This is a genomic window from Nocardia sp. NPDC004415, from assembly GCF_053602435.1.
This window is the reverse complement of the sequence record NZ_JBSGDP010000019.1, coordinates 1-98,908: the sequence shown is the minus strand read 5'-3', so window position 1 is coordinate 98,908 and position 98,908 is coordinate 1. Positions and strand designations below refer to the sequence as shown.

Annotated in this window: 97 protein-coding genes, 1 pseudogene and 2 riboswitches; of the genes and pseudogenes, 43 read left to right on the top strand and 55 right to left on the bottom strand. The window is 70.5% G+C overall.

What is annotated here, in order from left to right:
• Positions 1-249 precede the first annotated feature (249 nt).
• Positions 250-448, bottom strand: a riboswitch (cobalamin riboswitch).
• A 187-nt stretch (positions 449-635) separates the two neighbouring features.
• Positions 636-843, top strand: a riboswitch (cobalamin riboswitch).
• Positions 844-978: 135 nt separating this feature from the next.
• Genes ACWEMY_RS12320 through ACWEMY_RS12300 form a run of 5 tightly spaced genes read left to right on the top strand, consistent with a single transcriptional unit; the run spans position 979 to position 6,278 of the window.
• A complete protein-coding gene (locus ACWEMY_RS12320) occupies positions 979-2,304 on the top strand; it encodes a hypothetical protein (protein WP_452390063.1) in 1,326 nt (441 codons plus the stop codon).
• A 14-nt stretch (positions 2,305-2,318) separates the two neighbouring features.
• Positions 2,319-3,371 carry an ABC transporter substrate-binding protein gene (locus ACWEMY_RS12315; protein WP_452390062.1) on the top strand — a complete coding sequence of 351 codons (1,053 nt, stop codon included), beginning with the start codon at positions 2,319-2,321 and terminating at the stop codon, positions 3,369-3,371.
• A gap of 26 nt (positions 3,372-3,397) precedes the next feature.
• The gene (locus ACWEMY_RS12310; protein WP_452390067.1) at positions 3,398-4,432 is read left to right on the top strand and encodes an ABC transporter substrate-binding protein; all 1,035 of its coding nucleotides are present in this window, start codon (positions 3,398-3,400) and stop codon (positions 4,430-4,432) included.
• A 32-nt stretch (positions 4,433-4,464) separates the two neighbouring features.
• Positions 4,465-5,466: a FecCD family ABC transporter permease gene (locus tag ACWEMY_RS12305; protein WP_452390066.1), complete on the top strand. Its 1,002-nt coding sequence runs from the start codon at positions 4,465-4,467 to the stop codon at positions 5,464-5,466.
• Positions 5,463-6,278, top strand: a complete 816-nt coding sequence (locus ACWEMY_RS12300) for an ABC transporter ATP-binding protein (RefSeq protein WP_452390061.1) — start codon at positions 5,463-5,465, stop codon at positions 6,276-6,278. The genes ACWEMY_RS12305 and ACWEMY_RS12300 overlap by 4 nt, the downstream gene beginning before the upstream one ends.
• 10 nt (positions 6,279-6,288) lie before the next feature.
• Here the strand turns inward: ACWEMY_RS12300 and ACWEMY_RS12295 are convergent, their stop codons facing one another.
• On the bottom strand, positions 6,289-6,516 hold the full coding sequence (locus ACWEMY_RS12295; protein ID WP_452390060.1) for a DUF6480 family protein: 228 nt from the start codon (positions 6,514-6,516) through the stop codon (positions 6,289-6,291).
• A 135-nt stretch (positions 6,517-6,651) separates the two neighbouring features.
• On the opposite strand from ACWEMY_RS12295, the gene ACWEMY_RS12290 reads away from it, so the two are divergent.
• Complete coding sequence (locus ACWEMY_RS12290; protein ID WP_452390059.1) at positions 6,652-7,206, top strand: type 1 glutamine amidotransferase domain-containing protein; 555 nt, start codon at positions 6,652-6,654, stop codon at positions 7,204-7,206.
• Positions 7,207-7,211: 5 nt separating this feature from the next.
• Here the strand turns inward: ACWEMY_RS12290 and ACWEMY_RS12285 are convergent, their stop codons facing one another.
• A complete protein-coding gene (locus ACWEMY_RS12285; RefSeq protein ID WP_452390058.1) occupies positions 7,212-8,333 on the bottom strand; it encodes an NADH:flavin oxidoreductase in 1,122 nt (373 codons plus the stop codon).
• 105 nt (positions 8,334-8,438) lie between these two features.
• Here ACWEMY_RS12285 and ACWEMY_RS12280 point away from each other — a divergent pair, with 105 nt between their 5' ends.
• Positions 8,439-8,912, top strand: coding sequence for a MarR family winged helix-turn-helix transcriptional regulator (locus ACWEMY_RS12280; RefSeq protein ID WP_452390057.1), 474 nt, complete (start codon positions 8,439-8,441; stop codon positions 8,910-8,912).
• Here ACWEMY_RS12280 and ACWEMY_RS12275 read toward each other — a convergent pair.
• The 10 genes from ACWEMY_RS12275 to ACWEMY_RS12230 form a co-directional block, all read right to left on the bottom strand.
• Positions 8,867-9,022: a hypothetical protein gene (locus tag ACWEMY_RS12275; protein WP_452390056.1), complete on the bottom strand. Its 156-nt coding sequence runs from the start codon at positions 9,020-9,022 to the stop codon at positions 8,867-8,869. The two genes, ACWEMY_RS12280 and ACWEMY_RS12275, sit on opposite strands and share 46 nt — an antisense overlap.
• Complete coding sequence (locus tag ACWEMY_RS12270; protein ID WP_452390055.1) at positions 9,019-9,795, bottom strand: DUF72 domain-containing protein; 777 nt, start codon at positions 9,793-9,795, stop codon at positions 9,019-9,021. The genes ACWEMY_RS12275 and ACWEMY_RS12270 overlap by 4 nt, the downstream gene beginning before the upstream one ends.
• A gap of 11 nt (positions 9,796-9,806) precedes the next feature.
• The gene (locus ACWEMY_RS12265) at positions 9,807-10,766 is read right to left on the bottom strand and encodes a TIGR03557 family F420-dependent LLM class oxidoreductase (RefSeq protein WP_452390054.1); all 960 of its coding nucleotides are present in this window, start codon (positions 10,764-10,766) and stop codon (positions 9,807-9,809) included.
• 20 nt (positions 10,767-10,786) lie between these two features.
• A complete protein-coding gene (locus tag ACWEMY_RS12260; protein ID WP_375926335.1) occupies positions 10,787-11,074 on the bottom strand; it encodes a plasmid stabilization protein in 288 nt (95 codons plus the stop codon).
• Positions 11,075-11,146: 72 nt separating this feature from the next.
• Positions 11,147-13,225 (bottom strand): xanthine dehydrogenase family protein molybdopterin-binding subunit, encoded by a 2,079-nt coding sequence (locus ACWEMY_RS12255; RefSeq protein WP_452390053.1) that lies wholly within the window; start codon positions 13,223-13,225, stop codon positions 11,147-11,149.
• Positions 13,222-14,214, bottom strand: a complete 993-nt coding sequence (locus ACWEMY_RS12250; protein ID WP_452390052.1) for an FAD binding domain-containing protein — start codon at positions 14,212-14,214, stop codon at positions 13,222-13,224. Before ACWEMY_RS12250 ends, ACWEMY_RS12255 begins: the two co-directional genes overlap by 4 nt.
• The gene (locus ACWEMY_RS12245; RefSeq protein ID WP_452390051.1) at positions 14,211-14,729 is read right to left on the bottom strand and encodes a 2Fe-2S iron-sulfur cluster-binding protein; all 519 of its coding nucleotides are present in this window, start codon (positions 14,727-14,729) and stop codon (positions 14,211-14,213) included. Before ACWEMY_RS12245 ends, ACWEMY_RS12250 begins: the two co-directional genes overlap by 4 nt.
• A 151-nt stretch (positions 14,730-14,880) precedes the next feature.
• Complete coding sequence (locus ACWEMY_RS12240; protein WP_452390065.1) at positions 14,881-15,153, bottom strand: CinA family protein; 273 nt, start codon at positions 15,151-15,153, stop codon at positions 14,881-14,883.
• A 27-nt stretch (positions 15,154-15,180) separates the two neighbouring features.
• Complete coding sequence (locus ACWEMY_RS12235) at positions 15,181-16,257, bottom strand: mechanosensitive ion channel family protein (protein ID WP_452390050.1); 1,077 nt, start codon at positions 16,255-16,257, stop codon at positions 15,181-15,183.
• Positions 16,258-16,361: 104 nt separating this feature from the next.
• The gene (locus ACWEMY_RS12230; protein WP_452390049.1) at positions 16,362-17,369 is read right to left on the bottom strand and encodes an alpha/beta fold hydrolase; all 1,008 of its coding nucleotides are present in this window, start codon (positions 17,367-17,369) and stop codon (positions 16,362-16,364) included.
• 121 nt (positions 17,370-17,490) lie between these two features.
• On the opposite strand from ACWEMY_RS12230, the gene ACWEMY_RS12225 reads away from it, so the two are divergent.
• Positions 17,491-18,030: a nitroreductase/quinone reductase family protein gene (locus tag ACWEMY_RS12225; RefSeq protein WP_452390048.1), complete on the top strand. Its 540-nt coding sequence runs from the start codon at positions 17,491-17,493 to the stop codon at positions 18,028-18,030.
• Between the two features lie 68 nt (positions 18,031-18,098).
• Positions 18,099-18,806: a cutinase family protein gene (locus tag ACWEMY_RS12220; protein WP_452390047.1), complete on the top strand. Its 708-nt coding sequence runs from the start codon at positions 18,099-18,101 to the stop codon at positions 18,804-18,806.
• A 9-nt stretch (positions 18,807-18,815) separates the two neighbouring features.
• Here ACWEMY_RS12220 and ACWEMY_RS12215 read toward each other — a convergent pair whose 3' ends face one another.
• The gene (locus ACWEMY_RS12215) at positions 18,816-21,941 is read right to left on the bottom strand and encodes a BTAD domain-containing putative transcriptional regulator (RefSeq protein WP_452390046.1); all 3,126 of its coding nucleotides are present in this window, start codon (positions 21,939-21,941) and stop codon (positions 18,816-18,818) included.
• Between the two features lie 140 nt (positions 21,942-22,081).
• Between ACWEMY_RS12215 and ACWEMY_RS12210 the strand changes: the two genes are divergently transcribed.
• Positions 22,082-22,723 carry a hypothetical protein gene (locus tag ACWEMY_RS12210; RefSeq protein WP_452390045.1) on the top strand — a complete coding sequence of 214 codons (642 nt, stop codon included), beginning with the start codon at positions 22,082-22,084 and terminating at the stop codon, positions 22,721-22,723.
• 10 nt (positions 22,724-22,733) lie between these two features.
• On the opposite strand, the gene ACWEMY_RS12205 is transcribed toward ACWEMY_RS12210, so the two are convergent.
• From ACWEMY_RS12205 to ACWEMY_RS12180, 6 genes are all read right to left on the bottom strand, one after another.
• Positions 22,734-24,254 (bottom strand): molybdopterin-dependent oxidoreductase, encoded by a 1,521-nt coding sequence (locus ACWEMY_RS12205; RefSeq protein WP_452390044.1) that lies wholly within the window; start codon positions 24,252-24,254, stop codon positions 22,734-22,736.
• 51 nt (positions 24,255-24,305) lie between these two features.
• Complete coding sequence (locus tag ACWEMY_RS12200; RefSeq protein ID WP_452390043.1) at positions 24,306-25,031, bottom strand: anti-sigma factor; 726 nt, start codon at positions 25,029-25,031, stop codon at positions 24,306-24,308.
• On the bottom strand, positions 25,028-25,669 hold the full coding sequence (gene sigK / locus ACWEMY_RS12195; protein ID WP_375926296.1) for an ECF RNA polymerase sigma factor SigK: 642 nt from the start codon (positions 25,667-25,669) through the stop codon (positions 25,028-25,030). Before sigK ends, ACWEMY_RS12200 begins: the two co-directional genes overlap by 4 nt.
• Before the next feature lie 116 nt (positions 25,670-25,785).
• Positions 25,786-26,439 carry a fasciclin domain-containing protein gene (locus ACWEMY_RS12190; RefSeq protein ID WP_452390042.1) on the bottom strand — a complete coding sequence of 218 codons (654 nt, stop codon included), beginning with the start codon at positions 26,437-26,439 and terminating at the stop codon, positions 25,786-25,788.
• Positions 26,440-26,549: 110 nt separating this feature from the next.
• The gene (locus tag ACWEMY_RS12185) at positions 26,550-27,971 is read right to left on the bottom strand and encodes an FAD-dependent monooxygenase (RefSeq protein WP_452390041.1); all 1,422 of its coding nucleotides are present in this window, start codon (positions 27,969-27,971) and stop codon (positions 26,550-26,552) included.
• Positions 27,972-28,081: 110 nt separating this feature from the next.
• Positions 28,082-28,270, bottom strand: a complete 189-nt coding sequence (locus ACWEMY_RS12180) for a DUF1918 domain-containing protein (RefSeq protein ID WP_375926288.1) — start codon at positions 28,268-28,270, stop codon at positions 28,082-28,084.
• A 99-nt stretch (positions 28,271-28,369) separates the two neighbouring features.
• On the opposite strand from ACWEMY_RS12180, the gene ACWEMY_RS12175 reads away from it, so the two are divergent.
• Positions 28,370-28,741, top strand: coding sequence for a mycothiol transferase (locus tag ACWEMY_RS12175; RefSeq protein WP_375935117.1), 372 nt, complete (start codon positions 28,370-28,372; stop codon positions 28,739-28,741).
• 113 nt (positions 28,742-28,854) lie between these two features.
• Here the strand turns inward: ACWEMY_RS12175 and katG are convergent, their stop codons facing one another.
• Both katG and ACWEMY_RS12165 read right to left on the bottom strand, forming a co-directional pair.
• Entirely contained in the window at positions 28,855-31,086 is a 2,232-nt protein-coding gene (gene katG / locus ACWEMY_RS12170; RefSeq protein ID WP_452390040.1) for a catalase/peroxidase HPI, read from the bottom strand.
• A complete protein-coding gene (locus ACWEMY_RS12165) occupies positions 31,083-31,550 on the bottom strand; it encodes a Fur family transcriptional regulator (protein WP_452390039.1) in 468 nt (155 codons plus the stop codon). Before ACWEMY_RS12165 ends, katG begins: the two co-directional genes overlap by 4 nt.
• Before the next feature lie 136 nt (positions 31,551-31,686).
• On the opposite strand from ACWEMY_RS12165, the gene ACWEMY_RS12160 reads away from it, so the two are divergent.
• From ACWEMY_RS12160 to ACWEMY_RS12150, 3 genes are all read left to right on the top strand, one after another.
• The gene (locus ACWEMY_RS12160) at positions 31,687-31,956 is read left to right on the top strand and encodes a GlsB/YeaQ/YmgE family stress response membrane protein (protein ID WP_452390038.1); all 270 of its coding nucleotides are present in this window, start codon (positions 31,687-31,689) and stop codon (positions 31,954-31,956) included.
• Between the two features lie 55 nt (positions 31,957-32,011).
• A complete protein-coding gene (locus ACWEMY_RS12155) occupies positions 32,012-33,181 on the top strand; it encodes an AI-2E family transporter (RefSeq protein WP_452390037.1) in 1,170 nt (389 codons plus the stop codon).
• A 126-nt stretch (positions 33,182-33,307) separates the two neighbouring features.
• On the top strand, positions 33,308-33,877 hold the full coding sequence (locus ACWEMY_RS12150) for a DUF2637 domain-containing protein (RefSeq protein ID WP_452390036.1): 570 nt from the start codon (positions 33,308-33,310) through the stop codon (positions 33,875-33,877).
• 233 nt (positions 33,878-34,110) lie between these two features.
• Here ACWEMY_RS12150 and ACWEMY_RS12145 read toward each other — a convergent pair whose 3' ends face one another.
• From ACWEMY_RS12145 to ACWEMY_RS12125, 5 genes are all read right to left on the bottom strand, one after another.
• Positions 34,111-35,280: a PucR family transcriptional regulator gene (locus ACWEMY_RS12145; protein WP_452390035.1), complete on the bottom strand. Its 1,170-nt coding sequence runs from the start codon at positions 35,278-35,280 to the stop codon at positions 34,111-34,113.
• A gap of 196 nt (positions 35,281-35,476) precedes the next feature.
• Positions 35,477-36,121 carry a TetR/AcrR family transcriptional regulator gene (locus tag ACWEMY_RS12140; protein ID WP_452390034.1) on the bottom strand — a complete coding sequence of 215 codons (645 nt, stop codon included), beginning with the start codon at positions 36,119-36,121 and terminating at the stop codon, positions 35,477-35,479.
• Between the two features lie 9 nt (positions 36,122-36,130).
• Entirely contained in the window at positions 36,131-37,891 is a 1,761-nt protein-coding gene (locus ACWEMY_RS12135; protein ID WP_452390033.1) for an ABC transporter ATP-binding protein, read from the bottom strand.
• Positions 37,888-39,774 carry an ABC transporter ATP-binding protein gene (locus ACWEMY_RS12130; protein ID WP_452390032.1) on the bottom strand — a complete coding sequence of 629 codons (1,887 nt, stop codon included), beginning with the start codon at positions 39,772-39,774 and terminating at the stop codon, positions 37,888-37,890. Before ACWEMY_RS12130 ends, ACWEMY_RS12135 begins: the two co-directional genes overlap by 4 nt.
• A gap of 173 nt (positions 39,775-39,947) precedes the next feature.
• Positions 39,948-40,421 (bottom strand): hypothetical protein, encoded by a 474-nt coding sequence (locus tag ACWEMY_RS12125; protein ID WP_452390031.1) that lies wholly within the window; start codon positions 40,419-40,421, stop codon positions 39,948-39,950.
• A gap of 97 nt (positions 40,422-40,518) precedes the next feature.
• On the opposite strand from ACWEMY_RS12125, the gene ACWEMY_RS12120 reads away from it, so the two are divergent.
• A complete protein-coding gene (locus tag ACWEMY_RS12120) occupies positions 40,519-41,166 on the top strand; it encodes a TetR/AcrR family transcriptional regulator (protein ID WP_452390030.1) in 648 nt (215 codons plus the stop codon).
• 12 nt (positions 41,167-41,178) lie between these two features.
• Here ACWEMY_RS12120 and ACWEMY_RS12115 read toward each other — a convergent pair whose 3' ends face one another.
• From ACWEMY_RS12115 to ACWEMY_RS12100, 4 genes are read right to left on the bottom strand one after another with little or no spacing between them, the layout of a single operon-like run.
• Entirely contained in the window at positions 41,179-41,637 is a 459-nt protein-coding gene (locus ACWEMY_RS12115; protein ID WP_452390029.1) for a cutinase family protein, read from the bottom strand.
• 2 nt (positions 41,638-41,639) lie between these two features.
• Positions 41,640-42,338, bottom strand: a complete 699-nt coding sequence (locus ACWEMY_RS12110; protein WP_452390028.1) for a hypothetical protein — start codon at positions 42,336-42,338, stop codon at positions 41,640-41,642.
• Complete coding sequence (locus ACWEMY_RS12105; protein WP_452390027.1) at positions 42,335-43,750, bottom strand: condensation domain-containing protein; 1,416 nt, start codon at positions 43,748-43,750, stop codon at positions 42,335-42,337. The genes ACWEMY_RS12110 and ACWEMY_RS12105 overlap by 4 nt, the downstream gene beginning before the upstream one ends.
• Before the next feature lie 25 nt (positions 43,751-43,775).
• Entirely contained in the window at positions 43,776-50,165 is a 6,390-nt protein-coding gene (locus tag ACWEMY_RS12100) for a type I polyketide synthase (protein ID WP_452390026.1), read from the bottom strand.
• Between the two features lie 341 nt (positions 50,166-50,506).
• Here ACWEMY_RS12100 and ACWEMY_RS12095 point away from each other — a divergent pair, with 341 nt between their 5' ends.
• Positions 50,507-52,681, top strand: coding sequence for an MMPL family transporter (locus tag ACWEMY_RS12095; protein WP_452390025.1), 2,175 nt, complete (start codon positions 50,507-50,509; stop codon positions 52,679-52,681).
• A gap of 219 nt (positions 52,682-52,900) precedes the next feature.
• On the top strand, positions 52,901-54,172 hold the full coding sequence (locus tag ACWEMY_RS12090; protein ID WP_452390024.1) for a PucR family transcriptional regulator: 1,272 nt from the start codon (positions 52,901-52,903) through the stop codon (positions 54,170-54,172).
• Here the strand turns inward: ACWEMY_RS12090 and ACWEMY_RS12085 are convergent.
• Both ACWEMY_RS12085 and ACWEMY_RS12080 read right to left on the bottom strand, forming a co-directional pair.
• Positions 54,140-55,156, bottom strand: coding sequence for an Acg family FMN-binding oxidoreductase (locus ACWEMY_RS12085; RefSeq protein WP_452390023.1), 1,017 nt, complete (start codon positions 55,154-55,156; stop codon positions 54,140-54,142). The genes ACWEMY_RS12090 and ACWEMY_RS12085 overlap by 33 nt on opposite strands.
• 54 nt (positions 55,157-55,210) lie before the next feature.
• A complete protein-coding gene (locus ACWEMY_RS12080) occupies positions 55,211-56,101 on the bottom strand; it encodes a universal stress protein (protein ID WP_375926229.1) in 891 nt (296 codons plus the stop codon).
• Positions 56,102-56,242: 141 nt separating this feature from the next.
• Between ACWEMY_RS12080 and ACWEMY_RS12075 the strand changes: the two genes are divergently transcribed.
• Positions 56,243-56,797 carry a hypothetical protein gene (locus tag ACWEMY_RS12075; RefSeq protein ID WP_452390022.1) on the top strand — a complete coding sequence of 185 codons (555 nt, stop codon included), beginning with the start codon at positions 56,243-56,245 and terminating at the stop codon, positions 56,795-56,797.
• Positions 56,798-56,823: 26 nt separating this feature from the next.
• Positions 56,824-57,684, top strand: a complete 861-nt coding sequence (locus ACWEMY_RS12070) for a universal stress protein (RefSeq protein ID WP_452390021.1) — start codon at positions 56,824-56,826, stop codon at positions 57,682-57,684.
• A 10-nt stretch (positions 57,685-57,694) separates the two neighbouring features.
• On the opposite strand, the gene ACWEMY_RS12065 is transcribed toward ACWEMY_RS12070, so the two are convergent.
• Together ACWEMY_RS12065 and ACWEMY_RS12060 are read right to left on the bottom strand one after the other, a co-directional pair.
• Complete coding sequence (locus ACWEMY_RS12065; protein WP_452390020.1) at positions 57,695-58,693, bottom strand: zinc-binding alcohol dehydrogenase family protein; 999 nt, start codon at positions 58,691-58,693, stop codon at positions 57,695-57,697.
• Between the two features lie 55 nt (positions 58,694-58,748).
• On the bottom strand, positions 58,749-59,510 hold the full coding sequence (locus ACWEMY_RS12060) for an Acg family FMN-binding oxidoreductase (protein WP_452390019.1): 762 nt from the start codon (positions 59,508-59,510) through the stop codon (positions 58,749-58,751).
• 327 nt (positions 59,511-59,837) lie between these two features.
• On the opposite strand from ACWEMY_RS12060, the gene ACWEMY_RS12055 reads away from it, so the two are divergent.
• Positions 59,838-60,434, top strand: a complete 597-nt coding sequence (locus ACWEMY_RS12055) for a hypothetical protein (RefSeq protein ID WP_452390018.1) — start codon at positions 59,838-59,840, stop codon at positions 60,432-60,434.
• A 448-nt stretch (positions 60,435-60,882) separates the two neighbouring features.
• Here ACWEMY_RS12055 and ACWEMY_RS12050 read toward each other — a convergent pair whose 3' ends face one another.
• From ACWEMY_RS12050 to ACWEMY_RS12035, 4 genes are all read right to left on the bottom strand, one after another.
• Positions 60,883-61,914, bottom strand: coding sequence for a hypothetical protein (locus ACWEMY_RS12050; RefSeq protein ID WP_452390017.1), 1,032 nt, complete (start codon positions 61,912-61,914; stop codon positions 60,883-60,885).
• A gap of 93 nt (positions 61,915-62,007) precedes the next feature.
• Positions 62,008-62,679: a LuxR C-terminal-related transcriptional regulator gene (locus ACWEMY_RS12045; protein ID WP_452390016.1), complete on the bottom strand. Its 672-nt coding sequence runs from the start codon at positions 62,677-62,679 to the stop codon at positions 62,008-62,010.
• 54 nt (positions 62,680-62,733) lie between these two features.
• The gene (locus ACWEMY_RS12040) at positions 62,734-64,908 is read right to left on the bottom strand and encodes a sensor histidine kinase (protein ID WP_452390015.1); all 2,175 of its coding nucleotides are present in this window, start codon (positions 64,906-64,908) and stop codon (positions 62,734-62,736) included.
• Between the two features lie 53 nt (positions 64,909-64,961).
• Positions 64,962-65,378: a hypothetical protein gene (locus ACWEMY_RS12035; RefSeq protein ID WP_452390014.1), complete on the bottom strand. Its 417-nt coding sequence runs from the start codon at positions 65,376-65,378 to the stop codon at positions 64,962-64,964.
• Between the two features lie 111 nt (positions 65,379-65,489).
• Between ACWEMY_RS12035 and ACWEMY_RS12030 the strand changes: the two genes are divergently transcribed.
• From ACWEMY_RS12030 to ACWEMY_RS12020, 3 genes are read left to right on the top strand one after another with little or no spacing between them, the layout of a single operon-like run.
• Complete coding sequence (locus tag ACWEMY_RS12030; protein ID WP_452390013.1) at positions 65,490-65,912, top strand: hypothetical protein; 423 nt, start codon at positions 65,490-65,492, stop codon at positions 65,910-65,912.
• The gene (locus tag ACWEMY_RS12025; RefSeq protein ID WP_452390012.1) at positions 65,912-67,591 is read left to right on the top strand and encodes an esterase/lipase family protein; all 1,680 of its coding nucleotides are present in this window, start codon (positions 65,912-65,914) and stop codon (positions 67,589-67,591) included. Before ACWEMY_RS12030 ends, ACWEMY_RS12025 begins: the two co-directional genes overlap by 1 nt.
• Before the next feature lie 44 nt (positions 67,592-67,635).
• Positions 67,636-68,628, top strand: coding sequence for a hypothetical protein (locus ACWEMY_RS12020; RefSeq protein ID WP_452390011.1), 993 nt, complete (start codon positions 67,636-67,638; stop codon positions 68,626-68,628).
• 95 nt (positions 68,629-68,723) lie between these two features.
• Here ACWEMY_RS12020 and ACWEMY_RS12015 read toward each other — a convergent pair whose 3' ends face one another.
• From ACWEMY_RS12015 to ACWEMY_RS12005, 3 genes and pseudogenes are all read right to left on the bottom strand, one after another.
• Positions 68,724-69,101 (bottom strand): VOC family protein, encoded by a 378-nt coding sequence (locus ACWEMY_RS12015; protein ID WP_452390010.1) that lies wholly within the window; start codon positions 69,099-69,101, stop codon positions 68,724-68,726.
• 94 nt (positions 69,102-69,195) lie between these two features.
• Positions 69,196-70,770, bottom strand: coding sequence for an ABC transporter permease (locus ACWEMY_RS12010; RefSeq protein WP_452390009.1), 1,575 nt, complete (start codon positions 70,768-70,770; stop codon positions 69,196-69,198).
• A gap of 77 nt (positions 70,771-70,847) precedes the next feature.
• Positions 70,848-71,507 (bottom strand): annotated as a pseudogene (locus ACWEMY_RS12005) (ABC transporter ATP-binding protein); the annotation flags it as partial.
• Between the two features lie 128 nt (positions 71,508-71,635).
• On the opposite strand from ACWEMY_RS12005, the gene ACWEMY_RS12000 reads away from it, so the two are divergent.
• From ACWEMY_RS12000 to gdhA, 3 genes are all read left to right on the top strand, one after another.
• Positions 71,636-71,998, top strand: a complete 363-nt coding sequence (locus ACWEMY_RS12000; protein ID WP_452390008.1) for a hypothetical protein — start codon at positions 71,636-71,638, stop codon at positions 71,996-71,998.
• Positions 71,995-72,279, top strand: a complete 285-nt coding sequence (locus tag ACWEMY_RS11995) for a hypothetical protein (RefSeq protein ID WP_452390007.1) — start codon at positions 71,995-71,997, stop codon at positions 72,277-72,279. Before ACWEMY_RS12000 ends, ACWEMY_RS11995 begins: the two co-directional genes overlap by 4 nt.
• 75 nt (positions 72,280-72,354) lie before the next feature.
• A complete protein-coding gene (gdhA, locus tag ACWEMY_RS11990) occupies positions 72,355-73,704 on the top strand; it encodes an NADP-specific glutamate dehydrogenase (RefSeq protein WP_452390006.1) in 1,350 nt (449 codons plus the stop codon).
• Between the two features lie 12 nt (positions 73,705-73,716).
• Here the strand turns inward: gdhA and ACWEMY_RS11985 are convergent, their stop codons facing one another.
• Together ACWEMY_RS11985 and ACWEMY_RS11980 are read right to left on the bottom strand one after the other, a co-directional pair.
• A complete protein-coding gene (locus ACWEMY_RS11985; RefSeq protein ID WP_452390005.1) occupies positions 73,717-74,403 on the bottom strand; it encodes an ANTAR domain-containing protein in 687 nt (228 codons plus the stop codon).
• A 220-nt stretch (positions 74,404-74,623) separates the two neighbouring features.
• Entirely contained in the window at positions 74,624-75,154 is a 531-nt protein-coding gene (locus ACWEMY_RS11980) for an STAS domain-containing protein (protein WP_452390004.1), read from the bottom strand.
• 306 nt (positions 75,155-75,460) lie between these two features.
• Between ACWEMY_RS11980 and ACWEMY_RS11975 the strand changes: the two genes are divergently transcribed.
• Entirely contained in the window at positions 75,461-75,628 is a 168-nt protein-coding gene (locus tag ACWEMY_RS11975; RefSeq protein ID WP_375926164.1) for a DUF4236 domain-containing protein, read from the top strand.
• A 134-nt stretch (positions 75,629-75,762) separates the two neighbouring features.
• On the opposite strand, the gene ACWEMY_RS11970 is transcribed toward ACWEMY_RS11975, so the two are convergent.
• Positions 75,763-76,239: a nuclear transport factor 2 family protein gene (locus tag ACWEMY_RS11970; RefSeq protein ID WP_452390003.1), complete on the bottom strand. Its 477-nt coding sequence runs from the start codon at positions 76,237-76,239 to the stop codon at positions 75,763-75,765.
• 4 nt (positions 76,240-76,243) lie between these two features.
• Here ACWEMY_RS11970 and ACWEMY_RS11965 point away from each other — a divergent pair, with 4 nt between their 5' ends.
• The 4 genes from ACWEMY_RS11965 (at position 76,244) to ACWEMY_RS11950 (ending at position 78,634) form a co-directional block, all read left to right on the top strand.
• Complete coding sequence (locus ACWEMY_RS11965) at positions 76,244-76,612, top strand: VOC family protein (protein WP_452390002.1); 369 nt, start codon at positions 76,244-76,246, stop codon at positions 76,610-76,612.
• A gap of 107 nt (positions 76,613-76,719) precedes the next feature.
• Positions 76,720-77,154 carry a hypothetical protein gene (locus ACWEMY_RS11960; protein WP_452390001.1) on the top strand — a complete coding sequence of 145 codons (435 nt, stop codon included), beginning with the start codon at positions 76,720-76,722 and terminating at the stop codon, positions 77,152-77,154.
• Positions 77,155-77,200: 46 nt separating this feature from the next.
• Positions 77,201-77,824, top strand: a complete 624-nt coding sequence (locus tag ACWEMY_RS11955) for a TetR/AcrR family transcriptional regulator (protein ID WP_452390000.1) — start codon at positions 77,201-77,203, stop codon at positions 77,822-77,824.
• A gap of 540 nt (positions 77,825-78,364) precedes the next feature.
• A complete protein-coding gene (locus ACWEMY_RS11950; RefSeq protein WP_452389999.1) occupies positions 78,365-78,634 on the top strand; it encodes a DUF5938 domain-containing protein in 270 nt (89 codons plus the stop codon).
• A 20-nt stretch (positions 78,635-78,654) separates the two neighbouring features.
• On the opposite strand, the gene ACWEMY_RS11945 is transcribed toward ACWEMY_RS11950, so the two are convergent.
• From ACWEMY_RS11945 to ACWEMY_RS11925, 5 genes are all read right to left on the bottom strand, one after another.
• Positions 78,655-79,182, bottom strand: coding sequence for a helix-turn-helix domain-containing protein (locus ACWEMY_RS11945; RefSeq protein WP_452389998.1), 528 nt, complete (start codon positions 79,180-79,182; stop codon positions 78,655-78,657).
• Between the two features lie 96 nt (positions 79,183-79,278).
• The gene (locus ACWEMY_RS11940) at positions 79,279-80,154 is read right to left on the bottom strand and encodes a dihydrodipicolinate synthase family protein (protein ID WP_452389997.1); all 876 of its coding nucleotides are present in this window, start codon (positions 80,152-80,154) and stop codon (positions 79,279-79,281) included.
• Entirely contained in the window at positions 80,151-80,957 is an 807-nt protein-coding gene (locus ACWEMY_RS11935) for an aldolase (protein WP_452389996.1), read from the bottom strand. The genes ACWEMY_RS11940 and ACWEMY_RS11935 overlap by 4 nt, the downstream gene beginning before the upstream one ends.
• Positions 80,958-81,052: 95 nt before the next feature.
• Entirely contained in the window at positions 81,053-81,430 is a 378-nt protein-coding gene (locus ACWEMY_RS11930; protein WP_452389995.1) for a DUF5313 family protein, read from the bottom strand.
• The gene (locus ACWEMY_RS11925; protein WP_452389994.1) at positions 81,427-81,888 is read right to left on the bottom strand and encodes a MarR family winged helix-turn-helix transcriptional regulator; all 462 of its coding nucleotides are present in this window, start codon (positions 81,886-81,888) and stop codon (positions 81,427-81,429) included. Before ACWEMY_RS11925 ends, ACWEMY_RS11930 begins: the two co-directional genes overlap by 4 nt.
• 223 nt (positions 81,889-82,111) lie before the next feature.
• On the opposite strand from ACWEMY_RS11925, the gene ACWEMY_RS11920 reads away from it, so the two are divergent.
• The 10 genes from ACWEMY_RS11920 to ACWEMY_RS11875 all read left to right on the top strand — a co-directional run bounded on the left by ACWEMY_RS11920 (position 82,112) and on the right by ACWEMY_RS11875 (position 92,013).
• Positions 82,112-83,062, top strand: a complete 951-nt coding sequence (locus ACWEMY_RS11920) for an ATP-binding cassette domain-containing protein (protein ID WP_375926107.1) — start codon at positions 82,112-82,114, stop codon at positions 83,060-83,062.
• Positions 83,059-83,868, top strand: a complete 810-nt coding sequence (locus ACWEMY_RS11915) for an ABC transporter permease (RefSeq protein ID WP_452389993.1) — start codon at positions 83,059-83,061, stop codon at positions 83,866-83,868. The genes ACWEMY_RS11920 and ACWEMY_RS11915 overlap by 4 nt, the downstream gene beginning before the upstream one ends.
• Positions 83,865-84,656, top strand: a complete 792-nt coding sequence (locus ACWEMY_RS11910) for an ABC transporter permease (RefSeq protein WP_452389992.1) — start codon at positions 83,865-83,867, stop codon at positions 84,654-84,656. The genes ACWEMY_RS11915 and ACWEMY_RS11910 overlap by 4 nt, the downstream gene beginning before the upstream one ends.
• A gap of 247 nt (positions 84,657-84,903) precedes the next feature.
• On the top strand, positions 84,904-86,067 hold the full coding sequence (locus ACWEMY_RS11905) for an ornithine decarboxylase (RefSeq protein ID WP_452389991.1): 1,164 nt from the start codon (positions 84,904-84,906) through the stop codon (positions 86,065-86,067).
• Positions 86,064-87,329: a GNAT family N-acetyltransferase gene (locus ACWEMY_RS11900; protein WP_452389990.1), complete on the top strand. Its 1,266-nt coding sequence runs from the start codon at positions 86,064-86,066 to the stop codon at positions 87,327-87,329. Before ACWEMY_RS11905 ends, ACWEMY_RS11900 begins: the two co-directional genes overlap by 4 nt.
• Before the next feature lie 37 nt (positions 87,330-87,366).
• Complete coding sequence (locus ACWEMY_RS11895) at positions 87,367-88,770, top strand: class I adenylate-forming enzyme family protein (protein ID WP_452389989.1); 1,404 nt, start codon at positions 87,367-87,369, stop codon at positions 88,768-88,770.
• Positions 88,767-89,945, top strand: coding sequence for an FAD-dependent oxidoreductase (locus ACWEMY_RS11890; RefSeq protein WP_452389988.1), 1,179 nt, complete (start codon positions 88,767-88,769; stop codon positions 89,943-89,945). The genes ACWEMY_RS11895 and ACWEMY_RS11890 overlap by 4 nt, the downstream gene beginning before the upstream one ends.
• An 11-nt stretch (positions 89,946-89,956) precedes the next feature.
• Complete coding sequence (locus ACWEMY_RS11885; RefSeq protein ID WP_452389987.1) at positions 89,957-90,487, top strand: hypothetical protein; 531 nt, start codon at positions 89,957-89,959, stop codon at positions 90,485-90,487.
• An 80-nt stretch (positions 90,488-90,567) separates the two neighbouring features.
• Positions 90,568-91,056, top strand: coding sequence for a hypothetical protein (locus ACWEMY_RS11880; protein ID WP_452389986.1), 489 nt, complete (start codon positions 90,568-90,570; stop codon positions 91,054-91,056).
• A gap of 75 nt (positions 91,057-91,131) precedes the next feature.
• Complete coding sequence (locus tag ACWEMY_RS11875) at positions 91,132-92,013, top strand: hypothetical protein (RefSeq protein WP_452389985.1); 882 nt, start codon at positions 91,132-91,134, stop codon at positions 92,011-92,013.
• Here ACWEMY_RS11875 and ACWEMY_RS11870 read toward each other — a convergent pair.
• From ACWEMY_RS11870 to ACWEMY_RS11850, 5 genes are all read right to left on the bottom strand, one after another.
• Entirely contained in the window at positions 92,001-92,462 is a 462-nt protein-coding gene (locus ACWEMY_RS11870; RefSeq protein ID WP_452389984.1) for a hypothetical protein, read from the bottom strand. The two genes, ACWEMY_RS11875 and ACWEMY_RS11870, sit on opposite strands and share 13 nt — an antisense overlap.
• Positions 92,463-92,524: 62 nt before the next feature.
• Positions 92,525-93,535, bottom strand: a complete 1,011-nt coding sequence (locus ACWEMY_RS11865) for an alpha/beta hydrolase (protein WP_452390064.1) — start codon at positions 93,533-93,535, stop codon at positions 92,525-92,527.
• A gap of 87 nt (positions 93,536-93,622) precedes the next feature.
• Positions 93,623-94,420 (bottom strand): SDR family NAD(P)-dependent oxidoreductase, encoded by a 798-nt coding sequence (locus tag ACWEMY_RS11860; RefSeq protein ID WP_452389983.1) that lies wholly within the window; start codon positions 94,418-94,420, stop codon positions 93,623-93,625.
• A 120-nt stretch (positions 94,421-94,540) separates the two neighbouring features.
• On the bottom strand, positions 94,541-95,005 hold the full coding sequence (locus tag ACWEMY_RS11855) for a DUF4279 domain-containing protein (protein ID WP_452389982.1): 465 nt from the start codon (positions 95,003-95,005) through the stop codon (positions 94,541-94,543).
• 60 nt (positions 95,006-95,065) lie between these two features.
• The gene (locus tag ACWEMY_RS11850; RefSeq protein WP_452389981.1) at positions 95,066-95,431 is read right to left on the bottom strand and encodes a VOC family protein; all 366 of its coding nucleotides are present in this window, start codon (positions 95,429-95,431) and stop codon (positions 95,066-95,068) included.
• 201 nt (positions 95,432-95,632) lie between these two features.
• Here ACWEMY_RS11850 and ACWEMY_RS11845 point away from each other — a divergent pair, with 201 nt between their 5' ends.
• Positions 95,633-96,388 carry a dienelactone hydrolase family protein gene (locus ACWEMY_RS11845; RefSeq protein WP_452389980.1) on the top strand — a complete coding sequence of 252 codons (756 nt, stop codon included), beginning with the start codon at positions 95,633-95,635 and terminating at the stop codon, positions 96,386-96,388.
• A gap of 39 nt (positions 96,389-96,427) precedes the next feature.
• On the opposite strand, the gene ACWEMY_RS11840 is transcribed toward ACWEMY_RS11845, so the two are convergent.
• The gene (locus ACWEMY_RS11840; RefSeq protein WP_452389979.1) at positions 96,428-96,838 is read right to left on the bottom strand and encodes a cupin domain-containing protein; all 411 of its coding nucleotides are present in this window, start codon (positions 96,836-96,838) and stop codon (positions 96,428-96,430) included.
• 621 nt (positions 96,839-97,459) lie between these two features.
• Here ACWEMY_RS11840 and ACWEMY_RS11835 point away from each other — a divergent pair.
• Positions 97,460-98,767 carry a DUF1254 domain-containing protein gene (locus tag ACWEMY_RS11835; protein ID WP_452389978.1) on the top strand — a complete coding sequence of 436 codons (1,308 nt, stop codon included), beginning with the start codon at positions 97,460-97,462 and terminating at the stop codon, positions 98,765-98,767.
• Positions 98,768-98,908 lie beyond the last annotated feature (141 nt).

The window sequence follows — 98,908 nt, the reverse complement described above, 5'->3', positions numbered from 1 at the left end:
GAAGCGATCATCTCGAGGGTGTCGCGCTCGCGGGCGAGCTCGCCCGCCATCGCGGCGGCCAACTCGGGATCGAGCTCACCGAGAGACTGGGTATTGACGGACTGGGCACTGGTGGAGGCAACCACAGCGGAACTCCCTTGGCTTGCAGGCGAACAGCCGCCACCCTTTTCGCGCGCACGCCGACCCGGCACCCCACGGGGGATTCGATCGGCGGTGCGCCCGATCCACGAGGCGACGACCACCGGACGCGGCGCGCCCGGCACAGCGGCAGGTCTTCGGACTCGCGGGCACCGGAGCCCCTGGGCGCCGACCTACCGGCCGTCGCTTCCCGAACATGGGTCCAGTGCGAATGACGGCTTTCGTTCCTGCTCACCGCTGCGGGACAGTCCCGGAATTCCACCGGGTTCCCTCTTCACCGCGCAACGGTCCCGTTGCGTCAGGTGTCGACACCGGCGGCGGCGCGGGGGCTCCCGTCGTCCTCGCCACCGGCGAACCAGCTGCCGGGACAGCATACGGTGCCGTGCCCGGCGACCGGCCGCCCGGGCCGGGATACCCCACGGGTCCGGTCGAGGCGGGACTATCATGAGCGCGCAGCTGGTTCACGCTCACCAGCCCGGGACGGTCCGACCTCCCGCGGTGGACGTGTCGAAACCGGTGTGCCGGACCTCCGGCCACCGGCCAGAGGGAACCCGGTGGGAATCCGGGACTGTCCCGCAGCGGTGAGCAGGAACGACCGCCGTCATCACGCACTGGGCGCCCCGCCCGGGAAGCGACGGCCAGTAGGTCGGCCGAATCAGGCCGGTGCCCGCGAGTCCGAAGACCTGCCCGCTGTGCCGGACACGCCGTGTCCGGCGGCCACCGCCTCGTGGACCGGGCGCGCGACCGCTTCTCCGACCCGTGCGACCTCGCGTCGCTCCCGGTGCTCGGTGGACGACGCCGCCCGACAGGCCGGCGGCCGTCCGCACCGCACTGGAGACGATGACCGTGGCAGTCCCGCCCACTCCGTTCACCGCGACCGTTCTCGGCCTGCCCCGGATCGGGCCGAACCGGGAACTGCGGCAGGCCGTCGAGGACTATCTGGCCGGCCTCATCGACGCCGACCACCTCGACAGCGCCGCGCGCGAGCTGCGCCTGGCCCACCTGAGCGTGCTGGCCGCGGCGGGCCTGGACTCGATCCCGGTCGGCACCTTCTCCTACCACGATCAGATGCTCGACACCGCCGCCCTCTTCGGCGCCCTCCCGGCGCGGGTGCTCGCCATCGCCGACCCCCTCGACCGCTATTTCGCCGCCGCCCGCGGCACCGCCACCGTCGCCCCGCTCGAGCAGGCACCGTGGTTCGGCACCGGCTACCACCACCTCGTCCCCGAGCTCGACGCCGAGACGCGGTTCACCCTGCACGCGGACGCGCTCCTGGCCGAGCTGGCCGAGGCCGTCGAGCTCGGCGTCCCCGCCCGGCCCGTGGTGATCGGCCCGCTGACCTTCCTGAAACTCTCGCGGCACGCGCGGGGCGCGGCCCTGGACCGGCTGCCCGAGCTGATCCCCCGCTACCGGGAACTCCTTTCCGCCCTGGCCGATGCGGGCGCGAGCTGGGTCCAGCTCGACGAGCCGGTCCTGGCCACCGAGCTCACCGCACGCGAGATCGCCCACCTGCGCACCACCTACGCCGCCCTGGCCAGTTCCTCCCACAGACCCGCGCTGCTCGTGGCCGTGCCCTTCGGGCCGCCCGGCGCCACCCTGGCCGCACTGGCCGACATGGGCATCGACGGTGTCGCACTGGATTTCACGGCGGGCACGACCCTCGAGGCGGTGGCCTCGGTGCCCGCGCTCACGCGCAAACTGCTGGTGGCGGGAGTGGTCGACGGCCGTGACTTCTGGCGTACCGATCTCGACGCCGCGCTGAGCACCCTGGGCTCGCTGCTGGGTAGCGCGGGATCGGTGGCGGTGTCGACTTCCTGTTCGCTGCTGCACGTTCCGTACTCGCTGGCCCCGGAGGCCACCCTCGACGAGCGGTTGCGCTCGTGGCTGGCCTTCGGCGCGGAGAAGGTCACCGAGGTCGGCATCCTGGCCGGGGCGCTGGCCCGGGGCACCGACGCCGTCGCACCCGAACTCGACGCCGCCCGCGCGGCCGTGCGGGCGCAGCGAGCCCAGCCCGCCGTCCTCGGCCACACCAGCACCGAGCACGGCTGGGTGCAGTCCTCCGGCGCGCAGTGCGTCCGCCCGCCGATTCCGCTGCGCGAGGCCGCCCGGCCCGCGCCCGCCACCACCCGGCACAGCACGCCGGCCGTCCGGAACGAGGTCCACTGACCATGGTCTCCCGCGTGAATTCGACGGCTCGATCCCGCCGGCTGCCGGCCGCGCTGGCCACGGCCTGCTGCCTGGTGGCCGCTACCGCCTGCGGCGGCACCGACTCCACCGCCTCCCACACCGACCCGACGGCGAGCCTGCCCGGCCCGACCAGCTATCCGTTCACCCTCGACAACTGCGGGGTGCGGGTCACCTTCGACAAGGCGCCGACCAGGGCGGTGTCGCTGTATCAGGCGTCCACGGAGATCCTGCTCTCGCTCGGGCTGGCCGACCGGATGGTCGGCACGTCGACGTGGTTCGACCCGGTCCTGCCCGCCCTGGCCGCCGACAACGCGAAGGTGCCCCGGCTCGCCGACAACGACCCGTCGCTCGAGACCGTCCTCGCCACCGAGCCCGACCTGGTGACCTCGGCCAGCGCGCACACCTTCACTCCCGCGGTGGTGGCCGAGCGGTCGCGGTTCGCCCAGCTCGGTGTGCCCACCTATCAGTCGCCGTCGGTGTGCACGGGCGCCACGGTCGAGGGCGAGACCGTCACCCGCACCGCGCCGCTCACCATCGACACGCTCTTCCAGGAGATCACCGAGCTGGCGCGCATCTTCGACGTGCAGGAACGCGGCGCGCAGCTGGTCGACCAGCTGAAAGGACGCCTCGCGACGGCCACCTCGGCCGCGCCCGCCGAACCCGCGCCGACCGTGGCGTTCTGGTTCTCCGGACTCGAGGCCCCGTACATGGCGGGCTGCTGCTCGGCCCCCGGCCTGTACGCCACCGAGACCGGGGCCCGCAATGTGTTCGCCGACCAGCGCGAGGACTGGCCCGAGATCAACTGGGAGGCGGTCGTCGCCGCCGATCCCGACGTGCTGGTGCTCGCCGATCTGAGCCGTCAGCGGGTCGACGGTGACGCCCTGGCCACCAAGATCGCGTTCCTCGAATCGAATCCGGCGACCAACCGGATGCGCGCGGTGCGCGACAAGCGCTACGTGGTGCTGACCGGCTCCGAGCTCGACCCCGGCATCCGCGAGATCGACGCGATCGAGAAACTCGCCGCCGGTCTCGCCGCCACCCGATGATCGACCCGATGAAGGAGTCCCGCGCGATGCGCCTGGCTTTCCGGCACCTGTGTGCCGTGTCCGTTCTCACCCTGGCGGTCGCGGGTTGCGGCGCATCCGACACCGGCGGCGACCAGGCCGCCTCCGCCGACGGTTTCCCGCTGACGCTGCAGAACTGCGGACGCTCGGTCACCGTCGACGCGCCGCCGCAGCGCGCGGTCTCGCTGAATCAGGGCTCCACCGAGATCCTGCTGTCGCTCGGACTGGCCGACCGGCTGGCGGGCACCGCGACCTGGACCGATCCCGTGCGCGCCGATCTGGCCGAGGCCAACGCGACCGTGCCGCGCCTGGCCGACAACAAACCCTCCCTCGAGGTGGTGCTCGACGCCGAACCCGACTTCGTCTCCGCGTCCTTCGGCGGCACCCTCGGCCCCGGCGGCGTGGCCGACCGCGACCGGTTCGAGCAGCTCGGCGTGCCGACCTATCTGTCGCCCACCGACTGCGACGGCAAATCGGCGGTGAGCGTGAACTCCGACGGCGCGCGCACCGAACCGCTGCGCATCGACTCGGTGTACACCGAGATCCGGCAGCTGGCCGCGATCTTCGATGTCGAGGACCGCGGCGAGGCGCTGGTCGCCTCGCTCCAGCAGCGGCTCGCCGCGGCCGCCGCCACCGCGGGCACACACGCCGACACCTCCATCGCCTACTGGTTCTCCGACCTGAACACCCCGTACATGGCCGGATGCTGCGGGTCCTCGGGGATCATCACCGCCGCCGTCGGCGCGCGCAACATCTTCGCCGACACCACCGACGAATGGCCGCAGGTCAGCTGGGAGGCCGTCGCCGACCGGGACCCGTCGGTGCTGGTGCTGGCCGACCTGAGCAGGCGCACCATCGAAGGCGACGCCCTCGACAGCAAGATCGCCTTCCTGCGCGCGCATCCGGTGACCTCGCAGCTGACGGCCGTGCGCGAGCAGCGCTTCGTCGTGGTCAACGGCGCCGACCTGAATCCGTCGCTGCGCACCGTGGACGGCGTGGAGAAACTCGCCGCCGCGCTGGCCCAGTGGGGACCGGTCCGCTGACCGGGCTCGCACCGCGGCGCGGCACCGCCGTGATGGCGCTCGCGCTGGTGGCCGGCTGTGTCCTGCTGGTCTGCTCGATCGCGATCGCGTTGACCATCGGCCCGGCGAACCTGTCGGTGGGCGAGGTCTACGCGGTCGTCGGCGAGCATCTCGGGTTCGGCGAGGCCGGGGTGAGCCGGATCAAGGACGGCATCGTGTGGGAGCTGCGCCTGCCGCGGACCCTGCTGGCCGCCGTGTGCGGGGCGGGGCTGGCGCTGTGCGGGACCATCCTGCAGTCGGTGCTGCGCAATCCGCTCGCCGACCCGTTCGTGCTCGGCATCTCCTCGGGCGCGTCGACGGGGGCGGTGCTGGTCGCGGTCCTCGGCCTCGGCGCCGGGTCGATCTCCCTGGCCGCCGGGGCCTTCGGTGGCGCGGTGGCCGCGTTCGCGCTGGTCCTCGTGCTGGCCGCCGCCGCGGGCGGGGGCACGGCGCGGATCGTGCTGGCGGGGGTGGCCGGGACGCAGCTGTTCTCGGCGCTCACCTCGTTCATCGTGGTCTCCAGCGCCGACGCCGAGCAAACCCGCGGGGTGCTGTTCTGGCTGCTGGGCTCGCTGGCGGGCGCGGACTGGGCCGATGTGGCCGTGTGTGCGACGGTGACCGCCGTCGGTCTGGTGATCTGTCTGAGCCGCGCGGCCGCCCTGGACGCGTTCACCTTCGGCGCGTCCTCGGCGGCCGCGCTCGGCATTCCGGTGCGGGCCACGCGCGCGCTGCTGCTCGCCGTCACCGCGCTCACCACCGCGGCCCTGGTCAGCGCGGCCGGGGCGATCGGTTTCGTCGGACTGGTGCTGCCGCACGCGGCACGCTTCGTGGTGGGGCCCCGACACAGCAGGCTGCTACCCGCCGCCGTGGTCGCGGGGGCGGTGTTCACGGTGTGGGTCGATGTGGTGGCCCGGACGGTGTTCGCGCCCACCGAGATTCCCGTCGGCGTGGCGACCGCGCTGATCGGGGTGCCCGCCTTCATCGTGTTGCTGCTGCGGAATCGGGCCATGGCATGACCCTGCGTTCGGAGAAGCTGCGCTGGACGCGCGGCGGTCAGCTGATCCTCGACGGCATCACCGTCGAGCCGGTGGCCGGGGAGACCATCGGCCTGCTCGGGCCCAACGGTTCCGGCAAATCCTCACTGCTGCGGCTGCTCAGCGGGATCGCGCGCCCCGACAGCGGCCGGGTGCTGCTCGACGATGTCGACCTCGCGACCCTGCGCCGCAACCGGATCGCGCGCCGGGTCGCGGTCGTCGACCAGCACGCCGACACCGAGGTCGACATCACCGTCGAGGACGTGGTCTCGCTCGGGCGCATCCCGCATCGTGGCGTCTTCGGCGGTGACGCCGGTGCCGACGCCGAGGCGGTGCGCGAGGCCCTGGCCCACACCGGGATGACGCACAAGGCGGGCGATCGCTGGCACACCCTGTCCGGTGGGGAACGCCAGCGCACCCAGATCGCCCGCGCCCTGGCCCAGCGGCCCCGCGAACTGCTGCTCGACGAGCCGACCAATCATCTCGACATCCGCCACCAGCTCGACATCCTCGCCCTGGTCGCGGCCCTGCCGGTCACCAGCTACATCGCGCTGCACGATCTCAATCTGGCCGCCATGTTCTGCGACCGGCTGCTGATCCTGGACCAGGGAGGGGTCGTCGCACTGGGCACGCCCGCCGAGGTGATCACCGCCGAGCTCGTCGAGCAGGTCTACCGGGTCCGCGCCCAGATCGGCACCGACCCCGAACACGGCTACCCGGTCGTCTCCTTCCGGCCCGACCGGCCCGTCGGTACCGACCGCTCCGACTTCACCGTCGACCCCGGGCAGCAGTAGGGCGCGGCACTCACAGCGCGGCCAGAACCCCGATCGCGGCGGCGATCAAGATCGCCATGAGCAGCGCCACCACCGCGATCGCGCCGATCCCGGTCGGCGGGAACCGGGTGCTCGTGCGCGGTTCGGGTGAGGACAACCCGGAGGTCTGCGCCGTCTCCGGCGGCGTGGCCCCCGGCCGCACCCCGCCGCCCGGCTCGAGATCGGGGGTCCGTGCGGGATCCGGATCCATGGATGCCATGAGTCCACCTACCTCCATCGCTGGGAAACACTGTCCCCCTCGCCCTACCCGGGTCCCCCGCCCTCAATCACCGGAGCTGTTTCGGCGGGCGGGAGCGGGTATGCGCCTGGCAGACCCCGACCCAGGAGGAAACCAATGCCCCAGCATCCGCTGACCGGAAAGACCGTCGCCATCCTGGCCACCGACGGAGTGGAACAGGTCGAGCTCGTCCAGCCGCGCGCGGCGGTCGAAGAGGCCGGTGCGAGCACCGAGTTGCTGTCGCTGAAGTCCGGCTCGATCCAGGCGATGAACCACGACGTCGAGCCCGGCGACAGCTTCCCCGTCGACCAGGTCGTCGGCGAGGCGAGCCCCGACGACTACGACGCCCTGCTGCTCCCCGGCGGCACCACCAACCCCGACAAACTCCGCCAGGACCCGGCGGCGGTCGGCTTCGTCAAGCAGTTCGCCGCCACCGGCAAGCCCATCGGCGTGATCTGCCACGGCCCGTGGACCCTCGTCGAAGCAGACGCCGTCCGCGGCCGCACCCTCACCTCCTACCCGAGCGTCCGCACCGACATCCGCAACGCGGGCGGCACGGTCGTCGACCAGGAGGTCGTCACCGACAACGGCCTGGTCTCCAGCCGCAACCCCGACGACCTACCCGCCTTCTGCGCGAAGATCGTCGAGGAGTTCGCCGAGGGCAGGCACTGACACGCTCAGCTCAGGGTCTTGAGCGCTGCCGCGTCGTAGGGCTTGACCTCGTCGAGGCGGCCGGTGAGGAGCTTGGCGGCCCAGTCCGGGTCCTGGAGCAGGGCGCGGCCGACGGCGACCAGGTCGAATTCGTCGCGTTCCATGCGGTCGAGGAGGTTGTCGATGCTGCCGAGTTCGGCGCCGTGGCCGGCGAAGGCGCGCAGGAAGTCGCCGTCGAGGCCGACCGAGCCGACGGTGATGGTGGGCCTGCCGGTGAGCTTCTTGGTCCACCCGGCCAGGTTCAGGTCGGAATCGTCGAATTCGGGGAGCCAGTAGCGGCGGGTGGAGGCGTGGAAGGCGTCGACGCCCGCGGCGGCCAGCGGGGCCAGGATCGCCTCCAGTTCCTGCGGCGACTCGGCCAGGCGCGCGTCGTAGGCTTCCTGCTTCCACTGCGAGTAGCGGAAGATCACCGGGAAGGTGGGCGAGACGACCGCGCGGACCGCGGCGACGATCTCGGCCGCGAATCGGGTGCGGGCCACCGGGTCGCCGCCGTAGCCGTCCTCGCGGCGGTTGGTGCGCGACCACAGGAACTGGTCGAGCAGGTAGCCGTGCGCGCCGTGCAGTTCGACACCGTCGAAGCCGATGCGCTCGGCGGCCGCGGCGGCGTCAGCGAAGGCGCCGATGACGTCGTCGAGGTCGGCCCGGGTCATCGCCTTGCCGGTGCCCTCGGTGCCGTCGACGCGAATACCGGAGGGGCCGACCGCGGGCGCGTCGGCGACGGGCGGCTCGCCCTGCTTGCGGACCATGCCGATGTGCCACAGCTGCGGCACGATGGTGCCGCCCGCGGCGTGCACGTCGGCGGCGACCTTCGCCCAGCCCGCCAGCTGCTCCTCGCCGTGGAAGCGCGGCACCCGGTCGCTCTGCCCGGCCGAATCGTGGCCGACGTAGGTGCCCTCGGTGACGATCAGGCCGACGCCGGCCGCCGCGCGCCGCGCGTAGTACGAGCGCACGTCGTCACCGGGGATGCCGTCGGGCGAGAACATGCGCGTCATCGGCGCCATCACGATGCGGTTGGGGACGGTCAGGCCGTTGAGGGTGACGGGCCGTGACAGGACCTCGGCCGTGCGCGAGGTATCGGTGACGATCACTGGCTTCTCCTGCTAGCTACTTGACAATGTCGAAGGTTGAGAACTTCAAGCAACGCTAGGCGCAGATATTTGAGATAGTCAAGTTTCTGCGGATAGAGTGGTCGCATGACCGCCGCGACCCCGACCGGAGCAGACCAGCTCATGGAGTTGCTGTCGATCTCACTGGGCGTCTACTACGGCGATTTCACCGCGGCCGCCGCGAGCGAGAACCTCACCGCCAGCCAGGGCAAGACCCTCACCGTGCTGCGCCGCGGCCCGGTCGCCATGCGTGCGCTGGCCGAGCGGATGGGCTGCGACGCGTCCAATGTCACCGGCATCATCAACCGCCTGGAGAAGCGCGGCCTGGTGCGCCGCGAGACCAGCGCCGCCGACCGCCGCGTCACCACCCTGGTCATCACCCCCGAGGGCGAGCGCGTCACCGACGCCATCCGCGCGAAGATGCACGCCACCCGCGCCGGGCTGGATCGCCTGGACGACCAGGACCGCGATCACCTGCGCACCCTGCTCGAGCGCGTCTTCCTCACCCGCGCGGATCACCCGGCGAACAGCGTCGTCAGATCGTCGACGAACGCCGAGTAGGCCACGCTGCGGTCCGGGGCGCGCAGGATGGCGAAGGGGTGCACGGTGACGCCGACGCGGAAATGCTCGTGTTCCACGATGTAGTCGGTCGCGCCGGGATAGGTCGTCATGACGCCACCGCCTCGGACAGATCGGGGACGCGGGTCACCGCGGCGCCGGCGTGGTCGGCCAGGTGGGTGAAGGTGATCGCGTCGCGCACGGCCGCGCCGCCGTGGTCGTTGTTGAAGTAGACGTAGCTGTCGGCGCGCGCCGGGTAGGCGTCGCGCAACCGTCCCACCCAGGTCTTCAAGGCCTGCCGCCCGTAGTGGGGTGCGGGTGCGGCGCGACCGGCGTGCAGGCGCAGGTAGGCCCAGCCGGTGGTGCGCCACAGCGGGGTGACCGGCCGGGAATCGCGATCGGCCCAGGCCAGGGCGGCCGAGCGGGTTTCCAGGACCGCGCGGATCTCGTCGGTCCACCAGGACTCGTGCCGGGGTTCGACCGCCACCCGCACCGTGGCGGGGAAACAGCGCAGGCAGGCGTCGAGCAGGTCCGCGTCGGCGCGCAGGGTGGGCGGGAGCTGGAGCAGGATCGGCCCGAGCCGGTCACCGAGGCCCGCGGCGCGGTCGAGCAGGCGCGCGACCGGCTCGTCCGGATCGCGCAGCCGCTTGATGTGGGTGAGGTACCGGCTGGCCTTCACCGCCACCACGAAGTCGTCGCCGGTGCGGTCGCGCCATGCGGCGAAGGTGTCGCGGCTGGGCAACCGGTAGAAGGCGTTGTTCGATTCGACCGTCGCGAAGGCCCGGGCGTAGTGCTCGAGCCAGCGCCGCACCGGCACGTCCGGCGGGTACAGCACCCCGCGCCAATCCCGGTACTGCCAGCCCGACGTGCCGACGCGCATCACCATCGTGACCCCCGTCAGGTCTGCGCGCGCAGCAGATCGTTCAGCTCGCCCTGGTAGAAATCGAGGAACGCGTCCATGTCGGGTCCCGTGTTCATCAGCACCACGCGGTCGTATCCGGCCTCGACCGCCTCGCGCACGGCGTCGGCATAGCGCTGCGGGTCGTTGCCGCAGATCATGGCGTCGAGCATGTCCTCCACCCGCACCGTGGTGGTCGCGGCGGCGAAGTTGGCCGGATTGGGCAGCTCGCTCATCACCTTCCAGCCGCCGACCGACCACCGGTTGGTCGACAGCGCCGCCTCCGCGCCGGTGCGCTCGTCCTCGGCGAAGGCCACGCCCACCTCGAGGTAGCGCGGTCCGTCACCGCCCGCCTTGCGGAAGGCCTCGACGAGTTCGGGTTTCGGTTCGGTGGCGAACAGGCCGTCGCCGAGTTCGGCGGCGAGTTCGGCCGCCCGCGGACCGCCCGCGGCCACCGCGATCGGGGGTGGTGTTTCGGGCAGGTCGAACACCCGCGCGTCGGACACGGACAGATACCGCCCGTCATAGCTGCGATAGCCGCCGCGCCAGAGCAACCGGATGATCTCGAGGGCCTCACGCAGCATCCGCTGACGCACCCGCACGGGCGGGAAGTCCCCGCCGACGATGTGCTCGTTGAGCCGCTCCCCCGACCCGATGCCCAGGGTGAACCGCCCGTCGGACAGCAGCGCAGTGGTCGCGGCGGCCTGGGCGATGATCGCGGGGTGGTAGCGGATCATCGGACAGGTCACGCCGGTGGCCAGCCCGATCCGTTCGGTGCGCGCCGCGATCGTGCCCAGCACGGTCCACGCGAACGGCGAGTGGTTCTGGTTGTCCAGCCACGGGTGGAAATGGTCGCTCATCTCGACGAAATCGAAGCCGGCCGCTTCGGCCCGCACGGCCTGGCGCACCAGCTCGTGCGGGCCGAACGCCTCGGCCGCCAATTTGAACCCGATCTGCATGGCGAACCCTTTCGCAGGGGTCAGGAGCGACCGAGGGCGTGGGCCAGTTCCTGCTTGTTCATCTTCGAGCGGCCGTCGATATTGCGCTTGCGCGCCTCCGCGTAGAGCTCGTCGCGGGTCTTGCCGCTCCCCTGCGCCCGCTGACCGCCGCGCTTGCCTTTGGTCTCACCGTGCTGGGACCGGGTCTTGTTCACCGTGGCCGCGGCGATCTCCTCGGCCCGCTTCTCACTGCGCCCGCGCGCACGCTCGGACTTCTTGATGTCCTGGTACTGCCGTTCGCGCTTGGCACTCCACGTCTGCTGGGGCATGATCTGCACCTCCTGGTCCGGTGGACATTCTGTTGGCGCCTTACCCGCGCCGATGGCGCGGAAACAGCTCGCTCACCGTCCGAGCAGGTCCTCGACGCGGATCGGCAGGTCGCGCACGCGCACGCCGGTGGCGTGGTGGATCGCGTTGCCGACCGCGGCGGCGGAGCCGACGATGCCGATCTCGCCGATTCCCTTGCTGCCCATCGGGTTGACGTGCGGATCGTGTTCATCGATCCAGCGCACGTCGATCTCGCCGATGTCGGCGTTGACCGGGAGGTGATATCCGGCGAGATCGTGGTTGGCGACCTGGCCGAACCGGGTGTCGAACTGGCTCTCCTCGAACAGGGCCATCGACACACCCATGGTGATACCGCCGATGAACTGCGACCGCGCGGTGAGCGGATTGATGATGCGGCCCGCCGCGAAGACGCCGAGCACGCGCGGCACCCGGATCTCGGCGGTGTCGGCGTCGACCCGCACCTCGACGAAATGCGCGCCGAAAGCATGGGTCGAATACTGGGCGCGCGCGGGGTCCTCGGGCGCTTCCACGGTGACCTCCGCGCCGTCGGCGGGTGCGGTCCCGTGCCGTTCCCGGAAGGCCCGAGCGGCGGCCACGACGGCCGAACCCCAGGAGGCCATCCCGCTGGACCCGCCGGCGACCGTGCCGGTGGGCAGGCGGGAGTCGCCGATGCGCAGGTCGATCCGGTCCTGGCCGACACCGAGCGCGTCGGCGGCGATCTGGCCGAGGGTGGTCCAGGTGCCGGTGCCGATGTCCATGGCGTCGATGGCGACTTCGTAGCGGTCGCCGGTCCAGCGCACCCTGGCGCTGTTGCCCGCGGACACGTCGGCCGGATAGGTCGCGGCCGCGACGCCCGTGCCCACCAGCCAGCGTCCGTCCCGCCGCGCGCGGGGCGCCGGGTCGCGGTCGGCCCAGCCGAACCGTTCGGCGCCGGTGCGCAGGCATTCGACCAGGCCGCGGCTGGAGAACGGCCGTCCCGATTCCGGGTCGACCTCGGGTTCGTTGTGGACGCGCAGGGCGATCGGGTCCATGTCCAGGGCGACGGCGAGTTCGTCGATCGCGGTCTCGGCCGCGTACATGCCGGGGCAGTGGCCGGGCGCGCGCATCCACGACGAGACCGGGACGTGCAGGGCCGCGAGGCGATGGGAGGTCGCGCGGTTCGCCGAGGAGTACATGATCCGGGTGCCGATCGCGGTCTGCTCGGCGAATTCCTTGACCGTGGAGGTCTGTTCGAGCACCTCGTGGGCGATGGCGGTGAGGGTGCCGTCGCGGTGCGCGCCGAGCCGGACCCGCTGAACGGTGGGTGTGCGGTATCCGGTGAGGGAGAACAGCTGCTGACGGGTCAGCGGCAGTTTCACCGGCCTGCCGCCGACGAGTTTCGAGGCCAGGGCGGCGAGCACGATATTGGCGTGCGGTTCGCCCTTCGACCCGAAGCCACCGCCCACATAGGGCGCGATGACCTCCACCTGTTCGGGTTCGAGCCCGAACAGCGCCGCGATCGTGGACCGGACCACGTGCGGGCCCTGGGTGGAGTCGAACAGTGTCAGGGTGTCGCCGGTCCACCGGGCGATGGTGGCGTGCGGTTCCATCGGATTGTTGTGGACCATCGGGGTCGTGTAGGTGTGGTCGATCGTGACCGGGGCCAGTTCCAGCGCGTTCTCCACGTCGCCGGTGGCGGTGTCGGCGGCGAAACCGCCGCTCACGTCCTCGGGGGTGTAGAGATCGTCGCGGTGGGTGCCGAAGGTGAGGTCGGCCGGTTCCTCGTCGTAGCTGACCCGCACCAGCGACGCGGCCTCGCGGGCGATCTCGGGGCTGACGGCGACGACCGCGCCGATCAGCTGGTTGCGGAACGCGATGTCGCCGTTCTGCAGGATGTACAGCTCCCGGTCGTCGTCGGAGACCAGCCGCGCGGCATTGTGCTGGGTGAGCACGGCCACCACGCCGTCCGTGCGCTCGGCCGCGGCGGTGTCGATCTCGCGGATCCGTCCGTGGACGATGGTGGACTGGATCGGGAAGGCGTGCAGGGGATCTCGCTGGGGGTGTTCCATCGCGTAGGGCGCGCGGCCGCGCAGTTTGGCGGGTCCGTCGAGGCGGGTCGGCGACGTGCCCATGGCCCGGGGCTGGAGGGTCATCGCGCCTCCTGCCCGGCCAGGTCGCGCAGTGTCGCCACCAGCACGGCGCGGGCCAGGGGGACCTTGAAGGCGTTCTGGCGCTGGGGTCGCGCGGCGGCGAGTTCGGCGTCGGCGGCGGCGCCGAAGTTCTCTTCGGTGGCGGCCGCGCCGCGCAGGGCGTCCTCGGCGGTGAAGGCACGCCACGGTTTGTGCGCGACGCCGCCGAAGGCGATCCGCGCGTCGCGCACGACGCCGTGGTCGAGGTCGAGGGCCGCGGCGACCGAGACCAGCGCGAACGCGTAGGAGGCGCGGTCACGCACCTTGCGGTAGGTGGAGCGGGTGGCCCAGCCGAGGGCGGGCAGGTCGACGGCGGTGATCAGGTCGCCGTGGTGCAGGACGGTGTCGCGCTCGGGTGCGGTGCCGGGCAGCCGATGCAGGTCGACCACCGGGATCTCGCGCTCGCCGTCGGCACCGAGGACACGCACGGTCGCGCCCAGCGCCGCCATCGCCACCGCCATGTCCGAGGGGTGGGTGGCGATGCACGCCGGCGAGGCGCCGAGGACCGCGTGTTCCCGGTCGAACCCGCCGATCGCCGAGCAGCCGCTGCCCGGTTCGCGTTTGTTGCACGGCACGGTCGGGTCCTGGAAGTAGACGCAGCGCGTGCGCTGCAGCAGGTTGCCGCCGGTGGTGGCGAGATTGCGCAGCTGGGGTGAGGCGCCGGCGAGCAGGGCGGCCGAGAGCATCGGGTAGCGGGCGCGGATCAGCGGGTGCGCGGCCAGGTCGGCATTGCGGACGGCCGCGCCGACCCGCACGGTGCCGTCGGGGCGCTCGGTCACCTCGTCGAACGGCAGTCTGCTGACGTCCACCAGGCGCCCGGGCGCGGTGATACCGAGTTTGAGGTGGTCGACGAGATTGGTTCCGGCGCCGAGGAACACGGCGTCGGGGTCGGCGTGGACGGTGGCGACCGCGTGGGCCGCGTCGGCGGCGCGCTCGTAGGCGAACTCCCTCATCCGCGCGCCTCCTGGATGGCGGCGACGATGTTCGGGTAGGCGCCGCAGCGGCACAGATTGCCGCTCATCCGCTCCCGGATCTCCTCCGTGCTGAGCGTGATCCCACTCGGCGTGATCCCGCCCGCCGCGTCGTCGGTGACCAGGCTGGGCATGCCCGCCTTCACCTCCTCCAGCATGCCGACCGCCGAGCAGATCTGGCCCGGGGTGCAGTAACCGCACTGGAAACCGTCGTGGGTGAGGAAGGCCTGCTGGACGGGATGCAGCGTGTCACCGTCGGCGAGTCCGTCGGCGGTCAGGATGGTCGCGCCGTCGTGGGCGACGGCCAGCGCCAGACACAGGGTGGCCCGGCGCCCGTCGAGCAGGACCGTGCACGATCCGCACTGGCCGTGATCACAGCCCTTCTTCGGCGTGGTGACGGCCAACTGCTCACGCAGCACGTCCAGCAGGGTGCTCCGGGTGTCCACCTCGACGGTCCGTGGTCGCCCGTCGACGGTCAAGGTGATCTGCGCGCGCATCGAACGGCCTCTCGTCCAGGGGACATCGATTCCATCGACCAAACGCGGCCTGCCGTCTCGGGCCTGCCACCGGCATTCCTCGCGTGCGGTGTGCCCCCGCACACCTCCGCCACGCTACCAACGCGGCTCGGTCCGGCGCCACAACGCCGGATTACCGGCCGGACACGAGGCGGGCCTGACCTTCGTGCAGTAGCGCGAGCGCGCAGTCCACCGACTGTGACAGCACCGCTTCGGGGTCGCCGTCGAAGTCGCGGTGCACCGCCCAGGACTCCGCGCGGGTGACGACGGCGCACCAGACCGATCCGACCGGTTCGCCGAGGACCTGCTGCTTGACCAGTGCGGAGTAGGCGACCACTCCGCCGCGGAACCACTGGGCGGAGTCGGGTGCGGCGCTGAGGGCGGCGGCGAGGTCCGAGAACCGTATCCCGTGCCCGCGCCCGGGTGCGCCGTGTCATCGCGCGCCGACTTCCTCGCGCTCGGGTGCCGCCGCGCTGTCGCTGTCGATGATGGCGGTGGGGATCTTGGGCAGCGCGTTCGGGTGGTTGCGCGACAGCCAGTCCAGCAGTTCCTCGCGCACCGCGCAGCGCAGCGTCCACGCGTCGTCGGCGTTGGAGGTCGACATGGCCGCGCGCACCACGATGTTCACCGGGGTGCTGTCGGTGACCAGCAGGCTCCAGGTGCGCCGATCCCATTCGGGCCTGCCGCGCAGGTAGTCGTGCAGGTGCTCGCGCAGCACCGGGACCGGCGTGCTGTGGTCGAGGTGCAGCAGCACCGTGCCGGTGACCTGCGGTCCGCCGCGCGACCAGTTCTCGTAGGGCTTGCTGTTGAAGTAGGAGACCGGCATGGTCAGCCGCCGGTCGTCCCAGATCCGCACGGTCAGGAAGGCCAGGGTGATCTCCTCGACAGTCCCCCATTCGCCTTCCACCACCACGGTGTCGCCGATCTTCACCGAGTCGCCGAAGGCGATCTGCAGGCCGGCCATGAGGTTGCTCAGCGTCGACTGCGCGGCGACACCGGCGATGATGCCGATCACGCCCGCCGAGGCCAGCATCGAGGTGCCCAGCGTGCGCAGGCTCGGGAACAGCAGCAGGATCGCCACCGCCGCGGTCGTCACCACCAGCACCGAGGTGATCACGCGGCGCACGAGTCCCAGCTGGGTGCGCAGCTGGCGCACCCGGGAGGTGTCGCTGGTGCGCTCGGCGTAGCGGCGCAGCAGGTTCTCCGCGACCGCGTCGGCGAGCCGGACCACCAGCCAGGCCGCCGCCAGCAGCGCCGCGGTGGCCAGCACATTGCGGATCACGACGTCCTGGCGCAGGTCCAGTTCGGCCAGCGGATAGGTCAGATGCAGGGCCAGCGTGCCGAGTAGCGCCTGCAGGGGTAGTTGCACGCGCCGCAACAGCATCGGCATGTGGGTGTCGGGCCTGCGCCGCGCGGCGAACCGCAGGCCGCGGTCGACCAGCAGTCCCGCCAGCACCGTGATCGCGATCGTGCCGAGCACGACGATCAACGGCCGAACGATGTCCTCCACGAGATCGAACTCCTCTCGCTTGTCTCCGGGCATCCGATGGATGGGTTGTCGTCGGTCGCATACCCACTCGCCCCGGGGAGCCGACATGACGATCCCGTTGCCCGTCATCCGCGCAGGAAGTCCAGCAGTTCCGCGGTGACGAATCCGGGGTTCTCCTCGACGAGCCAGTGCCCCGCGCGCGGTACGTCCACCGCCCGCACGATCCGGGTCAGGCGCGGGGCGATGCTCGCGCGGACGGGATCGAGCTGGCCCTGGGCGGTCATGAGCAGGGTCGGGACGGCGCTCGGCGCGGCCTCGACGCCCTCGCGGACATCGGCCTCCAGCGCGCGATACAGCTCGAACCCGGCGGTCAGGTTCTCCGGTCTGCCATAGGTTCTGGTGTATTCGTCGAGATCGGCGGTGGTGAACGGCGAATCCTGGCCGGTCCCGCCGAAAGCCGTGCCGCCGAAGGAGACCTGCGGATAGAACAGCGCCAGATAGTCGCGGACATCGTCGCCGACCACGGCTTCGGGGACGCGGGGCTGGGCGTGGAAGGCGATGTGCCAGCTCATCGTGCGATAGGTCGCCGCGTCGACCGCGGGGCCGGGCAGCGGCAGGTCGAGGTAGCCGAGGCGGGCGGTGTCGGCGGGGAACTGCGCGGCGTAGTGGAAGGCGACGGCGGCGCCGAAGTCGTGGCCGACGACGGCTGCGTCACGCAGGCCGAGCCGTTCGGCGACGAGGGTGTGGACGTAGCGCGCCAGCGTGGCTGTGCTGTAACCGGTCGGGGTGCCGGTGCTGTCGCCGAGGCCGGGCAGGTCGATGGCGTAGACGGTGTGGTGTTCGGCGAGCTCGGGCATGATCTCCCACCAGCCGTACCAGGTCTGCGGCCAGCCGTGCAGGAGTACGACCGGTGAGCCGCTGCCGCCGGTCACGTAATGCATTCGGACGCCGTCGATCTCGGCGAATTCGTGGCGGAAGGCAGCGAATTCGGGGTCACCGGCGGTCGCGGCCGCGTAGCCGGGAACAGCCTCGGTGGACGTGGTGCCACAGGAGACGGTGAGCAGCAGCGCCAGCAGGGTGATGCCCAGTGCGCGTGGGATTCTCGATGCGTGGACGGGCGAGGTGATGGTCATCGGCTTCCTCGGGTCGGGGTTCGGTCCAGCGTCACTTCGTCCACGGCAAGGCGGCAAGCGAAATTGCCGTTTCGGCAAATGTTTACTGGTGCGTGGTCCGCGCCGGGCGCATCATGGAGTGATGGACGCAGACCAGCAGGCTCGGCGCGCGCAGGCGCAGGCCGCCCTGGGCAAGCACGGTCGGCTGATCCGCACCGCGCGCCACGGCAAGCTGCTCAGCGATGCGATGCGGCCGCTGTTCCGGATCCATGTGCCGCGTGGCTACGGCGTGCTCACCACCACCGGACGCAGGACCGGGGAACCGCGACCGAAGTGCGTGCGCGTACTGCGTGACGGCGACCGGGCTTATCTGGTGCAGTTGATGCCACCGAACATCACCGTCGAGCGGCCGGGCGCGGTGAACGCGTGGCTGCTCAATATCCGGGCCGACCCGGCGGTCACCGTGCGGTTGCCCGACGGCGTCCATCGCGGCACGGCACGAGAGATCACCGATCCCGGTGAGCTGGCGACCGCGCGAACTCTATTGTGCGACACCGTGGTTCCGTTGGATATGGGCGAATGCCTGATCCATCTGCGGGGTCTGCCGTCGCGCGCGAAGATCCGGGAGTTGCACGACTACTGGTTCCGCACCGGGCGCGCCGTCGCCATCGACCTCGACTGAGGACGCGCGGTAGGGTCGGGCACGATTCGCCCTGCCGCGAGGGCCTGCCCACGCATTACAGTGGGCGGATGCGTGGTCGATCCCGAATCCTGCTCTCCGTCGCCGTGACAGCCGCCGCGATGGCACTGCCCGCCCTCCCCGCCGCGACCGCCGCACCCACCGCGAATTCCGGTGAGTGCGCGCAGCTCCGGGTCGTCACCGTGCGTGGCACCCTCGAACCGCAGTCCGGCAGCCTGCTGCTCACTCCGCTGGGCAAGCGAATCGCTGAGGAGTCCGGCCGCACCGCAACGGTCACCGAGTTGGAGTACCCGGCCTCGATGAATCCCGACAGCAGCGTGCGCGGTGTCGAGAACCTGACCGTCCTGCTCAACGACACCGCCGCCGCCTGCCCCGACCAGCAGCTCGTCCTGCTCGGGTACTCGCAGGGCGCCCGCGTCATCGGCAACACCCTCGCCGACCCCACCGCGCTCACCGACCGGGCCGCCGCCCGCATCGACGCGGTCGCCCTGTTCGGCAGCCCCCTGCACAACGGCGCCGAACCCTACAACCGTGGCACCGCCGATCCCGCTCTCTCCGGCACCGGCCCCCTGCCCACCGGCGCCCTCGCCGAATTCGCCGACCGTCTGCACGACTACTGCAGCAGCGGCGACCGCGTCTGTGCGGGCGGCGACCCCGCCGCCGGTTTCGGCAATGCCCTGAGCTACGGCCACTTCCTGTACTTCGTCAACGGCAACCGCGACGAGGCCGCCGCGTTCGTGGCCGAACAGCTGCGCTGACCCCGACGATCATCGCGCGAGGGTGAGCACCGCCAGTTCCGCCGGGTCGGCCGCCGAGCCCGCCTCGGTCGCCGCGCGGAAAGCATTGTCGCCGAGCCGTTCCCGCACCGACTGTTCGATTCCGAGCGCGTCGGGGTGGGAGAGGTCGGGCAGGCCGCGGATGGTGGTGCTCGCGGCGAGCAGGTGGGCGGCGTGCTCCGGCTCGTCGTGGCGGAAGGCCAGATCGGCCAGGCCGACGAGGACGGCGGCCAGCAGGGGTGCGTGGCCTGCCGTCGTGGCGGCGGTGTAGGCGGTGGCGTGGTGGGCGCGTGCCGCGGTGAGGTCCTCGGCGAGGTAGCCGAGCAGGGTGTGGGTCATCGCCTGGTGGACCGGCTCGTCGGCGTCGGAACCGAGGAGGGTGCGGACAAGGACGATCTGCTCGTGGGCCAGGGCGGGGTCGTTCGTCCAGCGGGCGAGTTCGGCACGGGCGAGGGCGACTTCGGCGCGGGCGGTCGGCCAGCCGTTCTGGTCGGCCAGGCGCTGGGCGTCGGCGAGCGCGGCCGCGCTCGCGGCGGGGTCGCCGAGCAGGTGGTACAGCTGTGCCTGGCGGGCGCGCATGCCGACGGCGTCCTCGTCGGCGCCGACCTCGGTGACCACCGCGACCGCTTCGTCGAAAAGGGCGATGGCATGGGCGAATTCGCCGCGCTGGGCGGTCCGGTTCGCCAGTTCGGTGAGCGCGAAGGACATGCCCCAGCGTTCGCCGATCGCGCGGAACTCCGCCAGTGCCGCGGCGAGGTACTCGTCGGGTTCGGGGCCGTCGTGGCCGAGCACGGTGCGGAGTTTGCCCAGTTGCAGGCGGGCCAGGGCGCGCACCCAGGGATCGTCGTCGGTCAGCAGGGCCTCGAAGGCGGGCAGGAATTCCGCGGGTCCGTCGAGCATGCGTTCCAGGGCGACGGTGAAGCGCAGCGCCGGGTGCGGGTTCGCGGTGTCGCGACCGAAGCGCCGCGCGGCGCGGATCCATTGCGCGACCTGCTGTTCGTCCTTGCGGCCCGAGCTCGCGAAATGCACGATCAGCCCGTAGACCAGCGCCCTGGTCTCGTCGTCGACCTCGCCGGGCAGTTCCGCGGCCGCGACGACCAGGTCGGCGCCCTCGCCCTTGTGACCCGCCAGCCACCAGTACCAGCCGGCCGCCGCGGCCAGCCGCATGGCGCCGGGCGCGTCACCGGCGGCGAGCGCGCCACGCATGGCGGTCGCGATGTTGTCGTGTTCGGCGGCGAGCACCGCGAGCCATTCGAGCTGGTCGGCGCGGCGCAGGTGGGGTTCGGCGGTGGCGGCCAGGGTGGTGAGGTGGTCGAGGTGCGCGCGGCGGGCGCTCTCGGTGTCGCCGGATTCGGCGAGCCGGTCGGCGGCATAGCGCTTGATGGTCTCGAGCAGGCGGAACCGTGGGCTGCCGTCGGTGGTGGCCCGCAGCAGTGACTTCTCGGTGAGGGCGGTGAGCAGTTCGAGCACCTCCCACGGTTCGACGTCCCCGCCCGCGCAGACCTGTTCGGCCGCTTCCAGACTCGCGCCGCCGGAGAACACCGCGAGCCTGCGCAGCACCTGCCGTTCGGGCTCGCCGAGCAGTTCCCAACTCCAGTCGACCACCGCGCGCAGGGTGCGGTGCTGGGCGATGGCGGTGCGGCTGCCGCCGGTGAGCAGCCGGAACCGGTCGTCGAGGCGGTGCGCCAGCTGGTCGAGGGACAGGGTGCGCAGCCGGGCCGCGGCCAGTTCGATGGCCAGCGGGATCCCGTCGAGCGCCCGGCAGATCCGTGCCATGGCCGCCAGGCTGTCCGGGTCGCCGGGCAGGTCCGGGCGGACCGCCCCGGCCCGGTCACGCAGCAGCTCGACCGCCGGGGAGGATTCGATCTGCTCGGCCGCCGCGTCCGGGGCGGGCAGGCCCAGCGGCTCGACCTGCCACAGCGCCTCCCCGGTGATGCCAAGGGGTTCGCGGCTCGTCGCGAGGATGCGCACCCGGGTGCACGCGCCGAGCACGCGGTGCGCGAAGGCCGCCGCCGACTCGACGACGTGTTCGCAGTTGTCCAGGACGAGCAGGGTTTCGCGGTCGCGCAGTGCCGCGATCAGCCGGTCCATCGGGTCGGCGTGCGCGGGACTGCCGAGCAGGGCGTCGCGCAGGCCCAGCGTGGCGAGCGCCTGGTGGGCCGGGTCGGTGCCGCCCGCGGTGCCCGCCAGCTCGATCAGCCAGACGCCGTCGGGCAGGTCGCCGAGCATGGTGCGCGCGGATTCCACCGCGAGCCGGGTCTTGCCCGAGCCGCCGGGCCCGGTCAGGGTCGTGAGCCGGTGGGCGGCGAGGAGTTCGCGGACCACGGCGATCTCGGTGTGTTTGCCGACGAAGCTGGTCAGTTCGGCGCGCAGGTTGGTGGTGGGCTGTTCCTCGCGCGCCCCGACTTCGCCGCGCAGCAGCGCGACGTGCAGCGCGGACAGTTCCGGGGTGGGGTCGGCGCCGAGTTCGTCGGCGAGTTCTTCGCGGAGGCGCTGGTAGACGGTCAGTGCCTCGGCGCCCCGGCCCGCGGCGGCCAGTGCCCGCATGAGCGAACCGGCGAGCCGTTCCCGCAGGGGGTGGCGGGCGAGCAGGTCGGTCAGTTCGGTGACGAGTTCCGGGCCGCGACCCAGCCGGATCTCGGCTTCGTACAGGTCTTCCAGCGCCGCCAGGCGCAGTCCCTCGAAGCGGGCGATCACCGGGACGGCGGCGTCGCCGAGATCCGGCAGGGGCGCGCCGCGCCACAGCCCCATGGCCTCGCGCAGCAGTCGCGTCCGTTCGGTGTCGTCGGCGCCGCGCGCCCGGTCCAGGAGCCGTTCGAAGCGCACGGCGTCGACGGAGTCGGGGTCGACCAGCAGGCGGTAGCCGCCCGCGGGCGCGTCGAGGGAGCCCGCGGGCAGCACGCGACGTACGCGGGAGACCAACGCCTGCAAGGCATTCGCGGCGTCGGCGGGGGGCTGTTCGCCCCAGATCCAGTCGATCAGCGTGGTCTTCGGGACGGCCCGGCCGGGGTCGAGGGCGAGCGCGATCACCAGGGCCCGCAGGCGGGCGCCCGGCACTTCCGTGGATCCACCGTCGTCCGTGCGGACTTCCAACGGTCCGAGCATCCCGATCTGCACGCGCCCATTGTGCCCGGCCCGCCCGCTGATCCGTCGGCCGACATCGTGTCGGCACGGGCGTCAGCGCGGTGTCAGGGACATATCAGCCGCAGGGGTGACAGTGGTTCCCGTACCGAACATCCAGCACCGAGGAGCACACCGTGACCACCTTCCCGACCCCGCGGCCCGTCGCCGTCACCGTCGAACTGCTGTCAGGCGACCTCACCGTCGTCGCCACCGCCCGCACCGACAGCGTGGTGATCGTCCGGCCCGCCGACCCGTCCGCCAAGGCCGACGTGCGCGCCGCCGACGACACCACGGTCGACTACACCGACGGTGTCCTGCGCGTCACCACCCCCAAATCGTGGCGCACCAACACCCCGTTCGGCGGCAACCCGACCATCGCCGTGCACATCGAGGTGCCCTCCGGCTCCACACTGACCAGCACCACCGGCGTCGGACAGGTACTGGCCACGGGCGACATCGGTCGCTGCGATCTGACGGTGTCCCTGGGTGACATCACCGTCGACCGTCCGGCGGAGTCGGTGACCGCGAAGACCGCCAAGGGCGATGTCCGGATCGGCGAAGCGACCCGGGGCGAACTGCGTCTGGAGACCTCCGTCGGCGAGCTCGAGGTGGGTATCCATCCCGGCAGTGCCGTCCGGCTGGAGACCACCGCGCTGCTGGGCACCATCCGGAATCGGATGGGCCCGATCGCGGAGTCCGGTGCCACGGAGACCGTCGCGGTGTACGCGCGGAACTCCCTGGGCGACATCGTCATCCGGCACACCACCACCGCCTGACCCGGTTGTCTCAGCGCACGGTGACCACACGGTTGTGCCGACCGGTGGCACCGTCGGGGAACGGGGTGACGCGGGCCTCGGTCTGGACGGCGCCGGTGCCGTCGACAGCGCGCACGCGCAGCGTGTGGGTGCCGGGCGGGGCGTCCCAGACCCAGGTCCACTGCCGCCAGGTGTCGAGAGAGTAGGCGGTGGCGAGCGTGGCGGGCCGCCAGGGACCGTCGTCGACCTGGACTTCCACGCCGGTGATCCCGCGGCCCTGCGCCCAGGCGACACCGGCGACCGTCACCGGTCCCGCGGGCAGGGTCGCGAAGGCGGCCGGGACGTCGATCCGGGACGCGGTCTTGATGGGTGCCCGTGGGGCCCAGCCGCGTTCGGTCCAATACGCGCGGGCCCGATCGAAGCGGGTGACCTCCAGGTCGACCACCCATTTGGTGGCCGAGACGTATCCGTAGAGGCCGGGCACGACCATCCGCGCCGGATAGCCGTGGGCGACGGGCAGGGCGGCACCGTTCATGGCGACGGCGAGCAGGGCGTCCGGGTTGCCGAGTACCGCGTCGAGCGGGGTGCCCGCGGTGAAGCCGTCCACGCTGCGCGACAGGATCATGTCGGCCTCGGAGGACGGTCCCGCGTCGGCTAGCAGGTCGGTGAGCCGGTAGCCGGTCCAGGTCGCCGTGCCCGCCAGATCGCCGCCGACCTCGTTCGACACGCACGTCAGGGTGATCGTGGCCGCGACGGCGGGGCGGGCACGCAGGTCCTCGAAGTCGAGTTCGAGCTCGCGGTCCACCATGCCGTGGATGCGCAGCCGCCACTGTGCCCTGGTCAGCGCGGGCAGTTGCAGCGCGGTGTCGATGCGGTAGAACTCGTCGGCCGGGGTGACGAAACGGGTCAGCCCGGAGACCGGGAGATCCATCTCCGGCAGCACCGGCGGGGCGGGATCGGCGACGGGCGGGAGCACGAAAGCCGCCCGGTCGGCGGTGATGTCGCGCAGGCGGCTGCCGAGGAATCGGCCCGCCGCGCCCGCGGCCGCCGCACCGGCCGCGACACCGGCCACGGCGAGCAGGAAGGTGCGCCGGGTCGGGCCTTCGCCCGCCGGGTGATCGGCCGGGGCGCGCAAGAGCAGCCAGAGCGCGGCGGCGCCCGCCACGGCACCCACCAGCGAGGGAATCGCGAAAGCCGGGGTCGCGGAGGGCCGCAGCAGCGCCAGCACGGCCACCGCGACACCGAGCCCGCCCAGGATGCCCGCCCCGAGCGCCGGGCTGCGGCGCGCGAGCTGGCCGATGAGCGCGGCCGCCAGCACCATGACCACCGCCATCGTGATGGCCAGCGCCAGTTTGTCGTTGGTACCGAACCAGCGGATCGCATTGTCCTTCAACCACTTCGGGGTGTGGTCGATGACCGTCGCGCCCAGGACGTAGAACGGGGAGGCGTTCGGGTCCACCAGCGCGGCCACGAGGTGGCCCACGCCGAGCACCGTCGCCGCGGCGGCCGTCGCGGCGACCGCGGCTCCGGTGCGACCCGGTGTGCGAACCATGCTGTCACTCCTGTTTTCTCGGGGTGTCGGCACAGCCCGTCACGGGACGGGTCAGCCGACCACCATGCTGACGATCGGTGAGGTGGTCGGTCCCGGCGAGCCACCGGCCGGTTCGACCGTGACCGCGAGGGTGTCGGCGCCGGCGACCGGGGTGACGACCGGGGTCCGGCCGTCCATGAGCGCCACCGATTGCGGTGTACCGCCGTCGGGGATCAGCCACAGCTGGTAGGCGCGGTCGGCGGGCAGCGTGGGCATGTCACCCAGCGAGACCGCCGCGGCACCCAGCGCGGTGGACTGGTGCACCGTCATCTCGCCGCCGCCGGTCATGGGCACCGAGGACGACCGGCTGTCGGGTTCCTCGAGCACCTGCTGCGCGGTGAGGGTCTCGGGCTTGTCACCGGTCCGGTCGATCACCACCGCGATCCCGGCCCCGGCGCCCACGGCGATGATCGCGGCGGCGGCCACCGTCAGCCAGCGCAGGCGCCACCGGCTGTCGCGGCGGATCAGCGGACGGACCTGCGGGTCGAGCCGGTCCAGCGCCTGCATCAGGGCCGCTTCGAGCCGGGCCGGTGGGGGCACCGAGTCGACCACGGTCAGCGAGGCGAGCGTTTCCTGGATGCGGCACACGGCGGTGTGGAACTGTTCGGCCTCCTCGGGGCCCGCCGCCTCGAGCCGGTCGTCGACGGCGCGGCGCTGGTGCGGGTCGAGTGCGTCCAGGGCGTACGGGTAGGCGTCGTCGAGCCAGGACCAGGGGGTCTGCCGATCTGTCTCGCTCATCGGGTGTTTCCTCCGGTCAAGCAGTTCTCTAGTCGTTTCAAGCCGTCCCTGATCCGGCTCTTCACCGTCGGCAGCGGCACGTCCAGGGTCTCGGAGACCTCGGAGTAGGTGCGGCCGCTGTAGTAGGCCAGGGCGACCGCTTCGCGTTGCAGCTCGGTCATGGTGTGCAGACAGTCCAGGACCGATTGCTCGTCGAGGCGCTGGGTGACCGCCTCGGCCACGCTGTCGTGGTCGCGCCCCAGGTGGGCGTGCCCGAACACCAGGTCGCGGGTGGTGGCCGACTGTTCGGCGCGCACCCGGTCGACCGCGCGGCGGTGGGTGAGCATCATCAGCCAGCCGATCGGGCTGGCCTTGCCGGGGTCGTAGCCGGCGGCCAGCGACCAGACCTGCAGGAACACCTCCTGCGTGACGTCCTCGGCGGCGCCGTGATTGCGCACCACCCGTAACGCGAGCCCGAACACACGCGGGCTGGTCGCGCGATAGAACTCGGCGAAGGCGGTCCGGTCCCGGTCGGCGACCCGGCCCAGCAACCCCACCAGCTCGGCTTGCACGGCATGGTCGCGGGGCCCCGCTGGACAGGCGGGTGCCGGATCGACCGCACGCAAACGGATCGGTGCGGTACCCGGCCGGTCGGTCATCGTGTCGTCCCTGACGTCGGCATGAGAGGGATTTCGGCCTGCTCCCAGGCCCGGATGGGTGCCGCCGGGGAATTTCTTCCCCGGCGTTCCCGCCCTCGGCGCCGCGATGGTCCGCGTCACGACGCGGGCGGCATGAGCACGCTGTCGATCATGTAGACGGTGGCGTTGGCGGTGCGGACACCGCCGCAGATCACGTTCGCCTCGCCGACCTTCAGTGTGTCACCGGATCCGGTGACCGTCACGTCGGCACCCTCGACGGTCTTGTGGGTGCCGGGGATGTCGGCGGGCGCGATCTGGTTGGGCACCACGTGGTAGGTGAGGATCTTGGTCAGGGTGGCCGAATCGGTCTTCAGCGATTCGATGGTGGCCGGGTCGATCTTCGCGAACGCCGAGTCGACGGGCGCGAACACGGTGAACTCGCCACCGTTGAGGGTGTCGACCAGGTTGACCTCGGGGTTGAGCTGGCCCGAGACGGCCGCCACGAGCGTGGTGAGCATCGGGTTGTTGGACGCGGCGACCGTCACCGGGTCCTGGGCCATGCCGCTGACCGAGCCGGGTCCGCTGGGCACCTGGGCGGCGTATTCCGCGCACCCGGCGCCGACGAGCCCGGTGGCGGCGTCGCCGGTGGTGGGTGCCGAGGTCATCGGCATCGAGGTCATCGAGGCGGAGGAGGTGGTCGAGGTGGTGGAGTCGTCGTCGGAACAGGCGGCGGCGCCGAGCACCGAGCCGAGAAGCGCTGCCGCCAGGAGAGTACTGCGCAGGGTTCGCATGGTTTTTCCGTCACTTCCGTACTGGCGGCGAAGCGCCGCGGCGAGGGGATGTCACGGAGTTCGGCCAGCCCACCACACCGGATGGCTCGCAGCCGACGATTCGTCGGAGATCAGTCCGACGGTGGGCCGAACCAGCGCACGAGCTGCTCGTTCAGGGATTGCTGGTCGTCCCCGATCCAGGCGACGTGCCCGTCGGGGCGCAGCAGCACAGCCGGGGCGTCCAGGGCGGCGGTGGGTTCGGTGAGCAGGTCGATGCGGCCGGACCATCCGTCGACCGACACGCCCGCGGTGCGGTCGAGGACGGTGCCGCGGCCGTGGCGCAGCCGGTCGAACAGGCGGCCCTCGCCCAGGGCGAGGTCGGGCAGCCGTCGGCCGAGCAGGTCGGGGCCGGGGCCGAGGTCGTAGCGGATGTCGACCGCGGTGATCTTGTCGATCAGGCGGCGGTTCACCGCGTCGATGTCCATCAGCTCGGTGAGCAGTGCGCGCACGGCCCGCGCGCCCGGTTCGGTGGACAGCAGTTCGGTCTGGGCGCGGGTGTTGTCCAGAACGGCGGCGGCCACGGGATGCCGTTCGGTTTCGTAGGTGTCGAGCAGGGTGTCGGAGACCGACCCGTGGACCCGGGCGGCCAGTTTCCAGCCGAGATTCACCGCGTCCTGGACGCCCAGGTTCAGGCCCTGGCCGCCGATGGGCGGGTGGATGTGGGCCGCGTCGCCCGCCAGCAGCACCCGGCCGACCCGGTACCGGTCGGCGACGCGGGTGGCGTCGCCGAACCGCGACAGCCAGCGCGGGGAGTGCACGCCGAAATCGGTTCCCGCGTGGGCACGTAGTTGCCGTTGGAAGTCCGCCAGGGTGGGCGGTTGCGCGCGGTCCTCCTCGACGCCCTCGGCGGGAACGATGACGCTGTAGATCCCCTCGCCGAAGGGCCGCAGCGTGACGCGGCGCGTGGTGCGGCCCAGCTCGGCCATGGCGGCGCTGATCTCCTCGGGCGCCACGCCCACTTCCAGCTCGCCCATCAGGGTGTCGTTGCGGGCGGGCTCGCCAGGGAACCCGACACCGAGCAGCCTGCGCACCGTGCTGCGGGCGCCGTCACAGCCGACGAGGTAGCGGGTGCGCACCCGCTGTCCGTCGGCGAGTTCGACGGTCACCCCGTCCTCGTCCTGCTCGAATCCGGCCACCGCGCATCCGCGCCGGACCTCCGCGCCCAGCGCGAGCGCGTGTTCGGTGAGCACCTGATCGATCACCGGCTGCGGAATCCCCAGCAGATACGCGTCTTCCAGCCCCGCGGGCGCGGGTGCGGGAATCCCGGCGAAGATGCCCCCGACCGGCCGTCGCCGTCCCCGCGCGACCAGCCGTTCCAGCAGTCCGCGCATCGCCATCAGCTCGAGGCTGCGCACGTGCAGGCTGACGATCCGGGTCGACGGTCCGGGCCCGGTCTCCATCTCCACCACGAGCACCCGCACCCCGTGCAACCGCAGCTCGGCCGCCAGCATCGCTCCGGTCGGCCCGCCTCCGGCAATGACCACCTCGAACATGAATCACCCGTCCGCTCGTTCAGCATCCGGGTTTGCGCAGGTCCCGGCCTCGGCCGCCCAGTGTGCGGTACCGCGGGACGCCGCCGCAAGCGATATTCCGGCGGCGAGCCTCAGGTGCCTTGTGGGACGATCACGCTGTCGGGGCCGGGAAACATGAGCCCTTCGTGGCCGTCTTCGAAGCGCACCACATAGGGAGGCGCGCCGTCGCTTCCGCGGATTTCGACGATCTCCCCGGTCTGATCCGTCCGGCCGACCGTGCGGCCGTGCACCACGAGCCGATCGCCAACATTGGCGTGCATCGAGCAACCTCCCTCTCACCGGCGAACAGTGTCTGTATCGGTCGAGCAGTCACCTTGCGCCAACCAGTATGAGGCGCGGCCGGGTGCCGTGGGTGCTGGATTCGGAATCGGTTCGTCCCCTCCCTGACCACTCCGATCACCCTGGTCAAGCACGCCGCGTTCGCCGAGCGGATGTGGTTCCAGCGCACCCTCGGGCGGCTCGCCGACCGCGACTGCGACGGACCGCTCTGGGAACACGGCGGATTCCACGTCGACGACACCGAGACCGTCGACGAGGTCATCGCGGAATTCGAGCGCGCGAGCGCGAGATCCCGCGCGGTCGCGGCGGCTGTCCCCCTCGACGCCCTCCGCGAACATCCGCGCGTGGGCGTGGTCAGCGTGCGCTGGATCTACGTGTTCATGACCGCCGAATTCGCCCGCCACGCCGGCCACGGCGACATTCTGCGCGAGCAGATCACCGCGGCCGGCTGACCCGGTTCTTAGACCGGGCGGTGCCACAGCGATGTGTGGCTGATACCCCTGAGCCCTTTGACAGCCGAGAGCCCGGGCCGCCGGTTCTTCGGCGGGCCCGGGCTCGGCGGGGGTCAGCGCAGGTCGAAACGGTCGTTGTCGGCGACCTGGACCCAGGCGGTGACGAAGTCGCGCACGAACCGTTCGCGCGCGTCGGTCTGGGCGTACACCTCGGATACGGCCCGCAGCTGGGAGTGCGAGCCGAAGAGGAGGTCGTTGGTGGTGCCGGTCCAGCGCACCCGGCCGGTGCGGCGGTCCACGCCCTCGAAGAGGTTGTCGACGGACTCCGACGGCTTCCATTCGACCGTCCGGTCGAGCAGGTTGACGAAGAAGTCGTTGGTGAGCACGCCGGGGCGATCCGTGAACACGCCGTAGTCGCTGTCGCCGTGGGTGACGCCCAGGGCGCGCAGGCCGCCGAGCAGCACCGTCATCTGGGGCGCGGTGAGGTCGAGCAGGTAGGCGCGGTCGAGCAGCAGCCGCTCGAGCGGGGCCTTCTCACCGGTGCGTACGTAGTTGCGGAACCCGTCGGCGCGCGGTTCGAGCACGGCGAAGCTGTCCACGTCGGTGTCGTCCTGGGTGGCGTCGGTGCGGCCCGGGTGGAACGGCACGGTGACGTCCACGCCCGCGTCCGCCGCCGCCTTCTCGACCGCGGCCGAGCCCGCGAGCACGATCAGGTCGGCCAGCGACACCTGCTTGTCCCCGGACCCGAACTCCCGCTGGATCCGCTCGAGCACCGACAGCACCTGCGCCAGCTCGGCCGGTTCGTTGACCTCCCAGCTCCGCTGCGGCTCCAGCCGCACCCGGGCGCCGTTGGCCCCACCGCGTTTGTCGGTGCTGCGGAAGCTCGCCGCCGACGCCCACGCGGTCCTGACCAGCTGGGTGACCGACAGGCCGGATTCCAGCACGGCCTTCTTCAGCGCCGCGATGTCCTGATCGTCGATCAGCGGATGCTCGACGGCGGGCACCGGGTCCTGCCACAGCTGGGGTGCGGGCACCCACGGCCCGAGATAGCGGCTGATCGGGCCCATGTCGCGGTGCAGGAGCTTGTACCAGGCCTTGGCGAAGGACTCGGCCAGTTCCTCGGGGTGGTCGAGCCAGCGGCGGGTGATCGGCCCGTAGATCGGGTCCTCGCGCAGTGACAGGTCGGTGGTCAGCATGGTCGGTGTGCGGGCGGGCCCGTCGAAGGGGTCGGGGATCAGCCCTTCGCCCGCACCGTCTTTCGGCTTCCACTGCCAGGCACCGGCCGGGCTCTGGGTGAGTTCCCAGTCGAAGCCGTACAGGTTCTGCAGGAATCCGTTGCCCCACCGGGTGGGGGTCGCCGTCCAGACCACCTCGAGACCACTGGTGATGGCGTCCTTGCCCTTGCCCGTGCCGTAGGCGCTCTTCCAGCCCAGGCCCTGCTGCTCGAGCGGGGCGGCCTCGGGTTCGGGACCGACCAGCGAGGCGTCGCCCGCGCCGTGGGTCTTGCCGAAACTGTGGCCGCCGACGATGAGCGCGGCGGTCTCCTCGTCGTTCATCGCCATCCGGCCGAACGTCTCGCGGATGTCGCGGGCCGCGGCCACCGGGTCCGGGCGGCCGTTGGGCCCTTCCGGATTCACATAGATCAGGCCCATCTGGACCGCGCCGAGCGGGCCGGACAGTTCGCGGTCACCGCTGTAGCGCTCGTCGCCGAGCCAGGTGTCCTCCGGCCCCCAGAAGACCTCCTCGGGCTCCCAGATATCGGGGCGGCCGAAACCGAATCCGAAGGTCTGGAAACCCATCTCCTCGAGCGCCACATTGCCGGCGAAGACCAGCAGGTCGGCCCAGGAGATCTTGTTGCCGTGCTTCTGCTTGACCGGCCAGAGCAGACGGCGGGCCTTGTCGAGATTGGCGTTGTCGGGCCAGCTGTTGAGCGGCGCGAAACGCTGGGCGCCCTGGCCGCCACCGCCGCGGCCGTCCGCGATGCGGTAGGTGCCTGCCGCGTGCCAGCTCATCCGGATGAACAGGCCGCCGTAGTTGCCATAGTCGGCGGGCCACCAGTCCTGCGAATCGGTGAGCACGGCCGCGACATCGGCCTTCAGCTCCTCGACATCGAGCCGGGCGAATTCCGTGGCGTAGTCGAAGTCCTCGCCCAGCGGGTTGGATTTCGACGAGTGCGCGTGCAGGACCGAGACGTCGATCTGCTCGGGCCACCAGTCCTCGATGGTGCGGGGGCGGCGGTCGGGCTGCGGGGTCGGCGCGGGGATCGCCGGGTTCTCGCTCTCGCTGGTGCTCTGGGTGTGGGTGTCCGGATCGGGCGGTCGGCTGTCGGAGGTCACGATGGTCATTCCTTCCTGGACGGGTCGAGCGGGCTGTGAGCAGGGTCGTTGCCGGAAGCGGCGCACTCGGCGCACAGCCCCCAGTAGAGGACTTCGGCCTCGTCGATCACGAAGCCGCGGTCGTCGGCGGCGGTCAGGCAGGGGGCCGCGCCGACCTGGCAGTCGACATCGGCGATCGCCCCGCACGCACGGCAGACGAGGTGATGGTGGTTGTCGCCGACGCGGGTCTCGTAGCGGGCCAGCAGGCCGCGGGGCTGGATACGGCGCAGCAGGCCCGCGGCGGTGAGAGTGTGCAGCGAGTCGTAGACGGCCTGGCGCGAGACCGTGGCCAGCCGGGAACGCACCGCGCGCACGATGGCGTCGGTGTCGGAGTGCGGGTGCTCGTGCACCACGCTCAGCACCGCCACCCGCGGGGCTGTCACACGCAACGACGCATCCCGCAGCAACTGCTGGAATCCCACGTCCGAGGGCACGCTCGCAGTGTTCTCCGCATTCTGGAACGAGTCAAGGATGCCGCGGTGCGCCGCGATTGGCGACGTGGCGCCAGGGTATGCGGTGGTCGAGCGGCACACATCAGGTGCAGGCCGCCCGCACGAAGAGGAGAACACCATGCTCGGACTCGGAATCCTCGGCTGGATCATCATCGGCGGCCTCGCCGGCTGGATCGCGAGCAAGTTCATGAAGACCGACGCTCAGCAAGGCATTCTGCTCAATATCGTGGTCGGCGTCATCGGCGGTCTGCTCGGCGGATTCCTGCTGAAGCTGTTCGGTGTCGATGTCGCGGGCGGTGGGCTGTGGTTCAGCTTCTTCACCTGTCTCGGCGGCGCGGTGATCCTGCTGTTCCTGGTCGGCCTGGTCACCGGCCGCCGCGGCGTCTGACCGCCCCGCGTCCGCTCGGGTCGATCGGCGGTGGCGCGCATGCCAGACTGGCAGCGTGACCGGGCCGGTGAAGACGACCAGTGAGACGCAGTCGAACGGAAAACCGCGGCGCGACCGCGGGGATGTGATCGGAGGGGGTTTGCTGTGGCTGGCCAAGTGGTCGCTGTGCATCGTCGCCATCGCGGCGGGCGCGTGGGTGCTCGGCTCGATCGTCGCCCGGTTCTGGGTGGTGCTGCTGCCCGTGGCGCTGGCGATCGTGGTGGCCACCGTGCTGTGGCCGCCGACCCGCTGGCTCACCCGCCACAAATTCCCCCCGGCACTGGCCGCGGCCGTCACGCTGCTCGGCTTCCTCGCGATCGTGGGTGGGGTCGTCGCGCTCATCGTGCCCTCGGTCGCTGATCAGGCGCCCGAACTGGCCGACAAGTCGACCGCCGGGGTCAACCAGGTCCGCGACTGGATCCAGGGGCCGCCCTTGAGCATTCGCGACGAGCAGCTCGATTCGGCGGTCGACGCCATCGTCGACCGCCTGCAATCCAGCGGCACGCAGATCGCCAACGGCGTGTTCACGGGCGTGTCCACCGCGACCTCGATGCTGATCACCCTGTTCCTCGTCCTGGTGCTGGTGTTCTTCTTCCTCAAGGACGGCCCGCGCCTGCTGCCCTGGATGCACTCGGTGCTGGGCAGCGGCAGCGGCCGCCACATCGAGGCCGTGCTGGAACGGGTCTGGGCCACCCTCGGTGGCTTCATCCGCACCCAGGCCGTCGTCAGCTTCGTCGACGCGGTGTGCATCGGCGCGGCGCTGTTCATCCTCGACGTGCCGCTGGCCATGGTGCTGTCGGTGATCACGTTCATCGGTGGTTTCGTGCCCATGGTCGGCGCGTTCGTCGCCGGTGCGCTCGCGGTGCTGGTGGCCCTGGTTGGCAACGGGTTCACCACCGCGATGATCGTGCTCGGCATCGTGATCGCGGTGCAGCAACTGGAAGGCAATGTGCTCCAGCCGGTCCTGCAGAGCCGGAGCATGGAACTGCACGCGGTGATCGTGCTGCTCGCGGTCACCGCGGGCGGCTCGCTCTACGGGATCACCGGCGCCTTCCTGGCGGTGCCGGTGGTGGCGATGATCGCGGTGGTCCTGCGCTATATCGGCGAGCAGATCGACGCCGTCACCGCACCCCCGCTCGACCCGGTGAGCGACGATCCGGACCCGGAGGTGAAGGCCCCCGCCTAGTTTCGACGGTGTCCAATTCACGCGGGGCCGTACTCTGTTGGGGGCCTGCATGATTGGTGGCCGTAGCCCGTAGGATGGAGCCTGATGGACCACACGGACCCGTACCCCCGCCCTGTTCCGTTCACGGTGCCGAAGCTATTGGTGGGCTTAGGGTCGGCGCTGGTCGTCGCGGCGGCGATCGCCTCGTTCACCTTCACCTCCACCCTCGCCCGCGCGGCCGGCATCCCCGAACACCTCACCTGGCTGTGGCCGGTGGTGGTCGGGCTCACCGTGGCGTTGCTCGCCGGTACCTTCCTCACGCTGGTCGGTATCCGCGACGAGCGGGCGACCTCCCTGGTGCGGGTCTACGAGCTGTTGCTCGTCGCCGCCGTCCTGGCCAGCATCTGCGGCAACGTGCTGTCCATCTCGCGCGGTCCGATCGTGATGAGCACCCTCGAGATCGCCACCGTGGTCTCGGTGCCTCCGCTGTGCCTGATGGTGTGCGTCGGCAACTACCTGCTGCTCACCGCGGTCGTCCCGGTACGCATCGTCGCCTCGGTCCGTGAGGACGACTGGCGGCTGCGAGCCCTGCGGGTCCCCACCGCGCCACCCTCACCCAAGGGCACCGACCCCACCCCGCAGGACGGTGCCGCGTGGTGGGACCAGTACCGCAGCGAGGCGAGAACCCCGTCACCGACGCCGACGCCCCGGCCGTAGGAACCGGCGACCCTGTTTGCCGTCACCGGCGCCTGGCGCGGCGACATCCCCCGTCCCGACGCCGGGATCTAGACGACGGCAGACGGCGGCCAGGTTTCCACCGAGGACACCGCACCGGCACGCATCGCCGTCAGGAGCTGTCCGGCCGACCGAAGATTCCATTCCATGATTCCGACGCTGACCACACCGTGCGGAAGCCATGAAATCCCTTGTAGCGCAAGGGAGCGAGCAGGTCAGGCGGGAATATCGGCGGGCTCGGCGAGAGGCGCCGCGGCCCGGTGGGTCCGGCCACGCACCGGGCGGCGACGCACCGGCCGCCACCCGCGCACGGCCTGGTCCGGGTGCAGGAAATCGTGCACGACGAGTGCCGCGTCCAGCTGCCACATGGTCGCGCTGTCGAGGATGTCGAGCCCGGTCAGTTCGGCGATCCGCTTGAGCCGGTGGTCGACGGTGTTGGCGTGGATGTAGAGGGTGCGGGCGGTGACACCGCGGTGCAGACCCGACCGCAGATGGGTGCGCAGGGTGACGAGCAGGTCCGGATGGGCGGCGACGGGGGCGATGAGATCCGCCAGCCGGTCGCGGCCGGGTCCGGAGCGGGTGAGCTGGTGTTCCAGCGCGTAGTCCGCGAAGGGATACAGGCCGGGGGTGCCGTAGACGGTGTTCACCACCTCGAGCAGTTCGTGCGCCTGCCGCCGGGCGGCCACGATCTCGTCGCGCGCCGCCGCCAGCGAGACGACCGCGAGCGTGGAATCCTCGACGACAGCGCCGATCTCCCCCAGCACACCGGGTTCGGGCACCAGCATCGTCCCGCCGTGCCCACCCAGCACCGCGGGCACCGGCCGACGGCACAACCGCGTGATCCACTGATGCAGTTCGGCGGGTGACACCGGCCCGAGCTCACCCGGCCCGGCGGACACGGCCAGCACCACGCACCGCTGCGGCACCGGCAGTCCGTGCCGGTGGCCGATCTCGGCGACACCGCGCTCGGCGAACAGCGCCCGCGCCAGTTCGCCCGGACCGCCCTGATCACGGTGATACCCGGCGGTGTCGGCGAAACCGGCCGACACCGCGCTGGTCGCCGAGTGCACGGCCTCGATCAGGCGCTGGGTGTCGGGCCGGTCCCGCCCGGACACGTGGACACGGAACACCGTGTGCACCAGCCGTTGCGCGAGCTCGTAGGTCATCCCCGCACAGGCCCACCGGGCCGCGAGCCGCTGGATGGTCTCGAGCCGGTTCGTGCTCGCCCGGTCGTCGGTCAGCAGTCCCAGGCACGCGGTGACCACGGAAGTGATCTCGTGCGCGGGCAGATTCGCGCCCGGCACCGTCTCGGTCAGGACATCGACCACGCGGTCGACCGCTGCCAGGTTCTCCCCGGACGGCCTTGCCTTCGCCATTGCAGTCATTCATGGTGCTTTCGGTAGAGCCACCGCCGGTCGAGCGATATCCGTCGCTTCCGCCGGAGCAATATGGTGCACGCACCAGGCGAAACGGTGGCGTGCACCAGTGTGCGTGACACTGTGTAACACTGTCACTGCACGCAGCCACAGCCTTCCGGCGCACCCTGTTGTCACAGGCGCCAAGATGCCCGCGCGGCGGCTCTCAGATCTCGGGCCAGTGGTGTTCGAGCGCGGAGATGATGAAGTCCACCTTCACGTCGGTCGCGCCCCGGTCGGTCCACGAGTCCTCCGGCCGCAGCACGGAAGTGTTCTCGCCCAGGGCCTCCCGGACCTGCTCCAGGCCGCTGGCGCCGGACTGATCGACGGTGCGCATGGCCTGCACGCCGAGGTGACAGGCGAAGACGGTGTCGCCGAGGAAGTCCAGCGCGAACATGGCCTGGGCCGGGGTGACGCCCTGCGCGGTGAGGTTCGCCGCGTACGCCTCGAGGATGTGGGTGATGCGGGTGAAGGCGGGCGCGAAGGAGTAGACCACGCGGGGCAGGCCGGGATTCTCCTCGCACACGCGCCAGCACTCGTCTGCCCACAGCCGCAGTGTCGCGCGCCAGTCGGCGCCGGGTTCGGGGCGGCGGATGGTGGCGGCGACGGCGTCCAGGCAGCCGACGACGATGTCGTCGCGGGACCCGAACAGCCGGTAGATCGCGGTGGTGACCACGCCGATCCGGTCGGCGACGGCGGCGAGGGTGAACTTGTCGATGCCCTCGTCCATCGCCGCCCGGATCACGTCCTGCTCGGTGAAGGCGGGCTTGCGACCCACCTTCTTGCCCGTCGCCCATCCCGCACCGCTCATGCGGACAGGCTAATGGTTCGTCAGTTGCCATCCCCGCGTGCTGTGCAGGTGCCGCCAGAACCGCGCGTAGGTGCCGTCGGCGGCGAGGAGTTCGTCGTGGGTGCCCTGGGCGGCCACCGTGCCGTCTCCGTCGAACTGGATGATGTGATCGGCCCTGGCGATGGTGTCGAGCCGGTGCGCGATCACCAGGACCGTGGCCTGCTCGCGCAGCGTCTCGACCGCGGCCACGATGTGGGCCTCGTTCTCCACGTCCAGGGCCGAGGTGGCCTCGTCGAGCAGCACGATGGGTGCGCGCTTGAGCAGTGCCCGCGCGATCGCCACCCGCTGACGCTCCCCGCCCGACAGTGCCCGACCGCCCTCTCCGACCCGGGTCTGCCAGCCGTCGGGCAGCCGTTCGGCGATCTCGGTGACACCGGCGAGATCGGCCGCGGCGCGCACCTCACCCTCGCTCGCCCCGGCGCGCCCGACCGCGACATTGGCCACCAGGGTGTCGTCGAAGAGGTAGACATCCTGGAAGACCATCGACAGCTGACCCATCAGCTGCTCGGTGGTCTGCGCGGTGACCGGCACGCCACCCACCGACACGGTGCCCGCCTCGATGTCGTAGAACCGGCTGATCACCCGCGCGACGGTGGTCTTGCCGCTGCCGGACGGACCGACCAGCGCGGTCATCGAACCGGCCGGGACGGTGATCGACACCTCGCGCAGCGCGGGTGCGGCGTCCGGTGCGTAGCGGAAGGTGACGCCCTCCAGCGCCACGGCGCCGGGCGCGGTGAGCACTGCCGGTGCGTCCGGTTCCGGCAGCGGTTCGGCGGTGAGCACCTCGTCGAGCGCGTCCAGCAACTGGCGCCGGGACTCGAGCGCCACCGCGTTCTCGGTGATCCCCGACAGCGTCGAGGAGAACCGCAGGGTCAGGCCGATGAAGGCCAGCGCGGGCACCGCCTGCAACGTGCCCGCCACCGCCAGCGACCCGGCGGCGCCGATCAGGGCGACGACCACGCCCTGGGTGGCCATCCCACCGAGCAGCAGACCCGCCGACTCGAACCACAGACCACGCGTCTTGGTGCGGTAGGCGCGGTCCATCTCCGCGGCCAGTGGCGCGAAATCCGCGCTGCGACCGCAGGAACGCAGCGCGCCCTGGCACTGGGCGTACTCGACGATCCGGTCGGCCAGCGCGATCTCGGCCGGTTCGTGGATCGTGCGACCGGCGCGCATGAGCCCCGTCGACACCAGCGTGATCACCACGAACACCGGCACCGCCGCGGTGAGGATCGCCCCGAGCAGCGGGTTCCAGAGCCAGGCCGCCACGATGATCACCACCGCCGAGGTGATGCGGGCGACCAACGGCCCGAACATGTGCGCGAAGATCTCCCCCGCCGACATCAGCTCGGTCGAGACCATGCGCGAGAGCCGTCCCGCCACCGGTCGCGCGAACCAGCCCAGTGGCTGCTTGGCCACCTGGTCACCCACCAGCCGGTGGATGCTGACCAGGAAGTCGAGGGCCACGGCGTAGTTCTTGCTGCTCTGCAGGTAGTTCACCGCGAAGCTGGCCGCGGCCAGCGCGGCGAGCACCCACAGCCAACCGGCCAGGCCCAGGCCCCAGACCGGGCCGTCCTCGGCCAGCGCGCTGATGGTGGGCAGCAGCGCGGCCAGCGCCAGGCCCTCGACGAGCCCGGCCAGCACGCTGACGGCCAGCGCGACGCGGATCTTCTCGGGACGCGACACCATCCGGCCCATCCTGGGGCCGATGTCGAGCAGGGGCAGGGTCATCGCCGGTCTCCTTCTGGCGTGCCGGTGGCCGACGTGCGGCCGGTGTCGTGCCCGGCGGCGCTCGAGCGCCACAGCCGGGCGTAGCCGGGTTCGGTGAGCAGTTCGTCGTGGGTGCCGGTCGCGACGACGCGCCCGCCGTCGATGAGGATGATCTGGTCGACGCCGGTGATCACCTCGGGTCGGTGCGCGATGAGCAGCACGGTGCGACCCCGCGCCAGCGCCGAGAGCGCCTGCTGGATCTCGTGCTGGGATTCCGGATCGGTCAGCGCGGTGGCCTCGTCCAGAACCAGCACGGGTGCGTCGACGAGCAGGGCGCGCGCGATCGACACGCGCTGCGCCTGGCCGCCCGACAGCGTGGTGTCGGTGCCGTAGACGGTGTCGAATCCCCGTGGCAGCGCGTCGATCTCGTCGAGGATCTGCGCCGCGGCGGCGGCCGCGCGAACCTGCGCCTCGGTGGCGTCCGGGCGGCCGAGGGCGATGTTGTCGCGCAGACTGATCCGCAGCAGTTGCGGGTCCTGCAGCACGAATCCCACGCGCGAGTACAGGTCCGCGATCCGCGACACCGCGACACCGCCGATCCGCACGGTGCCCGAGCGCGGGTCGTCGAACCGGGCCAGCAGCGTGGCGATCGTGGATTTCCCCGATCCCGACGGGCCCACCAGAGCGGTGACGGTTCCCTCCCGCAGCGTGAAGCTCACGTCCTCGACGGCGAGACCGGAATCGGCCTCGGCGCCATAGGAATAGCTCACGTGATCGAAGACGACCTCGTGCCCGTGCGGTCGCGCGTACTCGTCCTCGTCGTCGGCCAGCACCGGGGTGTCGAGCAGCTCGACCAGCCGCAGCGCCGCGCCCCCCGCCAGCTGCTGGGCCCACATCGAATTCATCAGCACTTCCAGCGCGTACGGGATCAGCAGCGCGATCAGTGCCGTGGCGAGCACGTCGGCCGCCGTGACCGTCGCGCTGTGGACGAGCACCGACCCGACGCCGATATTGATCAACAGCACCAGCGGCACCGCCAGGAAGGAGGTGCCGAGCGCGGAGACCCGGATCAGCGGCCGCACCCAGTCCAGGTAGAAGGCGTAGAAGTCGTCGGCGGCGTCCTGATAGCTGCGGTGCGCGCGCCCGACCCGGCCGAATGCCTTCACCACCGCGATGCCGGTGACGAATTCGACCATCCTGGCCGACACGCTCGACAGCCGCTGATCCATTTCCACGGTCTTGGCGCCCATGCCGATCAGCGGCAGCATCATCGCGCCCACGTAGCAGGGCAGCGTGGCGATCGTCAGCAGGCCCAGCCGCCAGTCGATGACGAAGGCGTAGACCATCAGCGCCAGCGGCATCACCACCGCGTTCGTGCCGTCGACCGGCTTGTGCGCGATGAGCTGGTGCACGGTGCCGATCTCGTCCTGCAGCGCCTTGCGCACCCGCCCGGAGTTGGTGGAGGTGAACCAGCCCAGCGGAATCCGCGCGAACCGCTCGACCATGCGCAGCTGGACGAGATGCCCGAACCGCGCGTCCGCCAGATGCGTGAGGAACAGCGCGACGAAATAGATCACGAGCCGGAGCAGGAACGCGCCGAGCAGGATTCGCAGCCAGCGCTCCACCTCGGCGCCGTCGACGGCCACGCCCGCGGCGTGCGCGTCGAGCAGCACCTCCCCGATCCGCACCAGGGCGACGTAGGGCACCACGGCCACGATGCCCGACACCACCGCGAGCAGCCTGCCCAGGGTCAAGGTGCCCGACACCGGTTTCAGCAGGTCACGCAGCGCCCGCGCGCCCGCCTTCTGCTGTTGCTTCGTGGCGCGGGTCTGCTGGTCGGTGTCCTGCGGCGGGCCGGTCGGCGGTGGTGCCGAGGTGTCGGCCGAGGAAGTCACTGTGGTCATGGCGCTCCTGGATCGGACCTGCGGTGCACCCAACCCCGTGTCGGCAGCACCACCGGCCCGGCAAGTTAGGTTTGCCATACTTAATAATGAATGGAGTTCACATTAAGGCAGCACCGCAGCGTCCGCAAGAGCCCGCGACCCGAGCACTTGCGCCGCAACGACTTTCGGGCCGGTCAGCTCCCGTACGCGGTACCCTCGGGCAGCAGGTGACGCCGGACCAGGCGGCGCCAGCGGCGCTGCCGGTACCGGAAGATCCCGGAGGCGACGAGCGCGACGACCGCCGTGGCCGGTCCCGCCTCGATCTCGATGGTGTCGGTGTAGCGGCACCGGCCCTCGGTGAGGGGCTCCACGGCCAGCGTGTGGTTCCAGGTCTTCACCGCACCGCCGTGCTCGTGCGTGCGGATCGTGCCCGCTGCTTCGTCGACGTCGATCACCTCGATCGTGTGCCGGTAGAGCGGCAGGACATGGAACACCCACAGCCACGCCGTCCCGCGTTCGCCCGCGCGCAGCGGCTCGACCCGGCCCGCGAGCATCGGGATACCGAACAGCCCCCGGCACACGTAGAGGAAGGTCGCGGGGGCCAGCATCGCGCGCCAGACCCGGTCGGCGCTTGTCGGTAGTTCGGTGCGTAGACAGACTGTGCGCATCTACCCTCGTCTCCTGCGGTCGGTTCGTCGTGGACTCACCCTGAATACTGGGGGTGGCGACGACGGATGACTACTCGCGTTCGACAGCGGAGACCACATGGCACCCACGGATCGGTTCAAGCCACGTAAACAGCCCAGACAGCAGCGGTCGGCCCGCACCCGGGAGTGGATCCTGACCGCGGCTGCTCAGGTTTTCGCCGAGCACGGTTACGCCGCGGGCACGACCAACCGGATCGCCGAGCGGGCCGGCGTGTCCATCGGCTCGCTGTACCAGTACTTCCCGAACAAGGACGCCATCCTGGGTGCGCTGATCGACGAGCACATCGACGCGGGTTCCCGCATCCTGGGCGAACGCCTCGCCGCGGGCCTGCCGGGACCGCTCGACGACATCCTGCGCCTGTTCGTCCGCGCGACGATCGACAACCACCGCGACAATCCCCGCCTGCACCGCGTGCTGTTCGAGGAGGCGCCGCGCTCCCCCGCCCTCCTGGCCCGCCTGCGCGACACCGAACAGTTCGCGGTCGACCTGGTCACTCCCCTGCTGGCGAATCACCCCGAGGTCTCGGTCCCCGACCACCGGCTGGCCGCCCGCCTCGTCGTGGCCACCGTCGAATCCCTGGTCCACCGCCTGATCGCCACCACCACCCCGGCCTCACCGGAACAGCTCGAGAACGAAATGGTCGACCTGCTCGGCAATTACCTACGCCGCCCACCCCGCCCCGATCCCGCCGACGCGGACCCGTGACCGTGGCCCCGCTCAGCGCACCCGAGCGGCCACGAAATCGGCCGCCGCGTCGGCGTGACGCTGGTAGCGCAGATGCACATTCCAATCCCGGCCATCGGGATCACAGACCGGATCATTGTCGTTGCAGACATCGAATGTCCGGTCGGCGTACACCCCGGTCACCGCGCGCCCGAGTTCCCGAATGGGATTGCCGAACAGCAGGATCGCCGAAATACGGGATTCCGCGCTGTCGGGCAGCGTCGCGACGATCGGCCCGCCGACTTTGGCGCCCTCGCTGCTGATGCCGATCGCATTGTCGACGACATTCGCGCCCTGCGAATAGCCGACCAGCACGAATTTCTGGGCCGGACAGGCCGCCGCCTGCGCCACGACATGGTCGACCAGATCGCGATTGCCTTTCTGCACCGAGGCAGGCTGATCGGTACTCGCCGGATACTCCACCCGATAGGCGTCGGTCGAGCGGGCAAGCACATCTAGGTCACCAGTTCCAGGACGGCCCGCGGGGCGGACAGGGACAATTCGGTCGGGAAGCTCATGCGGACCAGCCGGTGCGGTGGGGCGGCTTCGAAGTGGGCGATGAAGGGTGGGAGCAAGCCGCCGATGATCTTGTCCAGCAGGGAGTTCACCTGGGCGAAGCCCGGGCGCATCCGCACCTGCCAGCAGGGCAGGGTCCCCGTGGGGACCTCGACGGTGGTCTCCTTCTCCACCCGCACGAGCAGCGGCCAGTGCACCGAGAAGGCCAGCCACACATCGAGGGTCTCCACCGCGCCCGCGGTGAAATCGAGGCCGCGCAGCAGCGTGAGGCCACCGGCGATGGGCATCAGATTCAGCGGAAACGGTGCCGGACCCGCACCGAGTTGCAGGTGCACGGTGTCGGTGAAGTTCGCTTCCTCGCGCGAGACCATGGCCGACCCCGAGCGGGTCTCGGCGCGGTAGTGCTCGGCGAGCAGGCGCCCGCCCGCGCGGCTGAAGCGCTGCTCGATGCTCATCGTGAGGTCGGGGACCCCGGGGCGGCCGCTGTCGAGGCGGGCGTCGAGGGTGCTGCGATAGCCGCCGCGTTCGCGCGCGACGACGTGGATCAGCTCGATGTCGCGCGGTTTTCCCTCCAGCGCGACGGTGTAGGTGGACTTCTCCCCGTCGGGGATGAACGGGTCGCGAAACACGGGGATCACTGCGGCTCCTGCGGTCGGCTCGCGGCATAGGAGGCGGCGATGGTGTGGAACATCGACCGCAGGGCCGCGAGGTAGCGCCCCACCGAGTCGTGGGCGATGTCGGTGTCGGGATAGATGACGCTCAGCGTGGTCGCCGCGGGCAACCGATTGATCCACATCAGCACCTCCTCGGAGGCGGCCCGGTTCGCGTACACGCCCGCGGTGATCTCGTCGAAGAACTCGTGGCCGACGAAGTCCCTGGCGTCGATGAACGAGATCATCGGCGTCACCCAGCCGGGCTCGACCTGGATCTCCGAATCGGCGGGCAGCAGTTCCAGAACCCGGTGGAAGGACGTGGGCGCCAGCAGCAGCCCGGTCTCGTAGGCGCGTTGGGCCATCGCCACCGCGCGGGCCACGGTGGTGCGCGGCCCGAGCGGGAACGCCACCGGCACCAGGGTGACGTACCAGCCCACCGAGGCGTTCTGGGCGGCGCTGGCCCTGGTGCTGATCGGGGTCATGCCGAAGTAGTAGTCGCTGCCGGTGAGTGTGCGTTCGGCCATCGCCGCCGCCGCGAACACTCCCCCGGTGAACTCGGCTCCCGCGGCGCGGCAGGCTCTTTCGAAGCGCGCGCCGGTCGCGGTGTCGAGCAGTTCGACGGTGCGGTGCGCGCTGCGGGTGTACCCGTCGGCGTTCTTGCCCAGGTCCAGCGGGAAGGCGGGCAGGCGGTTGTCGTTGCCGCCGAGCAGGGCCAGCCAGCGCTTGACGCCCGGGGAGGCGAGCGTGAGCTGGTCGCTGTGGGCGCGCTCGGCGACGCAGTAGTCCAGGTAGCTCGCCGCCGGGGGCAGCGGCGGCGCGCCCCAGGCCCGCGCGGCATACATCTGGACGAAGTCCGACGCCGAGAGGTACTGGCCGAGCCCGTCGCTGTGCAGGTGGTCCACCGCGAGGTAGACCGTGGTCGCGGTGCCGTGTTCGATGGCGCCGAAGGTGAAGCAGTCCCAGTGGAACGGGCCGGGCGTGGTCTTCTCCACGTGGCGGCGGATCGCGTCGGGTTCGTCGATCCAGCCGTACTCGCCGGGGACGAACTCCACCGCGTCGGCGGGCACCAGGTGCCTGCGCAATTCACCGTCGGCGATGTCGAACCACGTGCGGAAAGTGTCGTGGCGCGTGAGGAACTCGTTGACGATGCCGGTCATGACCTCGCGGTCGAGGTCGCCGGTGGGGATCCGGGCGGTCACCAGCAGCAGCCCGGAGAAGCGGAAGTCCGCGCCGGAGTGCCGGGCGGCCTGCCGCAGATACTGCTGCTGTTGCAGCGACGGCGGCGCGGGGTGCACCGGTGCCTGGGTCGCGGCCCGCACCGAGGCCGCCGACGCGGTCCAGGTGACCAGCCGTCCCGGCGGCGGCGCCCATTCGTCGATCAATCCGAAATCGACCACGTCGACTACCTCGCTTCCTCGAACATCACCGCGACCCGACCAGGGGCCGGTCCTCGGGCACGGTCGCCTGCGGCTCGGCCGCGGGCTCCGGAAGTGGTTGCGCGCCGGAGGGTTCCGCGGCGAGGACCAGTTCGGCGACCTTCGGTCCGGCCTGCTCCAAGCTGAACGAGCGCCCCATCTGCAGCGACATCAGGTCGATGCCGAGCGTCTTGGTGACGCGGGCGCCCAGCTCCACCGCCATCAGTGAATCCAGGCCCAGTTCCGGAACGGGCACTGTCATGTCGATCGTCTCGACCGCCACGCCCATCACCACGGCCAGTTCCTCGGCCATCTTGCGGGCGATGAACGGTCCGCGCTTGTTCTCCTCCATCGCGGCCAGTTCCTCGCGCAGCTGCGCCAGTTCCGAGGTGTCCTTGGCCGAGGCCTGTGCCAGCGCGCTGGTGCGGCCGGTGCGGGCCAGCTGGGGGAAGGTGCCGGTCAGTTTGGCCCAGTCGGTCGGGATGATGGCCGCGCGGGTGGCACCCAGGCGCAGGGTCTGTTCCAGGTAGGCGGTGGCGTCGGCCATGTCGATCGGCCCGAAACCGACGAGATCGAGGTATTTCTCGGCGGTTTCGTCGGCGGCCATGCCGCCGGTGGCGCCCGACAGGTGGCCCCAGCCGACGCACAGCGCCCGCTCCCCGGCGCGCGCCCACTGCTCGGCCAGCGCCTCCACGGCGACATTGGCCGCGCAGTAGTTGTACTGGCCGTAGATCCCGTACATCGAGCCGCCGGAGGAGCACAGCACGAACATGTCCAGGGTGATGCCCGCGTCGGCGACCGCGGCGTGCACGATCTGCGCGCCGTGCACCTTGGGCCGGTAGACCCGGTCGAGTTCACCGAATTCCATCTTGGCGAGCCGGTTGTCGGCCACCGCGCCCGCGGTGTGGAACACCCCGCGCAGCGGCTGACCGGGGCGGTGGGCGCGTTCCACCACGGCCGCCACGGCTTCGGCGTCGGTGACGTCGGCGCGTTCCTCGACGATCTCCACGCCCATGGTGCGCCACGCCTCGATCTGCCGCCGGGCCTGCGGGGTGGTGGCGCCACCACGCCCGAGCAGCACCAGCCTGCGCGCGCCGCGCAGCGTGAGCCACCGGCCGATCGCGAGGCCGAAACCGCCGAAGCCGCCGGTGATCAGATAGGTCGCGCTGTCGTCGATGTCGAGGGCGGGCAGGTGCGGACGCACCGAGGGCACGGGCGCGTCGACGCGCAACGCGATCCGGGCGGGCCGGGTCGAGCGCAGGGTCTCCTCGAAGGCTTTGCTGACGTCGTCGGTGTCGAACATCTGATACGGCAGGGGCTGGTAGGTGCCGTCGGAGACCTTCTCGAACACCCGCTCGAGCAGGGTGGCCAGCCGGCGCGGGTCCACCGCGACCAGCCGGTCCAGATCCATGGAGTAGTAGGCGAGGTTCTTGTCGAACCCGGCGAGTTCGAGCAGGCCGCCGGTGTAGATGTCGGCCTTGCCGACCTCGACGATGCGACCGAATTCCGCTGCCGCGTGGAAGTTCTGGCGCAGGATCTCCCCCGGCGCGGTGCTCACCACGACATCGGCGCCGCGGCCGTCGGTGAGTGCGAGCACGTCGTCGACGAAATCGAGCGAGCGCGAGTTCACCGCGTGGTCGGCGCCCGTCGCCAGCACGTGCGCGCGCCGTTCCGGCGTGCTCGCGGCGCCGATGATGCGGGCGCCGATCGACTTGGCCACCTGGATCGCCGCCGTGCCGACACCCCCGGCCGCGCCGTGGATCAGCACGGTCTCCCCGGCTTCGAGCCGGGCCAGATCCCGCAGCGCGTACTCGGCGGTGCCGAAGGCGATGGTGCTGGTGCAGTAGCCGGGATCGGTGCCCGCGGGCAGGACGACGACGAGCTGGCGGCTCACCACCGCGAACCGGCGCATCATCCCCTTCGACGCCACCGCGACCAGATCACCGACCGCGACATCGTCGACGCCCGCACCGACCCGCACCACCGTGCCGACCCCTTCCATGCCGGGCACGGTGCCGAAATACGTGGGCGCGAGCTCCCTTTCACCGAGCAATCCGATGATCTTGAGCGGGTCCTTGTAGTTCAGCCCGATCACGTGCATCCGGATCTCGACCTCCCCGGCACCCGGCTCCTCCCGGGGGCACTGCCGCCACGCCAGCTGCGAGAGCAGCCGGGTGCGCGGGATGTCGAGGCCGAAGTTCGTGTCCGGGTCGGTCAGCGGCGCCGCGGTGTCGAGGGCGTCGAGGCGGTCGGGCAGCGGCTTGGTCACCACCGGCGCCCAGCGGGTGCCACCGCGCAGCACGATCTCGTCGCAGTTGTCGTGCGAGAACGCCCCTGGCACCGCGAGTTCGGCGAGCAGATCGGTGACGCTGGTGGTGGGTTCGATGTCGACCAGGCGCCAGCGCAGCGAGGTCTGCTCGTTGAGCAGCACGCGGCGAGCGCCGGCGAGCGCGGCGTGGCGCGGGTCGGGGGCGACGGTGGAGTCGGGCAGGGTGAAGGCGCGTTCGGTCACCAGCGTGCAGTGCACGGTGCCGTCACCGAAGATCGACTGCGGGCCGGCGCCCGCCGCGGGCGGATCGGCGTGTTCGGCCACGGCCACCGCGATCCGCTTGAGCGCCCACAGGAACGCCAGATCGTCGGTGACGTCGCCGACCACGACACACACGTGCAGCCGCTCGGTGGGTTCGGCCGCCGCGGCGCGCAACCGGATACCCAGTCCCCGTTCCAGTTCCGGGTCCGCCGGATGCGCGACATACACCTGCGCCGACGCGATCGCGGCCGCGAGCTCGGTGGTGCGCCGGGTCTCGCCCAGCTCGACGACGAGCATCGACGCGGGCTCGGTGGGCAGCGTCGCCGGATCGATCGGCGCGCGTTCCTCCATGGTGTCGGTGTAGTAGAAGTCGGCCATCCGGTGCAGCGGGTCGTCGCCGGGTTTGAGCGCGCCGATCTGCAGGCCGCTCAGCCGCACGACGAGATTGTGGTCGGCGTCGAGCAGGTCGACATCGGCGCGCAGCCGGGCGCGCGGGTCGCGCCGCGCCACCACGGTCACCTCCTCGGGAATCTCGGCGAGCAACCGCACCGCCGACACCCCGACCGGCACCATCACCCCTTCGTTGATGCGCTCGTCGGCGAACAGCATGGCCGCGCACTGCATGGCGGCGTCCACCACCGCCGGGTGGGCCGGATGACCCGATCCGGCGGCGATACCGCCGTCGACCGTCGCCACCACCACGTCCCTGCCGACCCGCACCGAGGTCACCCGCCGGAAGCTGGGCCCGTACTGCAGCCCGGCCGAGGCCAGGCCCGCGTAGAACATCTCCGGGTCGACATCGACCCCCACCTCGAGCTCCGGGACCTCCCCACGGCGCTGTTCGTGACTGCCGGTCAGCGTGCGGCCCGAGGCGTGCACCGTCCAGGCCGTGCCGGTGGCGCTGCGCGAGCGGATCAGGAACCGGCCGCTGGCCTCCTCCACGCTCACCGACACCAGCGGCACATCGGGGGCGCCCATGATGAGCGGGGCGACGAACCGGACCTGTTCCAGCGCCACCTGTTTCGATCCGGTGCGCAGGGCGGTGGCACTGAGCGCGGCGTCGAGGTAGGCCGCGCCGGGCATGATCTTCACCCCGTTGACGACGTGATCGGCCAACCACGGCAGCAGCGCCGCGCCGACCTGGAGCAGCCACTGCGACCGCCCTTCGAGATCGGGGTCCCCGAGCATCGGGTAGCCGCCGGGGGTGCCCAGGCGCGCCTGCTCGAACAGCGGCAGCGGCGCGTGCAGGCGGGTCCGCTGCCACGGGTACCGCGGCAGCGCGACATGGGCGACGGCGGCGCCGTCGGCCGGGAACAGGGCCGTGCGATCCAGTACGCCCGCGGCGTGCAGGCCCAGCAGCGTGCGGCGCAGGCTCACGTCGTCGGCGCGTTCGCGGTCCAGGGTCGCGACGGTGGTGCCGTTGACGTCCGCGTCCAGCAGCGCCTCCCGGATATTCGCCGACAGCACCGGATGCGGGCCGACCTCGAGGAACACCCGGCTGCCCGCGGCGATCGCGCGCGCGACGGCGTCGAAGAAGCGCACGGGCTCACGGACATTCGACCACCAGTACTGCGCGTCCCAGCTCGCCGCGGTGACCTGCTCGCCGGTCACCGTGGAGTACACCGGCACGGTCGGCGGCTGCGGGTTCAGCCCGGCCAGGCACCGGCGCAGTTCGTCTTCGATCGGGTCCATCAACCGGCTGTGATAGGGCACCTCGACCCGCAGCCTGCGCGCGAAAACGCCTTCCTCGGTGAGCTGTTCGGCCAGTTCGTCGAGCCGGTCCTCGTCGCCGGACAGGGTGACGGCGCCGGGACTGTTGACGGCGGCGATGTCGACCCGGTCGTCGCCGCCGAGCAGTTCGACGGCCTTGTCCCTGGTCAGCCCGACGGCGAGCATGCCACCGGTGCCCGCGGTGGTGGCCTGCAGCCGGGAACGGTGGTAGGCGACGCGGACCGCGTCCGGCAGCGTGAGCATGCCGCTCACATAGGCCGCCGAGACTTCGCCGACACTGTGCCCCACGATGGCCGCGGCGGTGATGCCCCGCGCGGCCAGCTCGCGCGCCAGCCCGACCTGGACCAGGAAGTTCGCCGGTTGCGCGATCTCGGTGCTGGTCACCCGGGATTCGTGTTCGGGGCGGCGCAGTTCCTCGATGATCGACCAGCCCGACAATGCCCGGAACTCGGCGTCGACGAGTTCGGCGGTGTCGGCGAAGATGCCTCCCGCTTCGAGCAGGTCGCGGCCCATCCGCCAGTGCTGTGGCCCCATGCCGGAGAACACGAAGACCGGTTCGGCGACGGCCGAGACGACGGTGCGCGCGGCGTCGCGGCCCTCACCCGCCGCGAAGTCGCGCAGCTCGCGCACCACCTCGTCGGTGGAGTCACCGATCAGGACACCGGTGCGGAACGGGTGGTGCGCGCGCCGCGTCCACGCCGCTGCGGCGAGCCGGTCGAGGTCGGCGCCGGCGGTGAGCGCGTCGGCGAACCGTCCGGCCAGTTCGCGGGCGGCGCCGGTGCTGCGCGCGGAGACCGGCAGGATGCCGAGGTGGTGCGGCGGGGCCGGGTCCGCCGGTGCCGTGGGCCGGTGTTCGCGCAGGATCGCGTGCGCGTTGGTACCGCCGTAGCCGAATCCGTTGACCGCCACCGACATCGGGGCACCGTCCGCGGGCAGGACCTCGGCCTCGGTCTGCACGTGGACACCCAGCTCGTCGAACGGGATGTCCGGATTCGGGGTGTCGAGCCAGCCCTGCGGCGGCAGGGTCCGGTGCTGGATGGCCAGCGCCGCCTTGATCACGCTGGCGACCCCGGCGGCCGCCTCGGTGTGCCCGATCGTCGCCTTCACCGAACCGACCCCGATGGTGCCGGTGCGGCCCGAGCTCGCGCCGAAAACCCGTCCCAGCGCCCGCAGTTCGACCGGGTCGCCGACCAGAGTGCCGGTACCGTGCGCCTCCAGATAGGTGATCTCCTGCGGCGACAGTCCCGAGCGGGCACACACCGCCCGTGCCAGCGCCTCCTGCGAGTCCACATTGGGCACGGTGATCGCGGTGGTGCGCCCGTCCTGGTTGGCGCCGGTCGCCTTGACCACCGCGTAGATCCGGTCGCCGTCGCGGACCGCGTCGTCGAGCTTCTTCAGCGCCACCATGCCCGCGCCCTCACCGCGCCCGTAGCCGTCGGCGGCGGCGTCGAACGACTTGCAGCGGCCGTCGGTGGCCAGGAACCCGCCCTTGCACATGAGCACGAAGGTCTCCGGCTGCAGCATCACGTTCACCCCGCCCGCCAGCGCGACCCGGCAGTCGCCGTTGTCCAGCGCCTGGCAGGCCAGATGGAAGGCCACCAGCGACGACGAGCACGCGGTGTCGACCGTGATCGCCGGGCCGACCAGGTTCAGCGCGTAGGCGATCCGGTTCGACAGCATCGTGTACGACGCGCTGGCCGGGGTGTGCATGTCGGTGTGGAACAGCGCCGGACCCACCACCCCGACGACGGACTGGTCGACCACGAAACCACCGACGTACACACCGACCTGGTCCCCGGCCACCCGCCCGGCCATGCCCGCGTCGTCGAGCGCCTCCCAGGTCACTTCGAGCAGCAGCCGCTGCTGCGGATCGAGCACGGTGGCCTCCCGCGGGGAGATACCGAAGAAATCCGGATCGAAGGCCCACGGATCGATCGTCATGAAGGCGCCGCGTTTGGTGTAACTGCGGCCCGGGGTGCGCGGTTCGGGGTCGTAATACCGACGGAAATCCCACCGGTCCGCGGGAATGTCGACGACGCCGTCGCGTTTGTCGACGACGAAGTCCCAGAACGACTCCGGCGAATCGATTCCGCCGGCGAACCGGCATCCGATCCCGACGATGGCAATATCCGACACGCACTTCCTCCGGGTTCGAGCTTCGGTGTCCGGCAATTCCTGCCGATCCCGGTCAACGTAGGAGCAATAGTTCCGCCGGTGACCGGTTCGGGCCGAGACTGGCAACTCCGATGGGAATTCCGGGAAAGTGTTGTGAGCGCCCCCAGTTCGGCCGCCGACCGCCTTCCGGCGGGTGAATGCCCGGCCACAAACAATGGTCGCCGAGCGTTGTGATCGGCCGCAGTCTCGCGATTTCCCGGCCGATTCCGCGGGCCCCGCTCGTATCGTGCGTCGGACTCGTCCTCGGCCCACGCGGACCGGCCTCCGGACGGCACGGGCCCGCCCAGAGACTGGAGAAACCCGTGTTCGCCGAGCTGACCCGATGGGCCGATGTCGTGGTCCGACGCCGCTGGACCGTGCTCGTCGCGATGACGGCCGCCCTGCTCGCACTGAGCGGTTACGGGCTCGGCCTCGGCGCGGATCTGAGCTCGAACGGCTGGGACGATCCCGGCTCGGAATCGGTGCGCGCGGCGCAGGTCCGCGACCGCGCCTTCGGCCGCGACCACAGCAGCGACGTACTGCTGCTGGTCCACGCCCCGCCGGGCACCACCGTCGACGACCCGGACTTCGCCGCCACCGTCGTCCGCGGACTCGACGCACTGCCGCACCGCTTTCCCGAGCACATCGCCCGGATCAACGGCGCGTACTGGCCCACCGAGACCGGCGTGACCCTCCCGGAGGTCTTCGGCACCGCCGACCGCACCCACGCCTTCGCCTCGATCGCGATCTGTGGCGACGACACAACCACCCAGCTACGCCACTTCCGCGCGGTGGCCGCCCACCTCACCATCCCCGGGGTCGATGTCGAGGTCGCCGGAGCCCAGCCGGTCGGCGCCGCGCTCACCGACACCATGACCAACGATCAGCGCCGCATGGAACTGATCGCGATCCCGCTGGTGGCGATCCTGCTGTACCTCTTCTTCGGCGGTGTCGTGGCCGCGGCACTGCCGCTGATCGTCGGCGGGCTGACCGTCGGCGCCGCCTGGGGTCTGCTGCGGCTGCTGACCACCGTCACCGAGGTGAATTCGTTCACCTCACCGGTGGTTTCGATGATCGGGCTCGGTCTCGCCGTCGACTACGGGCTGTTCGTCCTGAGCCGTTTCCGCGACGAACTGGCCGACGGGCACGGGGTCGAGGACGCGGTGCGGCGCGCGGTGACGACGGCGGGGCGCACCGTGCTGTTCTCCGCGGTCATCGTGGTCGTGGCGGCGGCGGGCATTCTCGTGTTCCCGCAGGGTTTTCTGCGCTCGTTCGCCTACGGCGCCGTCATCACCGTGACCGTCGCCGCGCTGACCTCGCTGACGGTGCTGCCCGCGCTGCTGGCCGTCCTCGGGCGCCGGGTGGACCGCCTCGGGGTGCGCTGGTTCCGCGGCCGCGCCGACCGGGAGCGTGCCGGGACGAACCTGTGGGGCCGGGTCGCCGGGGCGGTGATGCGCAGGCCGCTGGCTGTGGCGGGCACGGTCTGTCTCGGGTTGCTGCTGCTCGCCGCGCCGATCCAGCACCTCGCCTTCGGGTCCATCAACGAGCGGTTCCTGCCCCCGGCGGACCCGACCCGCCTGGCCCAGCAGCATTTCGACGAGCTGTTCCCGTTGCGCCGGATCAATCCGATCGACCTCGTCGTCATCAGCCTCGACACCCGCGCCGCCGACACCGTGCTCGCCACCGCCAACCGGACGCCGGGGATCGCGGCGCCGTTCCCGGAGCTGATGCGCTGGCCGGATCAACCCAGCGTCCTCACCACCCAGACCGTCCTGGCCGATTCCGCCGACGCCGATCGCGCCATCGAACACCTGCGCTCGATGCCGGTGCCGCCGGGCACGATCGTGCTGGTCGGCGGCCAGCCCGCCATCGAGAAAGACAGCATCGACGCGCTGATCGCCCGGCTGCCACTGATGATCGCGTTCGTCTTCCTCACCACCACAGTGCTGTTGGCGCTGACCTTCCGGTCGGTGGTGCTCGCGCTCAAGGCCGCCGCGATGAACCTGCTCGGCCTCGGCGCCACCCTCGGCATCCTCACCTGGATCTTCGTCGAGGGGCACGGCGCCGCCACCCTGGGTTTCACCCCGCAGCCGATCATGGCGCTGGTGCTGGTGGTGATCGTGTCGGTGATCTACGGCCTGTCCACCGATTACGAGGTGTTCCTGCTCTCGCGGATCGTCGAAGCGCGCGCGGCGGGCGCGTCCACCACCGTGGCGATCCGGACCGGGGTGGCCCAGACCGGTCGCATCATCACCGCCGCCGCGCTGATCCTGCTGCTGGTCACCGGCTCGTTCGCGCTCTCGGAACTGCTGATGATGAAATACATCGCCTTCGGCCTGGTCGCGGCACTGCTGATCGACGCGACGGTGCTGCGCGTGCTGCTGGTCCCCGCGACGATGCGGTTGCTCGGTGATCGGTGCTGGTGGACACCGGCACGGAACCCCGGCAGAAAACTGAGCACAATTCCCAAAAAGGCGCGTTCCAATTCGCTCGACTGACCAGCACATCCGCTATCACCGCAGCTCAGCGCCTCACAAAGCCCTCGGCGACACATGATCGAAACAAGAGTAGAAGGTGAGCGGCCGCTCACCCTACAGTCGTGATCACCAACACACCGGAGGCGTCCCCGCTTCGGCGACGAGCAGTGCGCGTCGCCTCCGGAGCAGAACCGCCGATCGGGCCCGCCCGGACCGCGGCGTGGAAGTAAGGAGTCAACGATGACGATCCAGCTGAACGGCGCGCCGATGTGGCGGCCCCTGCGCGATGTGCCCACCCTGACCGGTCAGCTCGTCGATCATTTCCTCGACAACGTCGCCGTCTGCCGCACCCTGCCCGGGGACGCGATCACCGGCGACGTCACCTCCGTCACCCGGATGTGCCTGGAGATCGCCGGTGGTCTCATCGACGGCGCCGAGGTCACCGGCAAACTCGACCGGCTCTCGGTCATCGCGCAGGGGTGGGCCCGCGAGGGCGTACCGATCGACGCCATCCTGCACGCCTTCCACGAAGGTCTGCGCCTGAGCCTGGAACTCGTGCACGAAGCGGGCGCCCAGGCCGATCCCGGCGCCCTGGTCGACGGATTCCGCACCTCCATGCGTATCTCGGATCTGCTGTGTACCACCGTGACCCGCGCCTATGTCCGCGAGCACCGCGATGTCGCCGCCGAACACCACACCGCCGTGCACACCCTGGTCTCGATGCTGCTGGCCGGACGGCCGACCGGAACCGCGGCCCGCGAGTGCGGAGTTCCGGTCGCCGAGGCGTATTCGGTGCTGGCCCTGTCGCTCCCGCAGCATCCCGACGAGCACGATCCGCGTTTCGACGGTGCCGTCGTCGCGCGTCGCAAGCTCCGCCGGGTGCAGACCGCGCTGGCCCAGCACTGCGGCGAGCGGGCCCTGTCGATGCTGTCGGTCGACGGCGGAACCCTGCTGATCCCCGCGGATCTGCTGCCCGACGACGCCCTCGACACCCTGATCGAGAACCTCTCCCAGGCCGCCCGTGTCGACATCTCCGCGGCCGTGGTCCCCGCCGCCACCGCGGGCGTCCCCGACGCCGCCCAGCGCGCCCACGAGGTGCTCGACATGGTCGAGCGGCTCGCCTGCCCGCCCGGGCTGTTCCGCTTCGGCGACCTCGCCCTGGAATACCAGCTCACCCGTCCCGGCCCCGGCCGCGCCCGCCTCGGCGAACTCCTGACTCCGCTGGAAGCCCACCCCGACCTCTACGAGACGCTGCGAGTGCACCTGGGCAACAACCTCAACCGCCAGCGCACCGCCCGCCTGCTGCACATCCACACCAACACCGTCGACTACCGCCTGCGCCGCGTCGCCCAGCTCACCGGCCTCGACCCCGGCCAGTCCACCGGCCTGTGGCAACTGCGCTCGGCGATGATCGCCCACAGCTTCCAGTCCGGCCACACCCCACCCCGCACCACCCATCGCCCCCCACCCCGCCCGGCGCTACCCCGCTTCCCCGCCACCCGCTCGGCCTGATCCCTGACCCGTCTCCCCCTCGAGAATGCGGTCGAGGGGGAGACGGGGTGTGCGTGGGGGCGGTGGGGTGCGGGCGGTGCCGATCCGGACCAGGACCTGGGGGTGGGGATGGCCGACGAGCTCGGCCAGCATCGTGCGGGCGGCGGGGAGTTCGGTGATGTGGGAGACGGTGCAGGTCGACAGGCCCTGCGTGGTGCATTCGATGAGGATCGCCGACAGCGCGTACCCGCAGTCCAGCAGGTCGGCGGCGGCATCGCCGTCGGTGCACAGGACCACGACCCGGGCCGCGTCCGCGCCGCCCGCCTCGGCCGGTGCGGCGGTCCCGGCGGGGAATTCCCGGCCGACGGGGACCTGTGCGCGGTCGGCCGCCGAGGGCCTGGCGTCGGCGGGTACCCCGGCGTCACCGTGCTCGGGTCCCGCCGTCCACCACGCCATTTCGGTGCCGTAGCGCGGGTCGTAGCGACGCAGCCGCCCGGTCAGCTGCGAGATCCGGCCCAGTTCGCCGACGCCCGCGGCATCGAGCGACACCACCTTCGTGCGTGATCGGTCACCCAGGAACTCGAGGACCTGCGGCGTGGTCGTCCACTCCGGCGGCGGGTCCATGGGCATCCGGTCGCTGTAGCGGGCATCGACAGCCCGGCCCAGGAGTAGTTCGGCCTCGCCGGGCGGGTGCGGATTCCGGGGTTCCAGCGAGGCGACATGGGCGCGGACGGACGGGTCGGGAAAGCGCGACACCCGCGACTCCCAGCCCGCCGCGGCCCAGGCGAGGTCGGCGTGGTGCAGCATCACCCCACACGCGAGGACGCCTTCCCGGTTGAACATGTCGGTCGCGGGCAGCAGCCGCTCGGCGTTCACCAGCAGTTCGGCGGTGCTGCCGTCCCAGCGCCACCGCCACGGCTGACTGTTGTGCAGCGAGGGCGCACGCGCCGCCCGTTCGAACACCGCGCGCACGGTGGCGGGGTCGGGGTGTTGCTCGATCGTCATCACGCACCTCGTCGTCGCAGGGGCAACAGTCCGGAGGGGAGCTCGATCGTCTCGTCAGCGACGGTCGCGCACGACGATAGTCGGGATCTCCGCCGAATGCAGCAGCGCGTTGCTCGTCGACCCGAGCAGCATGCTCGAGAACCCGCCCCGGCCGCGACTGCCGACCACCAGCAGCTGCGCCGACATCGATTCGTCCAGCAGCGACCGCACCGGGCGGTTGGCGACGACGATGCGCCGCACCGGCACGTCCGGATACTGCTCGCTGTAGCCGGCCAGGGTCTCGGCGAGGTCGGCCTCGGCGGTCTGCCTGCCGACCTCCCAGCCGAAGGCGGGCAGATCCAGCGCGGAGGAATCGCTGAAGGCGTGCAGCGCGACCAGCTCGACCTTGCGCCGGGAGGCCTCGTCGAAGGCCAGCTCCACCGCGGGCACGCTGTTGGCGCTGCCGTCGACACCCACCAGCACCGGCAGTTTCGCCGAGACCGGATCGATCGCCGCCATACCGTGGATCACCGCGACCGGGCAGTGCGCGTGCTGGGCCACCGCGCGGCTGACCGAGCCGAGCAGTCCCCGCTGGAACGCGCCGAGCCCGCGGGAGCCGACCACCAGGATCCGCGCGTCCCGGGACCGCTCGATCAGCAGCGGCGCGGCCAGCTCGAAACTCACCTCGGTGGTGATCGTGAGGTCCTGGTCGGGTACCGCGTCGCGCGCGACCCGTTCGGCTTCCCCGACGACCCGTTCGGCGTCGTCGCGCAGCCATTCCAGATCCGCCTCGCCCAGCGACATGCCCGGCCCCATCCCGGTCTGGATCGCGCCCGAGGTGAGCAGGTGCAGGGGCAGGTGGTGCAGGGCCGCTTCGGCCGCCGCCCATGCCGCGGCCTGATACGAGCTCGACGACCCGTCGACCGCGGCCAGCACGAGCGGGGGACGGTGTTCCTTGTCGCTCATCATCGCTCCTGTTCCTCGTCACGATCCCCTGTCGACTTCGAGCATCGTCGTGTCCGGGCCGCCCGGTCAGGGGCCAAGGTCCCCGTCCGGGTGGACCTTCGCCCCTGCCCCGGCCCGGCCGCACCCGCGAGGCTGGTGAGTGTGATCGCGCCCTACACCGAATCGAGGAAGATGATGCGCGCACTGATCGTCTACGAATCCATGTTCGGCAACACCGCCGCGGTCACCGAAGCCGTCGCCGCGGGCCTGCGCCCGCACGTCGAGGTGATCATGTGCCCGGTCGCCGTGGCAGCGAGCAAGCCCGCGCCCCAGGTCGACCTGCTCGTGGTCGGCGCCCCGACCCATGCCTTCGGGCTCAGCCGCGCCGCGACCCGCCGCGACGCCGCCGACCGCACCGATGCCCCGGTGGAGATCGGCGTCGGCGTGCGCGAATGGCTCGACGCCGCGCTGCCCCTGCCCGCCGCGCGTTTCGCCGCCGCGTTCGGCACCAAGATCGCCCGACCGCCGTGGCTGCCCGGCTCGGCCGCGAAGGGCATCGGCAATCGCCTGCGCCGCCTCGGCTACGAGCTGGTGGTGCCCCCGGCCGACTTCTACGTCGACGGCATGACCGGACCGCTGCGCACCGGCGAACTCGGCCGGGCCACCCGGTGGGCCGCGCAGCTGGCCACGACCCGATCCGCACTCCCGGCGAACTGATCCCGGCACCGAGAAAGGCACCCGTCATGTCCACTGGAAACCCGCACCGCTGCGTCGTGGTCGGCGTCGACGAATCCGAGCAGTCGCGTGTCGCCCTGCGCTGGGCCGCCGAGTACGCGCACCGGCACCGCGCACCCCTGCGGATCGTCTACGCCATCGATGTCCCGGTCGACTTCGGGCCCGGCGTGGTCGCGCCGCTGTTCGACACCGAACGTCTGCGCGCGCACGGGGAGTCCGTGGTGGCCGCCGCGGCGACCCAGGCCGCCGAGCACACCGATGTCACGATCTCGACCGTCGCCCAGGAGGGTCCGCCCGTCGCCGTGCTGCGCGAGCAGAGCAGGTCGGCGCTGCTGCTCGTCGTGGGCAGCCGGGGGTTGGGTGCGCTGCGGCGCACGCTGCTCGGTTCGGTCAGCACCTCGCTGGCCCGGCACGCCGAATGCCCGCTGGCGGTGATCCCGGAGACCGACCCCGGCACCGGTGGCGCGGTGGTCGTCGGTGTCGACGGCTCGCAGTGCAGTGCCGAGGCGGTCGCGATCGCCTTCGACGAGGCCGCCCGCCGCGACGCCCGCCTGGTCGCGGTGCACGCCTGGTCGGAGTTCTTCCGCTACGACGCGCGGCCCACGATGCAGACCCAGGCCGAGGCGCTGCTGGCCGAGAGCCTGGCCGGCTACGCCGAGAAGTATCCCGATGTCGCCGTCGAACGGGTCGTCGTCGAGAAGCGGCCCGCCGCCGCCGTTCTCGGCGCGGCCGAGGACGCCCAGCTCATCGTGGTCGGCAGCCACGGGCGGGGCGGTTTCGTGGGGATGACGCTGGGTTCGGTCGCCCACGCCGTACTGCACGGTGCCGACTGCCCGCTCATCGTCGCCCGGCCCGAGACCCAGCCCTGACGCCCGCGCGTCACGGCACCAGCACCGCCGCCCCGTCGAACCGGCCCGCCGCCAGGTCGCCCAGGGCCCGGTCGGCGTGGTCGAGCGGGTAGCGGTGGGTGGACACCGCGAGCCGGTGGTGTCGGGCGAGGTCGAGGAATTCCCTGGCCTGGACTCGCGTATTGGAGGTCACGCTGCGCAGCTGACGTTCCCGGAAGAGGTGGCGCTGATAGTTCATCGCGGGGATGTCGCTGAGATGGATTCCGGCGATCGCGAGGGTGCCGCCGCTGTCGAGCGCCTCCAGAGCGGGCAGCACCAGCTCGCCGACCGGAGCGAACAGGATCGCCGAATCCAGCGGCTCGGGCGGTGGATCGGCCGGTCCGCGCGCCGACTCCGCACCGAGGGCGAGGGCGAGTTCCGCCGCTGCCCGGCCCCGGGTCATCACGTGCACCCGGGCGCCACGGGCGATCGCGACCTGCGCGGTGAGGTGGGCGCTGCCACCGAATCCGTAGATACCCAGCACCCCACCGTCGGGGACCTCGGCGCGGACCAGCGCGTGATATCCGATGATCCCGGCGCACAGCAGCGGCGCCAGCTCCTCGTCGCCGTACCCGGCCGGCAGCGGCAACGCGAAATCAGCAGGGACCGTGGTGAATTCGGCGTAGCCACCGTCGGCGTCCCAGCCCGTGTACCGCGACTGCCCGCACAGATTCTCCGCGCCGCGCAGGCAGTAGCGGCACACCCCGCAGGTGTGGCGCAGCCACGGCACCCCGACCCGGTCACCGACGGCGACACCGTCGCACCCGTCCGGCACCGACACCACCTCGGCCACCACTTCGTGCCCCGGCGTCACCCGCCGGCGACGCACCGGCAGATCCCCTTCGACCACATGCAGGTCGGTCCGGCACACCCCGCACGCGAGCACCCGCACCAGCAACTCCCCCGGCCCCGGCACCGGGACGGGTTCCGCCGCCATCGCGATCGGCCCGGTCCCGACCGGGCCCGGTCGCCCGACTCGCCATATCCGCATCGCCGGCTCCGATGATCGTGTCGTGCCCCACCGCCCATGGTAGGAGCACGACGGCTCACCCCTCGGCGCGCATCAGCAGATCCTCGACCGGCCGCCGTGACGTCGCGACCAGCGGCTCGTCGCTGGTCGGCGCCCAGCCGACGCGAACGAAGGCCTGCGGACAGCGGGTGCCGTCGAGCATCGTCGCCCCGGAGATGTCGAGCGGATCGGTGAGCGGGCAGTTCGCCAGTCCGATATTGGTGGCGGTCAGCAGCACCGCGCTCAACGCTTCGCCCGCCCGCAACCGCGACATCCGGTCGTCGGACGAGGTGCTCAGCACCAGCAGGCGCGCGTGGTCCGGCCTCGGCACGGGAGCGGCCACCGGCCGCAGGACCGCGCCCAGCGCCAGCGCCCGCTCACTCAGCAATCCGAGATGACCGGCCGGAACCGGCCGGGCGGCATACCGGCGACGATCCGTCCTGCGCCGACGGATCGCCGCGCTCATGGCGATCTCCTGCTCGGTCGGCCGATGACTCACCAGCGTCACCGCCGCGAGATGATCCGGGTCCGCGGGATCGGGCAGCCGATGGATCACACTCGCCCACCCGGCCGCCGCGAACGCCGTCGCCAGGTGATGCAGCGCCGCACCACAGCCGAGCACCACATCACGCCCGCCGGGACCGCCCACCGGCAGCACCCGATCCGGATCGAGATACAAGTGCACACGCCGCCCCGCGAGACGCCAACGCCACGGCTGGTCGTTGTGCACCGACGGCGCCCGCCCGGCAAGCGCCAGCACCGCCCGGACAGTGCCGCCATCAGGCAAATCCCGGTCCATGATGTCCGCCCTCCATCGACGCCACCACCCACCCTGACACCGCGGCCCCACCACCGAGAAGAGCACGAGGACCCCTCCTGAAAGGACTTCAGCCGCCCGTCGACCCGGTACCCGGTCGGCGAACGCGGCATCGTCGACCCTCCGCCACCGTGAGCCGATACCGACCAGTTCGCGAATCATGTTCCAGCACAAAACTTTTCAGCCCATTCTGGAGGATCGTGTTCGGCGGAAAACGTGATCGCAGCGACCGCCGGACTGCCACACTCGAAGCGCGGCGCGATGCGATTCCCGTGCCGCACTCTCGGACCGACGACGAACGGACACACGATGACTGCTCCTCAACTCGCTCCCACCGTCAAGAAGGTCGACCTGAGCGATCTCGACCTCGTGCAGCAGATCGCCGCAGGCAACCATCAGGGGATCGCCTACGCCGTCGGGCACACCCGCGACCGGACCGGTGTGGTCATCCGGCTGGCCGACGGTGAGTTCGCGCTCAACCGCAAGGGCATCAAGGTGCTGGTCACCAACGACGACGGTGACGTCATCGACAAGTGGCCGCTGACGCTCGAGATCCAGGGGAAGAAGTTCACGCTGACGCCGAAGATCACCGAGGAGGGCCACAAGCTCAAGCTCACCGTCACCCACGTGAACGGCAAGGCGGCCCCCGCTCCGCGGCCCGCCGGTTCCGGCGCCGGTCAGCCGGTGGTGCTGCGCAGCCCCGAGGGCGACAACGACATCCGCGTGCTCATCGAGACCACCGGTTTCACCGTCGGCGCGATCTTCGGCGCCCTGCTCGGCACCATCGCGGCGTTCCCCACCTTCGGCGCCGCCGGCCCGGCCACCATCGGCGGCGGATTCGTGGCGGGCGGAGTCGCCGGAACGGCCATCGGCGCCATCATCGCCGACGGCCTGCTGCCCTCCTGAGTCCCGTTCCACGGGGCACCCCGCAGCGGGTGCCCCGTGGACGGCCGCTACCGGCTGGGCGGACTCGTCTTGGTGACGGTCTTACGCGGAGCCTCCGACATCGGCGGTTTGGTATGGGTAGCCGTCCGCTTCCCGGAAGGCGACGCTGTCTGCTTCCCCGACGGTGCCCGGGTGACAGTGATGGTCTTGGTCCGCGGCGACGGCTCCTGCGCCACCTCCCCACACGCACCCGCCCCGGCGTCACGCGCGCATTCCTGCGCCACCCCACCGGCGCTCACGACAACCGCACCCATCCCGATCCCGATCACAGCGACACTGCCCGCGACAATCCTCGTCCACATCAGCGCACCCTTTCGGCCAGGCGATCCGGACCCCGAACCCTACGCACCCGCACCACCCGCCCGACCGATCCGCGCTCGTCCAGGCGAGTCGCACGGACCCTGCCGCACTACACGGGGCGGCGCGGGATCACGATGCGGGCCTGGTCGCTGTGGCAGTACATCATCACGGTTTCGCCGGTGTCGGCGTCGGAGTTGTACGCGCACGTCCACGGGGAGATCGCGGCCCGTCCCTCGGTGGTGAACGTCCGGACGATCCGCAGCGCTTGCGCGCAGTCCACCGGTCCCGAATGTGTGCGCACGGTCATCGGCGCGTGCCCGAGTGGTGACGGCACCTCCCCGCAGACCTCGCCGAAGCCGAGCACACTCGTCGCGGGGCAGAGGTGTTCGACGGCGAGCCATTGGAAGTCACGGAACATCTTCAGGCCGTCGGCGATCCGCTGAGGATCCTGTTCCCGCAACATCCGCGCCGAGTTCTCGAAGTCCGTCCGGATCTGCCGGGCGGTCTCGGATTGCCCGGGATCGTCGTTCCATCCCTCCAGGACCTTCTCGATGGTCTGGATTTCGCCGTCGACGAAGCGCCGGGGATCGGCCTGGGCGGCAGCCGCCTGTTCGTCGATGTCGGCGAGATAGGCGTCGGCCGTGTCGTCGCCGATCGAACCGCACACCATGCGGCCACTGGCACGCAGCAGATGCGGCGTGGTGGCCACCGACTGCTCGTCCTGCCACATCATCCCGAGCTTTCCCAGAACCGAGGCGTCGTAGCCGCAGACCGCCGCGGCGAAGCGCGCGTCGCCACCCGCCGGGACGGCCGTGTACAACTGCTCGACGAGCTCGGCCCGGACGCCCTCCGGCGAGGTGTCGATCCCCAGCGGCGAGTCCGTCAGGGTTTCGAACGTGTCGACCATCGCCCGCGCCTGCTCCGCCACGCTGGTGCGGGTTCCGGTTCGCGGGTCGGTGAACGGCGCGTTCATCATCGCGTCGACCACCTCCTCGATCGTCGAATTCGCCCCGCGCGCATCGACACACTTCGCCCCGGCCGCGATGCCGGGGCCGTCACCGACGAGATCGATCCCGGAGCACGAGACGAGCAGAGTCATCAGCAGCGGCGCGAGACACCCGGTGGCTGTTCGGATCGACATACTCGAAGTCTCGCGCGCATCGACGGTTTCGTCTGTCGAGCGTTCGGCCGACATGCGACCTGTGCGCGAGTGTGGCCTCGCCGCCGATTCCGCTCAGAGGTCGTTGGGATCGACCAGGCCGTCCTGGATCGCCCGGGCGACCAGGGCCGCCTTGGTCGACGCGGGTCGCCCGACATGGGCGTATTTGGTGCGGATCCGTTCCAGATGCGTGTTGACGGTGCCCGGACTGATGAACAGTCGCTGTCCGACAAGGGCTTTGGACTCGGTCTGGAACCACGCGAGCAGCACTTCGCGTTCACGCGGGGACAACACCGGCCTGCTGGGCCGCCGATCCTGCGTCATCGCCTGCGCCATGGTGGGACTGAGATAGGGACGATCGGCGCACGCGGCGTGCAGCGCGGCCACCAGATGGTCCTGCCCTTCGAGTTTCGACAGGTAGGTGACGGCACCGAGGTCCAGGCAGTCCAGCACGATGTCGCCGCGGGTGTGCTGGGAGAAGATCACCACCCGGAAGCCTTTCCCGACCAGCGCCGCGGCCGCGGAGAGGTCGGCGGTCTGCTCGCCGAACTGGAGGTCGAGGACGACGGCCGAGACCGTGCCGGGACCGACGGCGGGGTCGGCGAGGAACTGCGTGGGATCGGTGTAGTTGCCGAGCAACCGGATCGGTGGGTTCGCGGTGGCGCACCAGCCGGCGATGCCGGCGTGCACGACGGCGTGATCGTCGACGACCGCCACGGTCACGGGCTCGTTGGCGCTGTCGGTCACACCGTCACCTCGATCACGCGCAGTCCTTCGCTCGGGCGGCGTCGACCTGCCGGTTCAGGTCAACGCGACTGTCGCCCATACCGATTCACCGGCGGACACCACCGTGCCGTCCGGCGCGACACTCTCGGCGGCGCGGCGCACTGCGCCGTCACAGTCGCAGGTGATACTCAGGGTCGGCTGTGCGGGTGCGGCGGTGACCACGATTCTGGCGTGGGTACGAGCTCCTGCGAGCAAGATTATCGGCACGGTCAGCACTCTGGTGCGTTCTGCGGGATCGAGCTCGGGAATCGGGCCCGCGACAAGCATCTGCACTGCCACACCGCGTGATTCGGCGGTCGCCACGGGCGGTGCGAGTTCGTCGAGGAGGAGATTGCCGCGGGGTTCGTCGGTGCCGAACAGACGGCGCAGCCGCACCGATTCCAGCAGGCAGTGCGCCCGTGTCGTCGGGTCGCTCGCGGTCTCGGGGTGCTCGGCGAGGCGCCGCAGCAGCGGCAGCAGACCGGCCGAGAAGCGCTGGTATCGCTCGCGGCGATCCTGCTGCACAGCGTCGTTGGCCCCGGTGCGGATCCGCAGGTCGGTGAGTTCGGCGCTGATCTGCCCGGTCCGGGCGACAGCGAAGCGCAAGAAGTCGCTGAACCCGATGGCGACGGCCTGGATGACGGTCACGCTGATCACGGTGTACAGCAGGGACGAGGACCAGATGCCCGTGCCCGCCGCGGTCGTCACCAGGCCCGCGCCCCACAGAACCGCGAGCAGGACGAATCCTCGCCGGCTGCCGCGGGTCACCGACAGCGCCGCCAACTGCCAGCCCAACGCGGCGACCGCCCAATTCCTGCTCGTCGACAGATCGGCGGTGTCCAGCAACAACCCCTGCAGGGATCCGAGTGCGACGACGGCGATCGCGGTACTCCACCACACCGGCTCGGGCAATCCGAACCGGATGTCGGCGAACGCCAGCAGCGTGGCCGTCATGGCCCCGGCGATGATCGCGGCCTGCCCCACCGGGTGCGCGGCGGCGAGTGCGGTGTGGCTCTGCAAGGCGGTGACCAGGACCGCGATGAGGACCAGCCCGTAGCCGTACCCGCGGAGCAACCGCAGAGCGAGGTCGGCATCGGCTCTGACCGGTGCCGCCGTCCGGGTACCCCAGCGGATGTCGATGGTCGTGCCGGACCCAGGCCGGGAACTCACCTCGACCTCGGCACCGACTCGCATGAGCCGCCGGCGGATCGAATGACGCACGCCGTAGCGCCCGGTCAGGACCGCCGGATCATCGACGTCGAAGCCGATGCCGTCGTCGCGCACTCGCACGTGACCGTCACCGAGTTCGACGACGACGCTGTCGGCCGCGGCGTGCCGGTCGACATTGGTCAGCGCCTCCCCCACCGCGGCGACGACGGCCTGCTGCACCTCGGGGTCCGGCGGCGCGGTCACGCGGCCGGTGACAAGGACCGGTGTCACCACCCATTTCGCTTGGTGGCGCAGTTGCCCCGCGAGATCGCCGCCGCTGATCAGGCCGGTGCCCCGTTCGACGGCGCGCAGGTCACGACGCAGCTGGTCGGTGAGCCGGTCGGGGCCGATGACCGCACCCTGACCGAGCATCGCCAGCGTGGAGGCCGCCGTATCGTGCAGTGTCGCCCACTGTTCGGCCTCGGCGGCGGTGCGGGCCTCGGCCACTTCGGTCTCGACTCTGGCGGCGGCCAGTTCACCGACCGCGTTGTCGGTCAACGCCGCCGCGCGCAGCACCAGCACCCGCAACGCGCCGGTGGCGGCCCACTCCACGATCAGGAAATCGAGGCTGAAGATCGTCCACGGACTCTCGACACCGGGCACGAACGAGGCGCCGATCGCCCACGCGCCCATGACCACGATCGTCGCCGCCGCCGACCAGCGCGGCGGCCGTGCCATCGCCAACGACACCACCGCCGTACCGGCCACCGCCAGCATCGGGCCTGCCGCGTGGGTGAATTCGGTTCCGTCGACGAGCCAGGGCGTACACAACAGATAGACCGCGACGACGCCCAGTTCCCACACCGGACGCCACCGCCCACGCCACCATCCGGCCAGCGCCCACAGCAGCAGCGCCACGTGCACGCCCGTACCGGCGATCCGCGTGTGCTGGGTGAGGTAGACGACCGCGACCGATATCTCGATGCCCCACAGGATCGTCGCCGCGATCCGGTCGATCCGGGCCCGAACCGTGGCCACCGTCAGCGGTTCGGTGATGGTCATGATCGACATTGTCCGCACCGGCACACTGTTTGTCCGCCGGACCGACCTCGGGCTCAGGACGACCCCGCCGACCCCGTCCCCACTCCGGCGCCCGGCGTCGACGGCGCGGAACCCTGACGCGGGACCGACCCGGTCAGCGCCGCGCCGGAAACGGTCACCGTCCGTTTGCCCTGCTCGAATCCCCGGCACGACCAGTTGATCACGTAATTGCCCGCGGGCACGTCCACGAAACCCACCGAGGCGGTGCTGCGTGCGGGCACGCGGGTCGCGGGGGTGCGGAAGGAGACCGGCCCGGCCGCGTAGGCCTCGCAGGTGGTGATGTCGTTGTCGTTGTTGACGAAGGTGAAGGTCAGGCTGTTGGTGCCCGTCGCCGTCTGCAACGGGACCGCGGCCTGCGCGGCGGGTGCGGTCAGCAGCGGGATGCCCAGGGCGCCCGCGGTGATGATCGAGGTCCATATCGTCGTTCGCATGGAATCATCCTGTGCGGATTCGGTGCGCCGGTATATCCGCCGGTCGACCGACAGCATCGTTCCGTCGTTCGACAGATACCGCGCCGCGCGGTGACACCCGAGCATGGGGTCATGAGTATGTGGCAGGAACGGTTCGCGGCAGCCGCGGTCGTCGCCTTCGCAGTCGTCTCGGCCGCCGGCTGCGCGGCGGAGCGAACGCCCGATCCCCTCGATGATCTCGGCGCGAGCTCGGCTCCCGACGGTGTGCCCCCACTGGATCGAGTGGTGGCCGACCGGATCAATGCCGATCTGATGGCCGGTTCGCCGTCCTCGATCCTGCTGCCGGAAGGTGTCGTCGCACCGCCGGAGACCCTCTCGGCCCTGGCAGCTTCGGCGCCGTGGGAGTTCGACCTGGCCGGAGTCCGGTATCTCGGAGCCGATTCCGCCGCGGTCGTCATCCACACGTCCGGACCCGACACCGCGTCCTGGCTGATGGTGTTGGTTCTCCGGGACGGTTCCTGGCAGCTCGCGACCAGTCATCCGGTGCCGCGGTGATGCCCAGAACGCTGACCGCGGTGCTCGCACTGGCGATCCTGCTCGGGTCGGCGGTGCACGCGCCCCCGACCGTGTTCGCGGCACCGGAGTGCGACAGCTCGGACCAGTCCGACCAGATCGCCCGGCTGCGCGAGGACCGGCATCCGCTGGTCTTCGTGCACGGCTGGCTCGGGAACGACGACGAATGGCCGGTCACCGCGAAGATGATCGAAGAACGGGTGCCGGACACCTTCGACCTGATGTCGTTCGACTACTCCGCGGCCGATTCCGAGTGGGCGGCCTCGCCCCGGATCGCGGGCTGTCTGGCGCAGTACCTGCGTCGCGTATCCCGTGCGCACCAGGACATCGGCGGGGCGGGGAAGATCTTCGTGGTCGGCCATTCGATGGGCGGCTTGGCCGCCCGGTTCGCCTCGAGCGCGGACTACGGTGGCTCTCCCGCCGCGGGTTCGGTGCTGGCCGGAATCGTCACGATCGCCACGCCACATCTCGGCTCCGCGTGGGGCGGCTCCGCGGCCGCCGCGATATGGCAGTCCGGAGACGAGCTCCTCGCCGGACGACTTCCCGCACTCGTGCGGAACCCGCGATCACACGCGGCGCGCTGTCTGGCACGCCACGACGGGGAGCGCCGGCTCCCCGAGGGCTGTGCGTACCCGCCGTATGCACCCCAGCGCGTTCCGGTGAGCCAGATCGCGGGAAACACTGTGCTGCACCGGACTCTGCTCGGCGAACCGTTGCACGATGTCGACATCCGCGGCGACGGACAGGTCGGGGTCTACTCGGCGATCGGGTATCTGCCCGGCTCCGGCCCGCCCGGTGAGCAGGCGCCGGCCCCGAACGGATCGGTGCGCACCATCACCTGCCGGCACGACACCGAGGTGGCACCGGATCACCTGCGGGGCGGCGGCCTGACCAAGGAACTGGCACTTCGTGCCATCGCTCAGGCGGTCCGCGTGAACGACGCGCTGATGGATTTCGGCAGCGAATCCGATGAACTGTGGCCGGCGCGGGCCGCGACACTGCTGAGCGTCGCCACGCTGCTTCCGTGCGGACACAATCCACTCGTGTACCACCCCGGCGCGATGGACGCGCTGGCCGACGCGTTGCGCGCCCAGGTCGACCTGCTGGAGAAGGCACCGAAGATCGTCACGCTGCGACCGTTCGCCGCCGACGGCAGGATCGGCCCGGAATGGTCGGTCGACCGGCGCGAGACCGGACCGGTCGACTGCGGAACCAGTCGTGCGTCGGCGGTGTCGGTCGAGGACGGCATCTACCATTGCGCGCCGGACGCGTCCGGGGCGAACGCTTGCGTGGTCGCCGGCTACGAGGTGACCTGCCTGGGTGACCCTTTCGCCGCCACGGTGGTGCGCGGACGGTCGGCGGGCGCGCCACCGCGGGGCGTTGTCGCTCCGGCCGAACCGGTGCCGGTCGCCGTCGTCCTCGACGACGGCACGCGGTGCCGAATCCGGGTCGGTGGTTCCTGGCCGATTCGTGCCGCCACTCCGGCTCTCGCCGGCCACTATTTCTGCCCGGGTGGCCCCGCTTTCCGGGCGATCTGGAGCCGCGGGCCGGGACCCGGATACCGGGAGACGGCCGAGGGGTGGCTGGTCGAAGTAGGCGGTACCGCAGGGGATCTGGAAACCCGCCGCATCGTGGAGGCCTATTTCGTCGGCTTGCGCTGACCCCCCGTCAATCGATCGACATTCCACCATCGGAAGGAAAACGCATGCGCGCCGAAGAAGTCCGCCGAACAGGTCACCGCGCGGGGGTGCTCGCGGTCGGCTCCCTGCTGCTCGCGGCCGCCTCACTGCTGGCCTGGCTGGTCTGCACGATCGCCGCGTGGCTCAGCTCCGGTTCCGATCTCTATCGCCCCTCGAAGAACCATTCCCGTTTCACCGGCTGGGCCGATGCCGCATCGAACTGGGCGACAGTGCTTTTCGTCGCCGGCATCGCCCTCTACATCGTCCGCATCGCGGCACGCCACGTCGCATCCCACCTCGCCGAAACCGAAGCCGCCCACGCCGAAGAACTCCGTGACCGAGACCGCCGGATACAGCGCCGACAGGAGCTCGACCGGCGGCTCGACGACCGCGTGTCCTCCGCGCTGACCGCCTTCGAACGCCTGCCCACCCACCTGCGCGATGCCGAGGCCGCGCTGGATCGGGCAGGCATCGACTACGACGAGGATGCCTACGCCCCCTTCTGGGACGAGATCGAGACCGCCACCCGCTGCCTCGCCGAATTCGGCAACGACGTCGACAGGATCCGGCGTCTCGCCGCCGACTACCAGGAATTGTCCCGGGAGCGCGGAGACCTCGTGGCACCGTTCCCGTTCGGCTCCCACAGTTTCCGCGCACTCCCGGTCTACACCCACCTCACCGAGCGCCTGACCACCTCCGTACGCACGGCCCAGCGGAACTTCCACTACGCCACCATCTTCGAACAGCGCAAGACCAACCGACTGCTCGTCGTCGGCTTCCACTCGCTCGCCTCGGCCATAGACACGATGTCCACACAACTCGACCGACGCCTGACCGACCTCGACACCACCATCCAGACCATGTCGGAAAGCCTCCGGACAGAACTGTCCGGCATCCACCACACGGCCACCTCCACCGGCCTCGAACGCACCAGTGCCGACCGAGAACTCCTCCGGCGCCACGACACCGTCGTCTCCATGCTCGACAACATCCAACGCGGCCACCGCCCCTTGCTGTAGACGCCTGCACCCAGCTGGGCATCCGAGCTCAGCCGGGCCGAATCACAGCCCGAGCAGCCGAGATTCGGAGGGATCGGGTGTCCTTGGTCGGCGTCTCAATGGAAGTATTGGACCAGGCAGAACTCGTGCTCCTCGGGATCGCGCATGACCAGGACAATTCCTTCGTCGTAGTCGTGTCGTTCGCCGGACCAGCGGCCGCCCGAGTCCTCCACCTGACGGCGACCGGTTTCGATGTCGTCGACTTCGATGTCGAGGTGGATGCGGACCTTCCCGATCTTGGGCTCGGCCACTCGTTGGAAGGTCAAGCGCGGTCTGTCGTCGAACCGCGAGCCGACCGTCGCCCATCCTGGATCATCGCCATGCTCGGCCGTCGCGGGAATGCCCAGGATCGCGCTCCAAAACGATGCCAGTCGCGTCGGGTTCGCACAGTCGATCGTGATCCCAACCCATCGATTTGCCATACCTACCAGCATCACCGAAACGGTTTCTCGGTGTTCTGGTCAAGCCGGAACCGGTGCGGGAGTTCGGCAGGACTGCTCGGTTCAGCATCGCGTACTGATACGAGGTTCAGTCCAGGTCTCGCCGCGCGAATCCGACTACCCCGGCCACCGCGAGCACCACCCCGACAGCGAGCACCGAGAGCGGCGCGATGATGTCCACGGGCACACCCGGCAGGCGCGGAACATGGTCGAACACCGACGAATTCATTACCGCGGCCGACAGTTTCATCGACGGCCCCAGCACCGACACCACCGCCGAACCGGCCAGGACGACCCACGGCAACCACCCCAGTCGCGGCATCAGACCGACGACCGCCATCGTCACACCGGCGAAGAACACCACGGCGGGCAGTTGCGCGAGCGAGGCAAGCAGCAGGCGGAGTACCTGACCCGGATCCTGGCTCCTGAGCCCGTGGCTGACGCCCAGTCCCGCCCCGACGGCCACCAGCAACGCGCCACCGATCGTCACCGAGATGGTGATGTGGCTGGCGGCCAGCCGCCATTTCCGCACCGTGCCGGACAGGAGCAGATCGGCGCGCCCGGCGAGTTCTTCGGTGCGCAACGCCGAGACATGGGCGATGACAGCGCCTCCCGCGGCCACCGTCAGCAACAGCACCGACATCGCCAGGAATCCGTCCAGGACATTCACATTGAATCCCGCCAGCAGGTTCAACATGCCTTGCGTGCCCGCGGCCACCTCGCCGACATCGCGGGCCGCGGCACCGAATCCGAGGCCGAGCCCGGCCGCGCTCGCCGCCCAGATCACGGTGGTGGCGCGTGCGTTGCGGATGATCAGTCCCGGGATCGTCCGGGTGAACCGACCCGCGGTGGCCGCGCCGGGCGCCGGACGCAGCAGCCCCGCGTCGTAGTCGCGCATGCGTTCGAGCGCCAGCGCACCCGCCAGCGCGGCCACCGCCACCCCGGCACAGACGAGCACCGGCCACCATCGGGTCTGGCCGAACGGGTGCACGGCCTGCGCCGCACCCAGCGGTGAGACAAGCCGCATCACCTCGGCATCGGCGACGTCACCCCAGGCGCGCACCACATAGGCCATCGCCAGTGCGCCACAGGCGATTCCATACGCGCCTCTGGCATGCTCGGTCACCTGCCCGGCCGCCAGGGCCAGTGCCGCGAACACGATGCCGATGGCCGCCGTCGCGACCCCGAACGCGATCGCACCGGAACCACCCGCGCCCGCGGCCGCGAGCGCCGCGGCCACACCGAGACCGAGCAGCACGTCGGCGCCGGCCGCGAGCACCATCACCGAGACGGAGTTGGCGTGCACGCCGAAGCGTCCCGCCCGCAGCAGTTCGAGCCGTCCCGCGGCTTCCTGCGCCCGGGTATTACGGATCACGACGACGATATTGATCAACGCGACCGCGATCGTGAGATACCAGCCCACCTCGAAGACCGCGATCCCGCCGGTGGTGGTGAGACCGACGCCGGGTCCCTGCAATGCCTTCTGCGAGGTCAGATCCGCCGCGATCGAGGCATAGGCGGTGCGCTCCCGCGCGGTCGGATACAGCGCGCCGATCCCGCGGACACCGGCATACATGCACGCGATCACGGCCAGGATCGCCGCGGCAAGGCCGCGGTGGTTGAGGCGGATTCCCAGCTTCAGCGCGGTCGCGATCCCGGTCATCGGCGCACCCCACCGGTCGCCGCGGTGGCGTAGTGGCGCATGAAGAGCTCTTCGAGCTCCACGGCGTCGCCGCCGGCCAGCGATCGCAGACGCGTGAGACTCACCGATTCGACCGTGGCGCCGGAGCGGACGATCGTCACGCGTTCGCAGAGCTTGTCGACCTCGGACAGGATGTGGCTCGACAGCAGCACCGTCCGGCCGCGGCCGGTGGCCTCGCGCACGGACTCGGTGAATCGGCGTTCCATCAGTGGGTCCAGGCCGCTGGTGGGTTCGTCGAGGACGAGCAGTTCCACGTCGGCGGCGAAGGCGGCGACGAGCGCGACCTTCTGCCGATTGCCCTTGGAGTAGGTGGAGCATTTGCGGTTCGGATCGAGCTCGAACCGTTCGATCAGTTCGCGGCGCCGAACCGGATCGACGCCACCGCGGAGTCCGGTCAGCACGTCGATCACCTCGCCGCCGGTGAGCGCGGGCCACAGGTTCACATCGCCGGGCACATAGGCCAGCCGCGCGTGGATGTCCATGGCGTCGCGGTGGGGGTCGCGACCGAACACGCGCACGTCACCGCTGTCGTGGCGCAGCAATCCGAGCAGCGTCCGGATGGTCGTGGTCTTTCCCGCCCCGTTCGGGCCGAGGAACCCGTGCACTTCTCCGGGCCCGACCCGCAGGTTCACGCCGCGCAGCGCCACGGTCTTTCCGTAGCGTTTCACCAGCGACTCGACCTCGATGATCAGCGACATCACATCCTCCTCGTTCGTTCTCGAAGCGAGTGTGTGTCGCGGAACCCGTTGCGTGCTTGTATGAATCGCGCATCCGCGGGAACAGCTCAGCGAACCGCAACAGGCAAGAATTAGGTTAACCTAACTACGTGACCGGTGAATGGATCGGCGACTGGCACCTCGGGCCCGGTCGGCTCGTGGTGGCCGGGCGCTTCGGCTCGACGCAACCGCACCACCATCCCGCGGTGCAGGTGACCGTGGCGCTGACGGGCGAGTTCGTGGCCTCCGACGGCCGCGACAGCCGGACCTGCCGGGCGGTGCTGATCCCGAGCGGTGTGCGCCACGCGCTCGCGCCCGCCGCCGACACCACCCGCGCGCTCTCGATCTACCTGCACCCCGCCACCGGATGCCCGCCGACTGACCGGCCTCGCGGGCGAAGGCCCCGCAGGCTGGAGCGCCGCTGCCGAAGCCGCCGCCCGGTTTCGATGACGACCTGTCGCTGGAGGCCATGACCGAATCCGTCCTGACCGCGCTGCGCGGCCGCACCCCCGCACCCGAGGCGATCCCGCCCAAGCTCCGGCACGCCTTCGATCTACTCGGCGCCGTGCTCCCCAACAAGCTGTATCTGCGCGACCTCGCCGCCGCGGTCGCACTCTCACAGAGCAGCCTGAGCAGGCTGTTCGCCGCCGAAACGGGTGCCGGTTTCCCCGCCACCCGGGTCTGCCGGGAGATGACCGGCGTCGCGCCCAGCGAGCTCGTCCGCCACCGGCACCTATGTGCCGACCTGGGATGATCGGACGTGTGACCCCGACCTCAGCACCGGTGCGGCTAGCGTGTGAGGTAACGACGACGACGAAGGAGTCCGCGGGTGGCTGTCCTGGACGCGAAGCTGAGCGACATCTACGACGAGGTGTTGCGCCGCAACCCCGGTGAGACCGAGTTCCACCAGGCGGTGCGCGAGGTCCTCGACAGTCTCGCCCCCGTGGTCGCCAAGCACCCGCACTACGCCGACGCGGCCGTCATCCGCCGGTTGTGCGAACCGGAACGCCAGATCATCTTCCGGGTGCCGTGGGTCGACGACTCCGGCGCCGTGCAGCTCAATCGCGGTTTCCGGGTGGAGTTCAACTCCGCGCTCGGCCCGTACAAGGGCGGGCTGCGTTTCCATCCCTCGGTGTATCTGGGCATCGTGAAGTTCCTGGGCTTCGAGCAGATCTTCAAGAATTCGCTGACCGGCCTGCCCATCGGTGGCGGTAAGGGCGGGTCGGATTTCGATCCGAAGGGCCGCTCGGAGGGTGAGGTGATGCGGTTCTGTCAGGCGTTCATGACCGAGCTCTACCGCCATCTCGGCGAACACACCGACGTACCGGCGGGAGACACCGGCGTGGGTGGCCGCGAGATCGGCTACCTGTTCGGCCAGTACAAGCGCATCACCAACCGCTACGAGTCGGGCGTGCTCACCGGCAAGGGGCTGACCTGGGGTGGTTCGCAGGTGCGCCGGGAGGCCACCGGCTACGGCGTGGTCTTCTTCGTCGCGGAGATCCTGGGCGCGGCGGGCCGATCGCTGGAGGGGCAGCGGGTGGTGGTGTCGGGCTCGGGCAATGTCGCCATCTACGCGATCGAGAAGGTCCACGAGCTCGGCGGGACCGTGGTGGCGTGCTCGGATTCGAGCGGTTACGTCGTCGACGAGCAGGGCATCGACCTGGAACTGCTCAAGGAGATCAAAGAGGTCCAGCGCGGCCGGATCGCCGACTACGCCGCCGCCCGCCCCGCTCTCGCGCGTTTCGTGCCGGGCGGTTCACTGTGGGAGGTGCCCTGCGATATCGCGCTGCCGTGCGCGACCCAGAACGAACTCGACGGTGCCGCCGCGGGCAAGCTCATCGCCAACGGCTGCCACATCGTCGCCGAGGGTGCCAATATGCCGTGCACCCCGGAGGCGGTGCGGCTCTTCGGTGAGGCGGGCGTGATCTTCGCGCCCGGCAAGGCCGCCAACGCGGGCGGCGTGGCGACCAGTGCGCTGGAGATGCAGCAGAACGCCTCCCGCGATTCGTGGAGCTTCGAACACACCGAGGAGCGGCTGGCCGAGATCATGCGCGGCATCCACGACCGCTGCCTGGCCACCGCCGACGAATACGGCGTGCCGGGCAACTATGTGGCCGGTGCCAATATCGGCGGTTTCATCCAAGTGGCGGACGCGATGCTGGCGCTCGGCGTCATCTGAGCACGGCGGCTCCTAGTCCGGCTGATCCGAGGCGGGCGGGGTGTGCGCGGTGAGCAGGACGTGATCGAGCCGGGTCCGCAGCTTCGCCTCGTCGCCGGAGATCCGTGGCAGCTCGGCGACCACCCGCTCGGCGATGGTCCGCAGCTTCACGTTGGTCTCCTGCGAACGCCAGCGCAGCACCCGGAAAGCCTGGTCGGCGTTGACCCCGTAGGCCAGCATCAACGCCCCTTTGGCCTGCTCGATCAGGACCCTAGCCTCCACCAGCGCGGGCAGTACGTCGTCGATCACCGCACGGCGGTACTCGTCCACCGTCTCGGTGACGTCGACGTAGTAGCCCTCGGTGCCGATCACCGACCCGTCGTCGTCGACCATCAGATCCGAGACGACGAGCACCTCGTGCACCTGACCGGCGGTGTCCACGATCCGGTGCCTGCTGGAGAAGGCATTGCCGTCCTCGACCGAGGTGATCGTCGCCTCGACCCGGTCGCGGTCGTCGGGATGTTTGTGCGACAACAGCAGCTCGGTGGTGGGCACGGTCCCCGGTGGATACCCGTGCATCGCCGCCACCTCGTCGGACCACTCCCACTCCCGCGACCCGAACCGGTACCGGAACCGCCCGACAGCACGCGGGTCGCCCACCCCGACCACTTTCTCGACGAGTGCGCGCTCGGTGTCGGAGGTCTCCGATCGATCGGTCATACCCGAGACTAGCCCGCGGACGACCTCGTCTGCCCACCGTCGCTGCGGCTCCGCGGCGGGATGACATGGCCGTGCACGACCTGATCCCACCACGACTGCAGCGGGCTGGGGTCGGGCCACGACACGATCGGATCGTCGTCGGAGGAGGCCGGCGAGTGTTCGGACTGCTGTGACATACGGTTCTCGATTGCTCCGGAAGTCCGGCCCACGGCGGCCGGCCTCAGCGACGGGTGATCGGGACGGATCGCAACCGTTGTCGTCGCCGGGGCCGCGGGCGCGCCATCCCGTGCCGCACGATGATCTCGCGCGGACGCCGCAGGCCGGTGCCGGTCGCGGCCACGGCCCCGTCGAGTTCGGAATGGACCGCGAGGAACTCGGTGAGGCCGGCGACCTCGACGACCCGGCCGACCGTTCCATAGGGTTTCGCGTCGACCACGCTGATCACCACGCGCCGTCGGTGGGCGTGTCTGGCGAGCTCAGCCAGCGCGAGAACCGCACGCAGCGACAGGAATTCGACGCCGGTGAGGTCGACGATCAGGTGACGGCCGTTCTCGGGTCCGCGCGCGCCGATCGCCGCGACGAGCAGGCGGCGGAACCGGGCCAGGGTGTAGGCGTCGATCGGTCCGTGCACCTGCAACACGGCGATACCGCCGCAGTAGGTGGTGCGGGCGTGCACGCGCAGCGACGCGTCGGCGATGTCGACGGCGACGACATCCGGCAGACGACGTGGATGGCGGGTGGTGGTGTACATCGAGTACTCGTTTCCTCGGTACCGGCAGACCAGCTACCGCCCGACCACTGCTGTAAGCCTCAACAACCGCCGGTCACCCATTCCATCACACTCTCGGCGATCGCGCCGCCACTGTGACCAATCCGCCACCATATCCGCTGGTCAGAACCATGTTTTCGCACAATTGCGGATCACCGGCCCGCGTCTCCGCGGGGTAGCCGACCCGCTGCACCGGTCGCCACCGACGCAGTCACCGGCGATGATCGGGACTGCCTGCGGGGCAAGCCGATCGGCTACGCTGGACAGTGATTTCCAGGGAGGATCTCCATGCCCATCCGCTTCCGCCAGCGCAAGTCCCTCGGTCCGTTGACATTCAATTTCACCCAGTCGGGCCTGACCTCATGGGGCATCAAGATCGGCCCGTGGAGCTGGAACTCCCGCACCAGGAAGAACGCCGTCGATCTCCCCGGCCCCCTGAGCTGGCGCCAGCGCTGACGGGGTGACCGGACCGCCGGGCGTCCGACCGCCCATTCCGCGGCCCACACGCTGAGCATGTCACCGGCACACCGCGACCAGGCAGGCGGCTCGAGTACGCCGTCCCGAACCTGTTCCGGTGGATGCGATCACGGTCAGACACCCTCGGTGAGGGTTCGGTAGTCGGTGATGCGGTGGCCGGTGCGCCAGGGGCGAGCAGCGCCCGAGGTGTACCAGCGCCACCACATCGACGGGTGGCGGGCCACGATCGGGAGGATCGGGAGCGGGTCGAAGTAGTTCATGCGCTGGATGGCCTTGCCGTCGCGCAGAATCATGCGGTCGATGTTCGGCCATTCGATCCGGTGGCGGCCGATGTGCGCGAACAGACGGAATTCGATGAAGACGATGTCGTCGTCGCCGCGCCATCGGTCGATCTCGGCGCGGAGGTCGGGGAGCAGGCGCCAGATCTGGGCGAACTCCCGTTGCGCCGCGACGATTCCGTACATGGGCGGCGAAAGCGGCTGTGTCAGAACAACGTCGGAGTGCAGGATCTCGGGTATCCGGGCTACCGACGGCCTGTCCCAGAATCCGCTGAGCCCGACCGGATTGTCGGTGCCCTGCTCTAGCGTCACGGCCGTGACCGACACCATCGCCCTGGCGGGCATCACCATCGACAGCAACGACCCTGGCGCGCTCGCCGAATTCTGGAAGTCCGCGCTGGGGTACGTCACCCTGGCCGATGACGACGGCTACGTGATGATCGCGCCACCCGGTGTCGGCTTCGGGGAGGGTCGTTACCTCGCTTTCCAGCAGGTACCCGAGCACAAGATCACCAAGAACCGCGTGCACTTCGATGTCCAGACGACGGCCCGAGCCGAAGAGGTCGCCCGGCTGACGTCATTGGGAGCCGTTGCCATCGGCGAGCATTCACTGCCGGGATTCGCCTGGACGGTCCTCCAGGATCCGCAGGGCAACGAGTTCTGCGTGGTCGCGCCGACCAGCTGACTCCGACCACTATTTCGAAACGATTAGTTTCGTAACTGGTACCCTTCGTTCGCGGCGCGTCGAATCGGCGCGCGACAGCGGAAGCACGGAACGAGGAGGACCTGTTCATGAAGCAAGGAATGACAGTGGGTGTCGCGGTGGCCGGTGGCGCGTTCGCCGTGCTGGTCACGGTGGCGGCACCGCATGTCGCGGCGCAGGAGGTCGTCCCCGGGATCGACTGCACGGGATTCAGCTGCACCAACAGCACCGACGACCCCTATCGTGTCGATGCCGTGGTGATGTGCACCGAGGGGGCGAGTTCCGAAGGCCACGTGTGGATTCCGGCGCGACAGTCCACCACGGTCGCGATCCGGTGCCCTTCGGTCACGAAACTCGGGACACCGGAGCCGCCGCGCTGGGAACTGCAGTCCGACGGCACCTACGGCTACACGTATCCCGGCCCGCCGGCTCCGGAAATCGTGCAGACGTTCGCGATGTCGGTCAGCTATCGGGGGGCGGAAGTCGACCACACGCCGCCCCCGACGCTGTCCTCGGGTTCCTGAACCCGGGCGCTTGCTGTCGAAACCGCCGGTTTCCTATGCTGCGCCCATGGCGACGGCGAAACACGCGGGCGGGCGACCTCGGGAGGCGCGGGTGGACACCTCGATCGCCGCGGCGGTGCGCGCGGTGATCGGGGAACGCGGCTACGGCGGGTTGACCGTCGACGCTGTCGCGCTTGCCGCGGGGGTCAGCAAGGCGACGATCTATCGCCGCTACTCCACCAAGCAGGAGATGACCTTCGCGGTGCTGCTGCACGACCTGCAGGAAGAACCTCCCGCCGACACCGGGACCCTGCCCGGCGACGTGACCGCGCTCACCGAGCAGATCGCCGCCCAGGTGGTCGGCCCCGGCGCCGACACCCTCAGCGGCCTGCTCGCCGACATCCGCGCCGACCCCGAACTCCGCACCCGGTTCGCACAGACTTTCCTCACCGTCGAACGCACCATCATCGGCACTGTGCTCGACCGGGCGGTGACCCGCGGCGAACTCACCGCGCGTCCCGACCCCGCGCTCGTGCAGGCCCTGGTTCTCGGCCCGCTCTACGCCTGGCTGGTCGTCCTCGACGAGGGACCCACGCACACCGCCGATCTCGTCCGGGTCGTCGCGGCCGTGACGGCGAACGCCCTCACCGCGGGCCTGTTGCCCACCGGCACCTGGGCAACGCCACGCTGATCGGAACGCCTGCCCGGCAAGGGAATCCACTGCCGGGTGCCAAGTCCATCGCGCGCGGCCGCGAGCAGGCGAACCGCCACGTCAGCATGCCTTCGCCCTGGCCGTCAGGGTGATGAGCACCCCAGGGATTCCGTGCGCAGCCAACCACTCCAGGCCCATAGTTGTCATGCTCTACACCTTGGAGGTAGTTCTATATTCTCGACGGACCGCACCGACGCGAAGGAACACCTCTCCAATGCGTGGGCGCGGGGGCCAAGCTCGACACTACGGCGAAGACGAACGGTTCGGTGATGCTGCCCGCGTTCGGCTACGACTACGTTCGCGGCATCCTGGCCGGAACCCTCGCCGCCCAGCAGGCGGGTCCAGACGTGCGCACACTCGACATCGGCTATTTCGCCGGCGGCCCGATGCACCGGGGCCTCAGCCACGGCACCTTGCGCAACGGGCTCACCCTGCCGGTGCCGCGCTGGCAGGGCAGGGCGCTGGTGCAAGTCACGCGCCGCCGCCGGACGCGCACTGGTCGAACTCGCCACCAAACCCATGGTCGGCGCACCCGGCGGACCCGATGTCGCCGAGCGCGCCCGCACCCGCGGCCAGGTGGTGGCCGTCGCACGCTCGGCGACGGCGTCGACGCATGTCACCCTCGACGGCCCCAACGCCTACACCCTGACCGGTGAACTCATCGCCTGGGCCGCGCACCGGCTGCTCACCGAGCGACCGAAGGCGACCGGAGTCGTCGGCCCCGTCGAAGCGTTCGGATTCACCGAACTCGCCGAGGGCTGCACCGAACTCGGCCTGGCCCCGGTCTGAGCCCGACACCGTCGCGGTGATCAGCCGCCGGGCTGGTTGTGCACGACGACGAGCACCTGCGCCTTCGCCCGGCCGCGGGCCCGGATGCGGTGTGCCACCGCCGAATCGAAGTAGGCGCTGTCGCCCTGCTCCATCGTGGTGACCTGGTCGCCGTAGTGCAGGTCGATCGAACCTGCCAGCACATAGACCAGTTCCTGGCCGGGATGCTCGGAGTGGTCCAGGTCGGCGTCGCTTCGGCGCGGGTCGAGGACGAACGGTTCCATGCTCTTGCCCAGCATCTGCGCGGCGAGGACACGCAGATGCTCGGGTTCGTCACCGTCTCGCGGCGCTCGATCCAGGACGAAGTTCTGCGATTCGGAGTCGGCGGCGAAGAGCTGACCGACCTCCACCTCCAGCGCGGCGGCGACCTTGATCGCGACCGCGATGGAGGGGGTGCTGCGTCCGCGTTCGACCTTGGACAGGTAGCTCTTGGTCAGGCCGGTGCGCGCGGCGAGGTCGTCGAGGGTCAGGCCGCGCTGCTTGCGCACTGCACGAACCAATGACGCCACGGCTACCTCCGGCCACTCCCGCGAACGACTCGCTCCTTCGCGGAACCCATTGGATCACACGGCCCGCACCGCACCCGCCGGGCCGAGCGCGCGGGCTCACAGGGCGGCGAGAATGCCCTCGAGCTGGGAACGGCTGTCACGGGTCGGCGGCAGCAGCGGCCTGCGCGGGTCGCCGAGGTCGTGGCCGAGTATGCCGAGACCGGCTTTGACGGTGGCGGGCAGCCCACCGGCGACGATGAACTCGAGCAACGGGCGCAGACCGGCGTAGACGCTGTCGGCGGTCTCGAGGTCCCCGGCGCGGACGGCGTCGTAGAGGTCGAGGCACTGCCGTGGAGCCAGGCACGGTGCGGCGGTGCACCAGCCGGAGGCGCCGTTGCGCAACGCGTCGAGCACGAGCGGGTTGCTGCCGTTGTAGTACGGCAGTTCGCCGCCGCTGTAGTCGCGCAGGGCCAGCATCCGGGCGAGGTCGCCGGTGGATTCCTTGACCATCCGCACGGCGGGGATCGTTTCGAACATCGACACCAGCAGGCGCGGTGACATGTCGATCCCGCTGGTCGCGGGGTTGTTGTAGACCATGATCGGCAGGCCGACAGCATCGCCGATGCCGCGGTAGTGCTCGACGATCTCGCGTTCGCTGAGTTTCCAGTAGGAGACCGGCAGGATCATCACGGCGTCCGCGCCCGCGCGTTGCGCGCGGCGGGCCCGGCTGATGGTGGCGGCCGTCGTCAGGTCGGAGGCCCCGACGACGACCGGGACCCGGCCCGCGACGGCGCCGATGGTCGTCTCGACGACGGTGTCGTACTCGGCTTCGGTCAGATACGCCGACTCGCCGGTGCTGCCCAGCGGGGCGATCGCGTGCACGCCCGCGATGACGAGACGGTCGACGAGTGCGGCGAGTCCGGCGGTGTTCACGGTGTCGGCGGCGGTGAACGGGGTGACGGGGTAGGCGATGACGCCTTCGATGGTGGTCAACGGTCGATCCTGTCCGCGGCGGAGGTGAGGGCGTCGGGGTGGCGGCGCAGTGCGCGGCGGGCGTAGTAGGCGAAGTTGGCCTGGCTGCGCCGCGGTGTCAGCGTCCAGTCGTGGGCCTCGCGCGCGAGCCGGTCCGGCAGGGGCGCGATGGTGCCCGCGGCCATCGCCGCCAGCTGCAACGCGGCCGCGCGTTCGATGAGGACGGCCAGCGAACAGGCTTCCTCGACACTCGCACCTGCCACGACATGCCCGTGATGGGCGAGCAGGATGGCTTTCTTGTCGCCGAGCGCGGCGCTGATGATGCGCCCCTCCTCGTTGCCGACGGGGACACCGGGCCAGTCCGGCAGGAACGCGCAGTCGTCGTAGAGCGGGGCGAGATCCATCTGCGACACGACCAGCGGCACTTCCAGCATCGACAGCGCGGCGACATGGAAGGGGTGTGTATGGACGATGCACCGCACATCCGGCCGGGCGCGGTAGATCCAGCTGTGGAAACGGTTGGCGGGGTTGGCCATTCCGGTGCCGTCGAGCACCTCGAGGTCTTCGTTCACCAGGAGCAGGTTGTCCTCGGTGATCTCGTCGAAGCCGAGGCCCAGGCGCTGGGTGTAGTAGGTGCCGGGTTCTTCGGCGCGGGCGGTGATCTGCCCGGCCAGCCCGGAATCATGGCCGGCGTCGAAGAGCGCACGGCAGGTCAGCGCCAGCTTCTGTCGCGTGGACCAGCCCGAATCGCCGAACTGTTCGGCCATGGCGGACCGCGCACGATCCATCAGTGCCGCTTTGGGTTGATCGAGAGTATCGGTCACGAAGAGTCCTCCGGTGCAGGTGATGTGGACCTCTGCACCGTAGGACACTTTGTGTCATTTAGTCAATGTTGTGTCACCGCCGGTTCGCGGACGGGTCAGCCGCGCTGATGCCTGCTCTCGTAGGCGATCCGGTCGGCGTCGGCGCGGCGGCGTTCGGCGGCCCGGGCGAGCTCGGGATCGAAACCGTGGCTGACCAGGCGATGACGGCGGTACACGTAGACCAGCGCGACGGTGAAGTACACCAGCGGCAGATACAGCAGCGCCATCATCGACAACCCGATCCACAGCGGGCCGGGCGTGAGCAGGAACAGGCACAGCACCGGCAGGACGGGCAGCAGGAACCGCATCAGGTAGCGGCGGGTCGCGCCGGGGCCGGTCAGATCCGCGAGCACCCAGTCCGACATCGACGGGGGCAGGGTGCCGCCGAAGATGTAGCGGATACGCTGCCAGGCACCGGGTTTCGAGGCGGTCATGCTGTCTCCCTTGTCTCACTCGCGCGGCGGGCGGCCGTGTTCACCCGGCCGAGCACGTCGCGCAGTTCTTCCAGATCCGCCAGGCTCACCCCGAGCCGCTCGACCACCGCGGGCGGGATCTTCTCGGCCTCGGCGCGCAACGCCCGGCCCTCGGCGGTGAGGTCGATGAGCAGGCTGCGCTCGTCACCGGGGTCGCGGCGCCGGGTGATGAGCCCGGCCGCCTCGAGCCGTTTCAGCAGCGGCGAGAGGGTGGGCGAATCCAGCTGGATCGCCTCGGCGACCGCCTTCACCGACATCGGCGCCTCACCCCACAGCGCGAGCATCACCAGATACTGCGGATGCGTGAGCCCCAGCGGGTCGAGCAGCGGCCGATACACCGCGAGCACCGAGCGATTGGCCACCGCCAGCGCGAAACAGACCTGCCGGTCCAGCCGCAGCGGATCGTCGATCTCCTGCATGTCCACCTCCCTCGTCCAGATGATTATTACACGAACAGTTCGTGCACTAACTACTGGGTGCGCGATGATGCGGCCGCCGAACAGGAGCGACCACCGACGCCGGACTGGATACGGCCCCAAAGCTTTCCGATCTCGACCAGGTCGGCGCGCGGCCGACACACTACGGGCGGTCCGCGCGACAGCACCCTGGCCAATTCGGGTTAGGTTAGGATAGGTTAACTTCATGGTGGACTATGCCGTGGAGGCAGAAGGTCTCGTCAAACGGTTCGGCGGGGTGACCGCACTCGATGGGCTCGGTTTCGCGGTGGAGCGAGGCACGATCGCGGGGGTGCTCGGACCGAACGGGGCGGGAAAGACGACAACGATCGACGTATTGACCACATTGCTGGTTCCCGACGCGGGACAGGCGCGGGTGGCCGGTCACGATGTGGTGGCCGAGGCCGGCGCGGTCCGGTCGGTGATCGGCCTGACCGGCCAGTTCGTCGCCCTGGACGAGAACCTCACCGCCCGCGAGAATCTGACCCTGTTCGGGCGCCTGCTCAAACTCGGCCGCAAACAGGCGACCCAGCGCGCCGACGAACTCCTGCACCGCTTCGACCTCACCGAGGCCGCCGACCGGCGCAGCGGCACCTTCTCCGGTGGTATGCGGCGCCGCCTCGACCTGGCCGCGTCCCTGATCGGCAAGCCCGAAGTGCTCTTCCTCGACGAACCGACCACCGGCCTGGACCCGCGCAGCCGCGCGGTGCTGTGGGACGTGGTCCGGGACCTGCGTGACGACGGCATGACCATTCTGCTCACCACCCAATACCTCGACGAGGCCGACGAACTGGCCGACCGGATCGTGGTCGTCGACCACGGCCGGGTCATCGCCGACGGCACCGCCGACGAACTCAAGGACCAGGCGGGCGGTTCGGTCTGTCACATCACCGCGGCCGAGGACGAGCGTCCCCGCATCGCCGCCGCGCTGGCGGACATGGCCGGGCTCGCCGAACTCACCGACGGTGTCGCCGTCGCCGCGGCGGGCGCCGCCACGCTGGTCGATGTCGTGCGCAAGCTCGATGCGGCCGAGATCGCCGTCGACGACATCGCCCTGCGCCGCCCGACCCTCGACGACGTGTTCTTCCGCCTGACCGGGCACCCGAGCGTGGCCGGCGAGCCCGAGGACACCCCGTGACAACCGCGGCGCCGGAAACCGTTGCCGCGCAACCCCGTCCGCATCCGTCGATCTGGGCCGACACCGCGATCCTGGCCGGGCGCCATCTGCGGTTGATGAGCAGACGGCCCGCCTCCGTCATCGGTGCCGTCGTGCTGCCGCTGGTGTTCGCGACGATGTTCTACGTCGTGTTCGGCACCGTCGTCGAACGCCGGATCGGCAGCGACTACGGGCAGTACCTGCTGCCCGCGGTCATCCTGCAGGCGATGCTGTTCACGGCCATGTCGGCGGCCATCCTGTCGGTGGAGGACGTCACCGGCGGCATGATCCGCAGGCTCCGCTCCATGGCGGTCTCGCCGTTCGCCCCGGTCCTCGGACTCGTCGGCGCGGAACTGGGCCGGGCGCTGCTGACGATCGTGGTCCTGCTGCCCGCCGGAGCCCTCATGGGCTTCCGCCTGGGTGGTGGCGTGCTCGCGTCGATCGGATTCGTGCTCGTCGCCCTGTTCTTCGCCGCGGTGGTGTGCACCGGGTTCATCGCGATCGGTTTCGCGGCGGGCAAGGTGGACTCGGTGCAGGTGATCACCAATGTCATCTTCTTCCCGTTCCTGCTGGTGTCGAACGCGTTCACCCCGACCGAGGCGTTCCCGGGCTGGCTGCAGCCCTTCGTCGCCAACCAACCGCTCAGCCGCACCGCCGACGCACTGCGCGCGCTGGCCGATTCCGAGGCGGCCGTGGCCCGGCCGGTGACGATCGCGCTGCTGTGGCTGACCGGCGGATTCGTCGTGTGTGTCGCGATCGCGGCCCGGACCTATCGGAGGTCGCTGTGACCGAACCCCGCACCGCGCCGGGCCCGCACGTCCTGCTCGACGGATGGTCGCTCACCGTCCGCGCCATCCGGGTGACGCTGCGCAACCCCGTCCTGCTGATGATGGCGACGTTCTTCCCGCTCATCCTGCTGATCCTGATCACGGTGTCGTTCGGCTCGCTGGTCGCCCCCGGCGGCAGCCGGGCCGACTACGTGAACTTCAGCCTGCCGCTGTTCGCCGTCATGGGCATCATGTTCGCCGGTCTCGGCACCGCCATGACCACCTACGACGATCTGCAGTCCGGTTTCGACCGCAGGCTGCGGGCCATGCCGATCGCGCGCTCGGCGCCGCTCATCGGGCGCATCGCCGGTGACGCGGTGCGCAATCTGATCACCCTGCTCGCCGTGGTCGGCGTCGGCTACCTGCTCGGATTCCGTTTCACCGGCGGTGTTCCCGGCGCGATCGGATTCCTCGCGCTGCCCCTGGTCTTCGGCACCGGGGTGGCCTGGATGATGGTGGCGATCGCGGTCTACGCCAAGTCCGGCGAGGCGGTCGGTTCGGCCCTCAACGCCATCCTGCTGGTGGCCTCGTTCCTGTCGACCGGTTTCGTCCCCCGCCAGGACCTGCCCTCGTGGATCCAGCCCGTCGCCGCCGCCAACCCGGTGTCGTCGGTGGTGGAGGCGATGCGCGGCCTGGCCTCCTCGGGCCCGATCGCCGCCCCCACCCTGCGCGCCCTGGCGTGGACGGTGGGCCTGACCGCGGTCTTCGCCACCCTCGCCATCCGCGGATACCGCCGCCGAGGCCGCTGACGCGCGCCGGGCGGGCACCAGTCCCGCCCGGCCCACGCGTCCTCGAACGCCGCTGCCACCGGGGCGAATACGCTCGCGGCCGGCGTCGTCATCCGGCGGTCACCGGCCGGTAGCCGTCGTCGGTAATACCACAGCGGGACAGTGTCTTTGACTGTTTGCTCCGTACCGATTCGGCCGTGTAGGGTGCCTTCGGTTTCGAAATGTGTTCGTCCTGCCGATGCTCTGCTCACCGGAAGGAGTTCCCTGGATGCCGAGTGACCGATTGCGTCGCTTCGCCCGGCTGGAATCCGAAACACCTTATGCGGCTCTCGATATCGATGCGGTGGAGCACGCGCACGACAGCTACCTCACGGCGCTCGCCGGACGCGGGCGCGTGCAGTTCGCGGTGAAAGCGCGACCGGAACCGGAAGTACTCGCCGCGCTGGCGCGGCGCGGCGCGGGCCTGGATGTCGCGTCCACCGAGGAAGTCCGCCTGGCACTGGCGGCAGGCTGTCCGCCGGAGCGGATCTCGCACAGCAATGTGATCCGCGACGAGCGGGAGGTCGCCGCGGCGTTCGCGCTCGGTGTGCGGATGTTCTGCGTCGACTCGGCGGCCGAACTCGCGCGGCTGAGTCGTTGCGCGCCAGGGTCATCGGTGTTGCTGAGGCTGCTCTGTGCCCCCGCGGGGGCCGAGCTGCCGATGACCACCCGATTCGGTTGCGACGCGGACGACGCGGTGGAACTGGCGGTGCTGGCCAAGGGCATCGGACTGGATGTGGCCGGGCTGACCTGGCATGTCGGCAGCCAGCAGACCGATCCGGCCCAGTGGCGGATCGCCGTCGAGCGAGCGGCGGAGGTGTGGGCGGCGATCCGCACGGCGGGCGTGAAGACCCTGCGTGTGCTCGATGTCGGTGGTGGGATACCCGCGACCTACCGGCGCGCGGTGCCCTCTGTGGCCGATTGCGTGGCCACGATCTTCGCGGCGATCGACGACCATTTCGGTGCCACCGCCATCGACGTGGTGTTCGAGCCGGGGCGCAGTCTGGTCGCCGAAGCGGGAATCACTGTGGCGCGGGTGAAGTCGGTCGTCGAGCGCGGCGGCAGCGTCCAGGTGGTGCTCGATGCCGGGATCTGGAACGCCGGGCTCACCGAGTGCCTGCTCGGCGGCGTGGAGTATCCGGTCGAGGCCATCGATCACCCGGTCGACGCACCGGATCGTCCGGTGGTGCTGCGCGGCCCGTCCTGCGATCCGCTCGACGAACTGCGCGTCGGCGCCCCCTATCGGCTGCCGGTCGCGCTGGCACCGGGTGACCGCCTGCTGATCGGTTCGACCGGCGCCTACTGCGCGACCATGGCGGCGCCCGGCTTCTGCGGCTATCCGGCGCTGCCGACGCACGTTCTGCCCGCCCGAGCGAGGGAGGTCAGCCGATGACACGTGCCCTGCCCACCGGATTCGGGTACCTCGACGGCATCCCCGAGGACCGCTACACCGAGTGGCTGAACTGCTGGCTGACCGCGCTCGCCGAACCGCTCGGCACCGACCCGGCGGTGCTCGACTTCTACCGGCGGACCTTCCCGCCCGAACGCGGCCTCGCCATCACCGATGCCGAGGGCATGGTCGCCACGAACACCTCCCTCGACACCGAACTCGTCCTGCCCGGCGGCGGCCGGGTCCCCGCGGCCATCGGCACCGCCGGGTTCTGTCACGCGACGCAGACCCGCCGCGGTCTGATGACCCACCTGCTCGACCGGATCTACGCGCGCGCCGTCGACGAAGGCAAGGCGACCTGCGCCGACTGGCCCTCGGAATGGCCCATCTACCGGCGCTTCGGGCACGGTCCCGCCGCCTGGTACGACGGGATGAGCATCGATGTGCGCCACGCCGGACTCCGTGCGGACGTTCCTGGCGCGGACCTGCGGCCGCGTCGCGTCGCGGGCGTGCGGGCACGCGACGCCGCCCGCGACGTCTTCACCCGCCGGGCAGGCAATGCGCCGGGGGAACTCGTTCCGCCGCACGGCTTCTGGGACCGCCTGCTCACCGACCCGTCCTCGCCCGTGCTCGACGCGCTGTGCACGCTCGGCGATCCGGGGACCGGGCTGCGGCAATGCGCGGTGATCGACGGACGCGGGTTCGTCTCCTACCGTGTCGTCACCGGCTGGAACGCCGACAAGGCACCCGACGGTGTGGTGCACGTGGTGGACTTCCTCGCGGTGGACCCGGAGGCCGCGGGCGCGCTGTGGCGGTTCCTGTTCTCGATCGACATGATCGGCGAGATCCGGGTGCCGCGGCGGCCGGTGGACGATCCGCTGCGCTGGTGGGTCACCGATGCCCGCAGGCTGCGCAGCCGTCGCCGCGACGCGATGTGGCTGCGCCTGCTCGATGTCCCCGCGATGCTCACCGCCCGGTCCTGGGCGGCCGACGGCACGCTGACCCTGCGCGTGCACGATGCGCGCGGCTGGGCCGAGGGCACCTATCACCTGGAGGTCGACAAGGGCGTCGGCGTGTGCCGCCGCACGACCACCGCGCCCGATCTCGAACTCGATGTGTCGGCCATGGGCGCGATCGTGCTGGGCGGCACCACGGCCGCCGCGCTGCACCAGGCCGGACAGATCCGCGGCGAACACCGGCAGGTGCGGCTGTGGGACGCCATGGCCACCCCGGAACGCGCGCCGTTCCTGTCCTACGTTCTGTGATCGGTTCGCCGCAACCACCGCAACAGGAGGGTCTCCCGTGCTGGTGACGGACTCCGGCCGCTACGACGACGCGGCCCTCGCACAACTGCTGGACTCGGCCACCCGTGAGCTGACCACCGCGGGCGTCGGCCCGGGCACCGCCGTGGTCCTGTGCCTGCCCGACGATGCGCGCTGGGTGGCCGTGTCGCGCGCGCTCGCCGGGCTCGGGGCGGTGAGCGTGCCGATGAACGCGGGGTCGGCGATTAGCGAGATCGCCCATGTGCTGGACGATTCCGGCGCCCGGCTGGCCGCGGTACCCGCAGGCGCGGCCGCGACCCTGGCCGAGCGGTTTCCCGATCGCGTGTGGTGGCCGGACGGCCGCGCGACCGGTGAGCGGATCACACCGGGACCGGAATACGGGACCGAGACGGCGACGATCGCGTACACCTCCGGCACCACCGGGCGGCCGAAAGGCGTGCTCCAGTCCCGGCGGGCGGTGGCGCTGGGTGGCGAGAGCATGGCGCGGCGGCTGGGGTGGACCGCCGACGATGTGGTGGTCACCGCGCTGCCGCTCGCGCATTCCTACGGGACGAACGTGCTCGATGCCGTGCTCGCCGTGGGGGCTTCGCTGGTGGCGCTCCCCCGGTTCGACGAGACGCGCCTGCTTGCAGCCGCCGACCGGTGGGGCGCGACGGTGCTGGCCGGGGTACCGACAATGTACCGGCGGCTGCTCGCCGCGGCGCCCGGCCGTGATCCCGGGGCGCGGATGGCGCGGCTGCGGTGTGTGGTGTCGGCGGGGCAGAGCGCGGGTGCCGACCTGGCCCGGGAATGGGAGTCGACGAGGGGCGGGGCGTTCGTCGAGGGGTGGGGCATGACGGAGCTGGCCGGGTTCGCCACCTTGGCCGCACCGGACCTGGCCGACCGGCACGGCACCGCGGGGACGGCGATGCCCGAAGTCCGGATACGCGCCGACATCGTTGATCCGGAACACGATTCGCGGACCGGCGAGCTGTGGGTCGCCGGTCCGATGGTGACGGCGGGACATCTCGGCGCGGGCCCGCCGGCGGTGGACGGGTGGCTGCCCACGGGCGATCTGGGCAGCATCGATGCCGACGGGCGGGTCCGGATCCTGGGCCGTCGCAAGGATGTCGTGCTCAGTGGCGGGTTCAGTATCTATCCGGCCGAGGTGGAGCGGGTGGTGGCGCGTCATCCCGATGTCGCCGAGGTCGCGGTCGCCGGACTGCCGGACCCGATGCGTGGTGAGGTCGCCTGTGCCTGGATCGTGCCGCGGGCGGGAACTCAGCCGTCCGTCGCGCAGATCGCGGAGTTCTGCCGCCCACACCTGGCCATCTACAAGCTCCCGCGCCGGATCGTGCTGCTGCCCGAACTACCGCTGAACGGCACCGGGAAAGTGCTGCGGCGCGAACTGCCCGCACCGGTCACCGTGGGAGCCACCGCGTGAAACACAGTGATGTTCTCGTGGCCGGGGGCGGCCCGGTGGGTCTGGCGACGGCATTGCTCTGTGCCACACAGGGTTTGGTGGCGACGGTCCTCGAAGCCGAACCCGAGAACGCGGTGCGGGCGGGCAGCCGGGCCATCTTCGTGCACGGCGCCTCGCTGCGCGCTCTCGCCCAGGCGGATCCCGACCTGGCCAAACGTCTCGGCGAGCGCGGGGTGGTCTGGAGCGGCAAGCACACGCTGTGGGCGGGACGCACCGTGTTCCGCAAGTCCTATCCGCCGCACCGGGCCGCAACTCCCCCGTTCACCTGTCTGTCGCAACGCGACCTCGAGACCGAACTGCGTGCCGCGTGCCGCGACGCCGGTGTGCGGCTGGTCTGGCGGACCCCGGTCGCTGCGGTGACGGTGCGGCCCGGTCACGTCGAGGTCGGCAGTGGGCACCGCGCGAGTTTCCTGATCGGCGCCGACGGTGCGCGCTCGGCGGTACGCACCACGATCGGCACCCGCCTGGCCGGGACACGCAGCGACGCGTCGTTCGTCGTCGTCGACCTCGCCGACGATCCCGGCCGCGCGCCGGACGAACGAGTCTTCCACTACCGGCATCCGGCGGCCGGGCATCGCCACGTGCTGATCGCGCCGTTCCGGGGCGGGCTGCGCGTCGACCTGCAATGCCGACCCACCGACGACATCGCCGCGCTGAGCGCCGACGCCGCCACCTGGGTCGCGCCACTGCTGCCCGGGCGCACGCCGCCGGAGCTCACCTGGGTGTCGCACTACCGCTTCCAGCAGTCGGTGGCCGAGACCTTCATCGATACCGGTCGCCGGGTGCTGCTCGTCGGCGAGGCCGCGCACCTGTTCGCCCCGTTCGGCGCGCGCGGGCTCAACTCCGGCATCGCCGACGCGGTCGCGGCCGCGGGCACCGTCGCCGACAGCATCGCGGGAGCCGTTCCCCGCGCCGACGCCGTCGTGCGCTACGACACCGTCCGGCGGGCCGCCGCCGTGCGGAACCAGGTGGCGAGCGGTCAGGCCCTGCACCAGTTGCTCGCCTCGAACGCTGCTACCCGTGCCCGCCAGCGCGGCGCCGCGGCCGTCGCACCGTACTGGGGTCCGGCGGGCGCCTGGCTCGACCGCATCCCCTACGGCCCCGCCGATGCCGGAATCCCCGGCAGCCGCTACTGACCAGGAGCCCCATGACGACGACGCGCGACTCCGTGTCGATCCCGGTGGCGGACTTCGCCGACCGCACGACACGGGCGCTGCTCGCCTGCGACGGCTCGACCACGGTCCTGCTCGAGGCGGTGTTGCGCGTCCCGATGACCATCGACGTGCGGCGCCGGTTCCGGCACCGCGCCGAGGACCTCCCTCACGAAATGCGCACCGCCCTGGGCATCTCCGGCGACGATCCGGTCCTGGCGAGGTCCTCGACACTGCTGACGCCGGACGGTCACGCGGTGTCCTGGAATCACGCGGTGGTCGTCGCAGCGGCGGGCAATCCGCTGTATCCGCTCAGCCTCGATCGGGTTCGGCCACTCGGATCGGCCATGGCCGCCGCCGGTCTCACCCATCGCAGGCGCGTCCTGACCACCGGCCATCACGCCCGTCCCGATGCCGGGCCGGGGCCCGCCGCGGGCAAGAGCTATCTGATCTACACCGATGACCGGCCCCGGCTGCACCTCACCGAGATCTACCATCCCGCACTGTTTTCCGCCGACCTCGCCTGAGGCACGGCGGCGCACCCCGCTCGTCCGACACCGATTTTCCGTCAATCCGGCCGCTCCGGCCGATCAGAAAGGAACGCTCGATGGCACTCACCCCGCTCGGTCTCTGCTCGGCCGCCGCCTTCCTCGGCGCCGCGCTCGCCGCGCCCATGGCCGCAGCCCAACCGGCGCCCGACGCGGCGGTCGAGGCGATCTGTGTCGCCCAGACCACGCTGGTCCCGGTCCTCTTCGGTGACGGCATGACCGGCCAGGACTCGATCACCTGCACCGACGCGGCGGGCGCACCGCTCATCGCAGGCCGATCCGAGCTCACCGCCACCGGTAGCGCGTGCGGCGACAGCGCGACCACGATCAAGACCAGGTGGGACGACGGCACCGAGACCGTGACCGAGACGACCGGCCGCGTCTCCGTCGACGAGCACACCTACACGGCCACCGGCCGGGTGAGCGCCGACAGCACCCGTTTCGCCGACGCGACGGTCTCCATCACCGGCACCGGCGTCGAACCGAGCTGCCAGAACCCCCACCTCCCGGCCGCCGCGGGCTACCTCGTCACCTTCCACCGGGGTTGACACAGCCCCGCGCGCGGCTTTGACTGACTCCGGAAGCCAGTTTTACCTCGTCCGACAGTGCTCTGGGAGGTAGACATGCACAGCAGACGGCTCAGCGCCCGCCGTGGCGCCCTGTCGATACTGGCGTTGACCAGCGCTTTCCTGCTCTGCTTGACGGCACCCCAGAGCGCCTCCGGCCAGCCGATCGCGGACTCCGGGACCACCGGCTTCACGCTCCCCTTCGCGGGCGACCCCGCCTTCGAGCATGTGGCGCCCACGCAGCTGACCAGCCCGGACCAGCTCAACCAGCCACTCGGTCAGGAACGCGCCGAGTGGATCGCAAGCCAGATCGGTCTCGCCCGGGCGGACGCACTGACCGACCAGCAGTACCGCGACCCCACCACCGGAGGCGGCGTCGGCGGCGACCAGGCGGCCGCCGACGTGATCGTGGCCTGCGTCGAGATCCTCACCAATACCGTCGGTCGCCCCGTCTATTCCGATGTCGCCGGGCAGCGCACGCCCTCGGTCCTCGCCAGTTACGGACTGTATGTGAACCCCGGCGGACTGCTGGAGAGCCCGGCCAACGCCGACGCGCCCACCCGCCAGGTGAACACCTTGATCGCCCCCGGCGGCTTCGTCGGGAACTGGCTGCGCGACAACGGCGCGGCACACAGCCTGGCCGCCCTCTACCGATCCGCCTACACCGTGCAGGCCGCGTACGGCTTCGCGGCACAACAGATTTCGGGCGCCGCCCAGCTGGTCACCAATACCAAGGGCGACGTGCGCACCGAGGTGGGCATGTCGATGGCACCGCCGCTGTGGATCGTGAACTTCGCCCTGATCTACATCCTGAACCCGGCCCTCGCCGCCGAGATGCCCGCCTACTGGACCCCGATCCCGCCGCCGGTCGCCGACGCCGTCAAGGCCAGCCCCACCGGCCAGGTCCCGTTCCAGGGCTTCGCGTCCTACTTCGAGTGACCCGCCGTCGGCCAGTCGCCCGGAATCCCCAGGATCGCGCCGACGCCACGGATCGCGGACATCACCGCGTGGAAATCATCGAAACCCTGTCCGAACGCCTCGGTGCGGTCATCGATGCGGAAAGGGCACAGAAAGGTGTGCGGACGATTCGGGTCCTGACGTGGGCGTCCGAGGGTGATGACGACCGGACCCGCTGCCGTGTGAACCGCCCGTGCTCCCAGCGGTGGTCCGAACTCGCGGACATTGGCCACCGTCCCGGAACGTCCTGATTCCTTGGTGCTGTCCGGCGATCCGACCCGGTGCGATGTCTGCTCGATCTCGAGCAGCGCCGCGTAGACGGCGGCCAACCGGTCCGGGCCGCGGACCTTGCGTTCCCGGGCGGAGCCGACCCGGTACGTGCAATGCCAGTCCTGCGTCGTGCGATCCTGTCGCGGATCGGCGATCTCCACGCGCAGTTCTCGTTCCCCGCGCTGGACGGTGCTCGTGACGACGATATCGCCCGAACCGCTGGTCATCGATCCTCCCGGCTGCCGATCGATCGCGCCAGGAACGACCAGGAACGGCTCAGATCGTCTTCCCAGTACCCCCACGAATGGGTCCCCACCGGGCGTTCGTCGAGCGTCACCGGGATGTGCAGCTCGCGCAGCCGGTCGGCGAGATTCACCGTGCAGAAACGCACCGCCGCCTCGATCGGCCCGCCGAAGGCGATCTGTACCGGCAGCGGAATCCTGCCGTCGCGCACGCGCGGATCGGCCGGTGTGTCGTGGGGTGCGGCGGGGATTCCGCTACCGGTGCTCAGATAGATCTCGGTGCCGCGCAGCCCCTCGGCGTTGACGAGCGGGTCGTTGGCGCGCCACAGCGGCCCGGTGCGTGGCCCCCACATGTTCTCGATGCTCTGCCCGCCGCCCCAGGTCTCCACCGTGATGCGGACGAATTCCTGCCCGATCGGGTCCGAGGTCTGAGCGCACCCGCTGTAGGAGGCCACGCTGCGCCAGAAGCCCGGCTTGGCGATCGCGAGATTCAGCACTGAGGTTCCGCTCATCGAGACGCCGACCAGGGTCCGGTTGTCATCGGCTCGCAGGAATTCCTCGATCACTGGTGGGAGTTCCTCGTTGAGGAAGGTCTGCCACTTGTTGCGCCCGAGAACCGCGTCGTCTCGCACCCAGTCGGTGTAATACGAGCTGGCTCCGCCGACCGGGGTGACGACATTGACGTCTTTGTCGCGCAAGAAGCCGACGGCATCGGTCTGCGCGTCCCACCCGCTGCCGCCGGGTCCGCCTTGGGAACCGTTCAGCAAGTACATCGTCGGCCGCGGGGTCGTGGTGTCCGCTGCCCGCATCACCTGAATCGGGATCTGCTTGTCCATGGCGGGCGAATACACCGTCACGTTCTGCCGGCGACCGTCGATGTCGTCCACGGACACGATGTGCGCGGACGCGGGCTCAGCTGCCGCAATGCTCGCGGGCCCGACGATTCCGCACGCCACCAGGATTCCGGCCAGGGTCGATCGCAGTATTCGCATGGTGGAGGTTCGCGTTGCCACCGTGCCCGGTTTGGTCGATCCGGAAAGTCGGTTCTCCGGCGCGACACGCCCCGGCGGAGCCCGGGTTCAGTAGAAGACCGGTCCAGGAACGCCACCACCGGCCGCGACGGCATCGCCGGTGATGGCGACACTGCGCGGCGAAGCCAGGAACGTCACCACATCGGCGACTTCGCTCGCGTCGATGATCCGGTGAATCGAGTTCTTCACCAGCCGGCCTTCCAGCTCGGCCACCTCGGTACCGTCCTGCTCGGCCTGACGGGTCAGCCGTTCGGTGAGCCGTTCGGTGCGGGTGAGTCCCGGATGCACGACGGTCACGTTCACCCCGTGCCTGCCCAACTCGTCGGCGAGATTCTTCGTCAACGCGGACACGCTCACATTGCGGATGGTCTGGCCGATCGAATTCGCCTGCCGCGCACCGAGTCCGCTGATATTGATGATCCGTCCCCACCCCTGTCCCACCAGGTGGGGTGCGACAGCGCGGGCGGTCCGCAGATACCCGAGCACCTTGATCTCGACTTCCCGGCGCACCACCTCGTCGGTCGTGGCCTGCAGATCGCCACCCGCTCCCGCGCTCCACGGCGTGGCGGCCGAGTTCACCAGAATATCCACCCCACCCAGTTCCGCGACCGCCCGCGCGACAAGTGCCCTGACCTGCTCGTCGTCACCGGTATCGGTCGGCACCGCGATCACCCTGCGCCCCGACTGCCGGGCAACATCCTCCGCCGCGGCGATCAACGGCTCCACCGACCGCGCCGCCAGAACCAGATCCACCCCCTCCGCCGCGAGCCCCCGCGCAACCGCGAGCCCGATCCCCTTACTCGCCCCGGTGACGATCGCCCGTTTCCCATCCAGTCCCAAATCCACTCCCCGACGGTAACAACCAGGACCCCACCCTCCCCCGGTCCCGCTCGAGCTGATCGATATCCACCGGACCCGGCAATCTCCTCAGCCATCGAATTGGCGTAGAACCCGGTGGCTGTCGCACTATCCCCCGTCGACGCCGATCAGGTCGTATTCGTCGACGTCGAGCCCGCTTCGAGTCGACACCAGGAATTCCAGCACAGACAGCGGCAGGTGCCATCCCAACGGCCGGGGCCGCGTCCTTCCCGGTTTCCAGTCGAGGTCATCGGGCGTGGCCTCGACGCCGTCCGGGCCGCCGAAATAGCGCACGACCTGCATCGTCGAGCTGACCTCGCCCTCCGCGCACAAAACCGTCAACTCGCCAAGGATCGGTTCCAGCCGATCCACCAGATACTGAATCTGGTCATCGATACTCTCGTCGCTGCGGCAGACGATCTGCCACGCATGGGTCCGCGGAATGACGTGTTCGGGTATCCGGCTCCCCATGACAAGCACCGCATCGGGCTCCATTCCCAGCCGCGCGGCCATCTCGACAGCCGACAGTGCGGTGCTTTTGATCGAGAAATAGCAATATTGGTTGACCTTCACGGCGCAGATCCCACCACGGAGACGACGAGATCCGCGACTGGATTTCCGGTTCGGCTCCGGTCAGTCGAGGCAGAATTCGTTGCCTTCGATGTCTAGCATCACCAGGCATGACTCTTCGACTCCGTCGGCCAGCAGGAGTCGGACGCGGGTCGCGCCGAGTGATGTCAGGCGGGCGCATTCGGCTTCCAGGGCTGCGACGCGTTCGTCGCCGACGAGGCCGGTGCCTACGCGTACGTCGATGTGCAGGCGGTTCTTCACGACCTTTCCCTCGGGTACGCGCTGGAAGAACAGGCGCGGGCCCACACCTGACGGATCGACGCACGCCGAGCCTCGGTGCTCGTAGCCCAGCACCTCGGACCAGAAACGGGCGAGGCGCTCGGGTTCGGCGCAGTCGAAGGTGACTTGGATCGTTTTGGGCGAAGCCATGGAGCCACCCTAAAGGTGGGGTGTTGCGCCGAGCGGGTATCGCGGCAGCCGTCGAACGACATCGACCTGCTCGCCGAATATGCTCCGGCTGCGCCGAATTCGCTGTGTGCGCGGATGCCGGTTCGGGCCCCGCGGAGCACCGGTCGACGGCCGCGCGATCAGAAGGGTGTGCCCAACTCGACACCTTCAGGAGGGCGCATCATGGCGGTCAGCACACTCGTTCTCGACGTGGCCGCGGCCGACGGCAAAGCCGACGCCTTTCTCGCTCATCCCGACGACGGTGCCCCGCACCCCGCGGTACTGGTGTTCACCGACGCCTTCGGCCTTCGGCCCGCGGTCCACCGCGACGCCGAACGCGTCGCCGCCCTTGGCTTCACGGTGCTCGTGCCGAATGTGCTGTACCGCAACGGCTCCGCACCGGTCGTCGATCTCCCCGACTTCATCGACGCCGACCGGCGTGGCGAGCTCTTCGGTGCGCTGCGCCCCCTGCTGACCGCGCTCACACCCGAACTCCTCGTCGCCGACGCCGCCGCCTATCTGGGCTGGCTGGCGGATTCTCCCCTGACCACGGGAAACCCGGTCGGTCTCGCCGGATACTGCCTAGGAGTCCGCAACGCGCTGCACACCGCCGCGGCCCATCCGGACCGGGTGGCCGCGGTGGCCGGTTTCCACGGCGGCCGACTCGCCACGGACGATCCCACCAGCCCACACACCGTGGTCGACCGGATCACCGCCGAGGTCTACCTCGCGCACGCCGACGCCGACCCGGGCCTGCCACCCGACCAGATCGCCCGTCTCGACGCGTCCTTCACCGCCGCGGGCACCACCTTCCGCACCGAGGTGTATCCCGGTGCCACCCACGGCTTCACCCAATCCGATACCGACGTCTACAACGCCGAGGCCGACGCCCGGCACTGGGCCGAGCTGACCGCACTGTTCACCCGCGTCCTGCGCTGAACCCCTGACCAGCGCGTAGCACGCTCTCCAGCGCGCGGGTCAGTCGAGCCGGAAATCGGCGAAGTCGAAGCCGGGCGCGACGACACAGCTCACCAACGTGTACTCCGCACCGGCCGGACGAGCGGACTGACTCACCCCACCGGGAACCACCGCCTGCGGCCGCTGCCCCCGCTCGACATCGGGTCCGAGAACGATCTCCTCCTCCCCGATCCGCAGCAGCAGCGGACCACCCCGATGCCACATCCAGATCTCGTCCGAGCGCACCGTGTGGGGCGCGGACTGCTCGCCCGGCAGCAACAGGAAATAGATCGCCGTCGCGCTCGCCCGCGGACCGGAGTAGCCGGGCGGCTCGAATTCCACCGCACTACGCCAGGTTTCGCGAAACCAGCCACCTTCCGGATGCGGCTGGAGATCCAATTCCGCGGCCAGCTCGGGACGGTCGTCGCTCATGAAGCCACAGTACTGGTCACACGCGCACACCACCGCTCAGCGCGGTGACGGCCAGCGGGCCGAGCAGGACCAGCGCCCGGCTGCTCGCAGGTAATTCTGCGCTCAGATTCCGTTGATTGGTTCGCCTCAATGGTCGGGTTGTGGAGGAATTCTGACAAAGCCCGCCTGATAGCTGTGGGCGTGCTGTCGAACCATTTGCGAAGGCTGCGATTCATGGCCGACTGTTCCGAGAAGCTGAGCGTGTGGGCGACTGGCTGAATGGCAGGTCACTCTGGGTGAGGAGCCGCCAGGTCGCGGTGCGGTAGACGTCCTCGCCGATGGACTCGAAGGTCGTGCCCTAAGCACCGAGACGTCGCTGCAGGGTGCAAGGGTGGAGGCTGCCCGTCCCGGCGACGATGATCGCGCCTGCCGATCAGGAAAGTGGTGTACGGGCAGGCGAGGAATGGTGTCGTGAACGGGACCGCCCGTGGATTTCCAGCCGCGGCCGTGACCGGCCGACCCACGCGGGCGAACCACATCGGTCACATGGCAGCGAACTCGGGATATCGCTCATGTACGCCGCCCTGATAGCCTGTTCAACAGCCCGTTCTCCACTCGACGACGTTCGTTTGCGGAGGCGCCATGAGCGTGTTGTCCGACGATCTGCGAACTCTCAGCTACGAAGCGTACGTGTATCTGTACTCCCTGGTGACGATGGACATCACCAGGGAGCAGCAGACCAACACTCCGGCCGGAGCGCTTCCCGGCTTCGGACCACCGAATCGGTTCCACCATCTGCGCGCCTACCCCGACGCGAACTTCCGTGGCGTCGTACGCCCGAATTTCGACACCCTGTATTCCTCCGCGTGGCTCGATCTCAGCGAAGGCCCCGTTCAGGTCCATGTTCCCGACAGCGGCGATCGGTACTACATGCTCCCGATCCTGGACGCGTGGACCGATGTGTTCGCCAACCCGGGCAAACGCACCACCGGCACCGCCGAGCTGGACTTCGTGATCGTTGGCCCCGGCTATACCGGTGAACTGCCCACCGGCCTGCCCGTGATCTACGCCCCGACGCCGTCGGCGTGGATGATCGGGCGGACCCAGACCAACGGCCCCGCCGATTACGCCGCCGTCAACCGCTTCCAGGACGGGCTGACCATCACCGAACTCGGCCGTACGTCTTCCTTCCGGGCCGACCCGGCCCTGGCCACCGGCGCCGAACCACTGCGCCAGGTCAACACCATGCCCGCGACAGCTTTCTTCGCGCGCGCCGCCGCGGCGCTGAAGGTGAACCCGCCGCACTACACCGATTTCTCCCAGCTGGCGCGCATCGCCGCCCTGAGTATCGTTCCCGGCGAGGATTTCGATCCTGCCCGCTTCTCGCCCGCCGACCTCGAGGCGATCGACGCCGGTGTCGCCGCCGCGCGCACCGCGCTGGCCGTCGCGCCCAAGACGATCGCGACACCGGTCAACGGCTGGGCTAGCGTCCTTGGCACCATAGGGGTGTACGGCAACGACTACTTCAAGCGATCGGCGATCACCCTGGCCGGGCTGGGTGCCAACCCGCCCGAAGACGCGATCTACCCGCTGCTCACCGCCGACAGCGACGGCGACCCGCTCGACGGTGAGCACGACTACGTGATCCGTTTCGACGCAGGCGCGCTCCCCCCGGTGGCCGCGTTCTGGTCGGTCACCATGTACGACGACGAAGGCTTCCAGATCCCCAACGAACTGAACCGATTCGCCCTCGGCGATCGCGACGACCTGCGGTACAACCCCGACGGCTCCCTCGAAATCCACATCTCCCGCGAGAACCCGGGCCCGGACCGGGAATCGAACTGGTTGCCTTCCGGCGCAGGCGTTCTCGGGATCACCATGCGCCTGTACGCGCCACGCCCCGAAGCGCTCGATGGGACCTGGGCACCGCCACCGGTCCGCAAAGCCTGACCACAGGGCCGGGCGGGTGGGCCGAAGTCGTCGCGGCGCAGCTACCCCGCGACCACGGCGACGGAGAAGCGGCCGCCGCGGGCACGGATCCTCACGAGCTGACCCGGTTCACGCCCGAGACCGTCTCGGGGACACCGATGG

Excerpts from the sequence above, each read along its gene's own strand:
- ACWEMY_RS12320 (WP_452390063.1), top strand. The coding sequence starts at position 979 with ATGACCGTGGCAGTCCCGCCCACTCCGTTCACCGCGACCGTTCTCGGC.
- ACWEMY_RS12310 (WP_452390067.1), top strand. The coding sequence starts at position 3,398 with ATGCGCCTGGCTTTCCGGCACCTGTGTGCCGTGTCCGTTCTCACCCTG.
- ACWEMY_RS12305 (WP_452390066.1), top strand. The coding sequence starts at position 4,465 with ATGGCGCTCGCGCTGGTGGCCGGCTGTGTCCTGCTGGTCTGCTCGATC.
- ACWEMY_RS12300 (WP_452390061.1), top strand. The coding sequence starts at position 5,463 with ATGACCCTGCGTTCGGAGAAGCTGCGCTGGACGCGCGGCGGTCAGCTG.
- ACWEMY_RS12295 (WP_452390060.1), bottom strand. The coding sequence starts at position 6,516 with ATGGCATCCATGGATCCGGATCCCGCACGGACCCCCGATCTCGAGCCG.
- ACWEMY_RS12290 (WP_452390059.1), top strand. The coding sequence starts at position 6,652 with ATGCCCCAGCATCCGCTGACCGGAAAGACCGTCGCCATCCTGGCCACC.
- ACWEMY_RS12280 (WP_452390057.1), top strand. The coding sequence starts at position 8,439 with ATGACCGCCGCGACCCCGACCGGAGCAGACCAGCTCATGGAGTTGCTG.
- ACWEMY_RS12275 (WP_452390056.1), bottom strand. The coding sequence starts at position 9,022 with ATGACGACCTATCCCGGCGCGACCGACTACATCGTGGAACACGAGCAT.
- ACWEMY_RS12270 (WP_452390055.1), bottom strand. The coding sequence starts at position 9,795 with ATGGTGATGCGCGTCGGCACGTCGGGCTGGCAGTACCGGGATTGGCGC.
- ACWEMY_RS12265 (WP_452390054.1), bottom strand. The coding sequence starts at position 10,766 with ATGCAGATCGGGTTCAAATTGGCGGCCGAGGCGTTCGGCCCGCACGAG.
- ACWEMY_RS12260 (WP_375926335.1), bottom strand. The coding sequence starts at position 11,074 with ATGCCCCAGCAGACGTGGAGTGCCAAGCGCGAACGGCAGTACCAGGAC.
- ACWEMY_RS12255 (WP_452390053.1), bottom strand. The coding sequence starts at position 13,225 with ATGACCCTCCAGCCCCGGGCCATGGGCACGTCGCCGACCCGCCTCGAC.
- ACWEMY_RS12250 (WP_452390052.1), bottom strand. The coding sequence starts at position 14,214 with ATGAGGGAGTTCGCCTACGAGCGCGCCGCCGACGCGGCCCACGCGGTC.
- ACWEMY_RS12245 (WP_452390051.1), bottom strand. The coding sequence starts at position 14,729 with ATGCGCGCGCAGATCACCTTGACCGTCGACGGGCGACCACGGACCGTC.
- ACWEMY_RS12230 (WP_452390049.1), bottom strand. The coding sequence starts at position 17,369 with ATGACCATCACCTCGCCCGTCCACGCATCGAGAATCCCACGCGCACTG.
- ACWEMY_RS12225 (WP_452390048.1), top strand. The coding sequence starts at position 17,491 with ATGGACGCAGACCAGCAGGCTCGGCGCGCGCAGGCGCAGGCCGCCCTG.
- ACWEMY_RS12220 (WP_452390047.1), top strand. The coding sequence starts at position 18,099 with ATGCGTGGTCGATCCCGAATCCTGCTCTCCGTCGCCGTGACAGCCGCC.
- ACWEMY_RS12205 (WP_452390044.1), bottom strand. The coding sequence starts at position 24,254 with ATGGTTCGCACACCGGGTCGCACCGGAGCCGCGGTCGCCGCGACGGCC.
- ACWEMY_RS12200 (WP_452390043.1), bottom strand. The coding sequence starts at position 25,031 with ATGAGCGAGACAGATCGGCAGACCCCCTGGTCCTGGCTCGACGACGCC.
- sigK (WP_375926296.1), bottom strand. The coding sequence starts at position 25,669 with ATGACCGACCGGCCGGGTACCGCACCGATCCGTTTGCGTGCGGTCGAT.
- ACWEMY_RS12190 (WP_452390042.1), bottom strand. The coding sequence starts at position 26,439 with ATGCGAACCCTGCGCAGTACTCTCCTGGCGGCAGCGCTTCTCGGCTCG.
- ACWEMY_RS12185 (WP_452390041.1), bottom strand. The coding sequence starts at position 27,971 with ATGTTCGAGGTGGTCATTGCCGGAGGCGGGCCGACCGGAGCGATGCTG.
- ACWEMY_RS12180 (WP_375926288.1), bottom strand. The coding sequence starts at position 28,270 with ATGCACGCCAATGTTGGCGATCGGCTCGTGGTGCACGGCCGCACGGTC.
- katG (WP_452390040.1), bottom strand. The coding sequence starts at position 31,086 with ATGACCATCGTGACCTCCGACAGCCGACCGCCCGATCCGGACACCCAC.
- ACWEMY_RS12160 (WP_452390038.1), top strand. The coding sequence starts at position 31,687 with ATGCTCGGACTCGGAATCCTCGGCTGGATCATCATCGGCGGCCTCGCC.
- ACWEMY_RS12145 (WP_452390035.1), bottom strand. The coding sequence starts at position 35,280 with ATGACTGCAATGGCGAAGGCAAGGCCGTCCGGGGAGAACCTGGCAGCG.
- ACWEMY_RS12140 (WP_452390034.1), bottom strand. The coding sequence starts at position 36,121 with ATGAGCGGTGCGGGATGGGCGACGGGCAAGAAGGTGGGTCGCAAGCCC.
- ACWEMY_RS12135 (WP_452390033.1), bottom strand. The coding sequence starts at position 37,891 with ATGACCCTGCCCCTGCTCGACATCGGCCCCAGGATGGGCCGGATGGTG.
- ACWEMY_RS12130 (WP_452390032.1), bottom strand. The coding sequence starts at position 39,774 with ATGACCACAGTGACTTCCTCGGCCGACACCTCGGCACCACCGCCGACC.
- ACWEMY_RS12125 (WP_452390031.1), bottom strand. The coding sequence starts at position 40,421 with ATGCGCACAGTCTGTCTACGCACCGAACTACCGACAAGCGCCGACCGG.
- ACWEMY_RS12120 (WP_452390030.1), top strand. The coding sequence starts at position 40,519 with ATGGCACCCACGGATCGGTTCAAGCCACGTAAACAGCCCAGACAGCAG.
- ACWEMY_RS12090 (WP_452390024.1), top strand. The coding sequence starts at position 52,901 with ATGACGATCCAGCTGAACGGCGCGCCGATGTGGCGGCCCCTGCGCGAT.
- ACWEMY_RS12085 (WP_452390023.1), bottom strand. The coding sequence starts at position 55,156 with ATGACGATCGAGCAACACCCCGACCCCGCCACCGTGCGCGCGGTGTTC.
- ACWEMY_RS12080 (WP_375926229.1), bottom strand. The coding sequence starts at position 56,101 with ATGAGCGACAAGGAACACCGTCCCCCGCTCGTGCTGGCCGCGGTCGAC.
- ACWEMY_RS12070 (WP_452390021.1), top strand. The coding sequence starts at position 56,824 with ATGTCCACTGGAAACCCGCACCGCTGCGTCGTGGTCGGCGTCGACGAA.
- ACWEMY_RS12065 (WP_452390020.1), bottom strand. The coding sequence starts at position 58,693 with ATGCGGATATGGCGAGTCGGGCGACCGGGCCCGGTCGGGACCGGGCCG.
- ACWEMY_RS12060 (WP_452390019.1), bottom strand. The coding sequence starts at position 59,510 with ATGGACCGGGATTTGCCTGATGGCGGCACTGTCCGGGCGGTGCTGGCG.
- ACWEMY_RS12055 (WP_452390018.1), top strand. The coding sequence starts at position 59,838 with ATGACTGCTCCTCAACTCGCTCCCACCGTCAAGAAGGTCGACCTGAGC.
- ACWEMY_RS12050 (WP_452390017.1), bottom strand. The coding sequence starts at position 61,914 with ATGTCGATCCGAACAGCCACCGGGTGTCTCGCGCCGCTGCTGATGACT.
- ACWEMY_RS12040 (WP_452390015.1), bottom strand. The coding sequence starts at position 64,908 with ATGACCATCACCGAACCGCTGACGGTGGCCACGGTTCGGGCCCGGATC.
- ACWEMY_RS12035 (WP_452390014.1), bottom strand. The coding sequence starts at position 65,378 with ATGCGAACGACGATATGGACCTCGATCATCACCGCGGGCGCCCTGGGC.
- ACWEMY_RS12030 (WP_452390013.1), top strand. The coding sequence starts at position 65,490 with ATGAGTATGTGGCAGGAACGGTTCGCGGCAGCCGCGGTCGTCGCCTTC.
- ACWEMY_RS12025 (WP_452390012.1), top strand. The coding sequence starts at position 65,912 with ATGCCCAGAACGCTGACCGCGGTGCTCGCACTGGCGATCCTGCTCGGG.
- ACWEMY_RS12020 (WP_452390011.1), top strand. The coding sequence starts at position 67,636 with ATGCGCGCCGAAGAAGTCCGCCGAACAGGTCACCGCGCGGGGGTGCTC.
- ACWEMY_RS12015 (WP_452390010.1), bottom strand. The coding sequence starts at position 69,101 with ATGCTGGTAGGTATGGCAAATCGATGGGTTGGGATCACGATCGACTGT.
- ACWEMY_RS12010 (WP_452390009.1), bottom strand. The coding sequence starts at position 70,770 with ATGACCGGGATCGCGACCGCGCTGAAGCTGGGAATCCGCCTCAACCAC.
- ACWEMY_RS11995 (WP_452390007.1), top strand. The coding sequence starts at position 71,995 with ATGACCGAATCCGTCCTGACCGCGCTGCGCGGCCGCACCCCCGCACCC.
- ACWEMY_RS11985 (WP_452390005.1), bottom strand. The coding sequence starts at position 74,403 with ATGACCGATCGATCGGAGACCTCCGACACCGAGCGCGCACTCGTCGAG.
- ACWEMY_RS11980 (WP_452390004.1), bottom strand. The coding sequence starts at position 75,154 with ATGTACACCACCACCCGCCATCCACGTCGTCTGCCGGATGTCGTCGCC.
- ACWEMY_RS11975 (WP_375926164.1), top strand. The coding sequence starts at position 75,461 with ATGCCCATCCGCTTCCGCCAGCGCAAGTCCCTCGGTCCGTTGACATTC.
- ACWEMY_RS11960 (WP_452390001.1), top strand. The coding sequence starts at position 76,720 with ATGAAGCAAGGAATGACAGTGGGTGTCGCGGTGGCCGGTGGCGCGTTC.
- ACWEMY_RS11955 (WP_452390000.1), top strand. The coding sequence starts at position 77,201 with ATGGCGACGGCGAAACACGCGGGCGGGCGACCTCGGGAGGCGCGGGTG.
- ACWEMY_RS11950 (WP_452389999.1), top strand. The coding sequence starts at position 78,365 with ATGGTCGGCGCACCCGGCGGACCCGATGTCGCCGAGCGCGCCCGCACC.
- ACWEMY_RS11930 (WP_452389995.1), bottom strand. The coding sequence starts at position 81,430 with ATGACCGCCTCGAAACCCGGTGCCTGGCAGCGTATCCGCTACATCTTC.
- ACWEMY_RS11925 (WP_452389994.1), bottom strand. The coding sequence starts at position 81,888 with ATGCAGGAGATCGACGATCCGCTGCGGCTGGACCGGCAGGTCTGTTTC.
- ACWEMY_RS11920 (WP_375926107.1), top strand. The coding sequence starts at position 82,112 with ATGGTGGACTATGCCGTGGAGGCAGAAGGTCTCGTCAAACGGTTCGGC.
- ACWEMY_RS11905 (WP_452389991.1), top strand. The coding sequence starts at position 84,904 with ATGCCGAGTGACCGATTGCGTCGCTTCGCCCGGCTGGAATCCGAAACA.
- ACWEMY_RS11900 (WP_452389990.1), top strand. The coding sequence starts at position 86,064 with ATGACACGTGCCCTGCCCACCGGATTCGGGTACCTCGACGGCATCCCC.
- ACWEMY_RS11885 (WP_452389987.1), top strand. The coding sequence starts at position 89,957 with ATGACGACGACGCGCGACTCCGTGTCGATCCCGGTGGCGGACTTCGCC.
- ACWEMY_RS11880 (WP_452389986.1), top strand. The coding sequence starts at position 90,568 with ATGGCACTCACCCCGCTCGGTCTCTGCTCGGCCGCCGCCTTCCTCGGC.
- ACWEMY_RS11875 (WP_452389985.1), top strand. The coding sequence starts at position 91,132 with ATGCACAGCAGACGGCTCAGCGCCCGCCGTGGCGCCCTGTCGATACTG.
- ACWEMY_RS11865 (WP_452390064.1), bottom strand. The coding sequence starts at position 93,535 with ATGCGAATACTGCGATCGACCCTGGCCGGAATCCTGGTGGCGTGCGGA.
- ACWEMY_RS11850 (WP_452389981.1), bottom strand. The coding sequence starts at position 95,431 with ATGGCTTCGCCCAAAACGATCCAAGTCACCTTCGACTGCGCCGAACCC.
- ACWEMY_RS11845 (WP_452389980.1), top strand. The coding sequence starts at position 95,633 with ATGGCGGTCAGCACACTCGTTCTCGACGTGGCCGCGGCCGACGGCAAA.
- ACWEMY_RS11840 (WP_452389979.1), bottom strand. The coding sequence starts at position 96,838 with ATGAGCGACGACCGTCCCGAGCTGGCCGCGGAATTGGATCTCCAGCCG.
- ACWEMY_RS11835 (WP_452389978.1), top strand. The coding sequence starts at position 97,460 with ATGAGCGTGTTGTCCGACGATCTGCGAACTCTCAGCTACGAAGCGTAC.